Source organism: Salsuginibacillus kocurii DSM 18087, assembly GCF_000377705.1.
In the GTDB taxonomy this organism is placed as follows: domain Bacteria; phylum Bacillota; class Bacilli; order Bacillales; family Marinococcaceae; genus Salsuginibacillus; species Salsuginibacillus kocurii.
In genome coordinates this window covers 57,672-173,014 of sequence record NZ_KB898625.1, presented here as the reverse complement: position 1 = coordinate 173,014, position 115,343 = coordinate 57,672, and the positions used below count along the sequence as shown (strand labels likewise).

The 115,343-nt window shown below is 43.3% G+C and carries 100 protein-coding genes and 3 pseudogenes (2 of these 103 cut by a window edge); 68 read left to right on the top strand and 35 right to left on the bottom strand.

Annotated features, from left to right (window positions below; all coding sequences use genetic code 11):
- Nucleotides 1-457: the 5' portion of a class II aldolase/adducin family protein gene (locus tag D469_RS0107485; RefSeq protein ID WP_018922766.1), read on the bottom strand. It extends 635 nt beyond the left edge of the window; 457 of the gene's 1,092 nt are visible here — the first part of the coding sequence; it begins with the start codon at nt 455-457; the stop codon falls past the left edge of the window.
- A gap of 146 nt (nt 458-603) precedes the next feature.
- Between D469_RS0107485 and D469_RS19855 the strand changes: the two genes are divergently transcribed.
- The 6 genes from D469_RS19855 (at nt 604) to D469_RS22680 (ending at nt 4,270) form a co-directional block, all read left to right on the top strand.
- Nucleotides 604-1,230 (top strand): lysophospholipid acyltransferase family protein, encoded by a 627-nt coding sequence (locus D469_RS19855; protein WP_018922765.1) that lies wholly within the window; start codon nt 604-606, stop codon nt 1,228-1,230.
- A gap of 69 nt (nt 1,231-1,299) precedes the next feature.
- The gene (locus tag D469_RS0107475; RefSeq protein ID WP_018922764.1) at nt 1,300-2,184 is read left to right on the top strand and encodes a diacylglycerol/lipid kinase family protein; all 885 of its coding nucleotides are present in this window, start codon (nt 1,300-1,302) and stop codon (nt 2,182-2,184) included.
- 86 nt (nt 2,185-2,270) lie between these two features.
- A complete protein-coding gene (locus D469_RS0107470; protein ID WP_018922763.1) occupies nt 2,271-2,753 on the top strand; it encodes a YqeG family HAD IIIA-type phosphatase in 483 nt (160 codons plus the stop codon).
- A 432-nt stretch (nt 2,754-3,185) separates the two neighbouring features.
- Nucleotides 3,186-3,569 carry an S-layer homology domain-containing protein gene (locus D469_RS21020; protein WP_018922761.1) on the top strand — a complete coding sequence of 128 codons (384 nt, stop codon included), beginning with the start codon at nt 3,186-3,188 and terminating at the stop codon, nt 3,567-3,569.
- A 6-nt stretch (nt 3,570-3,575) separates the two neighbouring features.
- Nucleotides 3,576-4,076: an S-layer homology domain-containing protein gene (locus D469_RS21015; protein ID WP_026286152.1), complete on the top strand. Its 501-nt coding sequence runs from the start codon at nt 3,576-3,578 to the stop codon at nt 4,074-4,076.
- Between the two features lie 68 nt (nt 4,077-4,144).
- Nucleotides 4,145-4,270 (top strand): hypothetical protein, encoded by a 126-nt coding sequence (locus tag D469_RS22680; RefSeq protein WP_018922760.1) that lies wholly within the window; start codon nt 4,145-4,147, stop codon nt 4,268-4,270.
- A gap of 469 nt (nt 4,271-4,739) precedes the next feature.
- Here the strand turns inward: D469_RS22680 and D469_RS0107440 are convergent, their stop codons facing one another.
- Together D469_RS0107440 and D469_RS0107435 are read right to left on the bottom strand one after the other, a co-directional pair.
- A complete protein-coding gene (locus tag D469_RS0107440; RefSeq protein WP_169577113.1) occupies nt 4,740-6,224 on the bottom strand; it encodes an alkaline phosphatase family protein in 1,485 nt (494 codons plus the stop codon).
- 459 nt (nt 6,225-6,683) lie between these two features.
- Complete coding sequence (locus tag D469_RS0107435; RefSeq protein WP_018922757.1) at nt 6,684-7,583, bottom strand: diacylglycerol/lipid kinase family protein; 900 nt, start codon at nt 7,581-7,583, stop codon at nt 6,684-6,686.
- A 163-nt stretch (nt 7,584-7,746) separates the two neighbouring features.
- On the opposite strand from D469_RS0107435, the gene D469_RS0107430 reads away from it, so the two are divergent.
- On the top strand, nt 7,747-9,213 hold the full coding sequence (locus D469_RS0107430) for an alkaline phosphatase family protein (RefSeq protein ID WP_026286151.1): 1,467 nt from the start codon (nt 7,747-7,749) through the stop codon (nt 9,211-9,213).
- A gap of 9 nt (nt 9,214-9,222) precedes the next feature.
- Here the strand turns inward: D469_RS0107430 and D469_RS0107425 are convergent, their stop codons facing one another.
- Entirely contained in the window at nt 9,223-10,836 is a 1,614-nt protein-coding gene (locus D469_RS0107425) for a PucR family transcriptional regulator (RefSeq protein WP_018922755.1), read from the bottom strand.
- A 136-nt stretch (nt 10,837-10,972) separates the two neighbouring features.
- Between D469_RS0107425 and D469_RS0107420 the strand changes: the two genes are divergently transcribed.
- The 5 genes from D469_RS0107420 to D469_RS0107400 all read left to right on the top strand — a co-directional run bounded on the left by D469_RS0107420 (nt 10,973) and on the right by D469_RS0107400 (nt 17,748).
- On the top strand, nt 10,973-12,439 hold the full coding sequence (locus D469_RS0107420) for a CoA-acylating methylmalonate-semialdehyde dehydrogenase (RefSeq protein WP_026286150.1): 1,467 nt from the start codon (nt 10,973-10,975) through the stop codon (nt 12,437-12,439).
- 89 nt (nt 12,440-12,528) lie between these two features.
- Nucleotides 12,529-13,626 (top strand): alanine dehydrogenase, encoded by a 1,098-nt coding sequence (ald, locus tag D469_RS0107415; RefSeq protein WP_018922753.1) that lies wholly within the window; start codon nt 12,529-12,531, stop codon nt 13,624-13,626.
- Between the two features lie 21 nt (nt 13,627-13,647).
- A complete protein-coding gene (locus D469_RS0107410; RefSeq protein WP_018922752.1) occupies nt 13,648-15,000 on the top strand; it encodes an aspartate aminotransferase family protein in 1,353 nt (450 codons plus the stop codon).
- A 53-nt stretch (nt 15,001-15,053) separates the two neighbouring features.
- Nucleotides 15,054-16,010, top strand: a complete 957-nt coding sequence (gene speB / locus D469_RS0107405; RefSeq protein ID WP_018922751.1) for an agmatinase — start codon at nt 15,054-15,056, stop codon at nt 16,008-16,010.
- A 334-nt stretch (nt 16,011-16,344) separates the two neighbouring features.
- Nucleotides 16,345-17,748 (top strand): YjiH family protein, encoded by a 1,404-nt coding sequence (locus D469_RS0107400; RefSeq protein WP_018922750.1) that lies wholly within the window; start codon nt 16,345-16,347, stop codon nt 17,746-17,748.
- Nucleotides 17,749-17,987: 239 nt separating this feature from the next.
- On the opposite strand, the gene D469_RS0107395 is transcribed toward D469_RS0107400, so the two are convergent.
- Both D469_RS0107395 and D469_RS19840 read right to left on the bottom strand, forming a co-directional pair.
- Nucleotides 17,988-19,463 carry a GGDEF domain-containing protein gene (locus tag D469_RS0107395; protein ID WP_018922749.1) on the bottom strand — a complete coding sequence of 492 codons (1,476 nt, stop codon included), beginning with the start codon at nt 19,461-19,463 and terminating at the stop codon, nt 17,988-17,990.
- A gap of 231 nt (nt 19,464-19,694) precedes the next feature.
- Nucleotides 19,695-20,012, bottom strand: a pseudogene (locus D469_RS19840) (pyruvate formate lyase-activating protein); the annotation flags it as partial.
- 490 nt (nt 20,013-20,502) lie between these two features.
- On the opposite strand from D469_RS19840, the gene D469_RS0107385 reads away from it, so the two are divergent.
- Nucleotides 20,503-21,738 carry a hypothetical protein gene (locus tag D469_RS0107385; RefSeq protein ID WP_018922747.1) on the top strand — a complete coding sequence of 412 codons (1,236 nt, stop codon included), beginning with the start codon at nt 20,503-20,505 and terminating at the stop codon, nt 21,736-21,738.
- A 394-nt stretch (nt 21,739-22,132) separates the two neighbouring features.
- Here D469_RS0107385 and D469_RS19835 read toward each other — a convergent pair whose 3' ends face one another.
- The gene (locus tag D469_RS19835; RefSeq protein WP_018922746.1) at nt 22,133-22,513 is read right to left on the bottom strand and encodes a DUF2512 family protein; all 381 of its coding nucleotides are present in this window, start codon (nt 22,511-22,513) and stop codon (nt 22,133-22,135) included.
- 304 nt (nt 22,514-22,817) lie between these two features.
- Here D469_RS19835 and D469_RS0107375 point away from each other — a divergent pair, with 304 nt between their 5' ends.
- On the top strand, nt 22,818-24,776 hold the full coding sequence (locus D469_RS0107375; protein WP_018922745.1) for an aconitate hydratase: 1,959 nt from the start codon (nt 22,818-22,820) through the stop codon (nt 24,774-24,776).
- Nucleotides 24,777-24,986: 210 nt separating this feature from the next.
- Nucleotides 24,987-25,811 (top strand): annotated as a pseudogene (locus D469_RS22715) (IS256 family transposase).
- A 476-nt stretch (nt 25,812-26,287) separates the two neighbouring features.
- Here D469_RS22715 and D469_RS0107360 read toward each other — a convergent pair.
- A complete protein-coding gene (locus tag D469_RS0107360; protein WP_018922744.1) occupies nt 26,288-26,848 on the bottom strand; it encodes a redoxin domain-containing protein in 561 nt (186 codons plus the stop codon).
- Complete coding sequence (locus D469_RS0107355; protein WP_018922743.1) at nt 26,845-27,504, bottom strand: hypothetical protein; 660 nt, start codon at nt 27,502-27,504, stop codon at nt 26,845-26,847. The genes D469_RS0107360 and D469_RS0107355 overlap by 4 nt, the downstream gene beginning before the upstream one ends.
- A 333-nt stretch (nt 27,505-27,837) precedes the next feature.
- Between D469_RS0107355 and D469_RS0107345 the strand changes: the two genes are divergently transcribed.
- A complete protein-coding gene (locus tag D469_RS0107345) occupies nt 27,838-29,469 on the top strand; it encodes an acetolactate synthase large subunit (protein ID WP_018922741.1) in 1,632 nt (543 codons plus the stop codon).
- A 16-nt stretch (nt 29,470-29,485) separates the two neighbouring features.
- Entirely contained in the window at nt 29,486-30,919 is a 1,434-nt protein-coding gene (locus D469_RS0107340) for an aldehyde dehydrogenase family protein (RefSeq protein ID WP_018922740.1), read from the top strand.
- Between the two features lie 230 nt (nt 30,920-31,149).
- Here the strand turns inward: D469_RS0107340 and D469_RS0107335 are convergent, their stop codons facing one another.
- Nucleotides 31,150-33,153, bottom strand: coding sequence for a methyl-accepting chemotaxis protein (locus tag D469_RS0107335; RefSeq protein ID WP_018922739.1), 2,004 nt, complete (start codon nt 33,151-33,153; stop codon nt 31,150-31,152).
- Nucleotides 33,154-33,651: 498 nt separating this feature from the next.
- Entirely contained in the window at nt 33,652-34,482 is an 831-nt protein-coding gene (locus D469_RS0107330) for a nicotianamine synthase family protein (RefSeq protein ID WP_018922738.1), read from the bottom strand.
- A gap of 178 nt (nt 34,483-34,660) precedes the next feature.
- Here D469_RS0107330 and nikA point away from each other — a divergent pair, with 178 nt between their 5' ends.
- The 5 genes from nikA to D469_RS0107305 all read left to right on the top strand — a co-directional run bounded on the left by nikA (nt 34,661) and on the right by D469_RS0107305 (nt 39,700).
- Nucleotides 34,661-36,187, top strand: a complete 1,527-nt coding sequence (nikA, locus tag D469_RS0107325) for a nickel ABC transporter substrate-binding protein (protein ID WP_018922737.1) — start codon at nt 34,661-34,663, stop codon at nt 36,185-36,187.
- The gene (gene nikB / locus D469_RS0107320; protein WP_018922736.1) at nt 36,188-37,120 is read left to right on the top strand and encodes a nickel ABC transporter permease; all 933 of its coding nucleotides are present in this window, start codon (nt 36,188-36,190) and stop codon (nt 37,118-37,120) included.
- On the top strand, nt 37,117-37,941 hold the full coding sequence (gene nikC, locus D469_RS0107315; protein ID WP_018922735.1) for a nickel transporter permease: 825 nt from the start codon (nt 37,117-37,119) through the stop codon (nt 37,939-37,941). The genes nikB and nikC overlap by 4 nt, the downstream gene beginning before the upstream one ends.
- 21 nt (nt 37,942-37,962) lie before the next feature.
- Nucleotides 37,963-39,318 carry an MATE family efflux transporter gene (locus D469_RS0107310; protein WP_018922734.1) on the top strand — a complete coding sequence of 452 codons (1,356 nt, stop codon included), beginning with the start codon at nt 37,963-37,965 and terminating at the stop codon, nt 39,316-39,318.
- Between the two features lie 142 nt (nt 39,319-39,460).
- Nucleotides 39,461-39,700, top strand: coding sequence for a hypothetical protein (locus D469_RS0107305; RefSeq protein WP_018922733.1), 240 nt, complete (start codon nt 39,461-39,463; stop codon nt 39,698-39,700).
- A 278-nt stretch (nt 39,701-39,978) separates the two neighbouring features.
- Here the strand turns inward: D469_RS0107305 and D469_RS0107300 are convergent, their stop codons facing one another.
- Together D469_RS0107300 and D469_RS0107295 are read right to left on the bottom strand one after the other, a co-directional pair.
- The gene (locus D469_RS0107300; protein WP_018922732.1) at nt 39,979-41,283 is read right to left on the bottom strand and encodes a Glu/Leu/Phe/Val family dehydrogenase; all 1,305 of its coding nucleotides are present in this window, start codon (nt 41,281-41,283) and stop codon (nt 39,979-39,981) included.
- Nucleotides 41,284-41,525: 242 nt separating this feature from the next.
- Nucleotides 41,526-42,470 (bottom strand): SDR family oxidoreductase, encoded by a 945-nt coding sequence (locus D469_RS0107295; RefSeq protein WP_018922731.1) that lies wholly within the window; start codon nt 42,468-42,470, stop codon nt 41,526-41,528.
- A 155-nt stretch (nt 42,471-42,625) separates the two neighbouring features.
- Here D469_RS0107295 and D469_RS22315 point away from each other — a divergent pair, with 155 nt between their 5' ends.
- The gene (locus tag D469_RS22315; RefSeq protein ID WP_018922730.1) at nt 42,626-42,796 is read left to right on the top strand and encodes a hypothetical protein; all 171 of its coding nucleotides are present in this window, start codon (nt 42,626-42,628) and stop codon (nt 42,794-42,796) included.
- 141 nt (nt 42,797-42,937) lie between these two features.
- Here D469_RS22315 and D469_RS0107285 read toward each other — a convergent pair whose 3' ends face one another.
- The 3 genes from D469_RS0107285 to D469_RS0107275 form a co-directional block, all read right to left on the bottom strand.
- Nucleotides 42,938-43,426 carry a hypothetical protein gene (locus tag D469_RS0107285; RefSeq protein WP_018922729.1) on the bottom strand — a complete coding sequence of 163 codons (489 nt, stop codon included), beginning with the start codon at nt 43,424-43,426 and terminating at the stop codon, nt 42,938-42,940.
- A gap of 216 nt (nt 43,427-43,642) precedes the next feature.
- Nucleotides 43,643-44,584 carry an EamA family transporter gene (locus D469_RS0107280; RefSeq protein WP_018922728.1) on the bottom strand — a complete coding sequence of 314 codons (942 nt, stop codon included), beginning with the start codon at nt 44,582-44,584 and terminating at the stop codon, nt 43,643-43,645.
- A gap of 442 nt (nt 44,585-45,026) precedes the next feature.
- A complete protein-coding gene (locus D469_RS0107275) occupies nt 45,027-45,377 on the bottom strand; it encodes a DUF4363 family protein (protein WP_018922726.1) in 351 nt (116 codons plus the stop codon).
- A 102-nt stretch (nt 45,378-45,479) separates the two neighbouring features.
- Between D469_RS0107275 and D469_RS0107270 the strand changes: the two genes are divergently transcribed.
- The 4 genes from D469_RS0107270 (at nt 45,480) to D469_RS0107250 (ending at nt 48,674) form a co-directional block, all read left to right on the top strand.
- A complete protein-coding gene (locus D469_RS0107270; RefSeq protein WP_018922725.1) occupies nt 45,480-46,343 on the top strand; it encodes a DUF421 domain-containing protein in 864 nt (287 codons plus the stop codon).
- A 382-nt stretch (nt 46,344-46,725) separates the two neighbouring features.
- Nucleotides 46,726-47,283 (top strand): DUF7010 family protein, encoded by a 558-nt coding sequence (locus tag D469_RS0107265; RefSeq protein WP_040606658.1) that lies wholly within the window; start codon nt 46,726-46,728, stop codon nt 47,281-47,283.
- A gap of 439 nt (nt 47,284-47,722) precedes the next feature.
- Nucleotides 47,723-48,142 carry a hypothetical protein gene (locus D469_RS0107255; protein WP_018922722.1) on the top strand — a complete coding sequence of 140 codons (420 nt, stop codon included), beginning with the start codon at nt 47,723-47,725 and terminating at the stop codon, nt 48,140-48,142.
- Between the two features lie 151 nt (nt 48,143-48,293).
- The gene (locus D469_RS0107250; protein WP_018922721.1) at nt 48,294-48,674 is read left to right on the top strand and encodes a DUF1761 domain-containing protein; all 381 of its coding nucleotides are present in this window, start codon (nt 48,294-48,296) and stop codon (nt 48,672-48,674) included.
- Nucleotides 48,675-48,729: 55 nt separating this feature from the next.
- Here the strand turns inward: D469_RS0107250 and D469_RS0107245 are convergent, their stop codons facing one another.
- A complete protein-coding gene (locus tag D469_RS0107245) occupies nt 48,730-49,164 on the bottom strand; it encodes a GNAT family N-acetyltransferase (RefSeq protein ID WP_018922720.1) in 435 nt (144 codons plus the stop codon).
- A gap of 272 nt (nt 49,165-49,436) precedes the next feature.
- On the opposite strand from D469_RS0107245, the gene D469_RS0107240 reads away from it, so the two are divergent.
- On the top strand, nt 49,437-49,937 hold the full coding sequence (locus D469_RS0107240; protein WP_018922719.1) for a flavin reductase family protein: 501 nt from the start codon (nt 49,437-49,439) through the stop codon (nt 49,935-49,937).
- Between the two features lie 922 nt (nt 49,938-50,859).
- Here D469_RS0107240 and D469_RS0107230 read toward each other — a convergent pair.
- A complete protein-coding gene (locus D469_RS0107230; protein WP_018922717.1) occupies nt 50,860-51,858 on the bottom strand; it encodes a LacI family DNA-binding transcriptional regulator in 999 nt (332 codons plus the stop codon).
- 261 nt (nt 51,859-52,119) lie between these two features.
- On the opposite strand from D469_RS0107230, the gene hisD reads away from it, so the two are divergent.
- From hisD to D469_RS0107205, 5 genes are all read left to right on the top strand, one after another.
- Nucleotides 52,120-53,397 carry a histidinol dehydrogenase gene (hisD, locus tag D469_RS0107225; protein ID WP_018922716.1) on the top strand — a complete coding sequence of 426 codons (1,278 nt, stop codon included), beginning with the start codon at nt 52,120-52,122 and terminating at the stop codon, nt 53,395-53,397.
- 167 nt (nt 53,398-53,564) lie between these two features.
- Nucleotides 53,565-54,884, top strand: a complete 1,320-nt coding sequence (locus D469_RS0107220) for a GntP family permease (RefSeq protein ID WP_018922715.1) — start codon at nt 53,565-53,567, stop codon at nt 54,882-54,884.
- 333 nt (nt 54,885-55,217) lie between these two features.
- Nucleotides 55,218-59,837: a glutamate synthase large subunit gene (gene gltB, locus D469_RS0107215; RefSeq protein WP_018922714.1), complete on the top strand. Its 4,620-nt coding sequence runs from the start codon at nt 55,218-55,220 to the stop codon at nt 59,835-59,837.
- Nucleotides 59,830-61,314, top strand: a complete 1,485-nt coding sequence (locus D469_RS0107210; protein ID WP_018922713.1) for a glutamate synthase subunit beta — start codon at nt 59,830-59,832, stop codon at nt 61,312-61,314. Before gltB ends, D469_RS0107210 begins: the two co-directional genes overlap by 8 nt.
- A 468-nt stretch (nt 61,315-61,782) precedes the next feature.
- A complete protein-coding gene (locus D469_RS0107205) occupies nt 61,783-63,249 on the top strand; it encodes a protein adenylyltransferase SelO (RefSeq protein WP_018922712.1) in 1,467 nt (488 codons plus the stop codon).
- Nucleotides 63,250-63,479: 230 nt separating this feature from the next.
- Here D469_RS0107205 and D469_RS0107200 read toward each other — a convergent pair whose 3' ends face one another.
- Nucleotides 63,480-64,721, bottom strand: a complete 1,242-nt coding sequence (locus tag D469_RS0107200; protein ID WP_018922711.1) for an aspartate kinase — start codon at nt 64,719-64,721, stop codon at nt 63,480-63,482.
- Between the two features lie 129 nt (nt 64,722-64,850).
- Here D469_RS0107200 and ectA point away from each other — a divergent pair, with 129 nt between their 5' ends.
- Both ectA and ectB read left to right on the top strand, forming a co-directional pair.
- Entirely contained in the window at nt 64,851-65,378 is a 528-nt protein-coding gene (ectA, locus tag D469_RS0107195; RefSeq protein WP_018922710.1) for a diaminobutyrate acetyltransferase, read from the top strand.
- Between the two features lie 15 nt (nt 65,379-65,393).
- Nucleotides 65,394-66,668 (top strand): diaminobutyrate--2-oxoglutarate transaminase, encoded by a 1,275-nt coding sequence (ectB, locus tag D469_RS0107190; protein WP_018922709.1) that lies wholly within the window; start codon nt 65,394-65,396, stop codon nt 66,666-66,668.
- A 251-nt stretch (nt 66,669-66,919) separates the two neighbouring features.
- Here ectB and D469_RS0107185 read toward each other — a convergent pair whose 3' ends face one another.
- Complete coding sequence (locus D469_RS0107185) at nt 66,920-67,174, bottom strand: hypothetical protein (protein WP_018922708.1); 255 nt, start codon at nt 67,172-67,174, stop codon at nt 66,920-66,922.
- Between the two features lie 257 nt (nt 67,175-67,431).
- Between D469_RS0107185 and D469_RS0107180 the strand changes: the two genes are divergently transcribed.
- Both D469_RS0107180 and D469_RS0107175 read left to right on the top strand, forming a co-directional pair.
- Complete coding sequence (locus tag D469_RS0107180; RefSeq protein ID WP_018922707.1) at nt 67,432-68,043, top strand: DUF421 domain-containing protein; 612 nt, start codon at nt 67,432-67,434, stop codon at nt 68,041-68,043.
- 15 nt (nt 68,044-68,058) lie between these two features.
- Nucleotides 68,059-69,348, top strand: coding sequence for a chloride channel protein (locus D469_RS0107175; RefSeq protein WP_018922706.1), 1,290 nt, complete (start codon nt 68,059-68,061; stop codon nt 69,346-69,348).
- A gap of 852 nt (nt 69,349-70,200) precedes the next feature.
- On the opposite strand, the gene D469_RS0107170 is transcribed toward D469_RS0107175, so the two are convergent.
- The 3 genes from D469_RS0107170 to D469_RS0107150 all read right to left on the bottom strand — a co-directional run bounded on the left by D469_RS0107170 (nt 70,201) and on the right by D469_RS0107150 (nt 72,037).
- A complete protein-coding gene (locus tag D469_RS0107170) occupies nt 70,201-70,386 on the bottom strand; it encodes an aspartyl-phosphate phosphatase Spo0E family protein (RefSeq protein ID WP_018922705.1) in 186 nt (61 codons plus the stop codon).
- Between the two features lie 847 nt (nt 70,387-71,233).
- The gene (locus D469_RS22515) at nt 71,234-71,461 is read right to left on the bottom strand and encodes a polysaccharide deacetylase family protein (RefSeq protein ID WP_018922702.1); all 228 of its coding nucleotides are present in this window, start codon (nt 71,459-71,461) and stop codon (nt 71,234-71,236) included.
- Between the two features lie 234 nt (nt 71,462-71,695).
- On the bottom strand, nt 71,696-72,037 hold the full coding sequence (locus D469_RS0107150; protein ID WP_018922701.1) for a hypothetical protein: 342 nt from the start codon (nt 72,035-72,037) through the stop codon (nt 71,696-71,698).
- Between the two features lie 300 nt (nt 72,038-72,337).
- On the opposite strand from D469_RS0107150, the gene D469_RS0107145 reads away from it, so the two are divergent.
- The 3 genes from D469_RS0107145 to D469_RS0107135 all read left to right on the top strand — a co-directional run bounded on the left by D469_RS0107145 (nt 72,338) and on the right by D469_RS0107135 (nt 73,977).
- The gene (locus D469_RS0107145; protein ID WP_018922700.1) at nt 72,338-72,637 is read left to right on the top strand and encodes a hypothetical protein; all 300 of its coding nucleotides are present in this window, start codon (nt 72,338-72,340) and stop codon (nt 72,635-72,637) included.
- Between the two features lie 174 nt (nt 72,638-72,811).
- Nucleotides 72,812-73,375, top strand: a complete 564-nt coding sequence (locus D469_RS0107140; protein WP_018922699.1) for a hypothetical protein — start codon at nt 72,812-72,814, stop codon at nt 73,373-73,375.
- Nucleotides 73,339-73,977 (top strand): PepSY1/2 domain-containing protein, encoded by a 639-nt coding sequence (locus D469_RS0107135; RefSeq protein ID WP_083910748.1) that lies wholly within the window; start codon nt 73,339-73,341, stop codon nt 73,975-73,977. Before D469_RS0107140 ends, D469_RS0107135 begins: the two co-directional genes overlap by 37 nt.
- 91 nt (nt 73,978-74,068) lie before the next feature.
- Here the strand turns inward: D469_RS0107135 and D469_RS0107130 are convergent, their stop codons facing one another.
- The gene (locus D469_RS0107130; protein ID WP_018922697.1) at nt 74,069-74,464 is read right to left on the bottom strand and encodes a hypothetical protein; all 396 of its coding nucleotides are present in this window, start codon (nt 74,462-74,464) and stop codon (nt 74,069-74,071) included.
- Between the two features lie 557 nt (nt 74,465-75,021).
- Between D469_RS0107130 and D469_RS0107125 the strand changes: the two genes are divergently transcribed.
- Together D469_RS0107125 and D469_RS0107120 are read left to right on the top strand one after the other, a co-directional pair.
- Nucleotides 75,022-75,606 (top strand): sigma-70 family RNA polymerase sigma factor, encoded by a 585-nt coding sequence (locus D469_RS0107125; protein ID WP_018922696.1) that lies wholly within the window; start codon nt 75,022-75,024, stop codon nt 75,604-75,606.
- Nucleotides 75,599-75,802 carry a hypothetical protein gene (locus tag D469_RS0107120; RefSeq protein WP_018922695.1) on the top strand — a complete coding sequence of 68 codons (204 nt, stop codon included), beginning with the start codon at nt 75,599-75,601 and terminating at the stop codon, nt 75,800-75,802. The genes D469_RS0107125 and D469_RS0107120 overlap by 8 nt, the downstream gene beginning before the upstream one ends.
- A 137-nt stretch (nt 75,803-75,939) precedes the next feature.
- On the opposite strand, the gene D469_RS0107115 is transcribed toward D469_RS0107120, so the two are convergent.
- The 4 genes from D469_RS0107115 to D469_RS0107095 form a co-directional block, all read right to left on the bottom strand.
- On the bottom strand, nt 75,940-76,635 hold the full coding sequence (locus D469_RS0107115; RefSeq protein WP_018922694.1) for an N-acetylmuramoyl-L-alanine amidase: 696 nt from the start codon (nt 76,633-76,635) through the stop codon (nt 75,940-75,942).
- A 12-nt stretch (nt 76,636-76,647) separates the two neighbouring features.
- Complete coding sequence (locus D469_RS21530; protein ID WP_018922693.1) at nt 76,648-76,800, bottom strand: YvrJ family protein; 153 nt, start codon at nt 76,798-76,800, stop codon at nt 76,648-76,650.
- 851 nt (nt 76,801-77,651) lie between these two features.
- Nucleotides 77,652-78,248: a class I SAM-dependent methyltransferase gene (locus tag D469_RS0107100; RefSeq protein WP_018922691.1), complete on the bottom strand. Its 597-nt coding sequence runs from the start codon at nt 78,246-78,248 to the stop codon at nt 77,652-77,654.
- 976 nt (nt 78,249-79,224) lie between these two features.
- On the bottom strand, nt 79,225-80,001 hold the full coding sequence (locus D469_RS0107095) for an SDR family NAD(P)-dependent oxidoreductase (protein WP_018922690.1): 777 nt from the start codon (nt 79,999-80,001) through the stop codon (nt 79,225-79,227).
- A 538-nt stretch (nt 80,002-80,539) separates the two neighbouring features.
- Between D469_RS0107095 and D469_RS0107090 the strand changes: the two genes are divergently transcribed.
- Both D469_RS0107090 and D469_RS22675 read left to right on the top strand, forming a co-directional pair.
- The gene (locus D469_RS0107090; RefSeq protein WP_018922689.1) at nt 80,540-81,073 is read left to right on the top strand and encodes a hypothetical protein; all 534 of its coding nucleotides are present in this window, start codon (nt 80,540-80,542) and stop codon (nt 81,071-81,073) included.
- Complete coding sequence (locus D469_RS22675; RefSeq protein ID WP_018922688.1) at nt 81,063-81,185, top strand: hypothetical protein; 123 nt, start codon at nt 81,063-81,065, stop codon at nt 81,183-81,185. Before D469_RS0107090 ends, D469_RS22675 begins: the two co-directional genes overlap by 11 nt.
- A gap of 925 nt (nt 81,186-82,110) precedes the next feature.
- Here the strand turns inward: D469_RS22675 and D469_RS0107080 are convergent.
- From D469_RS0107080 to D469_RS22670, 3 genes are all read right to left on the bottom strand, one after another.
- Nucleotides 82,111-82,401: a hypothetical protein gene (locus D469_RS0107080; RefSeq protein WP_018922687.1), complete on the bottom strand. Its 291-nt coding sequence runs from the start codon at nt 82,399-82,401 to the stop codon at nt 82,111-82,113.
- 217 nt (nt 82,402-82,618) lie between these two features.
- Entirely contained in the window at nt 82,619-83,101 is a 483-nt protein-coding gene (locus D469_RS0107075) for a hypothetical protein (RefSeq protein WP_018922686.1), read from the bottom strand.
- A 65-nt stretch (nt 83,102-83,166) separates the two neighbouring features.
- Nucleotides 83,167-83,292: a hypothetical protein gene (locus D469_RS22670; protein ID WP_018922685.1), complete on the bottom strand. Its 126-nt coding sequence runs from the start codon at nt 83,290-83,292 to the stop codon at nt 83,167-83,169.
- Nucleotides 83,293-83,463: 171 nt separating this feature from the next.
- Here D469_RS22670 and D469_RS0107065 point away from each other — a divergent pair, with 171 nt between their 5' ends.
- From D469_RS0107065 to D469_RS0107055, 3 genes are all read left to right on the top strand, one after another.
- Nucleotides 83,464-84,363, top strand: a complete 900-nt coding sequence (locus D469_RS0107065) for a helix-turn-helix domain-containing protein (protein ID WP_018922684.1) — start codon at nt 83,464-83,466, stop codon at nt 84,361-84,363.
- Between the two features lie 176 nt (nt 84,364-84,539).
- Nucleotides 84,540-84,824, top strand: coding sequence for a hypothetical protein (locus tag D469_RS0107060; RefSeq protein WP_018922683.1), 285 nt, complete (start codon nt 84,540-84,542; stop codon nt 84,822-84,824).
- 263 nt (nt 84,825-85,087) lie between these two features.
- A complete protein-coding gene (locus tag D469_RS0107055; RefSeq protein WP_018922682.1) occupies nt 85,088-85,852 on the top strand; it encodes a DUF2087 domain-containing protein in 765 nt (254 codons plus the stop codon).
- Nucleotides 85,853-85,863: 11 nt separating this feature from the next.
- On the opposite strand, the gene D469_RS0107050 is transcribed toward D469_RS0107055, so the two are convergent.
- Complete coding sequence (locus tag D469_RS0107050) at nt 85,864-86,511, bottom strand: HD domain-containing protein (protein ID WP_083910746.1); 648 nt, start codon at nt 86,509-86,511, stop codon at nt 85,864-85,866.
- Between the two features lie 376 nt (nt 86,512-86,887).
- On the opposite strand from D469_RS0107050, the gene D469_RS0107045 reads away from it, so the two are divergent.
- The 6 genes from D469_RS0107045 (at nt 86,888) to D469_RS0107005 (ending at nt 93,883) form a co-directional block, all read left to right on the top strand.
- Nucleotides 86,888-87,328 carry an NUDIX domain-containing protein gene (locus D469_RS0107045; protein ID WP_018922680.1) on the top strand — a complete coding sequence of 147 codons (441 nt, stop codon included), beginning with the start codon at nt 86,888-86,890 and terminating at the stop codon, nt 87,326-87,328.
- A gap of 585 nt (nt 87,329-87,913) precedes the next feature.
- Nucleotides 87,914-88,696, top strand: a complete 783-nt coding sequence (locus tag D469_RS0107035) for a class I SAM-dependent methyltransferase (RefSeq protein WP_018922678.1) — start codon at nt 87,914-87,916, stop codon at nt 88,694-88,696.
- A 321-nt stretch (nt 88,697-89,017) separates the two neighbouring features.
- Entirely contained in the window at nt 89,018-89,389 is a 372-nt protein-coding gene (locus tag D469_RS0107025; RefSeq protein ID WP_018922677.1) for an iron chaperone, read from the top strand.
- A 149-nt stretch (nt 89,390-89,538) separates the two neighbouring features.
- Nucleotides 89,539-90,687 (top strand): iron-containing alcohol dehydrogenase, encoded by a 1,149-nt coding sequence (locus D469_RS0107015; RefSeq protein ID WP_018922676.1) that lies wholly within the window; start codon nt 89,539-89,541, stop codon nt 90,685-90,687.
- Between the two features lie 22 nt (nt 90,688-90,709).
- Nucleotides 90,710-92,395, top strand: a complete 1,686-nt coding sequence (locus tag D469_RS0107010) for an ATP-binding protein (protein WP_018922675.1) — start codon at nt 90,710-90,712, stop codon at nt 92,393-92,395.
- Between the two features lie 6 nt (nt 92,396-92,401).
- Nucleotides 92,402-93,883, top strand: a complete 1,482-nt coding sequence (locus D469_RS0107005; protein WP_018922674.1) for a sigma-54-dependent transcriptional regulator — start codon at nt 92,402-92,404, stop codon at nt 93,881-93,883.
- Between the two features lie 89 nt (nt 93,884-93,972).
- On the opposite strand, the pseudogene exaC reads toward D469_RS0107005, so the two are convergent.
- Nucleotides 93,973-95,494: pseudogene (gene exaC / locus D469_RS19820) on the bottom strand (acetaldehyde dehydrogenase ExaC).
- 77 nt (nt 95,495-95,571) lie between these two features.
- The gene (gene adhP / locus D469_RS0106995) at nt 95,572-96,585 is read right to left on the bottom strand and encodes an alcohol dehydrogenase AdhP (protein ID WP_018922672.1); all 1,014 of its coding nucleotides are present in this window, start codon (nt 96,583-96,585) and stop codon (nt 95,572-95,574) included.
- Between the two features lie 444 nt (nt 96,586-97,029).
- On the opposite strand from adhP, the gene D469_RS0106990 reads away from it, so the two are divergent.
- The 12 genes from D469_RS0106990 to D469_RS0106930 all read left to right on the top strand — a co-directional run bounded on the left by D469_RS0106990 (nt 97,030) and on the right by D469_RS0106930 (nt 112,673).
- Nucleotides 97,030-97,401 carry a hypothetical protein gene (locus D469_RS0106990; protein ID WP_018922671.1) on the top strand — a complete coding sequence of 124 codons (372 nt, stop codon included), beginning with the start codon at nt 97,030-97,032 and terminating at the stop codon, nt 97,399-97,401.
- Nucleotides 97,402-98,132: 731 nt separating this feature from the next.
- Nucleotides 98,133-100,148 carry an acyltransferase family protein gene (locus D469_RS0106980; RefSeq protein WP_018922669.1) on the top strand — a complete coding sequence of 672 codons (2,016 nt, stop codon included), beginning with the start codon at nt 98,133-98,135 and terminating at the stop codon, nt 100,146-100,148.
- 228 nt (nt 100,149-100,376) lie between these two features.
- Complete coding sequence (locus D469_RS0106975) at nt 100,377-102,068, top strand: sigma-54 interaction domain-containing protein (protein ID WP_018922668.1); 1,692 nt, start codon at nt 100,377-100,379, stop codon at nt 102,066-102,068.
- Between the two features lie 187 nt (nt 102,069-102,255).
- Nucleotides 102,256-103,425, top strand: a complete 1,170-nt coding sequence (locus D469_RS0106970; protein WP_040606657.1) for an acyl-CoA dehydrogenase family protein — start codon at nt 102,256-102,258, stop codon at nt 103,423-103,425.
- A gap of 56 nt (nt 103,426-103,481) precedes the next feature.
- Entirely contained in the window at nt 103,482-104,627 is a 1,146-nt protein-coding gene (locus tag D469_RS0106965; RefSeq protein ID WP_018922666.1) for an acyl-CoA dehydrogenase family protein, read from the top strand.
- A gap of 12 nt (nt 104,628-104,639) precedes the next feature.
- Nucleotides 104,640-106,259, top strand: a complete 1,620-nt coding sequence (locus D469_RS0106960) for a long-chain-fatty-acid--CoA ligase (protein WP_018922665.1) — start codon at nt 104,640-104,642, stop codon at nt 106,257-106,259.
- Between the two features lie 15 nt (nt 106,260-106,274).
- A complete protein-coding gene (locus tag D469_RS0106955) occupies nt 106,275-107,144 on the top strand; it encodes a 3-hydroxyacyl-CoA dehydrogenase family protein (RefSeq protein ID WP_018922664.1) in 870 nt (289 codons plus the stop codon).
- Between the two features lie 23 nt (nt 107,145-107,167).
- Nucleotides 107,168-107,947: an enoyl-CoA hydratase/isomerase family protein gene (locus D469_RS0106950; protein ID WP_018922663.1), complete on the top strand. Its 780-nt coding sequence runs from the start codon at nt 107,168-107,170 to the stop codon at nt 107,945-107,947.
- 23 nt (nt 107,948-107,970) lie between these two features.
- Nucleotides 107,971-108,816 carry a 3-hydroxyacyl-CoA dehydrogenase family protein gene (locus D469_RS0106945; protein WP_026286139.1) on the top strand — a complete coding sequence of 282 codons (846 nt, stop codon included), beginning with the start codon at nt 107,971-107,973 and terminating at the stop codon, nt 108,814-108,816.
- Between the two features lie 15 nt (nt 108,817-108,831).
- Nucleotides 108,832-109,980: an acyl-CoA dehydrogenase family protein gene (locus tag D469_RS0106940; RefSeq protein WP_018922661.1), complete on the top strand. Its 1,149-nt coding sequence runs from the start codon at nt 108,832-108,834 to the stop codon at nt 109,978-109,980.
- Between the two features lie 27 nt (nt 109,981-110,007).
- Nucleotides 110,008-111,195, top strand: a complete 1,188-nt coding sequence (locus D469_RS0106935) for a thiolase family protein (RefSeq protein WP_018922660.1) — start codon at nt 110,008-110,010, stop codon at nt 111,193-111,195.
- 86 nt (nt 111,196-111,281) lie between these two features.
- Complete coding sequence (locus D469_RS0106930) at nt 111,282-112,673, top strand: MFS transporter (RefSeq protein ID WP_018922659.1); 1,392 nt, start codon at nt 111,282-111,284, stop codon at nt 112,671-112,673.
- A gap of 232 nt (nt 112,674-112,905) precedes the next feature.
- On the opposite strand, the gene D469_RS21005 is transcribed toward D469_RS0106930, so the two are convergent.
- Complete coding sequence (locus tag D469_RS21005; RefSeq protein ID WP_018922658.1) at nt 112,906-113,451, bottom strand: VanZ family protein; 546 nt, start codon at nt 113,449-113,451, stop codon at nt 112,906-112,908.
- Between the two features lie 432 nt (nt 113,452-113,883).
- Here D469_RS21005 and D469_RS0106920 point away from each other — a divergent pair, with 432 nt between their 5' ends.
- The 3 genes from D469_RS0106920 to D469_RS0106905 all read left to right on the top strand — a co-directional run.
- Nucleotides 113,884-114,315, top strand: coding sequence for a hypothetical protein (locus D469_RS0106920; RefSeq protein WP_156816927.1), 432 nt, complete (start codon nt 113,884-113,886; stop codon nt 114,313-114,315).
- Nucleotides 114,316-114,569: 254 nt separating this feature from the next.
- On the top strand, nt 114,570-115,094 hold the full coding sequence (locus D469_RS0106915; protein ID WP_018922656.1) for a GrpB family protein: 525 nt from the start codon (nt 114,570-114,572) through the stop codon (nt 115,092-115,094).
- Nucleotides 115,095-115,310: 216 nt separating this feature from the next.
- Nucleotides 115,311-115,343: the start of a DUF2178 domain-containing protein gene (locus D469_RS0106905; protein WP_018922654.1), read on the top strand. It continues 276 nt past the right edge of the window; the window shows 33 of its 309 coding nt (coding positions 1-33); the start codon lies at nt 115,311-115,313; the stop codon falls past the right edge of the window.

Sequence of the window (115,343 nt, the reverse complement as noted above, 5' to 3'; positions counted from 1 at the left end):
CATAAAAATCATTGTCAATGACCAGTTGCGAAGAAGCAAGCGGTTGCAAACGCTGGTAGATTTGGTCAAACACTTGGTCGTCCTGCTTGTTGTTATCAAAAGACATGCTATAATTCCCTTGTTCAGGGGTTAAAAAATAAAGTTCTGTACTGTCCTCTAGGTGACTTACATACATAAGATGATTAGCAAGGCTTCTTACCAAATAAGGATACGCTTCTTTGTGTACTTCCTGGGGGCGTTCCTCTGTTTCCACAATCGAAACCACAAAGGTGCCTTGTGCCTTTCTGCGATATGGACGAGGAGTCTCCCGGTCCACCACATTGAAGACAAGTTTGATGTCATCTTCGGGTGTGTTAAGGTATTCGTAACCTTCGTTGGCAAATGTTTGTTGGAGCCCGTCAATCAACCATTCTGTAGAAGGATGTTGAGGTTGTCCAATACAAGTAAAGGTACTCATGAAATGATCCCTCCTTATGTATATTGTTGAACTAAAAAGAAAAAATGTAAAGTGTTGGTTGAAAATTCCCATGTTATAGGAATATTATTATCACAGAATCAAAAGTTATTCGCATCTCTAGATTTTTTGTTGGGGGAGGGGAGAACGTGTTCTACCGGTTATTAAAATCAATAGCAAAAATTATTATTCCAATAAAATATAAAGTGGAAATAGAAGGTAAAGAGAAAATGGTTCACGGAGGTCCAATGATCATTTCTTCCAATCATTGTAGTATAGGCGATCCTATTTTAATTAGTTTAATGATGAAAAGAGAAATTCATTTTTTAGCGAAAATTGAGTTGTTCCAGTTTAACTTAGCACGTTGGTTTTTTCACCAGATTAACGCAATTCCTGTTAATCGAAGCAGCGGTGTAGTGATTCGCCCAGTGCGAAAAGCTTTAAACCTTTTAGAAGAAGGCAGGATTGTAGGTGTTTTTCCCGAAGGTACTAGAATTAAAAATGGGAAGTGGGTAGAACCGAAAAAAGGGGTGGCTTTTTTTGCGATGAAAAGTGGAGTGCCTGTATTTCCTGTTGCGGTGCAATATAGCAAAACGAAGTGGGGCTTACGTCAAAAAGCGCTCATTACGGTTGGAGACCCAATCGATGTCTCTACGCTTAACACCGATTATCAAGAAGCAGCTAACTTCATTATGGAGCGATCCCGGAACCTTTTAAACCAACAATCTGTCGAGGCAAACACCGTAACGAAAGAGCAGCATAAGCAAGTTGAATAAACGATGCAGTTGTTCCAATAAACAGATGCTACTTAGACAGGGCGCGGCCGTTGAAAGAAGGGAGTAGAGATGTACGGATGTATTGTAAATAAAGTTTCCGGCAACGGGAAAGGGGATAAGGCGTGGAAACAGGTTGAGCAGGCTCTGCAAGCTGCAGAGTATGCTTATACCGTTCGGTTTACAGAAAGGCCCCAGCATGCGACTGAACTTGTTGAGGAGCTAGTAGAGAAAAAGGTAGAAACAATTATCACCATCGGAGGAGACGGGACCATTCATGAAGTAGCCAATGGGCTTATAGGGAAAGACACAGCACTTGGCCTCATTCCAACCGGGTCAGGGAATGATTTTGCCAGGTGTTTAGGTGTGCCAAACCATTATGGGCAGGCATTTGAGCGTATCGTGGCCAATAAAACAAAGCAAGTAGATGTGCTCGAACTTGAGGATAAGTACTGTCTAACCGTGACGGGGATTGGATTTGACGGCGAAGTTGCCAAAAACGTCAATAGATCCTCGTATAAAAAATACCTTAACCGCTTGCGAGTAGGCGGGCTCTCTTATGTAGTAAGCGTACTGGAAACGCTTCGTACATATCAGCCGACAACGGTAACGATCACAGTTGATGGTAACGAAATGAATTTTACGGATGTGTGGCTTGTGGCGGTAGCGAATGCCCCGAATTATGGTGGCGGGGTAATGATTTGTCCGGATGCGACCCCTGAAGACGGAATGCTTAACCTCTGCGTTGTACATGGCAGTAGTAAATGGGAACTGCTACGTGTCTTCCCGCAAGCTTACAAAGGCAAGCATACGACAAAAGACTTTGTCACCCTGCTAGAAGGCAAGGAAGTGTTAATCCACTCAGATCCGCCGGTTCATGTGCACAGTGACGGGGAAGAAATGAAAAAAAGTCCACTTCATATTCGTGTTAAAAAAGATGCTCTGCGCGTGCTGTGAGAGCATCTTTTTTATGGCATCGCTTCTTATCTCTCATTATAAACCTTCACGTAAACGGATAAGCTAGCACCAAGGATGTGATCAAGATGGCTGTATTAAAACCTGACTTTGAGCTTCATCACTTTTCGGATATTACGAGTGATTGGCTGAAGCAACACAATATCTCGACCATTTTTTCTGATCTCGATAGTACGTTAGCAGTCCATGACCAGCCTGGAGAACAGGAGGTGAACGAATGGATTCAATCCTTAAGTCACCACGGGGCTCAATTAGTGGTCGTTTCCAATAACAGCGATGAAAGAGTAGATAAATTTTGTGATCCGTTTGGCATTCCCGGGTTTGGTGATTGTAAAAAGCCATCACCTTCCATCATTAAACAACACATGAAAGAGATGAAAGTAGAGCCTGAATCGAGCTTATTTTTAGGCGATCAATTACTAACTGATGTGTGGTGCGGGAAGCGGCTGAAGATGAAAACGGCTCTCGTGAAGCCGATCGGCAGAGAACATGAACCCATCCAAATTGTGTGGAAACGTAAACTTGAGTATTGGATTAAAAAAGGCTGGTAACGTAGCACAAACTACTTGCCCAGCCTGCAGGAGTTTCTTACGATGATTTACATATACCATTGTTACGGAGGGAGGGCACTCCTCTCCGCTAGCTGCGGTGAAGCATATAGGCAAGCTGCCAATGTTTTTTGAAAAACCTCTTGTTCCTGGTAGGAAAGAATACAACCAAGCGTTCTGTCGAAGTGCTGGAATATGATGATGAAGTAGATAAACTCTTTGGGAAATAGGTAGGACACGTGTTGAAATTTTCCTTTAAGAATGCAATGAAATTGTAACTTCATCATGTTGATCTCGACCCATGTAGTAAAAGGGCCTTTCGTTTTAAACACGAGAAGAAACCTGAACTGAAAGTTTCGCATAACGTAAGATGGTGTGTTTTCAGATGTAAACGAGCGAGGCCTTTAATCTCTGCATGTTTTCAGGAGGGATAGTGTGAAGTTATTGAAAACCGGGCTCGTTGTTGGAGCAGTTGCTTTAGTAGTGGCACCAAGCACTGGGGCAGCCGAATCAGGCACGGACTTTACTGATGTGGACGCCACTCACTGGGCCCATGAGGAAATTGAATTTTTAGCAGAGGAAGGAATCATCTCTGGTTTTGGGGATGGTACCTTTCAGCCGGATGAACCGGTGACACGCATTCACACGGCGACGATGGTGACAGAAGCGCTGGGACTGGAGACAGACAATCGACCGGCTCCCGGCTTTACAGATGTTGATGAAAGCGATAATTTATTTGAAGATGTCGCCGCTGTCCATGACGAAGGGATAATTAGCGGCTACGGCGAGCAATTTTTCCCGGAAGATTTATTAACATGAGGCGAAATGGCGGCGATATTAAACCGTTCCTTTTCATTTTCAAGCATCTACCCTGAAGTCGATTTCAACGATGTGAATGAAGATGACTTATTCCATCAAGAAATTGAAACGATCGCTGCGGCTGCCATTGCCACCGGTTACGAAGATGGCACCTTTTTGCAGGACGCTGAAACGACACGGGCTGAATTTTCCGTCTTCTTAGCAAGAGCATTGGACCCTGAGCGCTTTGTCGCAGAAGAAACGGCTTCGCAAGTAGTGGGAGCACTGCAGGCGCAAGATATGGAAGAATTCGCCGAGCATGTTCTTCCGAATGAAGGCGTCCGTTTCTCCCCGTACGCGTATGTAGACACAGAAAATGACCAGGACTTTTCTGCAGAAGAAGCTGCGCAATTGTCAGAAGATGAAACGGTCTATACGTGGGGCGTTTATGACGGACGTGGTAATCCGATTGAATTGACGTATTCTCATTCGTTTATGACAAAGATTATGCCACCGCGGACCACGTAGCGCGCGACGAGCGCCAAGGTTCAGGAAATACGATTGAAAACAGCGATGAAGCGTATCCTGAAGCAACCGTGGTAGAATACCATTTTCCAGCTGATGAGGGGGATCTCAACTGGGGAAGCCTGCGCATTGTGTTAGAACAAGAAGCTGGTGAATGGCATGTAGTTGGTATTATTAATGATGAGTGGACGATTTAAATCGAGGGCCAGCCGCTGGAAGTTGCGGCTGGTTTTTTAAATAAAAATGGACGATTCGACAGGAACATGGACGGTTGGCGTGTGATTTTGGACGGTTTGGGGCAAAATTTGGACGATTCGACAACTTTCTGTTACGTTTCGACAAAACTTTGGACGCTCGGCGCCCTCCCGCTTTCAGATCAATGGTCCCCGTGTCGTAAAGCAAGCGCTTCCGTGTTGCAGCAGTCCACCTATGTGATGACACTTTCAAAAAAGAGAGTTCCGACTCGCAATCTGCGAGCGTAAGCCTCCGCTTTTCTTTTACAGAAAAAGGTCTTATTCTTCGTTTTCTTGCAGGTCAGCTTCTGGAGGAAAAATGTTCTCGTATTCATGGAGAAATAAAGAGTCGACAAGGTCACTTAAAAAGGTCTGGATTTGTTCGCTTTTCTCTTTCATATTTTTGCCCTCCTTACGTGCTGTAGGAAAATGGCTAAGCAGATTGGATCAAGTTTAGTATCCACTTTTTCAGATCGACTATGCGTAAGAAGTCGGGCGCAGCGTCTGTCCCGGTTACGAGCATCGGGATGAAGGAGTCGTTTTTATGAAAGCCACCGTGGCTTGCGCCGTTCGGGTGTTTCGGCGTACTTTCGCTAATAAATTCATGACCCGGTTTGACACTTGTTACGACAAATTCGCCTTCATGAGAGTGTAAAGCACTATGCAGCCGTTTTAATGCATCAGGATAGTCGCCGAACTCGATTACGTTTTCCGTGATGCTTAAATCGAGAAGAGAATGGTCGCCGTCGATCTCCCATGTTTGCTTATATTCATCTTTCATGCTGCCGCCTTCTTTAAATGTAAAGGTTTCGTTGCATTCGCCTTTAATCACATGAATCCAGCCCTCGCTTTTCCAGGCCGCCATTTCCACGCGCGAATCAGTTTGCAATTTTTCTGCAATCTCTGTAACTGGCACTTCGTCTGGCTTTAACGTGTAGATGAAACAGGAGCGCAGGTTGCTGGCCACTACCACTTGGTCATCGTTTTGCACGCCTTTACGTAACTTAGTGATTTTAAGCGGCTGTAATAGTTTTCTAATATCAACGAGGGCTTTGTTTTTATCTTTTTGGACGCCTGATTGCCCGTTATCGCCGATGATAATCCAGATGTAGTTTTTAAGCGCTTCTTCCCAGGAAGGAAATGCGTCCATTAAAGGCTTTAATTGCTTGTCCATATCTTTTATCCCTTTTGTATCCATCGGCCCGCGTTTATGGACATTTTTATCATGGTCGGGTAAGTAGACAAACGAGAAGTCCGGGATGGTATCATTTTTCACCAGGTGGGAAAATTCCTGAATACTAAATTTATTGTTAAATCCGTATTTATTCCAAAGCCGGCTATATTTTTTTAACGGACTCAGATTAGCTAAACGGCCGTACACAAACTTGTCCGCAGCTGAAATTTCAATGTTTTTTTCCAGAGAAACAAACAAACGGATGAGGCTTGGTACCGTAATGGTAGTAGGTACGTTGCCTTTATGCATGAGTGGGTTAATTGAAGCAGAGGTAAGGCCTTGGTCTGCCAGTTCTTCGTGAATGGTTTTTACGTCGGAGCTTAAATGTTCCTGATTCAAGCGGTAGAAGGAGTCATACAAGCAGGTGGAGAGCCCTAATTTCCGCATTTCTAACACGTGGGTGCCGTAATTAATAAGCCGGTTTTCTTTTTGGTTAAACCAGGCGAGCGCCGGAACGCGGTGTTGGTCCGGGTAATGACCGGTGAGCAGCGTACTTTCTACGTTGACCGACATCGTCGGGTACGGCGCGACCACCCGCGGGTAATATTCCCCCCGATCCATAAAGTAAGGAAGGACGGAAAGGTCTTCTTGTTCTAATGCCTGTTGAAATGGTTTATCCATCAGCGTATCAAGCATCACCATAATGACGCCTTTTTTTGGTAGAGTTTCTTGACTGACCATCATAATCATCCTTTACTAAGCAAATAAAAAAGGAAGGCGGTTATCTAACAGATCATTGCCTTTTAACATGTTAAGAATGTATAAGCGCTGAAGGAAACGGTCTACGTGCCACGAAGGCTCAGCCTACGGCATAGACTGTGATTTGCCAAGGTTCCTTTACAAGCTAAGATTTTTAAATTCGTTACAGACGGACGTTTTCTGCAGAGAGCGTAGCAGCCTCCTCGGTAAATCCTCTCCTGCGAGGGGTAAAGTCAGCTCCGTTTTTCTGGTGAGTCGACGTCTTGCGCTTCCTTAGGGTAGGGAAGGCCAATAACGTTTGTGAAAACAGCCAACCGAAAAACGTGTGTGCCAATAGTTGTCGATACGAGTCTTTACATAAGCTTAGTATGAAATAAAGAGAAAGGATTATGTAGAAAAAGGTGACGGGCCATATCCATGCAGGGAAAAAAGGGAGGGGATGTGCTACCGCTCAGGTGTCCCGAATACGCGCAGATGTCCGGGCAGCACATTAAAATGAAACTCTGAAGCGGTTGCTTTGTCGCCGTCCAAATTTATCGGGCTCGCTTCAGGAAGGGTGAAATGACCGGAGCGGATTTTCGTATGCTGAATGACTGAGGAATGCTTCGACAGCTGTAAGAGTTTGGCGGCTAAAGCGAAAAACAGTTTCCAGCGGTTTGTTTTTTTACAGGTGATTAAATGAAAGGCGCCGTCCGGGCGGCTGGAGTTCATAATCAAACGTTCAAATGGACCGACACTGTTTCCGTTCATAATTAAAAATAAAGATAAGTCGCTGAGTTTTTTATCAGTGGAGCTGTTGACTGAAATCGAAGCGGACTGCTTCGTCAACAAAAAGGTCCGTAAAAAGTAAAGGACATAGGCCAGCTCACCAACATAGGATTTTAAGCGTGACGAAGTTTTATAGGTAATATCGGAAAGCCATCCGGCAGAAGCGATGTTGGCAAAATAATTCTCGCCAAATTGGCCGATATCCATCGGCGTGGTCGTTCCGTTTTTAATAACTTCCAATGCCTGTTCGATGGAGGCTGCTCCGATATACTGTGCAAATTCATTGCTTGTCCCAAGTGGGAAGATACCGATGGCAGGGCGATAATCTTCACCTGCAATAAACTGGAGCGTATAGTTAATAGTCCCATCTCCTCCGGCAATAAAGACTGCCTCCCATTTGGCACGACAGGCCGATTGAAGCCATTGGCTGCTTTCTTTTTCACAGCCTGGTTTTAGCTGATGGACGGTCACATCATAACCAAGTGACGACAGCTTCTCTAAAATCAGCGGAAACCTTTTATGCACGCGCTTTTTCCCAGCATATGGATTATAGATCAGCAAGGCTCGTTTACGCATCTGTTTTACCTCTACTTAAGAAAGTTTAGCTAGTCTAAGTATACCCTGTTTTGCAAATTCTAACAGTCCTCCTTCTGTTCTGGTAAGTAACTTTTTTACTGAACTCATGCATAATTGGAATGCATGTTTACAAGCTAACGGAAACAAGTTTTTTCGGAGGAAAATGATGAAACACACCCCCAAACCGGTCATCATGATCATTATTGATACGTTAATGACGACACCCTTAGAAGAAGCTGTGCAAACCGGGTATGCTCCGGCCTTGCATTTTTTTATGGAAAACGGGAGGTACATCCCCCATGTAGTCAGTTCGTTTCCTACCATGTCAGTAAATATTGAAAGCACCCTGCTGACAGGTACGTATGCAGATCAGCACCGCGTGCCTGCTCTCATTTGGTATGACGAGGAGAGAAAGAGAATCGTAAACTGCGGGACCGGCATAAAAGAAGTGATAGCGAGCGGGTTCTCGCAATTTTTAGAGGATATGTATGTCAGGTTAAATAACAACTATTTAAGCAAACAAGTCAAGACGATCCACGAAGAATTAGCTGAACAAGGGCTTACCAGCGGATCCATCAATGCTTTTGTGTACAGAGGCCATATCGTGCGTTTAGTAGATGTCCCCAGACGGTTGCAGATAATGAGCGAAACAGAGAGCCCCTGGGCTGTGCATACGCCCAACACTTGGTCGCTCGGCTCCTTTGCCAAAGTCCGTCCGTTTACCTTTACACCGCAAACCTTCTCAGGAAATTACAAGGCTGGATTTCAAGAGCTTAAATATTTACTAAAAGAAAAGCAGCTGCCGGACTTTATGATGTGCGGTATCCAAGACCTGGATCTCCGCATTCATCTAAAAGGGCCGATGGATTTGCACGGTATTCATAAGATTGACCGCGAACTGCAACATGTACTAAATCTGTATCCAAGCTGGGAACATGCGCTGGAAGCTTGCACGTGGATTCTTTTATCCGATAACGGCCATGCTTCGATGGGACACAAACGAAGTCACTATGTGATTGATCTCCGCAAGCTCTTGCACGGCTTTTCCATTATAGACAAAGGCCGGACTAAAGACCAGAATGAGCAGCTTGCGCTTGCCGTTAACCAGCGCACAGCTTTTATTTATTCGCTGAAACATGAAAGCGATAAAAAAAGCGTGATTCATCGCTTGAAAAAAGACCATCGTATCGACATTATCGCCTGGAAAGAAAACGGCACCATTCAAGTTGCTTCCGGAGAAAAAGAAGGACAGTTTTCTTTTTCTGCAGGGAGCGGCTGGGTTGATAAATATCATCAATACTGGTCAATAGCCGGCGATGAAAAGCTGTTGGACCTTACCATAAAACATGGGGTTATTCATTACGGGGCTTATCCGGATGGGTTGGCCCGGCTCTCTAGTAGCTTACATTCGCATAAAGGCAATTATCTGGTGGTGACGGCCAAACCAGGCTATGAATTTAAAGACAAAGCTTCACCTACCCACCTCGGCGGCGCCGCGCACGGCTCGTTACACAAACAGGAATCCCTGGTGCCGATGATTGTAGCAGGAACCGAGACGTTGCCTTCATCTGATCGCCTCGTTGACTTTAAGCCGTGGTTAATGGAGCTATTATTAGGAAAAGAAGAGTGATTTTCTTCTTCAATTATAAAGCTCGTAGGCTTCGAGAGCGACTTCTAAGGCAAGACGTTGTTGCGGTTCTTCAGCTACTTTAAACCCTAACAGCATTTCAATTTTGTCAAGACGGTGATAAAGGGTTTGCCGGGCGATATGGAGCTCTTTGGCGGTATCAATTTTCACACAATGATTTTTTAAATACACTTTGAGTGTATCTAATAAATAAGGGGCGGCTTTCACTTCATGTGTACGGATCGCGTCAAGCTGCTGATCTATAAATCGTTTGATATAGGTGTCATCTTTCATATTCAAAAGCAACTGGTAAACGCCGGACTGCTCGAAAAAAGCGGATGGTTTCCGGCTCGACATTTGTCTATACTGAATGATTTGTTCCGCTTCTTCAAAGGCTGAATGGGCTTCAGTTAACCGCACATAAGGCTGGCTGAAGCCAAACTCATAACTTGTATCTTCTACGTTTTGAGTGTTCAGTGCAGCTTGTAAATCCGTTACATCAGGTATCTTGCCGGCCTGAGACCCTGGCTGAATGACAAGAACGGCTAATTGATAACTTTTTGCCCGGCATATAAAGGGTTTACAGCCTTTGCGCTCAAAGTAATTCCGAAGCGTTAGCGCTAAATGATAATGCCCATCTTCCGAAGAAGCTAACGAATCCGGGTTCGCAGCCGTTGTAGATAACACGAACATCCGATAAGAAAAGGGCTGAGGTGAAGCAGCAAGTTCACCTATTTTTGCTAAGGCTTGCTTTTCATTAGGGATTTTTTTATGAATGAGTTCATTGACCCAAGCTTGCTCTTGATGCAGTTTTTGTTCTTCTTGATATTTGGTGCGCAGTAAATGGTTAGCGATTGCAAGCGAAGCCCGGTCAAGCATAAGACTTAAGAGCTCGTCTTTTTCAGCGTGGGGGAGGATCATACCGATGATTCCCCAGACTCGGCCCATGATAACAATTGGTTGCAGCAGTGCATATTCTTGTTGAAGATAGGCGTAATACGAGCCAGTATACATGGGGTCCCGTTCAGCCTCATGGAGATGTTCTTTCATGGCTGGCTGGTGTGTTTTGGCTGCGGACGGATAACAAAAGGATACATCCTGTACGGGACAATAAATGACGGGCAGGTTTAAACGCTCGTGAAGAAATTTGACAATGTGTACATATCCGTTGGGCTTAGTTGTAAGGAATTGTAACTGTTGCGAAACTTCGTCCAACTCTTTTAAGTTTTGGTGCTGCACATTAACGATGGTCGAATTAATCGTCTGCGATAGATCGATAAACCGTACTTGCTCATAAAACACAATCAGCGGGAAGTCATATTCATTTGCTGTAGCTATCATTTCTGGTTCAATGTGGTCGATATAAGTACCGAGTTCAATACAGAGGCAGGAGGCGCCGCCATCCACTAATTCTTTAATATATGTGCTTGAGGAGACCTCGTTATTTACGAGCCCTGCTCCTGTCGTTAAAATCATTTCCTGGCCGTGCAATAAGGTGGAGAAGTCAATGACTTCCATAATGTGGAGCCAGCGGACATGCCGCGTTTCTCCCTTCTTTCCTGCCACCCATTCAGCTTCCTTAAAGAGCGGATGTTGTAACACGTCGTTTACGGTGAGTAGATTCATCAAAAACCTCCGCAATTATCAGATAAGTAAAATAATTATCTCATTTATTTGACAAAGTGTCTAATTCATTTCGCCGTCGTATGCGTTATGCTATGTGAAAGTTACATCACATCGTGTAGGTTAACGGTGGAAAAGAATGAAGGAGGCGGCGCGAGTGACACAAACGTTAAAGAACTTTATTGGAGGAAACTGGGTCGGTTCGGAAGCGGAGCAGTACGAGGATGTTTTAAATCCTGCTGACGGGACGCTTCTTGCTAGAGCGCCTCATTCGACAAAAACGGATGTAGAACGAGCTTCGCAAGCGGCAAGAAAAGCTTATCACTCATGGAAAAAGACACCCGTGCCCAAGAGAGCACGCGTGATGTATAAATATCACCAGTTATTGATGGACCATTACGAAGAACTGGCGGAATTGATTACAAAAGAAAATGGCAAGACATATGACGACGCGTACGGTGAAGTGCTGCGCGGCATTGAGTGTGTTGAATTTGCTTCTGGCGTTCCGGACTTGATGAAAGGAGAGGTTCTTCCCGATATCGCCTCAGGCATCGAATCGGGCATGTACCGTTATCCAGTCGGAGTTGTTGGCGGAATTACACCGTTTAATTTTCCGATGATGGTGCCGTGCTGGATGTTCCCGCTTGCGATTGCCTGTGGAAATGCTTTTGTTTTGAAGCCTTCCGAGCGCACTCCGCTTCTCGCCCAGCGTTTAGCTGAGCTGATGCAGGAAGCAGGGCTGCCAGACGGGGTGTTGAACATCGTGCACGGGTCTAAAGACGTTGTAAACGGCCTGTTGGAAAATGAAGAGGTTGATGCGATTTCTTTTGTCGGCTCGCAGCCGGTAGCAGAACACGTATATAAGACAGCTTCTGATTACGGAAAACGCGTCCAGGCATTAGCAGGGGCTAAAAACCATGCGATTGTCTTAAATGATGCCGAGCTAAAACAGACGGTAACTGGCATTATGAATGGGGCGTTTGGCAGCGCCGGCCAGCGTTGTATGGCCACTTCAGTGGTCGTGGTCCAAGAGGATATTGCAGATGAATTCGTTGATGAATTAAAAGCCGCCTCCGATAAATTGAAGCTGGGAAGCGGCCTTGATAAAGACGTGGATCTTGGCCCCGTGATCCGCGCTTCTCATCTGGAGCGCGTCCACAACTATATTGAGGGCGGTCTTGAAGAAAATGCCACCTTGGCCCGTGATGGCCGCAAAGACGCAGAAGGGATGACGGACGGCTTTTATCTCGGGGCGACAATTTTTGATCATGTCACTCCAGAGATGAAAATTTGGCAAGAAGAGATCTTTGCTCCAGTTTTATGTGTGATTCGAGTCCAAGATTTAACCGAGGCCATCAGCATTACCAACCAATCCAACTTTGGAAATGGGTCTGTACTCTATACCCAAAGCGGGGCAGCAGTGCGAGAATACCGCGAAGACATCGAAGTAGGAATGCTCGGGGTCAATGTGAATGTGCCTGCTCCGATGGCCTTTTTTCCTTTCTCCGGCTGGAAAGATTCCTTTTACGGGGACCTCCATGCAAATGGACGTGATGGCGTGAACTTCTATACGCGCAAAAAAATGCTAACATCTCGCTGGTTTTAAAATGGTTTGTGCCAAACGAGTCCTTCTCTTTATAAAAGTGCTCATTTATGTAGAAAACAGCCATTAACAAAGAAGGAGAGGTGTTCATAGTGATTATTGGTCTTCCAAAAGAAATAAAGAGCTATGAAAACCGGGTAGCCCTTACACCTGAAGGCGTTTCAAGCCTGGTTAAAAGTGGCCATAAAGTCCTCATGGAAACGTCAGCAGGTGCCGGGAGCGGATTTGAGGACGGAGCCTTCGTGGAAGCAGGGGCGGACCTCCGTTTCCATGCTGCGGAAATTTGGCAAGAAGCGGACATGGTCGTGAAAGTGAAAGAACCGGTCGCAGAAGAATATAAGTATTTTCGCAAAGATCTCATATTGTTTACGTATTTGCATTTAGCAGCTAATCAAAAACTGGTGGAAGAACTGGTTGCAAAAGAAGTAACCGCGCTTGCGTATGAGACGATCCAGAAAGAGGATGGGTCGCTGCCCCTTTTAACACCGATGAGCGAAATTGCCGGTCGAATGGCGGTTCAAGCAGGCTCTCACCATCTGGAAAAGAGAGAAGGAGGGCTCGGTTTATTACTTAGCGGTGTACCTGGCGTCGAGGCTGGAAAGGTAACGATCATTGGCGGCGGTGTCGTAGGCACCAATGCTGCCAAGGTCGCGGTCGGCATGGGAGCAGATGTAACGGTATTTGAAAAAGATTCACGCCGCCTGCGCCAATTGTCAGATTTATTTGGCAAAGAAATCCGCTTGTTAAAAGCGACACCACAAAAAATCACCGACGAGCTGAAGTCGACCAATTTATTAATTGGCGCGGTGTTGGTGCCTGGAGCTAAAGCGCCTTCTATTGTAGATGAAGAAATGGTAAAACAAATGCCTACAGGCTCCGTCATCGTTGATGTAGCCGTGGACCAGGGCGGCTGTATTGCGACGGTGGATCGAGTCACAACGCATGATCATCCGGTCTATATTAAACACGGGGTGGTCCATTACGGCGTGGCCAACATACCGGGAATTGTCCCTTATACAGCGACGGTCGGCTTAACGAACGAAACGCTTCCGTATATCGAAGCTGTAGCCAACCATGGCGTTCAAGCAGCTTGTGAAAAAGATGCTGCCTTGCGCGCCGGTTTGAACTGTGACGGCGGGCAAATCGTCTTACAAGAAATTGCTGACCTATTCGGTTATCAATATCAATAAGTACTCTATGGAGGTGAAGGTATGGTAGATCAATTCAATGCTGAAGAGTTATATGAAAAGGATGAAAAGTACGTCTGGCATCACTTAAAACCGTATAAGAAAGACCAAAAAGCGATGGTGATTAAAGAAGCCGCCGGTGCCTGGATCACCGATATCGAAGGCAACAAGTACCTGGATGGTATGTCTGGTCTATGGTGTGTGAACACCGGTTATGGTCGGGAAGAATTGGCAGATGCAGCCGCTGCGCAGCTGAAGCAAATGCCATATCATCCGTTAACGAACAGTCACGTCCCAGCGATTCAGCTCTCAGAGAAATTGAATGAGTGGCTGGGTGAAGACAGTTATCGAATTTTCTTTTCCAACAGTGGCTCAGAAGCTAATGAAACTGCTTTTAAAATCGCGCGCCAATATCACCATCAAAACGGAGAACCGCAGCGGTTTAAGTTTATTTCCCGCTACCGTTCATATCATGGCAATTCCTTTGCCTCGTTGGCAGCTACAGGCCAAGCTCAGCGCAAATATATGTACGAACCGCTTGCTCCAGGTTTTATTCATATTGATGCACCAGATGAGTATCGGCGCCCGGACCAATACACATTTGAAGAATGGAGCAACGCGTGCGCAGAGCAGCTAGAGGCCGCGATTGTTTACGAGCGTCCGGAAACGGTAGCCGGTTTTATTATGGAACCGATTATTACCGGTGGAGGAATATTAATTCCACACCCCAGCTACTTGAAAAAAGTGCAAGAAATCTGTAATCGCCACGGTGTGTTGTTAATTATTGATGAAGTCATCTGCGGCTTTGGCCGTACCGGTAAACCTTTTGGCTTTCAACATTTCGATGTGCAGCCAGATATTGTGACGATGGCCAAAGGCATCACAAGTGGTTACTTACCTCTTGCTGCGACAGCCGTCCGTAACGAGTTGTATGAACAGTTCCAGGAAGAAGGCGAAAATTCCCACCTCCGCCATGTGAATACGTTTGGCGGGAATCCAGCGGCCTGTCACCTTGCTATCAAAAATCTAGAAATCATGGAAAATGAAAAGCTTACAACACGTTCCAACGAATTCGGCGACAAGTTGCGTGAGCAGCTCGCCTTTTTAGAAGACCATCCTCATGTAGGCCATATCCGCCATAAAGGCTTACTGTTCGGCATCGAAATCGTAGAAAACAAAACGACTAAAGAGCCGGGCACAGGAGCACGGCTGGCGAATCTTCTCGGAGAGTGTAAAGAAAAAGGATTGATCGTCGGAAAAAATGGAGACACGGTGTCAAAATATAGTAACGTCTTAACACTGGCTCCGCCACTAAATGTGACAGAAGAGGATCTCACCTTTATTGTCGAAACATTGCAAGCTGTTTTTGATATATAGTTTTATTGTTATCAATACTAAAGAATATTACTAAATCATTGGAGGTAAATAGATTGCAACCTAAATACGTCCCTATTAATTCACAAGAAAACCCACGCTTTAGTGGAATTAAAACTTTTATGCGCCTGCCCCATGTCAAAACAGAAGAAAATATTGATTTCGCAATTGTAGGAGTTCCATTTGATACAGCAGGGAGTTTTGCTATAGGAACTAGATTTGCTCCAGAATCTATACGCTCCATTTCGTCACTTCTTCGTCCATATAACCCTGGTCAAAACATCGATATTTTCCAATATTGTTCCGGGGTAGATTATGGGGATATAGCTATCAACCCTGGTTATATTGAAGATTCCTACCAAATGATTCAAGAGCAACTACAACCTTTAATAAAAAATAGAGTTGTCCCCGTATTAATTGGAGGAGATCACTCTATATCCTTACCTAATTTAAGAGCTATGGCACAAGAATATGGTCCAGTGAGTTTAGTTCATTTTGATTCTCATAGCGATACTTGGGACTCCTATTTTGGTAGAAAGTATAACCATGGAACAATGTTTCGTAGAGCAGTTGAAGAACAGATTGTAGATGCATCTAAATCAATCCAAATCGGTATGAGAGGAAGTTTATATGGACCAGAAGATATTCAGGAAGCTAAGGAATTAGGTTATGAAGTTGTAACTACAGAAGAATTAAAGGATATGAGTTTATCAGAAATTAGACATAAAATTCAAGAACAAGTTGGGACGCAAAAAGTATATGTCAGTTTTGATGTAGATTTCTTAGATCCTGTTTATGCTCCAGCCACCGGCACTCCTGAAATTGGTGGGTTCACCACCTTTGAAGCCCAACAATTTGTTAGGCAACTAAATGAATTAGATGTGGTGGGTTTTGACTGTGTGGAAGTGATACCAGATAGAGACCCTTCAAAAGTAACTAGTTTGGCTGCAGCGAATATGTGTTACGAATTTATATCATTAGTTGCAAATCAAAAAAGAAACCAAGAAAAATAAAATCTTTTCACAAGTTCTTTATGAAAAAAGATAAATAAATGTGCGCCCTTTACAAAAATTATAAAACAAGTATATTTCCTTATATCCTGGTAACTAATTAAAAAATGTAAATGCTTATTCAAAATTTCGTTCTTTATCCAATCATATTAAGTGGCCACTTAATATGATTTAACCATTGACTGAAAAGATGCCTTAATTCTTTGCAATAATGAAATTGTTTACTATGGCAAAGTGTTGTTTATGACAAATGGACAATTTTAATTTTTCAGAAAATAAAGACTGTTGAGACATTCGGGTGTCTTGATATAATAAAATGTAATAAGGAGCTACTCTTATGTCAAATTTACCTGATAGTTCGTCTTGGCCTAAAGAAGAAAAAATAGGAAAAAAAGAATATAGAAGTAATTTAGCAAAGTCTTTAATTTGTTTAGCATTAGGAGCTTTAGTATTCTTTGTACCTTTGGAATTTCATGGAGGACAAACTAACATATTGTTTGGGGCAATTGTTGACTTTTTAGTGGTAGCATTAGCAGATGTATGGTTTTGGCTAGTGATTGTGATAATAGTCTCAAATTCTGTTGCCTATTTTTATGGGAAAAGTAAAAACAATAAACAGACTAATAATTGGGCAGTGAAATTGTACGGGTCAGAGTCGAGCTTTCAAGGGTTAATTTATATCTTAGGAGCTTTGTATGCAATTTTATTTGCATTTCAAATAGGCCCTTCCATGGTGGTTGATGACACAACAGGTGGCGTGATTATTAATGATATTGTGCTTCCAGTGGGCTTAATTGTAGCTTTAGGTGGTATGTTCGTAATGCTATTCTTAGCTTTTGGTGGTCTTCAATTAGTGGGAACATTATTAGAACCAGTCATGAGGCCGGTGTTTAAAATACCAGGAAAAGCAGCTTTAGATACAGTATCTTCATTTTTTGGAGCCTCATCGGTTGGAGCTTATGTAACTAGTAAATTGTATAAGGAAAATATTTATACAAAAAAAGAGGCAGCGACTATTGCTACGAGTTTTTGTGTGGTAAGTATTGGCTTTGCCGCTCTTGTAACTAGTACAGTAGGCTTATTGTCAATGTTCACCACTATTTTTGTCGTCTCCTTTATAACTATTCTAATTATAGCAGCTATAATAGTACGAATCCCTCCTTTATCAAAAAAACCAGATGTCTATTTCAATGGAGAAATTCAAACAGAAGATGATCGTAAAGGAAATCGGAAATATAATAAAGAATTGTTAATAAACGCTTTGGATAATGCAGCGAACAAGGCTAAGGAATCAGATAGTATTTTAAAAGAGCTTTTTAAAGGTTTCAAGGAGGGAGCTAAGCTAACCCCTAAAATCTTAAGTTTAATTACTGGTGTCGGAATTACAGTCCTTATTATTGTTGAGTATACTAATATATTTATATGGTTAGGGATGCCAATCATACCAATTTTAAACTTGTTCGGCATCCCTGATGCTACATCCATTGCTGCATCTACTATCGTCGGAATTACTGAAATGTACTTACCTGTTCTTTTAATCGCTGATTCTGGTGTAAGTACAGCCGCTAGTTTTTTTATTGTTGTATTAAGTTTGGTTCAAATAGTATTCTTTGCAGAAACGGCAGTGATTATTTTGGCAACTGGTATTCCAGTGACAGCTAAAGAACTTGTTATTATTTTTTTTGAAAGAACTATTATTGCGATACCAATAATTGCTGTTTTTATGCATTTATTATTTTGAACTCTATTGGAATGTGATCAATACCTTGTTAAGGGCGGCTATCTATTAATACTAATTATTTTACGAATTGTATTTTAAACATTATTATTTTAAAGTTTTGACGACAATGGAGATTGGATAATTTCTTAAAAGATGCTCATGTCGTAGAGGAAAGTTCTCCTGCTCGTTAACAAACGTAAATTGGAAACGGATCTGGGGCTGAGCCCAGGTCCGTTTTAACCTCATACCACGGTCTCGATTTATTTCCCTTCATAAAGATGAAATTGATTTTTCCCTTTTTCTTTCGAGTTATATAAGGCTTTGTCTGCTTTTTTATATAATTCTTCGATAGTATTGCTATGTTCTGGCGCTAAGGCAATGCCGACACTAACAGTAATTTCGATCTCAGCTCCTTCGTTATCGGCCTGAATCGATGTTTTGGCTGTTTCGATGAGGCGGTTTGCGATTTCTTTTACTTCTTGTTTGCTAGTGTCAGGAATCATCATGACAAATTCATCACCGCCCATTCTAAAAGTAAGGTCTCCTTTACGGGCGACAGATTGAATGCTTCGGGCGGTTTGTTTTAACAACTGGTCTCCTTCGTCATGACCTAGCTTGTCATTCACACACTTAAAGTTATCTAAATCAATCATAAGTAAAGCGGTGGAGTTATTACTTTCTTTTAATTGCATGTGTAACTGATCTTCAAAAGCGGTGCGGTTATGTAAACCGGTTAAATTGTCATGATAGGCCAGATGCATAGGCCGGGCCGTCCATCTATAGAGGATGAATGCGAGCAGCATAGTGATGAGTACAACGAGAAACAGCTGCATTATAAAGCCTTGAAAATGATCGTGCAACGAAGACTGAAGCTCATCTTCATTGTAAATTATTTCAATGACCTTGTTTTGGGTCGTTCCGCCGTCATATTCTGAATCATTATAGACGTACTTGAAGAGAGCAGGCTCTCCCTTCCATTCACTATTAAATGTTGTTGTTTGCTGAGTAGATGAGGTTGTTTCATAGGCTTCTCGCCGCTGCTCTGCCACCTTGCCGTCCTTGGCTGCTTCACCTAACGTGAGGCCGCCAATATTAAGGATATTTATTTCATTAAGAGATGAATGATTCGCGGTTAAGCTATCGATCACGTCAAGAACGTTAAATTCGCTGAAAATCATCTCCTCTTCAAGATCATAACTGAGTTGGATTAAATATTCTTCGTCGGGTGTTCCCATATAACTGTACTTTTTTATATCACCTGTTGCTTGTTCACTCTCTGCCCCGTCATGATAAAAATCACCCGAGCTTCTCCTTTCCTCCAACACGGGAACAAGGTTTTGGCAACATTCAGAGAAATCAAGCCCGATGTCCGGCTGAAAGCTACTATGTGTAATGACGTTATCGCTATTGATGATATAAACGTCCATACCTAAATACTCTTTTAAATGGTAAAAATTCCACTCCTCAAAATCGTCAACCTCTTCATAATAATCGAGCAGAAAATGAGTCTTTTCTTCCATTGACGCAGCTGTGTTTTCCTCAAAGATGAAATGGGCTTTTTCGTAGGTCTTTAATGAGTTCTCAAGCACCTCGATAATGTGTTCTACTTCATAGTCATGATGCTCAATCGCTTGGTCCCTTATCTGAAAGTAATTAATAGTAGCAATGGCAAAGGAGATAACCAGGGCAAAGAGCAGCATAATCACAAACAACTTTAGTTGGAAACGGGAATTCACAGCCACACCTCATTACATAAATATACAAGAAAAAGGTAAATTCTATCTATATCATTCTTAATAAAAATAATATAATAGATGTTCAAGAAACACAATGAAAGTAGGTAGTTATTTCCTGATTCTACACAGTAACGTGTGGTTATCTTACTGGCCGCCTTTGGTCAGAACCCGAATGAAACATATTAGCTCAATGCAAAAAGCAGTCTCCGTTATGAGAGGAGGGCTGCTTCGTTACTGTATATTTAATAGCACTTTTGCTCGGTTTACTTCTTCATCTGCAGGCGGGGAAACATCAGCAAGCGGATAGGAAAGACATAGCTCTTCCCATTTGTAAACGCCCAGTTGGTGGTCCAGCAGGATTTCTACTTTTTCGACGTTTGAAAGAGTGGAAATAAAAGAAGATAGTTCGTTTAAATCCTTTTCATCATATTTACCCGACACCAACACATGGCGGACCCAGATGGGGATTTGTTCTTCAGCAAGCTGCCTGGCAAACGGCAGAATGTGCCGATTAGAAACACCGGTCAGCTCTCGGTGTTTAGTCTCATCCTTTCGTGCTTCACAGAAGAATAACTTTGGACTTAATTCACTCATTTGGAGATTCCTATTTATGTAATTCGTTTACACAATGTAAGCAAACATCGCAATAGAATATACAGGAATTGACGTACAAATAATTATAAATAATTACAAATATGTTTACTTGTTATCGATAATGAATTATTCACAAGGAGGTGGTGAAATATTAAAAAAGTAAATCGTGAAGTTAAACGCTCTTGCTCATTATTACCTACAATTGCTAGTAAGTAATAACAGATAAAACCTACTATGGTATGCCATAGTAGGTTTTATAAATTAGGACTAAATTAGGAATTGAATATACTAATTTAATAATTTTCAAATGCACAGAAAGTAGCCACTTTTAAAATCTCAATTATATACTTGTAGAAATAGTTTTTTATGTAACACAAACATCCTTTTTTTCGACTATTCCAGTGAATGCTTTTACATTAATTTTCTATAGAAAGGATCCGATATAATGAAACTATTATTTTCGCTCACCCTATTTCTGATTATAATAGCAGGATGTAATGACCAGTCAGAAGATGCCAACTCTCCAAATGAAGCAAATACCAAAAACTCTAATATCAATTCGAACACGGACTCAGGAAACGTCACCGAAGCAGCTTCAGATAAGCCAGGGAAAAGTAATCACGCCAGTACCAATCAGACATTTCAGGCAAGCGTTAAGCAAGCAGAAGATGATATCTTGATTAATGTACTCGACGGCGAGTACCGTCCCTCCTCTTCTATATCTACCTACCAGCTTATGCTTGATGAGAGCGAGGACGCTCCCCTGAAAGAAAAACTAGATGAAGGTACTTTTGTAGAAGTGACCTATGATGGAACGTTTGAACAGGATGATCAACCCAGGATTGGTGTAAGTGAGGTAATCGTGATTGACGCACCGATGGTGGAGGGCAGAATAGACAGTGTTGAACATCCTATTAGGATAGAAACTTTTTCCGGTAATTTTCGCCCAGAAGCAGACACTACGGCCTATCAAGTCGTTTCCTCGGATTCGAATGAAATGCTGCCCATTCTAGATGAAAGCGGGGAGGATACTTCTTCAGAAGTGAGAAAAGGCCTTCAGATCACCTTTCCTTATGGCGGTACTGTAGAGCAAGAAGATCCTACGACCATTATGACCGACAGAATAGATATACTAGATGATCCTACGTTTCAAGCACGGATGGTCGATGTAGAGTCATCCAGTCCGCATATAGAAATCCTCGACGGGGAATTTCGCCCCTCTGAAGAACAATCTTTGTATCGCATCGTAGATCATAGTCCTGAGGATAAGCCCCTTGTACTCGATGAGAATCAACAGGAAGTCGGATTGAATGACCTTCAAAACGCGGATATCGTAGACGTTACTTATGATAGAGGCATGGAAGAGAGTGATCCACCCGGGATATTTGTCCATGAAATTAAAAAAATAGATAAGCCAACGTTTCAAGCAACAATAGAACAGATAGGCTCCGACATTACTATTTCCATTCCAGAAGATGAATATCGCCCAAGTAATACCTCGACGTACAACCTGACTGGACAAGAACAAGACCTCGTTGTGTTCGATGAGACCGAGGAAGAAATAGGATTGGACAAGCTGGAAGAAGGTAATACTGTAGATATTACTTACGAGGGAAACTTCGACCCAGGAAATCCACCATCTATCTACGCTCATAAAATAGAGGTATTAGAAAAAAAGTAAATATAAGGCTTATTTATCAACAGAAAAATGAATTTCTCGTAACTGATTCAATTAAGCGTTTATAAAATGTTTCCATAACATATTTTCACAACGCCTTAGCCAAAGTAGGAATGTAAAAGCAGAGTTTATGCTCTGCTTTTAATTTATATATTCACATTTTAGGATGTAGCCGGTTGCTCTCGTTTTGTTTTTTTTTCAAGTTCAAAACAGGTATAAATCATTTTTACTTTTAGGAACTGTAGCTATTCTTATTTTTAATTACAAAGATTATTAATTTTGTGCTTACGATAATGAGGAATTGCTCGCAATTCCTCATTATCGTAAGCACACTTTTTTGAAGCAGCTCCCTGAAGTCTATAGTAAAACTATTTAATTTGCCGCTATTGCTGTGGGATTAAGCACGCTGGGGCAGGTGGTTATAATTTCGTCGATTGTTGTTGTGCAAGGTATTCATCATATATTTGTGGAAGAACCACTCGCCGACTGCAATTAAAACTGAAGCAATAAATGCGGCAAAAGGCAAGTTGATAGCAGGGAAAAGGAAAGTACCTATAATCCATATTCCTGCAAAGCTTAGACCAAAATCTGCGAGCGTAGCTGTCCAGTTTCCGAATGATGGCAATAACCATAAATCGCCAATAAGGTAAGCAATCACTGTTAGTAGTATCCCTGTCATTAAGAAGTCTCCGAAAGGCACACCTGTAAATCCGAGGACTAAGAACAAAACAACTGTGATCATAGCAAACTTCGTTCCGATTGCTTTTACATGATCCATTCTTTCACTCTCCTTTCATCAAATCTAATTCAAGAGTTCAATTTATCTTAAACAGAGCCAGTCCAGAAAAGAAAAGCTCTGTGAATCCCGTAATCCAAAAGTATAACGATGAACCTAGGCTTGGCTAGTTTAGTTAGTAGTGAAATTCCACCTGTAAAGAAGAGATAAACCTTAGCCGCTCCTTATTGAGACTTTGGTTAGGTGAGCGGGCAAGCAAGGTTTCGGCAAGCAGGAAAAAAGGAATATAAGTAGGAAGGACGGTAGTACCCTGGACACGTTATAACTTAAAAATGGGGGAATAAGAATGAGTTTAAATGTGACCCAAAAAATATTGAAGGAGCATTACGTCTCAGGAGAAATGACGCCAGGCGAAGAAATAGGGCTTACGATTGACCAGACATTAACACAGGATGCCACCGGGACAATGGTCATGCTTGAATTAGAAGCAATGGGCGTAGAACGAGCGAAAACGGAGGCGTCCGCGCAGTATGTAGACCATAATATGATACAAGCTGACAACAGAAACCCGGACGATCATTTATTTTTAGAAAGTGCAGCCAAGAAATTCGGTTTATATTACAGCAGTCCAGGAAATGGCGTCAGTCATCCCGTTCATATGCAGCGCTTAGCAAGGCCGGGTCGCACACTGCTAGGCTCCGACAGCCATACGTGTGCGAATGGATGTATGGGTATGATTGCGATGGGGGCCGGAGGAATTGACGTGGCCCAGGCCATCGCAGGCGAACCGTTTTATGTGAAAATGCCGAAAGTGTGGGGAATACGGCTCTCGGGTTCTTTACCGGATTGGGTAAGTGCTAAAGATGTTATTTTAGAACTGTTGCGCCGTCATGATGTAAAAGGCGGGGTAGGCACCATCATGGAATATTACGGACCTGGCTTAGAGAGCTTGAGCGCAATGGACCGCCACGTTATTGCCAATATGGGCGCAGAGCTAGGGGCAACTGCTACTGTCTTTCCATCGGATGGAGAAGTGAAACGTTTCCTAAAAAGCCAGCAACGAGAAGAAGACTGGCAAGAAATTGTAGCTGATGATGAAGCCACCTACGATATTGACGACGAAATTAACTTATCTGAGCTAGAGCCAATGATTGCGAAGCCGTCCAGCCCTGGTAACGTAGTGCCAGTGCAGGAGGTAGCCGGTGAACCGATCTATCAATCTTATATCGGCTCCTCAGCTAATCCGGGCTACCGGGACTTTGCCGTCGTTGCAGATATCGTGAAAGGAAAGTCCGTCGCTTCCGGTTTATCTTTTGACATTAATCCAACGTCCCGACAAATGTTGTCTGATTTGGTAGCCGACGGTCATATTGCGAGCCTTTTGTCAGCGGGTGCGCGCCTGCATCAGGCCGGCTGTAATGGCTGTATTGGCATGGGACAGGCCCCCGCCACCGGAAGAAACAGTTTACGAACCACCCCGCGTAACTTCCCGGGTCGTTCCGGCACAAAAGAAGACAGTGTTTTTTTATGCAGCCCAGAGACAGCAGCTGCTTCAGCATTAACAGGGATGATTACTGACCCACGCAGCTTGGAAATGGACTGTCCGCAAGTGAGTGACCCAGATGAGCCAACCATTGACTTTAAACTATTAGAAGAACCGCTGCCGCCGGAAGAGGCTAAGAAAGTGGAGCTTCAGCGCGGCCCCAATATTGTCGCTCTCCCAGATATGGAGCCGCTTCCAGATCATATTGAAGTACCCGTGATTTTGAAACTCGGAGATAACGTCTCGACCGATGATATTTTAGCCGGCGGTTCACGTGTATTGCCATTCCGCAGCAATTTGCCGGAAATTAGCAAATTCTCGTTCGAAATGCTAGACGACACGTATTATGAGCGGACGAAAGAATTAGAGTTTTCCAAAGGGCATGCGATCATAGGAGGGTACAACTACGGCCAAGGATCCAGCCGGGAACACGCAGCCCTGGCGCCTAGGTATCTCGGCCTTCGCGTCGTCATCGTGAAAGACTTTGCCCGCATCCATTGGCAAAACCTCGTTAACTTCGGCGTCCTGCCACTGACCTTTACCCATGAAGAAGATTACGACAAGCTTGAGATTGGTGATGCCCTCCACCTGCATGACATTAATGAAGCCATTAAAGAAGATAAAAGAGTCCCCGCTCACATTAAAGGAAAAGACAACGAGATCTATTTAGAACACGCCTTGTCCGACCGACAAGTCGAAATTCTGCAACAAGGCGGCTTGATTAACTGGATCAAAGAACGACAAGAAAGCAAATCTCGTTAAAAAATCAGCCGGGCCAGCTGGAGTTGGCCCGGCTGGTTTCTCATTATGATGGCTTGCCTCTTATGGTTGTTTTCTAGCGACCATTACATTCTGCAATTTAGCAAAAAAACGGTAACGTACAATAGTTTGTGTAAACCTTGAAAGACAAAAAAGGTAGGGTACCTTCGGTGTGTTAAGCCCAATAACCAACCAAAAAGGAGGACCCTACCTATGGGATCTAGTATAGGACATACATCCATAGAAGATCAAATCGACAATATGGTGAAACAATTTGTTAAAGAAAAATTGGAACTGCTTATGAACGAAGAACGGAACCACTCTTTTGAAACCGAACATCCTGAATTACCCTATCAAAAAAACGGTTATTACGAACGCACCTTAGATACCAAATACGGGCGCATTTCAAAATTAAAGGTGCCTAGAGATCGCCACAACAACTATCAAACAAAGGTATTTAAACCGTATAAGCGATATGAAGAATGGCTCGGGGGGACAGGAAAGCGCAACGGGTTGGAAAGGTCGGTTACGTGACTTACGTAAACGAGGCGTTGAAGAAGTACTTCTAGGTGTGTTTGACGGATTGTCCGGGCTAGAAACGGCATTTAAACGGGTCTTTCCTAAGGCAGATGTCCAGCGGTGTATCGTTCATAAAATGCGGAACAAGCAGTCAGCTGTGCGGGTCAAACACCGAGAAGACGTTATGACCGATCTAAAAGCGATTTATCATAGCAGCACCCGGGATCAAGCCTATGAACAATTCGAGGCATTTAAAGAGAGATGGGAAAAAACATACCCAAAAGTAGCCTCTTCTTGGGAAGAGGAACTCCCTCTGCTGTTAACGTTCTATACCTATCCGGCCACTCTTCACCGAAGTATTCCCACCACGAATATGATTGAATGTTTCATGAGTAAACTGAAGGGACGCACAAAAAAAGCCACCTCGTTCCCAACGGAACAGGCAGCTGAAAAATGATCTATCTCCAGTGTATTCGTTTTAATCAAAACCAAACGAAGGTCTCCGACGGATTTGGCTAACAAAAAGACCACCTTCAACAGTTGTTTTGGGAACGCTATGGAAAGGTAGGTCACCACGGAGGAATGATTCGTTCCTCTTTATAGAATCTATCGCACATTGCGCAAAAGACCCTGGGAAAAGAACACAGCTAAGCAACGGAAACAGACGAGACTCCTACGGGAAAAGCAACAGTCTGAAGACCCCGCAGGGAGCGGTTTACGCTCACGAGGAGGCTGAAGCGTTGCCCGTGGAAAGCGAGTCGATTTCCGTTGCGGTGGCATAATAACAAACGTGGAAAATGGATCTTAGCATACCATTTATGAACAATTAACCGAAGTCCCTGATTTTTTACACAAACTTATTGACACAACCAAAAAAAGCGACTTTTGAATTTCTAACGGACATGTGTTCAGCTACTCGCTGCAAAATCTGCTTAAAGGTAGGGAATTTGAGGAAAGAGCGGAACAGATGGCCATAAGCAACGGTGGGCTCCCCGTTAGTCTAGTTGCTGGTATTCGTTCACCATCATTTCTTTGTTCATCGGGCCGATACTCATATGCCGGATGATTCCATCTGAATCGATAAAATACGATGTAGGGATCGGCTGCACGTTATACGCATCCGCTACCTCAACGTTTTCATCCATAAGTATTGGAAAGGTCAGCCCCAGCTCCTCCACAAAAGATTGCACTTCCTCAGCGTTTTCCCGTAGATTCACCGCGAGGATCTCCATGTCATACGCTTCGTAAAATCGCTCCATATCCGGCATTTCTGCACGGCAAGGCGGACACCAGGTAGCCCAGAAGTTTAAAAAAACCGGCCTCCCTTCATAATCAGACAATGACACGGTCTCACCAGTGAGCGTTTCCAGCGTAAAGTCTGGAGCCGGGTCTCCTTCTTCTAATGCCCCTCCTGCCCCTGAGCCTGATTCGGTATCTTCTTGAATATCAAAATCTTCATCTGCAGGGGCCTCTTCACTTGTGAAAAAGGTATCAAATAACGTCCAGCCAAGCATGGCAGCTAAAACAAGACCTATGAGAACAGTTCGCATCATCATCGTGAACGCTTCCTTTCATATAAAAATGCTGTCACCAGCCCAATCAAGCTGAGGCCAGCTATTACGAAAAAGAATGAAGCAGGCAAAAAAACGAAATACGTTTCGATTGGATAATAAAGGTGCAACACGCCGCTTGCGATTCCATAAAAGAACACTACCGTCGTGAGCTTCGAGAGGGAGCGTAAATAGACCAAACCCCAAAACGCGAGAACATGCACCGTCATATAAATCACACTGCCAACCTGGTCTTCAAAGCCGACGACTCGGCTGAAAAATAAATAGAAAAAGGTGGTGAGCATATAACAGCCCGCCAAACGCACTAATCCAGTTTGAATCGAAAAGCCATGTTTTCTCCCCTGAAAAAAGATGATACTGATAATGATTATGCCGCTTAGGATCCATTCTGCAGCGCCGCCAGGAAAGGCAATCATGGCGAGCGGATCGCGGAAGGCAGCGGTCGGGTGCATGAGAAGCGTGCTGAATTGAAAAATGACAAAAAATGCGAGTAGGCCGGTGGAGACGACCGGTCCGTACGTTTTCCGCTCAGAGCTGAAAAAGTGAAAGAAGAAGATGAAATAAGCGAGGACAGCAGAGACGGCCGCAATTATCCAGTCTGTATGTATGAGTAAAGGTCCGAGTTCAAGCGTTTGTGGCATGGAAATCTCCTCTGCATCATTTGTTTGGTTCGGGTTAAATTATAGCAGATAAGCAAGGGCGGAGGGGACGGCTAGAGTGTGGGGGATATTCACGAACAGAAGGAGTGACTGTGCCAGGAAGGAGAGTGACTGGGCACCAAGGAGGAGCGACTACGCAAGACAGAATAGCCACTGCGCAATGAAGTCACATCATTACGCAACGCTCTTTCCTCTCGCTTTCGTTTCCCCTTCCACTCTCCCGCCAGCCAACTTTTTTTACAAAGGTTGTTTAAAAATAAAGTTGTTACAGAAAATAGGGATAGCTGGAAATTTTACTTACAAAGGGTGTTGTGCATGAAGGTGGCTGAGTTACTTATTAAATGTCTTGAGCATGAAGGTGTGGAATATATGTTTGGTGTTCCGGGCGAGGAGAACATCGACCTAATGGATGCGCTGCTTGATTCGTCGATTGAGTTTATTGTAACGCGGCATGAAACGGGAGCGGCGTTTATGGCAGGAACATATGGACGCTTAACGGGAAAGCCGGCAGCCTGCCTGGCGACGTTAGGACCAGGGGCGACCAATATGGTTACCGGGGTGGCGAATGCGAATATGGATTTGAGTCCGGTGATTGCGATTACGGGCCAAGCGAGTTTAGCCCGGCAGCATAAAATTTCGCATCAGTATTATGATCTGGTAGCGATGTATAAACCGGTGACGAAATGGAATGCACAAATTAAAACAGGCGAGACGGTTCCGGAAGTGGTGCGTAAAGCGGTGCGAATAGCAACAAAAGCGAAAAAAGGAGCGACGCACATTGATCTTCCGGAGGATTTGGCCGGGATGGAAGTGAAGGCAGAGCCTCTACCTGTTGTGGACGAGCAACTGCCTGTAGCTGCTGATGCTGCTATCCAATCGGCGGTTGAGCGTATCAACAATGCCCGCCACCCCCTGATTTTGGCCGGCAATGGTGTGACTAGGCAGGAAGCAGCCGACAGCTTGCGTACGTTTGTCGAAAAAACAGATATTCCAGTCGTGCATTCGTTTATGGGGAAGGGCGCGGTCTCATGGGAAGACGAGCATAGCCTGCTTACGGCTGGTTTAGGCGGAAAAGATTATATAACCTGCGGCTTTGACAAGGCGGATTTAATTCTGGCAGTCGGTTTTGATATCGCTGAATACCCCCCCCAAAATTGGAATCCAGAAGGTCAGTGTCCGATTTTGCACATTGACTCGACCGAAGCGGAAACCGATGCAAATTATCCTGCCACGGTTCAAGTAGTCGGAGACATTAAAGAAAACCTTGCCAAATTAAACGCAGCAGTATCGCCCACAGAACGAAATAATGACTGGGTGAGTCACGTGCGCACGAATGCACTTAATGAATTGGATTCGTTTAAAGAAGACGATGGTTTTCCGATCAAGCCGCAAAAAATTATCGCTGATTTACGCACAGTATTGGATGATGATGCGATTGTGCTCTCAGATGTTGGAGCTCACAAAATGTGGATGTCACGCATGTTTCACACGACAAAGCCGAACACTTGCCTGATCTCGAATGGCTTGGCTTCAATGGGAATTGCTGTCCCTGGCGCGGTTGCTGCTAAAATGATCTATCCGGACCGGGCTGTCGTTGCCGTTTGCGGTGACGGTGCCTTTCAAATGACAAGTGCCGAGATGGAAGTGGCCGTCCGTTTTAACTTGCCGATTGTTATCCTCTTATGGCGGGATGACGGCTACGGGTTGATCGAATGGCATCAGCTTAAACATTTTAATCGCTATTCTCATATTAAATTTGGCAATCCGGATTTCATTCAACTGGCAAAGTCATATGGCTTCGAAGCAATGGAAGTACCATCAAGCGAAGAGTTAAAACCGATGTTGAAAAAAGCAGTAACTATGAACAAACCTGTCTTGATTGATTGTCAGGTGGACTATGATGAAAACATGAAATTAACTGAGCAAATGGAAGATATCAACTGTTAAAGAAAGGAGGCCTGACATGAGAATAGGCTCAATTATTCATGGCGAAGAGCGCAATGAAGAGACCCGCGAAACTATCGATATCATAGCGCCACACGGACAAAAGAAAATCGCGGAGCTGGCCTTGGCAACAACTGAGGACCTGAATGATGCGGTGAAAGATTGTTATGACACCTTCCACCATACGATGAAATATATGCCGGCGCACGAACGCGCGGATATCCTTCGTACCACCGCTGATATGTTAGAAGGACAGGCAGAAGAGTTTGTCGAAACAATCGTGCATGAAGCCGGCAAGCCTCTTGTTTATGCTCGAGATGAAATCGGACGTTCCATCCAAGTTATTCGGTTTGCCTCTGAACTGGTTAAACATATGACCGGAGAAGTGCTGCCTATGGATGCAGCAGTTGGCGGCGAGCACAGGCTCGGACTGGTGAAGCGCCGACCGCTCGGTGTAGTGGGTGCTATCACGCCATTTAACTTTCCGTTAAACTTGGCGCTGCATAAAATCGCTCCGGCCATTGCCGGGGGGAATACAATTGTCTTTAAACCGGCTGAAAAAACCCCGATCTCTGCTTATAATCTGGTGAGACTGTTTCAAGCAGCAGGTTTGCCGGACGGTGTATTGAACCTGGTCCAGGGGACCGGTGAAGAAGTAGGTGGACCGCTGGTCGAGCATGACAACGTCCATAAAATTTCATTTACCGGAAGTTTACCGGTAGGGAGAACCATTCTTGAAACGGCCGGTTTTAAAAAAGTAACACTTGAGTTGGGGTCCAATTCCCCGAACATTGTTTTTGACGATGCAACCATTAAGGACACGGTTACTGAATTAGTTAAAGGAGCCTTCGCATTTTCCGGCCAGGCCTGTATTTCAGCGCAGCGTGTGTATGTTCATTCTTCGATTTATGACGAGTTCCTGCAGGAATATGTCAAGCAAACCGAAGCGTTAACAATCGGTGACCCTAGTGATGAAGACACTGACATTGGCCCGATGATTACGCAGGAAGAAGCGGAACGGGCGAAAGAGTGGATTGACGACGCGGCCCGTAAAGGTGCGACGATCGCAACGGGCGGAACGCTTGATGGCAACGTACTTTCACCAACGATCATGACCGACGTGCAGGATCATATGAAAATTATCGCCGAAGAAGTATTTGCACCGATTGTCTCCGTCATTCCTTTTAAAACGGAAGAAGAAGTGGTTGAATGGGCCAATAATTCTGTTTACGGGCTGCAGGCGGGGGTCTTCACGAAAGACATCAACCGGGCAATGCGGGTGGCCGAACACTTGGAAATCGGCGGTGTCTGGATCAATGAGATATCCACGTACCGTCAGGACAATCATCCATACGGCGGCGTCAAACAGAGCGGAATTGGCAAAGAGGGCGTGAAATACGCGATCGAAGATACAACGGAAATAAAATTTATCGGAGCTAAGCTGGAACCGTGAGTCGTTTAAACAGACAGCACTTCTAACAACATTTCCTAATTAACTAAAAGCCATCTCCTAAGGGAGATGGCTTTATTGGAAATAGGATACATAGTCCTCTTATTGTCTATAAAAGAAACTATGGGATAGATTTAACCCTATTGCGGGTAGAAGCAGGGCGATGCAAGTGGGAAAAGTGAGTAGAAACCTTTTCCCAGGATTGCAAAGCTCTTGTTTAACTTGGAAAGCAGTTATGCATCCTGCTTTAGCTTGAAACGGCTTACGATCTGCTGGAGTTCAGTCGCCATCTCGCTTAACGATTGGGCGGCCGAATCGATTTCTTCCATAGAGGCCAGCTGTTCTTCGGATGCGGCAGCTATGTTTTGCACGTTTGACGAAGTCTGTTCGGAGATGCCGCTCATTTCTTTAAATGCGGATGTGACTTCATCACTGCTTGAAGAAATTTGTTGAGAAGTAGCTGCAATTTGTTCAATCTGATTCCCAACCTCTGATGTGAACGCTTGAATTTCGTTAAAACGTTCTTGCGCTTCTTTAACGATCTCGAGTCCTTCATTAACCTCTCCGGTAACTCTCTCGGTAGAATTCGTCGATTGTTTCATATCTTCCTGGATATCTTGAATAATGGTAGAAATTTGCGCAGAAGATTTCTGGGACTCTTCTGCCAGTTTCCGGACTTCTTCGGCTACCACGGCAAAGCCTTTGCCATGCTCACCGGCCCTGGCTGCTTCGATGGCTGCATTTAGAGCAAGTAAATTGGTTTGTTCGGAAATTTCCGAGATGACTCCTAATATATTTTCGATCTCTTTTGAACGAACGCCTAAGGATTGATTGATCTTGTTTGAATCCGACACTGCTTCATGGATCATCTGCATTTTTTCAACCGTTTGCTGAACAGACTGGCCGCCTGCTTCCGCTTTTTCACGTGTTTGGTTTGAGGTCGAGGCAATATCGGTAGTAGAAGCTGCCAGTTGATCAATGCCTTTTGCTACTTCTTCCATTGCATACGCATTTTCCTGGGAGCTGTGCTTCTGCGTCTCAGCCCCGGTCGACACTTCCTGGATCGATTCTGCAATATCTTCAGAAGATCTGCTGGTTTGCTCTGCGCTGGCTGTCAGCTCTTCCGAAGAGGAACTAACAAGCTCCGCGCTTTGTTCTACTTCACCGATCATCGAACGCAGATTGTCGGTCATAATATTAAAATTAGACGTTAATTCACCGACTTCATCGTTGGTCTGGACTTCTGCTTTTTTACCGGAAAGGTCGCCATTTGCCACAGCTTTAACTTTTTCTGAAATCACGCTCACAGGCCTGCTGATTCTGCCGGCAACCACTGTGGCCACTACTATAATGAGGATAGCGGCAATGGCGGTTACAATGATTGAAGTCAGTTGAATGGAATCCGCCACAGCTAGCACCTCATCCATTGGAGAAGTGAGGTAAAGGCTGTAGCCGGCCAAGGCGATGGGGGCGTAGGCGGTTAATGTTTCCTCGCCGTTATGGGATACAATGGCTGAGCCGGGTGCTTGTTCGTCTTGTTGGAGCATAGCCATCCATTCATCACCCAAATCCGCCTCTTCCACCGTAGCCCCGATCAGCTCTTCATTTTCATGATATTGAATCTCATCATTGCTGTCTAAAAAAATGTATTCGAATTGTTGGGCGCCGGTCTCTTCATTTTCAAGGTATTCTTCCAACAAAGCTTCAAAGTTTATAGAAGCCGACATCACCCCGATAATGTCTCCCGTATCGTCTTCAACGGGAGTGGCCACCACTACGATCCGGTTGCCTGTAGAATTTGATACCAATATATCGGAAATCGTGTCATCGCCTTCTAGACCATTTTGGACGTAATCCCGGTCTCCCAAGTCCAACTCATCAATGTTTTCTTCGCTTGTATGAGCGCGTACAATGCCGTCAGGAGCAGTAAAAACGACGGTTTCATATGTATCTTCCCGCCCCAGCATGTAGGTCATTAATTCCATCTGCTCATCAAGTTCTTCGGATGCCATATTATCTGTTTCAGAAGCTAACTGGATCTCAGACAGCCTTCGGTCTAACCAGTCTTCCATCCCATTGGCTGTACTTATTGCTAATTCCTCCATAGAAGCTTCTTCTTGGGCTACAATTTCATCACTGCTCTGGTTGTATATGAAAAAAGCAGCAACAGCCATTGGAATTAACCCAACCAGCAAAAAGCAAACCATTAATTTCCTTTTAATCGTAGATAATCTCATGTTGTCCCCTCCCCTTCATCATCACAAAGAGTATACTAAATGAACCAGTTAGTAAATAGGAGGGACTAAGATTTTAGTCCTAATTTGTAATACGATGGCTAATATTGCGTAAATTGAAAGCGGATACCACGAGGGAGTAAGGGCAAGCTTACATTGGAATTGGTGGCGGTGGGATGCTTTTATACAAGAACGGAAAGGGGAGAACTGTTTTTTAAATCCGTCACGAAAAGTAATCATGAAATCAGCTTAACACTAGCATTCTCCTGTTGCTAAGTCCTCGTTACAACCATTATTAATAAAAAGCTCCTGCAGACTTAGTGTGACAAATCGTCGCTATTTATCTAGCCACGTGCTTTCAATGGTCTTTTACCTTCATATCATTGAATGTGATAGTGGTGCCTGAGGCAAAGGCCTCAATCATAACGAACGCGCAGCTTGTAAAAAGGCTGCGCGTTCGTCTGTTGGGTGCCGTTATGAATCCATAGATTTTACTATTCCTCAAACTTCTTTAGAGGTGAAAAATAAAGTAGAATTAATGATGTAAGAATCTGCTACTGTGTTTCCTATCAATTGGTAACCTAATTGTTCCATGCCTGCTATATGGACAGGGTGATATAGCAGGCGGTGAATGCCTTCGGCTGAACGGAGGGCAATGATAGCTTTTGGGTTGGTACGAAAAATCTGGCGCACGATCTTTTCTTTATCTGGAACTAAACTGGCAATAAAGACGAGGTCAGCTGCTTGATAGTTGAATGTTTTTCCGTCTTGATATACATAGTTTAGTTGTTCTTCTTTTTGAAGTCGATGCACCAGGGCTTTTCCGATCATGTAGGGAGTTTTTTCGATATCGAGGCAATCTATTGTTGCATGTAATGTTTCTGCTAGCAGCAACGGACTTAAAGGAAGCGCACCTGACCCTATAAAACAGATGTGGTTTAACTCGTGAGGAGAAGATATTAGTTCATGTAATTTGGATACTTCTGTTTTTGTTAGTTCTTTGTAGTTATCCCAATATAAAAACGAAGAGAGGTCCTCTAACCTTGAAGCCCTTTCTGCAAACACCCTCCCAAAGTAATTTTCCATTTCATATTCGGCAGCTGCAAGGTGTGCAATCATATCATCTTTTATCGCTTGGATAGGCGGATGTTCTACCACCTCACAGGAAGAGTTAATAGGCGTGGAGAGTTTATGAACTAAAGCAGATAATGTTTCATTAATTAATGGATTAGCGGGTGATAAATCCTCTTCTCTTTTTAAAATCTGATAAGCGTGTTGATAGAAAGTGAGAATATCTTGTTTTTGGTCATGTTCGATTTGTGACAAATTCATACTTTTCACCTCTTAACAATTTGGAAAGAATGTATTATATTGATAAGTGTAATCATTACGATTTGTGTTAGCTAGCATTTAACCATAACCTATGAGGTGAAGTAAATGGCTATGTGCAAAATGAGGTAAAAGTTACCATCAAGCAAAATGGAATTAGTTAATAAGGAGGAAGTCAGGCATGAAACGATTCACTGTAATCATGAGCTCTGTTTTTTTATTCCTTGTTGGGTGTAGCGGGAGTGAGAGCGATGAGACCGGTCAAACTGAGGACGAAGATGCAAATGGGAACGCGGTTACTTTATTATTTAGTTTTGGGTCAGAATCACTAGACCCGCATGTAGATTGGGTCCCTGTACGAGCAGGAGTGACAGAAACGTTAGTGAAAATTAACGACGAATTGGAGTTGGAGCCTTGGCTAGCTGAATCATGGGAACAGGTGGAGGAAGAAGTATGGGAGTTTGAACTCAAAGAAGATATTACATTTCATGACGGTGAAGAGGTGGATGCAGCAGCGGTGGCTGCCTCTTTAGAGAGGGCATTAGACGTCAATTCTTCCTTGCAAGCTTCTTTGGATATTGAAACGATCGAAGCCGAGGAACAAACGCTCACGATACATACGAAGGAACCAAAGCCGATGTTTGACTCAGAACTGGTCAATCCGGAAACCGCGATCACTCAAGTTGAAGCGGATGACATCGAAGAAAAGCCGATAGGAACGGGTCCTTTTGAAGTAGATGATTTTGATCCGAATAGTAGAGTGGAGCTCACTCGCTTTGATGAGTATTGGGATGGGAAAGCACAACTTGAAGAAGCGACCTTTGCGTTTAATAGCGATGAGCATGCCAGGGGGATGAACCTGCAAACAGAAGAAGCTGATATTGCGTATCATTTAGCGCCGGAAAGTTTAGAGCCAATTGAAGAAGATGAAAATCTCTCCGTCCACTCGGTCCCTAGTCTGCGAACCCACTTTTTATTATATCAATTTGATAACCCTCTCCTCCAGGAAGTACCGGTACGAGAAGCGCTTGACCTGATCATGGACCGAGAGAGTGTAGTGGATGATATCATGGGCGGCCATGCCGATGAAGCAAGCGGTCCTTTCCACCCGTCTTTACCGTTTGCTTCTGCTGGGGAAGCAGATTATTCTCTAGCAGAAGCTGAAAATATCCTCGAGGAAGACGGGTGGGAAAAAAATGAAGACGGATGGCTTGAAAAAAATGGCGAAGTGCTGGATTTTACAGTTGTCACTTATGATGGCCGCCCTGAACTCCCGCTAATTGCGCAACTTTTCCAAGGGGAAGCTGCTCAACTTGGAATTAACATTGACATTCAAATGGTAGAGAACGTAGACGCGTATTTGCAGGAAAATGACGATTGGGACTTAGCGACCTATAGTAATTTATCAGCTCCACGTGGGGATGCAGCTTACTTTCTTAACACTGCGCTGACCGCTGAAGGAACTTTGAATCCAGGCAATATTGAAGATGAGAATTTGGAAGGTATGATAGCTGCGCTAAATCATGAAAGCGATGAGGCAAAGGTGTCAGCCCTCGTTAATGATGCTACGAATAGAATTGATGAAGAGGCTCTGCAATCGTATATTGTCCACCCTCATATTATTGTTGGTGTGAACGAAAGAGTGGAGAACTGGGAGCCAGGTTCTGAAGAGTATTATATTCTAACCAATGAGCTGGACGTGAAGTAAATGGCTCGCTTTATTATGACACGTTTCATGCAAATGGTGATGGTTCTTTTCTTTTTAACTGTCGTTACGTTTATCTTAATGAAGCTAGCCCCAGGAGATCCGGTACGTACCATCTTAAATGTAGATGAAGTGCAAATAACCAATGAGCAAGAAGAAGAGCTGCGCAGTGAGCTGTATCTAGATGAACCTGTCCGTCAATATTGGCATTGGCTCCAAGGCGTCGTGCAACTTGATTTGGGAACATCTTATGCTTCGAATACGCCAGTGAGGGAAGTGCTATTAGCCCGCCTTCCAAACACATTGCTGTTAACCGGTGGAGGGATTGTCGTCATGGTGGTGATGGCTGCCGTGCTCGGCCTGACTTCTGCTTTCTTTTATAACCGGCCATTTGATCATATCAGCCGCGTCTTAGCATTAGTAGGAGCTTCGCTGCCTTCCTTTTGGCTGGGGCTCCTTCTCATTCAATGGTTTTCTTTACATTTAGGCTGGCTGCCTTCCTCAGGGACGAGCAGTTGGCAGCATCTCATCTTACCGTCTGTCACGTTAGGAGTAGCGATGTCGGCTGTTTATGCACGGCTTTTGCGGGTTAATTTGGTGGAGGAGTTATCACAGCCGTACATACTTGCCGCAAAAGCAAGAGGGATTTCATCTTGGACCCTATTAAGCAAACATTCCCTTCGTGCTGCGATTGTGCCGATTTTGTCTCTTTTTGGGTTAAGTCTGGGCAGCTTATTAGGAGGAGCTGTCGTAGTGGAAACGGTGTTTTCCTGGCCTGGGCTGGGAAGCATGGTGATTGATGCCATCTTAAAAAGAGATTACCCGCTTATTCAAGGTTACATTTTAATCACGGGGGCGTTTGTGATCACGGTTAACTTCATCATTGATGTAGTGACCACTATGTTAGACCCACGCATAGGAGAGGAGCCGCTGTGATAAATAAGTTAAAGAAAGACAAGTTGTGTTGGACAGGTGTGATTATATTGCTCGGCATAAGCGCTGTAAGCTTAATCGGGCTTTTAGGGTTTGATAATGAATCGCTTCACCCGAACATGGGTGAACGCCTGCTGCCCCCAAGTGCTCAACATCCGTTTGGCACCGATCATTTAGGACGATGCATCTTTTCACGAATTGTCGAAGGAGGAAAACTAACCCTTCAAGTAAGCACTATAAGTTTAATGGCAACTATAGCAATTGGCCTCCCATTAGGGTTAATTGGAGCGTATTTTGGGGGCAAGCTCGATGCGTTAATTATGAGAGTGGTGGATGGGGTAGCTTCGTTTCCTGACTTTATTTTAGCTATCGTCATTGCTGGCATGTTAGGACCGAGCCTGCACAATGTTGTGCTTGCCATTGTGATTGTCAAATGGATCCAGTATGCCAGGTTGGCCCGAGGTACGATTTTGCCTGAAAAACAGAAAGAATACATTATAGCTGCCAAATCTATGGGGTGCCGAAATGGAAGGATTCTTTGTAAACATTTGCTTCCTGTCGTTCTTCCGCAAACGCTGACGATGGCTTCCGTTGATATGGGAAAGATTATTTTAATTATTGCTTCTCTCTCTTATTTAGGGTTAGGTGCCCAGCCACCGACACCAGAATGGGGAGCGATGTTAAATGATGCTGCGCCTTATTTTCAAACGGAGCCATTGTTAATGCTCATACCAGGGCTCATGATTCTATTAACGGTGTTAAGTTTTAATTTTATCGGTGATGCGATCCGTGAATCGTTTAATGTGAGGGCAACCGAGAAGTAATGGACATAAGGAGAGATAGTGGTGGGGGAAGCTTCAGCAAAAAAGGTAACACATAAACAATATTTATATTTAGCCATCCCCCTGATCTTAGCTACGCTATCTACCCCCTTGCTTGGAGCAGTAGATACAGCTGTGGTTGGGTTTTTGGCTGATCCCGCGTATTTGGCCGGTGTGGCGGTTGGGACCCTGATTTTTAACATTTTATATTGGCTGTTCGGCTTTTTGCGTGTCAGCACGTCCGGATATACCGCCCAGGCAGTAGGGGCAGGAGAAGAGCGGGAGGTTTTACTCAATTTTGTCCGGCCTGCTCTGATGGCTGCAAGCGTCGGTTTAGTGTTCGTTGCCTTGCAGTGGCCTATCCGGGAAGTAGCCATGTTTGTGATCCAGCCTCCGGAAAATGTAATGCAGCAAGGGAGTGCCTACTTTGATATACGCATTTGGGGAGCTCCATTTGCACTACTCAATTTTGTCATTTTAGGTTGGCTGATCGGGCAATCAAAAGTTAGGTTTGCTCTATTCTTACAATTTGGGTGTAATTTGTTAAATATGGGGTTGGATGTTTATTTCGTGTATGCCTTTGAGATGGGAGCGGCGGGAATCGGCCTGGCCACCTTGCTCTCAGAAGTGCTTGCAGTGGTTATTGGCTTCTTATTTATGTTGAAATATACACATCTACATGGGGAATTCTTTAAAGACAAAGCTGTATTTAGCGTTCAACCTATGGTGCATATGTGGAAAGTAAATAAGAACTTATTTATCCGTACAGTCTGCCTGCTCAGTGTGTTTGTGATCTTTACCTCGATTGGTGCTTCAATGGGGGAGGCGGTTATAGCAGCGAATGCTATTTTGTTGCAATTGCACTTTATTATGGCTTATTTTTTTGATGGATTGGCAAATGCGAGTAGTATCCTGGCGGGAAAAGCGGCTGGAGCCCAAGATAAGAAGCTGTTTAAACGTACAATCTCTATAGGTTGCTTTTGGGCGGCCTCGCTAGCCGTGTTATTAACTGTGGCTATGGCTGCCGGTGGATCGTCTTTCATCTCCTTATTTACAAACATCGCGGAAGTGCATACCACAGCGGTTGCTTACATTGGCTGGATCGTTCTATTTCCTTTGACTGGTTTTTTAGGCCTTCAACTATATGGGTTTTACACGGGAACTACACAAGCAGCTCCGGTAAGAAATTCTTTGCTTATTTCTTTGTTGATCTTCTTGCTTGCGGTAGGCTTCACTGTACCAATCTGGGGAAACCACGGATTATGGTTTTCGTTTATTCTCTTTACCGTTGCAAGGTCGCTTACACTGTGGGCTTTCTTCCCCAAACTTAAGCGGACGGTCTTTTATGAGCAGCAAGAGAAAATACGTGAAGTCATCTAAGGATTTGAGGGTGCTTATCTGGCTACGTTGGAGCAGTGCCGTTTCTTATGGAGAAAGGGGGGTTCTAGTTTTTACCAACAGATGTTATGTTGGGAAGTGATTTTTGATTACTGGAATATGGGGTAAGAAAGGAGGGGGAAGGTTGGATTATTCAGAGCTGTTTGTTTTCTCCTTAATTGCAGGTGTGTTATTGAGTTTTTTGGTCAAACCAAAACTAGCAGACAAGTCGATGACGGAGATTCTTTATTTTTCCATGCTGCTTATAATCAGTGGTTTTGGGCTTGTTTTTTTAGATGTAAATGTGGTATTCACTGTATTTGGATTAACGTTATTCGTTATTGGTTTTTTGACAGGTACTGTGAGTTTCTTGTTCAATCAATAGAAGTAAGAAAGAGTGAACCACCAAGTGAGTTATTAGGTAACAGAAAGAAGACGATGTATGAACGTCTTGCAGAGAAGCTAGCCATCTTTAGCTATATGTTGTCATCATCTGTAGATGACGGTTCATAATTCTGATTCATATACATAGAACAAATAAAACCTCACCCCCGCGTTTTTATCAATCGTAAGTTTGGGCCGGCTTAGCACCTTATGAGGCTAAGCCGAAGCCTACCTCGGAAGCTATAGATTGATAAGTCAGACAGGAGACGGTTTCTTAATTTATTGCGATAAGTCTTCGCCTTTAATCCAGCCCCGGGCTTTTAAAGCTTTAACGATATGCTTAACGCCGACCATGTAAGCCGCTTTGCGCATGCGGATGTTTTCTTTATTGCGCATATCGAGCACATTGTTAAATCCTTCTACCATGCGTTCTTCTAGCTTTTCATTAATCGCTTCTTCTTTCCAATAGAAATTCATCTCGTTTTGAACCCATTCAAAGTAGGATACTGTTACTCCACCGGCATTACATAAGATGTCGGGGATAATAAATACATCCTTTTCTTCCAGGATTTTATTACCCTCAGGTGTCGTTGGGCCGTTGGCTGCTTCGGCCACAATTTTTGCTTGAATATGGGGAGCAGTGTCTTTAGTAATTTGGTTCTCCATTGCAGCTGGGATAAAAATATCAACAGGCAGCTTAAATAATTCCTCATTGGTTAATGGTTCGGCTTTATCGTAATCAGCAAGCGAATTTCCTTCTGCTAAAAAATCTAGCAATTCGGGGATGTCGATCCCGTTTTCATTAGTAATTCCGCCACTGGCATCGGTGATCCCAATCACGTTCACATCTAGTTCATGCAAGTATTTTGCCGTCATGCTGCCGACATTGCCAAATCCTTGTAGTGCTACCGTCGATTGGCTCAAATCCATGTCCAGTACTTTTGCCGCTTCACGCACCATCAACATGACGCCCCGGCCTGTAGCAGCGAGTCTTCCTTCTGAACCCCCCAGAATCAGTGGTTTCCCGGTAAGCATACCTGGAATGTTATATCCACGCAGCTGATCATATTCATCCATCATCCAGCCCATCACTCTTGGATTCGTATTAACATCAGGGGCAGGAATGTCTTTTTGCGGACCGATGACCGGAGTTAACTTGCGGATGTACGTACGACTTAATTCTTCTAGCTCACGGTCGGATAACTCTGCCGGGTCAACAATGACCCCCCCTTTTCCCCCGCCGAGCGGAAGGTTTAAAATGGCCGATTTTAGCGACATCCAAATAGATAGTGCTTTCACTTCGTCGGTATTCACATCTGGATGGAAACGAATTCCGCCCTTGGTTGGTCCAAAAATATCAAGATGCTGAGACCGATAGCCCGTGTAATTATGGATGTCACCATTGTCCATCCGCACTGGAATCGATACTTCAAGCATGCGGATCGGCTTTTTTAAAATGTGATAAATATTCTCGTCCAGTTTTAAATCATCTACTGAATCTTTCAGGAGCTCGTGTACAATTTCTAAAGGGTTTTTGTCATGCGATGTAATATCCGCTTCTGCTTTTTCGTGCTGATCTGGCATCCTAAGCCCTCCCCGATAAATAACGTATTCTTACAGTTTCCATTTTTTGCGTTCATATGTATGGAGAGGGGGATCTTTTCAATAAGGATCTATGAACGTTTATCGTTGTAGACAGAGGTTATCAGATAAGTCCAACATATGTGCTTCGTTTTACATTCATAAAAAAACCGTCTGTAGATAGACGGTAGAGAGGAATAATGGTAGCGATACACGTATGTTTCAGCGGATACGCAGTAACAACACTATGAAGATGTCCATTCTCCACCATTTACATGCATCGTTTGCCCAGTGACAAACCGAGAATCATCAGAGGCAAGATAGACAAAGGTTGGAGCCATTTCAAACGGCTGGGCCATGCGATCCATCGGGTTATAAGAGCCAAATACGGCAACTTCATCGGCGGAGAAACTAGCTGGAATGAGCGGAGCCCAGGTTCGTCCGGGAGCAATGGCATTCACCCGAATTCCGTCTTCGATTACATTGTTGGCAAGCGCCCGCATAAAGCCGATGTTTGCTCCTTTGGTAGCGGTGTAATCAATCATTTGATCTTCCCCGGCATAAGTTACAACCGATGAAGTTATAATGATCGAACTGCCTGGCTCTAAATAAGGAAGTGCCGCTCTGGTTGTGTAAAAATGCGAATAAATGTTTACTTTGAAGGTGTCGTCAAATTGTTCATCAGTGATGTCTAACAAACTTGGTTGTTGAAACTGAATCCCGACATGGTTACATAAAATGTCAAGGCGGTGAAAATGGCGGATCGTATCTTCAACAATTTGCGCTGCATGATGTTTATCACGCAAGTCCCCCGGCAACAGCAACGCGCTACGGCCTAATTCTTCAATTCGATGTTTCGTTCGATTCGCATCTTCATGCTCATCATAATACGCAATGGAAACGTCGGCTCCTTCTTTGGCAAAAGCGATCGCTGCCGCCGCTCCGATGCCGCTATCTCCCCCAGTAATCAGCGCCACTTTTCCGGTTAATTTCCCACTCCCTTTGTAATTTGGATTTTCAATTATAGGAGGCGGGGTCATCAATCGTTCAAAGCCAGGCTGGCGGGTTTGCCGTTGTTCTGGGACATTGATTGGGACATCTTCATAACGCGTGATTTTTCCTACGTTAGGGTACATCGGATATCCCGATTTGTGGCGCTTATCATTTGAGTGTGCATCGTGGTCGCTCATGATCGGACCTCCTTTTTAATACAAACATACAATCACGGTATGTTTACATGCATAGACCTGTGCCTATCCAATTGAGCGAACAGTTTACAGCTACGTGACAGGCTCCATTTGCTCACAGCTAACATAGGGTGAAAAAGGAAAGGAGAGGTGAAAGAATGGGATATTCATATGACCCGCAAGTTCGTTTGCTGCTTGTCGACGAGTCAGATGAAACGGTACAAATGTTATACGATGATAACCCATACACCTGGGCTATGCCCAAAATCGGGCCAAGACCCCCCTATTACACAAATCCGCGTTACGAGGAAAACTGGCCACTGCTATAGAGACGGAAAAGGAGGAGAGAAGAGATCGTGGGCAAAAATGGAGGGAGAGCACGGTGCCTCTCCCTCATTTACGGAGGGGATTGAAACGGTCAAGCTCGGATGCTGACTCAATTTAAACATGTCGTTTTGCTGGTAGTATAGTTAACACCAGACTATGAGTTTATCTGGAGTGGTTTGGGCAGGTATGCTTTTGGTAGCCGCTCGATAGAGAACAACGAGGTTGCGGTTTGTAAGGCTTTTGGTGAAAGGTTGCCCATTTCTTAATATAACCAGGGTATCTGGTGATAAATTCAATTGTAATAGCCCGTCGCTACTTACCAATTGCTCGTTAAAACGGTCGACTTTCGCATGTTGATAAGGGCTGTCTTTTACCATGATGAGTGCTCGGTATTGAGGTGGATAAATTAGAGGAACAGGAGCATTTCTATCATAATATCCGCTAACCTGATCTCCAGTTGACACCATTTCATCGTCCACAAAGTAAGTGGTGGGTGACACGACAAAATTCACTAACGTTCCAGATCCATCCACTACAGATATCAGTTTATAACACCCATCTTTATCATTTTGGCTTTTCATAAAGTCACTGATCCTCGTAATGATCCCGCTAAAAGATTGAAATGTTATCATGCAGCCTCCCCCTCAGATTTTGACACAACCAATGAATTTGGGTTTTCTTTGTTTAATAGTATGCAAAGAACATGAATGTGAAGCCCGTCTTTGGGCAAGAATCGAAAAATGAAGAAGGAACGCTACGAACAGCGGTCGACATAGAAGACACGGCGACAACAAACGTAGAGAGTGGAACGAACTCTTACTTGCTGAGCAGTGGAGGGAGAACAGGACTTATTTTTCATCTTGGTTGTTTTTCACATAGGTACTGATGACACCGAGCACCGTTAATAACAAAATGCCGATAAACGTAGGAGTGGACCAGCCTACACGCGGGTCGAGCAATTGAAAGAAAAAGGTGAAGACGGGCACAAACGTAATTGACATCATCACATAAAAAGTGTCGCAATGTTTAATTCCCACTTGGAGAAAGTAGAGGGGAAGAAGCACTCCTGTGACACTTACGATCAAAATCCAATCCAGGTGACCCACCAGCTCACGGTTTACGTCTTTTTGAAAAACAGCAATAAAAAAAGAGAGGATCACAATCAAATAAAAGCGATGGGCCAAAATTTGAGAAGAGGTCCAAGCCTTCTCACTTAACTTTTTTGAATAGATCGCTGCCAACACCGCACCCATTCCACATCCTAGTGAAGCGGCCAAACCAATGAAGTATTCAAACGTATAATCGAAACTGACCCCGGAGCGTCCAGTCACTGCCGCCCCTACTAATATAAAGCTGGCACAGAGAGTGCCGACCGCGATTAACGCATCACTTTTTAGAATAGTAGTCTTCGGATACAACATTGTTGAAATGAACAAAGCAAATAGGGGGCCTACCCCCATTTCCAGTGCACTAACAATCGCAGGTTCTATGTACTTTAACGCATAATAAAAGCCTAAAAAAGCAAGCGCTGTACTGACGTTAAGCAAAGCAAAATCCTTAAAACTAAAGAAGTCTAGAGACCTTTTCTCTTCGTTCTTCTGACTTAGTGAAAGCAGAAGGAAAAACAAAGCTGTGAGGAAAAAGCTTATAAACGTAAAGGAAAACGGACTGATGCTTTGCACTTGCTGCGCGTAAAATACTTGACTGATGGCAGCCAAAAAAGCAGAAGCAAGTAAAGCGACGGTCCCCAGCAAATAGGTGTTCACTCCATTTTCTAAAGTTCGCAGCATGATTACCACCATTTTCTATGTTAAAAATATCCTTAATTTTAACGTGTTACCCTGCTGCGTACAAGGTTATTATCGGGATAAGTAGGAGAGGGGAATTTGATAAGGGTAGCGTCATGGTCATTCAATCCGCTATTTTCACCATTATCGCCGATTTTACAATAGTAACGGTCAATGTGCCGCTAATCGACTCAAAAATGCTGGTTTGTCAAAGTTTTGAACCGGATAACGGAACTGCTGCCCGTTTTTTTTAAACGCTAAACACAGCAAAATGGCGGAATGGAAATCCGTAGTGTTGCAACTATATTTACTACGGATATTGGGATGGATCCTAGTTTTGCTAGTTTAGCGCATTATCAATTTCATCCCATCAGTCACTCGAAGCCATCTTTTGCATTCCCATTTCCCTTAGGAAAACTCTCTTCAGTTCTTCCAATGAGATGGGCTAGAGATGATAAATAATCGTAAGCCGGTGTTTCATTTGGCTTAAGCCGATTTTACTTTCCAGAGCATCTTCTTCCTTTATCGTTTCTTTGAATTGTAGAATCTGCAGTTCAATCTCGTTATAGTCCTCCACGCCGCCCAAAAGCTGTAATTTCCATTTTTGTTCTTCATACCTTTTTTGAAATTCTTCGATATGAGCATACGCCTCCTCCCATTCTTCCTCTTCAATGTGTTCACGGATCTCTCCTAATGTAGCAAACAACAAATCGTCTTTTTCTGTCATAAATAATTCGCAGCCTGTCAAAAAGCTTAGCATAAACAGCAGGATTATGAGAGAACGCCCAGTTGCCATAGGATCCTTCCTTCCGCGTAATTATTGCTTTGTGAGAAGTATGCTTTCCTTTAGTTTGTCCAATAATGTAAAAATAGTGCATCTGAAGAAAGGGGTGGACAGATGACTGAGCTAGAACATGTCTTTATAAGAGGGGCCGCTGGCTTTATTCTTTTGTTCATTATTGCTCGGGTTATGGGAAAAAAACATATTGTCGACATGACATACTTAGAATATATCGTAGGTATTGCGATTGGCAGTATCGCGGCGGAATTGACCTTCGGTACCGAAGTGAGAGCCTCGAATTTTATATTCGGCATGGTGATTTGGGCTCTTTTTCCAATCCTACTCTCTAAAGCAGAAAAGAAATCGCTGCGCTTGCGGAAGTTTACAGAAGGAGAGCCAACTCTTTTAATTGAAGACGGCAAAGTTCTCGAAGAAAACCTCGGCAAAGAAGATTTAACCGTGGATGAATTAATGACTCATTTAAGACAGAAAGACGTGTTTAAGCTCTCAGAAGTGGAATCAGCCATCCTGGAGAAAAGCGGCCAGCTGAGCGTCTTGAAAAAAAGCGACTTGCAGCCAGTCACACCAAAGGATATGAATCAAGCGGTAGATATGGAACACAACCCCCAAATTGTCGTAATTGATGGAAATGTACTATCTAACAGCCTAGAAACGTTCGGATATACGGAAGATTGGTTACTTGGGGAAGTCATGAAGCAAGGCGCAAATGATTTTAAAGACGTGTTTATGGCACAAATTGACTCGCTCGGCAATGTCTATGTCGATTTATACGATGATGAAAAACAAGCACATCCCGTTAAGCAAAAAATTATTACCGCTGCCAGCATCAAACAACTTCAATCCAAGTTAATGGAACATTCCGTTCAAAGTCAGGATGAAAAGGCAAAAGAAATGTATGAAGACCACGTGAAGCAGTTGGAGCGAATGCTAAACGACTTAACCGCTTATGTGAATGAATAGTATCTTTCAAATGAATGTAAAGGGGACTCCTTCTGTTAGAAAACAGCTTTTGATACGAGAAGAAGGGTTTGATAGAGAGGGTGTCGAATGATGTAAAAGACCAAATGAGAAATATCAACATGACGGTTAAACAAATCTTTATTAAAATGCTGGACTCCTTGAATGATGTCGAGATCAAATTAAAAAACCTTTCTTCATTCCAACGTTTCTTCGTTTATTCTTGACGCTTTGTTAACGGTGGAGGGGGTCCGGTTAAGCATGCCCTTATATAAAAGAACAATACATAAGGCGCCTTTGCAGCCGAAATGAGGGACGTTTGCTTCAAGTACACAAACTACCAGTTTACAAAATGAGGTGGAAGAAGAAAGAGGGAGAGAAAGAGATGGATTTGCTTAAAGTGAAAAAGGAACTTTCGATTAAAGGGAAAAATGGAATCGCGTTTTTACTAGCAGGTGCCGTCGTTTGGTTACTTATTATGCTTATATTTCTGCAGCCAATTACCATCTATCAAAAAAATATTTTTATGTTATTTTCCACCGGCTTAGTTTTCCCCCTCGCTATACTTGCTTCCAAGCTACTAAATGCAGAATGGAAATTCGAAGGAAATCCGCTCGCTAGTTTAGGAGTGTATTTAAACGTGGCTCAAATTATTTATTTTCCATTAGTATTATGGGCGATAGTGAACAGCCCAAACGAGGCTGTCTATTTTTTTGCCGTGATCGTTGGCGCTCACTTTTTCCCGTATGGATGGTTTTATAATGCCAAGCCTTACTATATTATGGCCCCGTTTATTACCGTAGCTTTCATGGTAATAGGGTGGGGGTTACAAGGGGAACGTTTATGGTTGATTCCAATGGCGATGGTGTTGTTTCTAGTAATATTAATTGGACTATTATATGTTGATTACAAGAAAAAAGCGTTGCATCCTGACTTTCACTAAGGTAAAAGATTTATGCAAAGGGTTCGTCAATCTTACATTTTCTTTTGTGTTTTCACGTGCTTTTTAATAGCTTCAAGCGCCTGGACTTTTGTTTGTCGGGGTGAAGATTGTAGCACACGCATGAGTTGGTTGAGCTGTTGTTGAGATGTCATGGCAGCCTCCATTTTTTTCACCATTATATCGAACGTATGTTCTTTTGAAAAGGGTGAGGGAAATTTTTATTCCCCTTTTAAAGTGCACGACAAATTTATATTTCGTTTATTTATAGATTTTTGGAGGTATTATTATTATTTAATTTAGGCTGTTTTCTAAAAGATTGTTATTTTATGATATAAATAAAGGAATTTGTAAAATATGACAAAATACAAATGTTGAAAATTTTTATGTTAACATACAATGGCAAATAGATAATAAGGATTGGAAGTTGGGAGGGTATTGAGTGAAATTTTTAATTCTAATGATGTTAAGTTTAACTTTGATTGTAGGATGCGAATCGGAGGAGACAATGGGTGAAGAAGACGTTGAAAGGATCGATTTACTGAGAGATATGAAACCTGAGATGGGTGATGATAAAGAATACAATTTATATGCCCTATTTGAATTTTATGATGGTTCATTCGATTCAGACGAGGTGAGCAAAGGTGCTAAAGAACGAGATAAATTAGACCTTCTTCACGAAAAGATAGAGCTTGATGATGTTAATCAAATGACCTTCAAATCAAACACTGCTGGTTCACAGGAAGAAGAACTCTTAGGTATCGAGGAAACACCAACTTTTATTGTGTTGGACGAATCAGGCATCGTACTTGAAACAACTGATTTGGACGAAGTAACTGACTTTATCAAAGAAGAGAATTAAGTAAGTTTATTTCAATGGTTACTTTTTGTGGCGAGTGCTTTCCGAGATTTTGTTCTTATATTATTGTTTGATTATAAAGGTTTTACGGACCACTTATTGTAAAGCAGAATAGGTCCTGGGCCATTCATTCACTTAAGAAAGGAAAGGTATTATGATACTACCAATCGTCACTGGCATCATACTATATATGATTATAGGCATGCTTTACTATTCACCGTTTTTGTTTGGAAACCGCTGGGTGCAGCTTCTTCAGATTTCCCCTTCTCAGCCAAGGTACGGGCTGCTTACCCTCGTTACAATTTTAACCTCAACGCTGTTGTATAGCGTGCTTCACTTAGCTCAGGCATCAACCGTAGGGGAAGGGGCCTTAATTGGATGTTGTCTCGGGGTTATTATCGCACTTGCCTATGCCAAAGATTTTTTATTTGGCCTTGGTTCAAGCACGAAGAACCCGTTTTCCTTATATTTGTTAAGTGTCGGTTATCATCTCATTGCATTATCGATAATTGGAGCGGTTATGATGATGTTTTAGTGGTGTCTGATCCCCAGTGCGGTAAAGCGTTAACACAATGGGGGTCAGGCACCTGTTATAGTGGTAATTTAAAGACATAGCTTACTTTATCATAGTCCATTTTTTCTTCATAAAAGCGGTGGGCATCGGTGCGCTGCAACCCTGACGACAAGGCGACACTTTCAAACTTGTTTTCTTTTGCCCAGTCTTGCACATAAGTGAGCAGTTGTTCTCCGACCCCATGTGAACGCTTATCCGCATCGGTCACTAAATCACACACCCAGATGAATCTTCCATAATATAAGGTGATCATCGGTTTAAATCCAATCACTGCTACGATTTCTCCCTCATCGATTTGTGCTACCATTTTATAATGATCGTTCTCTTGCGCGTCTACTACTAAGTCGAGATATGTAGGTTCATCAAGGTGGGTACGCAATTGCTTCATAATAGGGAACGCTTCCCTGATTTCTTCCCGGGTTTGAAGTTCTCTAATCGATAAGGTCTCCATTTCAGCAGCCCCTTTTGAATTTTTTGTAAATATAGTGTAGCATACCCACCTTGCTTAGTGTCTGGTTGCGGCCACATTTATATTGCGAGGTGGGGAGGTGCTGCGAGTATAGTAGAGGAATTAAGGTGAACTATGAAGAAGTTCAATAAAGGAAGGGCAAGTGGTTGCCTGGACCGCGATGGAAAGCGGACGGGAACCAAGCAAGTTAGAAGTATTAAGCCGCGTGTAATTAAGGACTATTTATCAATCTATTTAAGTTAGGAGAGGTAGCCATGCATTCCAACGATAAAGAAACATTATTTAAAGAAGCGTTAGGTAACTATCCGACAGGAGTCACCATCGTAACTGTCACAGACGATGAAGGGACTCCGTTTGGTTTGACCGTAAATTCATTTGCCTCTGTTTCGATTGACCCGCTCTTAATTCTGTGGTCGATCGACCATAAAGTCTCGTCCTTGGACGCTTTCAAGCATTCAGACCGCTTTGCCGTGCATATTCTTGCCGGTGACCAACAGCAGTTATGTCAACGATTTGCCAGTAAAGGTACGGACCGTTTTGGCGAAAGCAATTGGTCCATGTCTGAACTAGGTCTTCCTGTGCTCGACGATGCGTTTGCGGTACTACAATGTAAAAAATACAACCAAGTCGAAGCGGGTGACCACACCATTTTAATCGGGGAAGTTGCAGATATTTCGATTGCTCGTGAGAAAGAGCCAATGTTGTATCATCGCAGATGTTTTGGAGCCATTCCTTCGCAATTTTATGGAGAGTAAAGCTCTCCAGTGAAAAACTCAGCCAAGACAGGATCGTGGCTGAGTTTTCTCATACATATATAGGAAGATTTAATGGCAGAATATTCTGGAAAAAGATCGACTTTTGTTTTTTTATGAGTTCCGCCCACTCCTTTACCATGGACGACCCCTCTGGCCCTGTACTTCTGCAGCAGGAATCAGATACCACTCTGATTAGCCTGCAATCGTTTTGGAATGCTAATTTACGGTCATTGGTTCACTAGCATTACACATGTATCCACAAGAAGTGCAGGAAATTATAAGGTCCTGATTTTGGTTGTTTAGCGGCTTCCTCCACTCCCATTCCTCGGACTAACTATCGAGCCTTGCTTCTCTGGGGTCTTCTCCGGTTCGTTTTTCCGCAGGAGTATCGTTGAGTCCGCTCGCTAAACATGTCACCAGCCCTTTAGAAGTAGAGCGTCCTCTCTCTTTTGACAACAGGTCAACATGACATGGGGAAAGGCGATTTCATAAGTGGTATTATAGAAAACCTTTAAGAAGCGATAGGTGGCTACTCCTGTGGGAAAAGCAACAGCTGAAGACCCCGCAATGAGCGGGTGCGGCTCTAGGAGGCTGAAGTGTTGCCCGCGGAAAGCGCCGCCTGGAGCAAAGAACAAATCACTATAGTGGAATGCTTTCTTAACGAGTAAAGGATCTGTGAACAGATTTACAACACTAGTGCCATTGGTTCCGTTATTTCTCCCAAAATCGTGTTTTTGGGAAAGGTAACAGCCGCTAATCCATCAAATACAGCCAGCAATTTAGGGGGTTCAGGCAAATAACAGAACATATGGCAGTTATTTATCTAAATATCCTTTTTAGCCAAATAGTAGAATATGTGTTCATAAGCGCGAGCTGGCTTCACTTTTCGTTGACTCCTGAACAAGTGACATCAAACATTCTTTCACCGCTTCGGACCAGTTGTTTCGCGGATAATCAATTTAGGCTCTAAGGTCAGCTGCATGGCAGGTGGCGTTTCTTCTGCTTCTATCATCGTGATTAAATGTTCGATTGCGTACAGGCCCATCGGTTTTTTTGAATCATGGGTGATGGTAGATAATTGGATTGCTTCATGAGCCGTAATGTTGATATTATCCATGCCGCAAATGCTGAAATTGTCGGGGATGCGGTAGCCCATTTGCATTAAGTAGTTTTGGCAGTCGAGCGCCATCGAATCGGTTGTAGCAAAAATGGCGGTCGGCTTATTGTTTAAAAGCAGGAGTTCGTCAACCGCTTGAATGACTGACTCTTCTGTGGTGTCCACTTGTTTAATCCATTCTGGCACCACTTCATTATTGGTAGCTTTCATGGCTGCTTGATAGCCGCCAAGCCGGCCATGGAAGGTGGACGTATAGGTAGGGCCGCCGATCCAGGCAATCTTGGTGTGGCCAAGCTTTAATAAATGGTTCGTTGCCAATTCTCCAGCCCGGTGATTGTCGATTTCCACATAATTTCCTCCATCTTGGTGCTTGCGGTTAAACATCACAAAGGGGACCCCAGCTGCTTCTAATTCTTTATAAATTGGGTCGTCAATGAAGATCGACGACAGAATAATTCCGTCTACTTGCTGTTTTAGCACTTCATCGTAAACAGATAAGTTATCGCCCTGATCTTCAAAATAAACAAAGGTATGATAGCCATGTTCTTTGGCGTAATTCACAATGGTTGTCGTTGTATCGACGAAAAAGGAGTTATGTAAAGGGCCGGAAATGAGGGCGATCGATTTTGTTTTTTGCTGCTTCAAGCTTCGGGCAATCAAATTGGGACGATAGTTCAATTCTTTCATCGCCTTTTCCACTTTATCTAATGTTTCTTGGTTCACTTTTGTTGGGTCATTTAATACACGTGATACGGTAGGTTGTGAAACCCCTGCCGCTTTTGCTACGTCTTTTGAGGAAACCATAAGACAAACCTCTCCCGATTATAAAGAATACGAATTCATTATAATTGTAAGCGTTTCCTCGGATGAAAGTCAACCAATCACGAAAAAACCCCCGTTATTTCCATCTTTCAATTCATTTTGACACCTCATTTTTAAAAATTTTTTCAGCTGTGCCAAGCTTACATTGAGTTTTCAGAAATTAACCGTTTACAATAAAACGCTTTCTTTTTATAATAAATACGTATTCATAGAATAATTGAAACTTAAGGAGCGGATAGATGTATGGCTACTTTTCTTAAGCAGGGAAAGACCGACCAAGAAAAACAAGAAGCAGATACAAAAGTACAAAATGCGGTAAGCGGTATTATTAAAGACGTAGAAGACCGCGGAGATCAAGCTGTGCGCGAGCTATCGGAAAAGTTCGACAACTGGTCGCCGGAAAGCTTTCGCCTTTCGTCTGAACAGATTGAACAAGTGATTGCTGACCTTCCAGACGATGTGATTGACGATATTAAGTTTGCTCAGGAGCAGATTGAAAACTTTGCCCGTCATCAACGGGAGTCCATTCAAGATATTGAAGTGGAAACGCGTCCTGGCGTGATTTTGGGCCATAAAAACATTCCAGTAAACAGTGTTGGCTGCTACATTCCGGGCGGTCGTTATCCAATGGTGGCCTCGTCCCACATGAGTATTTTGACAGCGAAGGTAGCTGGCGTAGACCGAGTGATTGCTTGCACACCTCCAGCAAATGGTGAAATCCCAGCAGCTACAGTCGCTGCCATGCATATGGCCGGTGCCGATGAAATTTATCTGCTTGGTGGTGTTCAAGCGATGACCGCAATGGCAGTTGGAACAGAAACGATCGACCCGGTCGACATGATTGTAGGACCAGGGAATGCCTTTGTTGCAGAAGCGAAGCGCCAGCTCTACGGCCGTGTCGGCATCGACTTGTTTGCCGGTCCAACAGAAACGCTTGTGATTGCAGATGAAACCGCAGACGTGGAAATGGTAGCAACAGACATTCTCGGCCAGGCGGAACACGGTCCGACATCACCGGGCGCATTAATTACCACCTCTCGAACGCTTGCTGAATCGTTAGAGGACGAAATTGCCCGCCAGCTTGAAACGCTACCTACAGCAGATGTAGCGGAAGTGGCTTGGCGCGACAATGGTTCGATCATTCTCGTTGATGATATCGATGAAGCGGTACGCGAAGCAGATAAATTAGCGTATGAGCATGTTGAAGTATTAACCGATAATCCGGATTATTTCCTCGAGAACATGACGAACTTCGGTGCCTTGTTCTTAGGACCAGAAACGAACGTGGCTTATGGTGATAAAGTAATCGGCACCAACCATACGCTTCCGACTAAAGAAGCAGCAAAGTATACCGGCGGCTTGTGGGTCGGCAAATTCTTGAAGAACTGCACGTACCAGCGTGCTACCAAAGAAGCTAGTGTTGAAATTGGTAAATACGCAGAGCGCTTATGCGAGCTGGAAGGCTTCATGGGGCATAAAGAACAAGCTTCCTTGCGCGTGCGGCGTTATGAGAACCAGTAAGCAAACTAAAAAAGGAACCTGGGGAGACTCCCAGCTTCCTTTTTCACACCGTAAGAAAGTATAAATTGTTGAAGGAAACGGTAGACGTGCAACTCAAGGGTCAGCCTCCGCCGTAGGCTTGGCGTTGCCAAGTTTTCTTTAACCGCATACGGTAAAGGAGAATTCTTATGTTCAGCATGATTGGTTTGCTTGGAGGTCTTGTTCTATTAATTACGCTAACGATGCGCGGCATGAACTTGCTTGTCGCCGCCCCTCTGAGCGCATTATTTTTAGCCGTATTAAGTGGTATTCCTCTTTTTCCGCAGATGGTGGGAGAAGGGGAGGCTAGTTATGTTGGCGATTACATGGACGGCTTTGCTGGTTTTGTCGGTTCATGGTTTTTAATGTTTTTACTTGGTTCCATCTTCGGTAAAGTAATGGAAGACAGCCGGTCCGCAGACAGTGTATCGAAGTGGGTGGTGGACAGGCTTGGGTTAAAATATGCAGTTCTTGCGGTAGTAGCCGCTTGTGCAGTTTTAACTTACGGTGGTGTCAGCTTATTTATTGTCGGTTTTACGGTATATCCAATGGCTTTAAGTCTTTTCAAACAAGCAGACTTGCCGCGCCGTTTCATTCCAGCGGCTCTAGCCTTTGGGTCGGTGACGTTTACAATGACTTCAGCTGGTTCACCGGAAATCCAAAACTGGATTCCAATTCCCCACCTCGGCACGACAGCGTATGCTGGCTGGGAAGTTAGCTTAATTGTCGCTATTTTCATGATGGTAACAGGCTACGTTTGGTTGAAATGGATGATTAACCGTGCCGTGAAAAAAGGCGAGCGCTTTGATGAACGAGAGGGAGACCCGGTCGAGGTAGAACGGGAATTGCCGAATCCAGCTCTATCTGGGATCCCGCTTGCTGTCGTTTTGATTATGGCCTTTTTGTTCCATGATACGCTTGAAGAATCCGCGTTAATTATTGCGCTTTCTAGTGGTGTATTTTCAGCCTGGTTGTTGAATCGCCGCTATTTGGAAAATGTATGGACTTCCGCATCAAATGGTACCTTCGGAGCATTACTTGCTATTGCTAATACTGCTGCTGTGGTAGGATTTGGTACTGTAGCGCAGGCCACGCCTGCCTTTGACAGCGCGGTTACGGTGATGACTGACGTGCCAGGTGAGCCGTTAATTGGAGCGGCGATTGCGGTGTTAGCCATTGTCGGTCTGACGGGCTCGGCCTCAGGCGGGCAGGAAATCGCCTTGCCGATTCTCGGCCCTGACTTTTTGGAACAAGGGGTTCATCCCGAAGCCTTGCACCGGATTGTTGCTTTAGCGTCAGGAGCACTTGACTCCCTGCCACACGGGGGGTATACAGTTACCACGATTCGAGTGATATGCGGTGAAACACATCGGACCGCATATGCAGCAGTCGGTGCGTTAACGGTCATTGTACCGCTGTTAGGCTTGATTCTCTCCATCTTCTTATTCTCTATTGGGGTAGGAATCTAAATCTAAATTGCATAAGTCATAATCTGAAAACCTCGTGAGTGTTACTTTGCTCACGAGGTTTTTTACACCGTAAGAAAGTATAAATCGTTGAAGGAAACGGTAGACGTACAACTCAAGGGTCAGCCTCCGCCGTAGACTTGGCTTTGCCAAGCTTTTTTAGCATAATGTGCCCAGATGACTACGGTTGTGAATTCGTATTCACAAACCTTGTTTTTCAACATGCTTACGGTTCGCATTATGCGAAATCGTTCACAGAACGTGATTCTCGAATAATCACTTCCAATATTACGAAAACTACACCGCATGAGCATGAATTTACAAGGGAGTGTTTGCATGAAATCGTCCTATGGCTATCCGTTGCCTCAAGGCTTATATCACCCGGAAAACGAACACGACGCGTGCGGCATCGGGATGATTGCTCACATTAATGGGAAGAAATCTCATGATATCGTACAGAACGCGATTACGATACTTTGTAATCTGGAACATCGCGGAGGACAGTCAGCAGATATCAGCACCGGTGACGGGGCCGGTCTTATGACGCAAATACCCCATTCCTTTTTTAAACATACGTGTGAAAAGCTAGACATCGAGCTGCCTGCCGAAGGAACCTATGCGGTCGGCATGGTGTTTTTACCGCAGAACCCTGACATCCGCAAAAGCTGTGAGCAACTGGTTGAACGGATTGTTAAAGAAGAAGGACAAACGTTTTTAGGCTGGCGCACGGTACCTGTGAATGATTCCTTTGTCGGCGACCATGCCAAAAAGTCGAAGCCGTTCATCCGACAAATGTTTGTTGCTCCAGCTGATAACACATATGACCGCCTTGACTTTGAGCGAAAATTGTATATCGTTCGCAAGCGTGCTGAAAAAGAAACACACGACATTCCGGAGGCCTTTTATTTTTGCAGTTTGTCTACTACGACGATTGTCTATAAAGGCATGCTCATTCCTGAGCAGCTAGATTCGTTTTATATTGATTTGAATCATCCCGATTTTAAATCGGCTCTTGCTCTCGTACATTCTCGTTTCAGCACCAATACATTTCCAAGTTGGGAGCGGTCCCATCCGAATCGATTTACGATCCATAACGGGGAATTTAACACCTTGCGAGGAAATGTCAACTGGATGCGGGCACGTGAACAGTACTGTCATTCAGAGGCGTTTCCAAAAGACGAGCTGGCCAAGGTATTGCCTGTAATTGATGCAGACGGCAGTGATTCTTCCATGTTTGATAATTGTTTTGAATTTCTGCATCTATCTGGACGTTCGCTCGCTCATACCGCAATGATGATGGTCCCTGAGCCATGGGTGAACGATGAACGAATGAATGAAGAAAAACGAGCGTTTTACGAGTACCACAGCTGCATGATGGAGCCGTGGGACGGGCCGGCAGCTATTGTTTATACAGATGGTAGGCAGATCGGGGCTTGCCTCGACCGTAATGGTTTACGGCCGGCGAGGTATTATGTGACCAAGGACGACATGATTATTTTCGGCTCGGAAGTCGGCGTGCTCGACACATACCCGGAAGATATTAAATATAAAGAAAGGCTTCACCCCGGCAAAATGCTCCTCGTCGACCTTGAAGAGGGCAGGGTGATTGCCGATGAGGAAATTAAGCAAGAAATCGCTTGTGAATACCCTTATATGAAATGGGTAAACGAACACACCTTGAATCTAGAAGACCTGTCTCTTCAAAAACAGGACGATACAGTGAAGCCGAACCAGGTTACGATCCTACAGCAAGCGTTTGGCTATACAACGGAAGAGTTAAACAAGTTAGTAAAGCCGATGGTGACCGACAAGAAAGATCCGGTCGGCTCAATGGGCTATGATTCACCGTTGGCTGTGTTATCTGAACGGCCTCAGCTTTTATATAACTATTTCAAGCAACTGTTCGCCCAAGTAACGAACCCCCCAATTGATGCTATCCGCGAAAAAATTATTACAGCTGTACGCACGACCATCGGGCGTGAAGGCAGTCTCGTCAACCCGGAGCCGGAAAGTTGCCAAAAGATTCGGCTGGAAACGCCAATTCTCACAAGCAAGGAACTGGCAAAACTCCGTCATAATCAGTTGAAAGGATTTAAGGCGAGAACCTTATCGATTTTGTTTGAGGTCGGGAAGGATGCCTCGTCGCTTGAAAAAAGACTGGACTCGTTATGTACCGAAGCTGAACAAGCCATACAAGCCGGGGCTAGATTGCTCGTTTTATCGGACCGTGGCGTTAATGAAGGACAAGCGGCGATACCGGCATTGTTAGCTGTATCCGGCCTTCATCATCATTTAATCCGCAAAGGCATCCGCACGAAAGCAAGCCTGCTCGTTGATTCGGCGGAACCGCGAGAAGTTCATCATTTTGCAATGCTGCTTGGCTACGGAGCAGAAGCGATTCACCCGTATCTAGCGTTTGCCTCATTAGAGCAGCTCATTGCAAATGGTGATCTCCGGGTTACATCGCCGGAAGAAGCTGTGAAGACATTTGTAGAAGCAGCTACGGACGGGGTCGTTAAAGTGCTGTCGAAAATGGGCATTTCTACTATTCAAAGCTATCGCGGCGCCCAGATTTTTGAAGCAGTCGGCCTTCATTCGGACGTAATAAACAAGTACTTTACCCGCACGTCCTCACAGTTGGAAGGGATTGGCCTCGAGACAATCGCTGAAGAAACCTTGCTCAGGCACCGGAAAGCCTTTCACGATAAAAGAGGTGGCACGTCAAGGTTAGAAGCAGGGGATGATTTTCAGTGGCGGCATGACGGAGAGGACCATCAATATAACCCGCATACGATCCATTTATTGCAGCAAGCCTGTCGAACGAACAACTATGAACTCTTTAAAGAGTATTCTAAGCTAATCACTGACCCGGTTCACAATCTCCAGTCTTTGCGCGGCTTACTTGCTTTTAATAAAAGAGAGCCGATCCCAATAGCAGAAGTAGAGCCTGAAGAAGAAATTGTCAAACGGTTCAAAACGGGAGCCATGTCGTATGGTTCAATTAGTGAAGAAGCTCACGAAGCGTTGGCCATCGCGATGAACCGCATCGGCGGCCGCAGCAATTCCGGTGAAGGAGGAGAAGATATCGCTCGCTTCACCAAGGAGGAAAACGGAGACTGGCGCCGTAGTTCGATTAAGCAAGTGGCTTCCGGCCGTTTTGGCGTGAACAGCCATTATTTAACAAACGCCGATGAAATTCAAATCAAAATCGCTCAAGGGGCTAAGCCTGGTGAAGGCGGACACCTGCCGGGCAAAAAGGTCTATCCGTGGATTACTGAAGTGAGAAGGTCGACCCCGGGCGTAGCGTTGATTTCCCCACCTCCGCACCATGATATTTATTCAATTGAAGACTTGGCTGAGTTGATTCATAACTTAAAAAATTCGAACCCGAACGCAAGAATTAGCGTGAAGCTGGTCGCTGCGGCCGGAGTGGGGACGATTGCGGCCGGGGTGGCAAAAGGCCGCGCCGACCTTGTGCTTATAAGCGGTTATGACGGCGGCACGGGGGCTGCGCCGCGCACGAGTATTAAGCATACCGGCATGTCGTGGGAAGTCGGTCTCGCTGAAACCCATCAGACCCTGTTGCTGAATCGCTTACGGGATCGAATTGTGGTGGAAACGGACGGCAAAATGATGACCGGCCGGGATGTAGTGGTGGCGGCTTTGCTCGGAGCTGAGGAATTTGGTTTTTCCACCGCGCCGCTCGTCGTCCTAGGCTGTGTGATGATGAGAGTCTGTCATTTAGACACCTGCCCGGTCGGAGTGGCTACGCAGGACCCGGAATTACGGAAAAAGTTTATTGGCGCTCCCGAGCATGTCGTTCATTTCATGCAATTTATTGCACGGGAAGTACGAGAGCTGATGGCGGAATTAGGGTTTAGAACCATCAATGAAATGGTAGGTCGGACCGATATATTAACAGCCAAGCAGGATGTTGATCATTGGAAAGCCAAAGATATCGATTTGAAGGCGCTTCTTTATCAGCCGGATGTGCCTGAACATGTGAGCCGTCATGCAACGATCGAACAGGTTCACGGTCTTGATAAAACGTTAGATGAACAAGAACTGCTTCCCTTGTGTAAAGAAGCGATTGAAGAGCAGAAACCGGTAAAAGCGACTGTGTCGATTCGCAACATTAACAGGGTAGCAGGAACGATCCTCGGTCATGAAATTACGAAGCGTTACGGCCGCGATGGGCTCTCGGAAGATACGATTGAGTTAACGTGCAAAGGCTCAGCCGGCCAAAGTTTTGGCGCTTTTATCCCGCCAGGATTAACGATGAAGCTAAGAGGAGACGCAAATGACTACGTCGGAAAAGGGCTTTCCGGCGGGAAGCTGGTGATTTCTCCAGCAAAACAAGCGACATATAAGGCAGAAGAAAACATCATCGCAGGCAATGTCTGCTTTTACGGAGCGATAGCCGGTGAAGCTTATATTAGTGGCATCGCCGGTGAACGGTTTTGTGTCCGCAACAGTGGGGCTCACGTCGTTGTAGAAGGCGTCGGCGACCACGGCTGTGAATATATGACCGGCGGCAAGGTCGTTGTCTTGGGCCAGACCGGGAAAAACTTCGCCGCCGGAATGTCGGGCGGGATGGCTTATGTGCTCGACGCTTTTGACGAAGCTTTTCATGATAAATGCAACCAACAGCAAGTTTATCTGCAGACTGTGACTGACGAACACGAAGCACAAGGGCTCTACGAATTGATTAAACGGCATGTCCACTATACGAACAGTGCAAAAGCGAAAGAGGTGCTGGACAATTGGGAACAAATCTTGCCCAAGCTGGTGAAAGTCATTCCAAAAGATTATTTAGAAATGCAGACAAGGCTAGAAAACCTGGAAGCAGAAGGCATGAGCAAAAAAGAAGCAGCAATGACGGCTTTTAATGAAAGCAAACAAGCAGTTGAAGCGCGCAAAGACAGGAAGGGATTGGAGGGGGTAAGCGATGGGTAAGCCTACAGGATTCATGGATTATGAGCGTCAGCCTTGGCCTGAACGAGAGCCAGCTGAACGATCAACGGACTGGCACGATTACACGATCCCTATGTTAGAAGACGAAGCAAAAAAGCAAGGGGCCCGCTGTATGGACTGCGGCGTTCCTACCTGTCATATGGGAACGGAGCTAAACGGCATGACCACAGGTTGTCCGGTTTATCACCTCATCCCCGAATGGAACGACCTGGTGTATCAAGGCCAATGGAAGGAAGCGCTTGAGCGTGAGCATAAAATGAACAATTTCCCGGAATTCACAGGCATGGCCTGTCCTGCTCCCTGTGAAGGCGCCTGCGTACTTGGTATCAATGAACCGCCCGTTGCGATTCGCTCCGTGGAACGAGCGATTATCGAAAAAGGTTTTGAAGAAGGCTGGGTCACAGCAACCCCTCCGCCTGAGCGAACAGGTAAAAAAGTAGCCATTGTTGGGTCCGGCCCGGCAGGTTTGGCATGTGCCGATCAATTGAATAAAGCCGGTCACCAGGTGACAGTGTTAGAACGCCATGACCGTATCGGTGGACTGTTAACGTACGGCATTCCAGAAATGAAGCTGCCATACAAAGTGGTGGAACGGCGGGTTAACCTTTTACAAGCAGAAGGCATCACCTTTTTACCAAATACAGAAGCGGGAACCGATTACTCGACTTCTGCATTGAGAAAAGACTTTGATGCCGTCGTATTGTGCGGTGGAGCAACGAAACACCGCGATATACCGATTGAAGGACGAGAGTTAAAAGGGATTCATTATGCGATGGATTTTCTTCATTTGAATACGAAAAGCTTATTGGACAGCGGGCTAAAGGACGGGGACTATATCTCTGCAAAAGGGAAAGACGTGATCGTCATCGGCGGCGGGGATACTGGCACTGATTGTCTGGCCACCTCCGTAAGACACGAGTGCAAAAGCTTAACCCAATTCGACATCCATGAGAAAAAAGGAGATACGCGCCTGGACGGGAACCCGTGGCCGCAGTGGCCGGTTGTTCACCGCATAGAGTATGGGCAAAAAGAAGCAGGGGCAGTGTTTGGCGCGGACCCGCGTGCCTACATGGTTCAGACGACAAGATTTGTCGGGGATGAAAATGGCCATGTAAAAGAGGTGCATACGATTAACGTGAAAGAAGAATTCGATGAAAATGGCAATAAAACTAGAAAAGAAATTCCCGGTACAGAGAAAGTGTGGCCCGCTCAACTCGTCTTGCTTGCCATCGGTTTTAGCGGCCCGGAACAAGGAGTGCTGGAAGCCCTGGGCATTGAAACCGATGAACGCTCGAATGCAAAAGCCGAATACGGAAAGCACCACACCAACATTGACGGCTTTTTCGCTGCGGGAGACATGCGGCGCGGCCAGAGCTTGATTGTGTGGGCGATTAATGAAGGGAGACAAGCAGCTCGGGAATGCGACCGCTATTTAATGGGAGCTACAAATTTGCCGTAAGGAAAAACAGGAACTCTTTCCAATGCAATGCTTAGGGAAAGGTCCTTGTTAGCAAGTTATACATCAATTGGAATTTTAACTAGCGTAAAAAAGAGGAATAGAAACATCACAGAGTTCGAATAGTTGCAGAATGAAGGAAGAACCTGCCACAATGGAAAAAGTCGAACCTTTGCAGCAACTTTAGCCGGACGTTTGCACGGGCACAAGGGTGACTGTGGCTTGGTCGCCACTTCGCTTATGGCAACCAAATTTTTGACGGGCGGGGGGCAACAATTTAGCCTCCGTTAAGCCCGGTTCTGCGAAGTTGGCAGCCGCCTTTTATCCGCTGAAGTTACAGCAATCGCATCTTGATAGATGATGAGCCATAACGCAAATGGAAAAAACCACTAAGATAAAACGTCCCTATGTTTTTGTAGGGGGGAAGGTTTTACGGAATAGCAAGATGCCAAAACAACTAAAGGAGATAGTATGACACAGCTAAAAGAAACCGGGTGGAACTTTGATAATAGTTATGCCCGGCTGCCGAAATTGTTTTTTGAAAGTGTGGAACCAGCTCCTGTCCAGGCACCGGCACTGGTTATCTTTAATCATTCATTGGCAGACGAGTTGGGATTGGATACAAAGAAGTTAGCGAGTAAAGAAGGCGTTGAGCAGTTGGCAGGGAATCAGCTTCCTGCAGGGGCTGAACCAATTGCGCAAGCTTACGCGGGCCATCAGTTTGGGAACTTTACGATGTTAGGCGACGGCCGCGCGGTGCTGCTTGGTGAGCAGGTTACTCCTGCTGGAGAGCGGCTGGATGTGCAGCTTAAAGGCTCAGGTCGCACTCGCTTTTCTCGCGGCGGTGATGGCCGCGCAGCGCTGGGGCCGATGCTGCGTGAATATATGATTAGTGAAGCGATGCATGCGCTTCGCATACCGACCAATCGTAGTCTTGCCGTGGTCACGACCGGAGAGTCTGTTATGCGCGAAACGGAGCTTCCTGGAGCCGTTCTGACCCGTGTTGCTGCGAGCCACCTCCGTGTCGGCACGTTTGAATATGCAGCAGGTGCGGGAACGAAAGAAGAGCTGCAGGCGCTGGCTGACTATGCCATTGAACGGCATTACCCCGATATTGAAGACAATGAAGACAAATATCTTGCCCTGTTTGATGAGGTGGTTAAACGTCAGGCTGCGCTGATAGCCAAATGGCAGATGGTTGGTTTTATTCACGGCGTGATGAACACCGATAACTCAAGTATCAGCGGTGAAACCTTCGATTACGGGCCGTGTGCCTTCATGGATGAATACCACCCGGCCACTGTCTTTAGTTCAATCGATATGCAAGGCCGCTATGCTTATCAGAATCAACCAGCGATTGGGCAGTGGAACCTTGCCCGTTTTGCAGAGACTTTGGTACCACTTCTTCATGAAAGTCAAGAGCACGCGGTTGAAATGGCCCAGGAGATTCTTTCTACCTATGAAGAGGTCTACCATAACGAATGGCTGGCAGGAATGCGAGCTAAATTAGGGTTGCAGCAGGAAGAGGACGAGGATCAAACCTTGGCCGAAGAGCTGCTTCGAATAATGGAAGCCCACCGTGCCGACTTTACCAATACGTTCCGGGCGCTGACATTAGCCCAGCCGGAAGACACTCCTATGAGCGGTACGGAAGAATTTGCACAGTGGTTTGAGCAGTGGCAGGCACGGTTAGATAGAGAAGACGAAGCAACAGCATCTTCTTATGAAGTGATGAAAAACGCCAATCCTTCCGTGATTCCTCGCAACCACCGGGTGGAAGAAGCATTGGAAGCGGCAGTGGAAGACGGAGATTACAGTGTGATGGAGCGGCTTATGAATGCCTTGTCCGACCCTTACGCCTATTCGTCTGAGCAAGAGGAATATACGAAGCTGCCAGAGCCAGGCACCGGCCCATACCGTACATTTTGCGGAACTTGATATAGAAACGGAAAAAAGCTGCCCACAAAAGGGTAGCTTTTTTCATGGGAAAATGGAGTTGTGGGGGGTAGTGTTTAGAAACGTCCAATTATATGTTGAAACGTAACAGAAATTTGTCGAAGTGTAACAGAACATTGTCGAAACGTCCAAATTGAAGCTCATTTCGTCCATTTTTTCGAAAAAACGTCCAAATTGCCCCTCTGCGATTGCTCTCTTACACGAACCTCACCTCACCCGCTTTTTCGAGAGGCGTCGGAATCCGCATTTAAACCGTACGCGCTATGCAATACGTTAACCGCGTCTTTGCCATCGTTTGCAGGGACGAGACAAGAGACTTTAATCTCTGAGGTGGTAATTAATTTCATAGCGATGTCATTTTCAGCCAAGGTGTTAAACATTTTTGCTGCTACGCCAGGGTTTGTCACCATACCTGCGCCAATGATGGACACCTTGGCAACTTTTTTGTCGGAAAACGCATCGCGATATTTTAATTCCAGTTTTCTAGCTTCAATCATCTCGAGCGTCCGTTCGGCTTCTTCTTTTCCGACCGTAAACGCTAAATCGAAGGTGTCCGCCCCGTGTTCGCTTAGCACAATCATATCGACATTAATGTTTTCAGCAGCGAGTGTATTAAACACATCCGCAATAACACCCATCTCATTTTCAATATCCAGGATTTCAATTTTACTTACATTTTCATCATAAGCTACGCCGCTCACGACGATGTCTTGTTCAATCATAGTGGCCTCCTTTACAAACGTTCCTTCATTATCAGAAAAACTTGAGCGGACTAACAGCTTGATCCCGTGCACCTTAGCGACTTCGACCGCCCGCGGATGCAGGACAGAGGCGCCAAGTGCTGCCATTTCCAACATTTCTTCGAAAGAAACAGAAGAAAGCTTGCGGGCATGTGGGACAATACGTGGGTCGGTACTGTAGATCCCGTCTACATCGGTGTTGATTTCGCATCGTTCTGCACTAACGGCTGCAGCTACAGCAACCGCAGTTGTATCGGATCCTCCCCTTCCCAAGGTCGCGATTTCTCCTGCTTCAGTTACTCCTTGGAAACCGGCGACAATAACGACTTTTCCACTATGTACCGCGGTAAGAATCCGTTCTGAATGAATATCAACAATACGTGCGTTGCCGAATTGAGACTTTGTAGAAATGCCTGCTTGCCAACCTGTATAAGAAATTGAAGGTACATTCAGTTCCTGCAAGGCAGCAGAAAGTAAAGCAATTGACACTTGTTCACCAGTAGTAAGCATCATGTCCATTTCCCGGCGTGGAGGATGGTTACTCACTTCATACATTAGTGACACGAGCTTGTCGGTTTGGTCCCCCATCGCGGAAACGACGACAATGACTTGTTCGCCAGCTTGCACAGAATGCTTTACGCGTTCTGCGACTTGTTTAATACGGCCCACATTCCCAACCGACGTACCGCCGTATTTTTGCACAACAATACCCATAGTACATACCCACCTTTTTCTTTAACTAAAAAAACGCTTGTAGATATTTCAAGATTTGGGGAGAGGATGTACTTATAAGTATTTGCCGCTTTACAAAGATTAAACCATATAGATTTTTATAGGGAGGGGATGAACCTGGCTGCGACAACAACTGTGACATTTCGCCACCCAGAACTTGAAGATGGCAAAGAAGTATGGGAGCTCATCCGAGAAATAGACGTATTGGATTTAAATTCGTCGTATTATTATTTAATTTTATGTGAGTATTTTGGCAATACGTGTATGGTCGCTGAAGTGGATAAAGAAATCGTTGGCTTTGTGTCTGGTTTCCGCCATCCGGAGGACCAACAGACATTATTTGTTTGGCAAGTAGCGGTGGCAGCATCACAGCGCGGTGAAGGTCTGGCGTTCAGCTTAATTGATAAGCTGCTCGAAAGCGAAGAATGTGAAGATGTAACAACCATCCAAACGACCATTTCTCCTTCAAACAAAGCGTCTCATGCCTTGTTTGAAAAAGTAGCCCGACATGTTGGAGCCAATATGGAGAAGACCGTACGCTTTCTACCACGCATGTTTCCGGGAACAGATCATGAAACAGAACAAACGTATGAAATTAAGCCGATCACAAGAAAAAATGAGAACAGATTTAGTATTTAAGGGAGGTAAAAGGTCATGGGTATTCAACTATCATCTGATTTAAACATTTTTCACGAACATGAATCGGAAGTGCGCAGTTATTGCCGCAGCTTTCCAACGATATTCACAAAGGCAGAGGGCGAATATTTGTGGGACCAAGCAGGCAACAAATTCATCGACTTTTTCGCCGGGGCAGGCGCTTTAAACTATGGTCACAATCCACCAGCCATGAAAGAAAAGCTTCTTGCCTATATCGAAAGCGATGGTGTGACCCATGGTCTCGACATGGCAACAGAAGCAAAAGAAACCTTTATTGATCAGCTACAGCAAAAAATCTTACAGCCGCGAAATATGAAATATAAGGTGATGTTTCCCGGCCCTACTGGCACCAATGCGGTTGAAGGCGCCTTAAAATTAGCGCGGAAGATCACCGGCCGTGACACCATCATCAGCTTTACGAACGCTTTTCACGGCATGACGCTCGGAGCGCTTTCTATTACCGGCAACGAATTTAAGCGTCATGGGGCAGGCATACCGTTACATAACGCGGTCGTCATGCCGTATGACAATTTTTTAGCAGATGGTTCGGATACGGTAAACTATTTGGAGCGCTTCTTAGCAGAAGGAGGTAGCGGGGTAGCGAAGCCGGCTGCGATTATTTTAGAGACGGTGCAAGGAGAAGGCGGGATCAACGCAGCCAGCTTTGATTGGATCAAACGCGTAGAAGACGTATGCCGCAAATTCGACATCTTTTTAATCATCGATGATATACAGGCAGGCGTTGGGCGGACAGGCCCATTTTTTAGCTTCGAGCCAGCCGGCATCGAACCGGATATTATCTGCTTATCAAAATCTATCGGCGGGTACGGTCTGCCATTTGCGATTACCTTACTAAAGCCTGAACATGACATTTGGGAACCAGGAGAACATAACGGCACGTTTCGCGGCAATAATTTGGCGTTTGTGACTGCCACCGAAGCGCTAACTTATTGGCAAAATGATGCCCTTGCAAAAGGAGTAGAGAAAAAAGGCAACGTCGTGCAAGAAAGGCTGGAAAAATTAGTGAACACGTACCCTGAACTAGATGGGGAAGTGCGGGGACGAGGGTTGATGAAAGGACTCGCCTGCCATGTCGAAGGAATGGGAAGCAGCATTTGCTGTAAGGCCTTTGAAAATGGACTCATTTTAGAAACAGCAGGAATCAATGATGAAGTCGTTAAAGTGATGCCACCGCTGAATATCGCGGACGATGCTTTAGAAGAAGGATTGGACATTTTGGAACAGAGCATCAACGAGATGCTAAGCAAATAATAAGAAGGGGCTGACTCAAAAGCCTGTGTTAAGCATTATAAAATGGAACGGGTGCGCAGTGACGAAGGCGGAGTGCGGTGTCATGAGTATTGAGTGTCTTGTCCCTGCCGATGAGTGCGGCATCGCGCATTTCCCCCCTTCTGTATTTGCGATATGGCAGCGACGCAAACGGAATCACACCGTTTTCATATGATGACTAGAAAGGGGACTGTCTTTTTGGGACAGCCCCACTTTTCATATAGGGAAGGACTCTATTCAGGGACGTCTTCATTCCAGCATTCACTGTATTCCCATGGATTTTGCATATTACAAACTTTTGTAAGAGATACATCCGGGACTCGCTCGGACATGTTTGAAGCTGACGTCGTTTCTTCTTGGACGTTCGCTTCCTTTAATGCTTGAATCACCGTTTGGTTCTCACTTTTGGAATGACTGTTTTTTTCAAGGTTATTCAAAAACTTATCTAATTCGGCTCTTTCATTTTCATTTGTCAACGTAATACGCAATGGTTCATCCCCCCTGGTTTATAGTATTTGAAGCTGAAGCAAAACCATACGGCCTTCCAAAGATTAACGGTAGAAGGGGACGAAGGGGAGATGCTGCTTCCTGCCTAAGATTTTTAACTATGGTTATGTTACATAGATCGCTCTTAGTTAGCAAAAGATAACTAACGTAGACAGCGATATGGAGACTCTTCTCTCGGTTGATGACCGGGATCAATCTATGCTTTATACATAGTGGCAAAAAGGGAGGAGAGGTTAACTTGGACCTTCACTTTATTTGGAAGGCAGTGGTGATCGTCTTTGCCGGCTCGCTTATTTTAAGGATAGCAGGGCGAAAATCGATTTCACAGCTCACGGTAGCACAAACGGTATTAATGGTTGCCGTTGGGTCTTTGATTATCCAGCCGGTCAGTGACCGCAATATATGGATCACGATGATTATTACTTTTTTGCTCGTAGTGACGCTTGTTCTGATTGAGTATTTAGCACTTAAGTTTGATGGGCTTGAGCGCTTTTTCTACAGTAAATCTGTACTAGTCGTAGAAAATGGCGAGATTATAGAAAAGAATCTAAAAAAGTTGCGCCTGACTATCGACATGCTAGAAGTCCGGCTCAGGCAGCAAAGCGTGCAACGGATCAGTGACTTGCAGTGGGCAACGATCGAATCTAACGGACAATTAGGTTATATGCTTAAACCAGAAAAGCAGCCCGCTACAAAGGAAGACGTTGACATGCTGCTTGCTATGATCCAAGCGGACAAGCCTCAAGTACCACCCCCGCCGTCGGCCACTCAATCAAGCGCTTCTGATGAGCTGTTCTCAGAGGTGAAACAAAATAAACACCAAGAAGAACCGCCCGATCGGTTGAAATAAGGAGGGACGAGAAGGATGGGGGAAGGTAAAGAAAACACATTGATTCGCACTCTTTTCGTCTGGGTCGTTTTAGGAGCCATGATTGGGCTTACGGTAGGTACGACGACAACCTTCCTATTAAATACCAACGATTTTCTTGGAAATGTGCGGGAAGGAAATAGCTGGATCATAGTTTTGCTTCCGTTAGCAGGCCTTGTCATCGGCTACATATATAACAACTACGGCAGTAATGGCGGAAATGACGCGGCTAAAGGGAATAACCTGGTAATTGAAGGTGTGCAGGGAAAAGCCAGGGTGCTGTTGCGCATGGGACCTATTGTCTATTTGGGCACCTTTTTAACCATCTTGTTTGGCGGCTCAACCGGAAGAGAAGGGGCGGCTATTCAAATGGGGGGAAGTGTGGCACGGGCAGTGAACCAGTTTTTTCACATGAGCCTGATTGATACGAAGATTTTTTTGATGAGCGGCATCAGCGCAGGTTTTGGTGCTGCTTTTGGCGCTCCGATTACCGGGGCGGTGTTTGGAATGGAAATGGTCTATTTAGGAAAAATGAAATATGAAGCTGTCGTTCCTTGCCTTGTCGCCAGTTTTATTGGCCATTTTACAGCGACAGGAGCGTGGGGGCTTGAGCATGAGGAATTTGTGATTCAAACGATACCGGAAATGACGCTTCTTTCGTTTTCAAAAGTCATAGTGGCAGCGGTCATTTTTAGTCTGGTCAGCGTCGCTTATTGCCAGTTACGACACGGAATCCAACGCGTTTCCGAAACTTATTTAAAGAAGAATCATATGTGGCGTGCTTTTATTGGGGGACTTATCATTGTCATGTTAACAGGAATCTTGGGGACAGACGATTATAACGGCCGCGGCCTAGATATGCTGCAGGAATCATTTGAAGAGACCGTTCCTACCTTTGCTTTTCTAGCCAAGCTAGTCTTTACAGCGGTCACTATGGGCACAGGGTTCGTAGGTGGAGAAGCGATTCCCCTCTTTTTTATGGGGGCGACATTAGGCAATACGATCTCAACGATAATTGATCTTCCCATGTCATTTTTAGCGGGATTAGGTTTAATTGCCACATTCGCAGGAGGAGCGAACACGCCGATCGCGGCATTTCTGTTAGCAGTTGAGATGTTTGACGGAAAAGGCATTGAATACTTTTTCCTGGCCTGTCTGATTAGTTACATCTTTTCCGGTCATCACGGGCTCTGGCCATCGCAAGCTATCTTTGCCCCAAAGAGCCGTCTGTATAAGGTGAAGGAGAATGAAACGATCAAGGCAGCGGAAGACAATACCAAAGGATAAACCATGTGATGTTACAGTCTTGCCCCAAGATTTGTCCGAGTTTATAACTAGGCTTAAAGCATCGCTCGGAAGTGAACATTATATCTTGCATAATACTATGATGGAACCTGGCTTAGAGAGCTATCTATTACAGGGTAGTAAAACGCTTCCCCTATTCAGTTATGTAACATTATTATTGTTCTCGACGCTAGTATGGCAAGCGTTGAAAAGACATCGACCTCGACAGGTTCTGCTCTATGTTTGGAAGCTTTTGAAACACGAATCAAACGTTTTTGCGAAGGCCTCCAGTCTGAATTAAACATGGCGCATATGTAAGCACGGGCGCGTTAATTGAGCCTTGGCTACGTATTTACTCCTTTTTGTAGTGATTGGCAAGATTATATATTCTATGTTCTCGGCCAACACCAGAAAAGTGTAATCGAATCGTATAGGGAATAAGCTGGACAGGGCAATAGAGAAAGTCGAATCGTATTCTAAACAATAAGAAAACAAAATTACTTGTTACGTTCACACTTGAACGTTTAAGAACCATAGTCACAGGTCCCGCATTTATTGAGAGGCAACAACACTAGCCGGCAACCTCATAATAAAAATAGGGACCTGTGTTTTTTTCGATTATCGATTCAAAAGCTCGCGCACTACGTTGAATTTGTAGATACAAGCTCTAGGACATAGGTTCATTTGTCAGTCTAACCAGCAGTTTCTTCTCATAAGAGGTGGAATTCTAGGTGGAGAAAGGGAGTGCGAAGGTGTTGGTAGTATTAAGTAAGCATGATCAAGTGCCTGTCGGTAAAAAATAGCACGACATTTATAAATGGTAGCTCGACACGCTACTATGAGAATGTGCTATACCTAATTTGCAAGTTGCTGATAAGATTGGAGACCGTGGTATTGATTTAAATACCCGTCCAGTTGTTGACTATATTTAATCGTATCAGGGTGAGTTAACCCCTTTGATTTCCCTGTGTAAATCATACGTATACGTAGCAAATTAATTTTGTTTTCCAATTCATCAAAGGTAATTTCTTCGGTATTCATAAGGTTCCTCCTGAAATAAATGAATATATTGTTGAAAAAACACAAGAATCATCTTATCTCAAGGATGAAGCGTTGTGAAGGGTTTTAGGTAAATTTTTGAAAATAAAACAAATGTTATCAAGATCTTACCTGTCTCAACAAAAATCGCACGTATAGAAAGAAGATTGTACGACGTAATTTGATAATAATTTGAGCGAAATTGACTGAATTATAATTAAATTTAAGCAGCAATGAAGAAATGATTGGGACAAAAAAATAAACATAAAAAACGCTCAAGATTACTGAGCGTTTTTGAATACGAAACATCCGATTTTTCGCAACCTCTTATCCACTACCATAGTTCATTGAGGTATGCTGGCATTACGTACGAATAAATAGACAATAAAAGCAAACGGGAAGGTGGAGAAGGCTATCAGCCCCCAGATTGCGCCAAGATGCTTTCCGTTTTTGTCTGCGGCATCACACCATACCCAGATGCTTGTCACCACATAAATAATGAGGAGGAAAAATATCATAGTGCCTGACATAGAATACGTCCTTTCATTCATACAAAACATGAAAAAGCCTATTGGGTAATAACATTCCAAATAGACTTTGCTCATTTGAATAGGATATTGATTCCTGAAAATAAAGTATATCGAATAGTGAGAAAATCATAACATAGTTGGTGGACCAGTCCTATCAAAAATTATATGTCTTGTTTTTGTGTTATGAGTACAAGATTAAAAGGGGTAGCAGGGGGGGCATGTATGAAAAAAGCGATTCAGATCGTAATGGTCGTAGCAGTTTTAGTAGGTATACCCTTCTTTGTGCGACCGTATCTCTCCAGTGAACAAGTTAACACGAATTACCCTGCCTGACGGATTAAGTCGTCTGTTCGTTCGATTTCTTCTGCAATGAAAGCAGGCGATTTAAACACCATCCGTTGGTGAGAATAAGAATGGTTGGAGATTTCATGCCCTTCGGCAATAGCGGCTGCTTCAGTAGGAGAGTCTTCAATTTCTTGACCTGTAAGAAAAAACGTTCCGTGTACACCTTCTTTTGCTAGAATATCAAGAATGTTATCGGTATGCACACCGGGACCATCATCAAAGGTAAGGGCCGCAACTTATTCGTTTGTTTCAAAGTGGGTCAGCGGTTCACCGAAAAATTGAAAGCTTCTGGATTGAGAGATTTCATTTACTACATAAGCCGTTCCTATGAATAGAATCAATAACGCTAGCCATTAAAAGTATCTTCTTCATCTGTTTGCCTCACGGTCGATTTTATTTTTGTGCCCTTTTGTAACAACAGAAGCATGAGTAGCTGATTAATTATGGATGGCACGAATATATCTTTTTTCGCTACCGTTATAGTTGGCAATATAAACCCCTGTCCTTTCCCCTGCTGTAGCATATACCTCTGTACCTTCTGGAAGTTTTGTCGCCATACCTGCTGATAAAGTCGCGATTTTTTCAGCCTTTTCAACCTCCGCTTCCTCTGCCCAATCCACTCCACCGATGAAGGCTTGCTCATCAATTTCAAAAACATCTGCTTCAGCGTCCTCTTCCAATACCTGCTGCATATTCACTGAGCCTTCGTGTTGAGGCTCATTAGAACAAGCGGCAAGCAGGACAAGACATCCAATGACATACGTGAAAACTCTCCTCATTTATAATCCTCCATAAGTTCACAGCTAAATCACTCAAACAAAATGTATAGATACGTGGTTATTCTTTCATTGTACGAACAAAGAAGCTAAGAAAGAAAATGTTAAATTTTGAAAAAGGGGATTTTCTAGGTGGAATAAGGAGAGCGGAGAGGTGGTTTATATATATCTAGGGCTGCCTTGTGTTCTCTCCACTTTTGATTAGTACACGTAGGCAAGGTGAACAGGACGTTTAAAAGTAGCATACCTCTCTTCGGACGAGAATAAGATACAGATTGACAACGAAATAAAAGAGGTGAAAAAATGATGGCGCAAAAGAGAAAATATAATGCAGCTGATTATTTAAGCGCTCGAGAACTGAGAAAAGCCCAGTACCTTTATAATAAACTTGTACGCTCTTCTTCGCCGCGAGGAGCAGCCATTTATGAAAAGCAATTAAAACGACTATACCAGCTCGCACACGACCGGAAAAAACAGGGGAAAGCACGAGTGAACAGAAGTGTAAAGATAGAGTCTCCTAAAGGGACGATCGCGCTAAAAAACAAATCCGCTGAAGACATAGCCCAAATCGTTGCAAAGGCATCTTCTAGACCTAAAAAATAGGTCTTTTTCTTTTGCCAAAAAACACTTTATCCAATCCCCATGTATGCCACCATTTGAGAAACAGAGATAGCCTTTTGAAATAATGGAAATCTATGATTGAAAAATGGTGCCTGACCCCCAGTGCGGTACAGCGTTAATGTGGCGGGGGTCAGGCACCGAAAAGGTGGATACGGAATGTCATATATTAAAAAGCATCATTTGCTTTGGGGGGTTATGTTAGTACTCATCGCACTAGGTGTGGTCAGTTATCAATTTTATCAAACAGTGGATAGGCAGGAAACAGAAGAGCAAGTACGGCTGGCAGAGGATATTTTTGAGCACCGGCAGCATGTTACTTTGATTGATCATCACCTTGCTCATGCGCTTGGTGCCTCTTCTCATGCTGATCGTTTTGAAGCCTTGGTAGATACGCATACAAGCTTGGCTGCATTAACAAAAAGACTGCATAACAGTCCATTATTATTGGAAGATCCTTTTGAAGCTCGGCTATATTGGGAGGAATACATATTAGCTGGACAGCGCTATCTTTCCTATCTTTTCCAAAAAGACGATTTGAAAGAGTTATCTGAAGAGGAAAGGGATGAAATTCAACAGCTAAGAGAAGTTGCTTATCTAACAGCTGACGATTTAGAGGAAATGGGAGAGTTTGCAACAGAAAGCGGGAAGAATGGAGCGAAGACCATGACAGGCAAGTGGACACTATGGTTATGGAGCTGCTTGAAGATATTACTCCGTTGACACCGATTGGCGAAGCAGACACTGAGTACCAGGCAACAAGAGAGACCGCTCGGGACGACAGCCCTGCTTTTGAAGGGGAAGAAGAGTGGACGAATGAGGAATTAGCAGAAAAGATAGCTTACTTCATGGGTGATATTTGGACGGATTTTGATGCAGACGACTTAGCGGCCGGATCTGAAGGCTATTCTGCGAGTCATGGCAGTTACATCGGCATGGTCCCTACGAATGATTCCAATGAAGTACAAAGCGCTTTAAAGGTCGATATCAGCAGAAAGGGCGGCCATATAGTAAATGTCCACTTGGATGAGGCTATGAATGAAAACATGAGACAACCTCAGGGAGAGATGGGTAAGGAAGAAGCCCAAGCTTTTAGTAAGGATTTAATTGAGCGTTGGGGTGAAGAAGAGATGGTAGTAGGCGAAGTGGAACAACTTGAGAATAAGATACATTTCACATTTTACCCTGAAAAAGATGACATTTCGTTGGAAAATCGCGAGGTGACCATGGAAGTGGATACTCAAGATGGTGTCTTGGTAGAGTTTAGGGCTCTCGCTTATTTTGCCTTAGAGCAAGAGGACGTCGAGCTCGAACCTTTTATGTAGAAAAAAGCGAGCGTACGTAATCATCAATCAATGCCCCGAGATTACATTCCAAATTCGCAAAACACTACTCGTAATACATATGAAATCAGCCTTAACCGACTTTATCACCTTCACTTAATCCGCTAGAATTAAACGCACTCTCTAGATCGTCATATCTTGCCAGGAAACATACCCTCGAGTCAACTACTTTAAAGACAGTAAAGACAACACCTTTACCTTTCACTGTATTGTCCTCATGTAACCAGGTTCCACGTTGTTCGAGAACGATAAAGTTATTTTTAGCATAACGGTTCACTGTTTCTAATGTTAGTTTCGCCCGCTTCAGCCATTCATTCAGTTCATCGAGGTTAATTTTACCTGCACCTTTTGGGCCGATTAATTCTAGAGGGGTGGAAGTCACTTTTGATAAGCCATCTATGTCACTTTGATTGGAATAATTCACCCATTGATCAGCGATTTTTATCGTTTCCTTTGTCTTCTCGTCCATCGTATGTACATCGTCCTTTCTATACTCGTTTAAAAATCATTTATTTCAAATATTGTAGCAATATTCCGGTGGGTTGACTAATGTTGGTTTTAAAAATGCCATTTGGTTATTAAGGAAAATAGTAACTTTAAATTTCTGAATAATGCTATAATAATTATATTATTAAGAGAAAATGTGGTGGCTTATGGTATTTACAAAAAGGGAAAGTCTAGAGAAGTGCAGAAATATATACTACAGTGATTGCAGATTGAACGAGCGTTCCACCGTTAAATTAAAATATAATAGATGGGCTTGAGATTGTTACAAAATCAAGATTTTGCACGCTAATACGTGAATCCAACTCATTTCTCCCGTTTTTCTCTACTAGCAGCACCAATGTATGATGTACTGCCCCTCGACTAATTCACTACCCTTTACCTTCCTTATCAGATGTATATCTGTATTCCTAAGCTCATGATTATATCTATGTAAGAAAGGACTAATGTGCGTTTTTACGTTGTCAAATGTAATTTTTTTCAACTTTATATAGTAAATACCATACCATTGGAGGGGTCATTATGTTATTGCAGCAAAAGAATGTAACGACCGTCCATCATTTCATGGAGGCAAATCCAAGGTTTTTTCAGCAGCCGATTGTCAAAAAGTTTCTAGAAGATGAAACAAACGTTTTGTTGCTGCAGTCAGTAATTGAAAACAGAAATGAAATAGATAATGACATATTGAACTCACGCTTCCAAGTCTTTTTTTTAAAAGCGCGGCTTGCTAAATATATAGATAAAGTATGCAGATGGTATATTCTATCATTTGAAAAAACGAATCGGATTCATCAGTCACAATTGATTTTGGATAGGCCCGTATCAAATGAGGACAACGCCCAAGTCCTACTCCAAAATCTCCCTCATCCAGCAACTTTGTTACGTGAGGGCGATATAAGGGAGGTTGTTGAAGCTTTTGCTGACAAAAGGTTGTATCAGGCATATCACGATCTCGGTGATAAAACGAAGACCATATTAAATGGTGTGTTCATCTATGAATTAACTACCTATGAGATGGCTGAATTGCTCGGCTGCTCCCAACAAAATGTATCACGCTTAAAATCAAAAGGTTTAAAAAAACTAAGGGAGGCTGTTACCGATGAATAGAAACGAAATCATACTCGAAGTATTAGAAGCGATGGAGCCTCGTATTGAACGCAGCCTTAAAGCAGCTAAGTACGGAGAACCAAATGACTTGCGTCAGGATATTAATGAAAAAGTCCTTCTCGCAAGTAAGAAAATGAATGACATTGATTTTTGGAGCTTCAAAGAAATCATTGATGAGGCTCCCGAAAATAATTGATTTTCCAAGTGGTTTGAGTTGTAGAATGTTTTATAAAATATGTAATGCAAGTAAAGGTGAGAAATGGGCATTCACACCAAACAAAAGCACAGTCCGAGCGTTCCGGCTGTGCTTTATTTAATTCTTTTCAACCGATTTCAAGTAATCAACTCCACAAATTTTAAATTTCCGGTGATATAGAGGCCGCTTTGCAGCTGGTACATTGTTGTGCCATTTACAGTTAATACTTCAGCAACAGTAAAAACTTCGTCCCGGCTCACCGTCGTATAGCGTGCATCCCAATCAGGCGCATCATATACCCAAAGCGAATCTACAATGACCCGCAATTGATTCCCAACGGGTGAAGGACCGTCACCATGATCATTGGAATCGTCGGTAATTTCCTCCAGAAAAGCATCCCAATTATTTAGTAAGTTCGCTGGACAAGTTTTCGTCGTCCAAAAATAATGAGTTACCACATGATCATTGGATACACTTAGCTGCTCCAGTAAGTGCTGTATCAGTGCGATGGCACGTTGCCGGGTCTGCTGAAAGTTGCCATCCTGATTAACACACAGTTCAATTCCTACAGAGTGTGAATTCCCCTCAGGACCGGCATGCCAGCCGATTTCATTAGTGGGAAGATGTTGAATCGTCTTCGTATCGTCGACTGTATAGTGCCATGATATTTGACGTTCCTCAGCTTCACTGCCTTTGACGTAGCTTGCGTGGACCTCCGCATTTGCGCCAACACTAGTATTGGAGGTTTCATGGACCGTAATGTGTGTCGGTACTAAAGCAGTTTGTGGTCTGTTGGAATTAGAAACAGGAATGAAATCTTCTATAACTTCCATAAAAGCACCTCCTTATTCTTCCAGGTTGTTTGAGATCTTTAATTTTTGAATGGTTTCTGTTAATCCATCAATGCGCCTTTCGAAACGAACGAGTAAATAGATTGCAACTAGTGTGGGAAACCCATAATTCCCTACAAGAACAGCCCATTCTGGAACCTCATTCATTCTCATCCCTCCTTTTTGGTGTATAAATAAAAGAGAGATTAAACAGGATTTAACAAACAATATACTGAAAATAGGCCAATAGACATACTAAGAGAGATATTGACGACATAAGAAAATTGAGATGAGAGTACAAGAGGGAGGAAGCTGTGGAAAAGGGTATGGAGTCACAGGCGTCCGATTAACTTTTCCCACTTCATCCTTACTTTCATAACGCAGAAAACAATTTTACTATCAAGTAGGAAAGCACTAGCAATGAGAGTATATAAATAAAGAAGAGGAGGGGGCCTAATGGAATTATTATATAGCCTTGAAGTTTTACTTTTAATGCAGTGGATAAAATCAATCATCATGACGTTTTGTGAGCAATATAACGAATATGATCTATTGATTTTTATGTACTTTACGGAATTTAAAAAGTGACTGAAACGTAAGGCGGCGACGGCCAGAGGATAAAGCGCAGTCTAAAGATCCACTTTTTGATGGGTTTTACCCATCGAAAAAGGTAGTTGAAGACAAGCCCTCGGGAAAGCGTCCATCTGAAGTGCAGGTCACTTTCATTATGCGCATTAATTCCGGAGTTGAAGTGAAAAACCAATAATAAACAGAAGCAATCCACTTCCGAACGTTAATTTTTGTGAGTAATACTGCTGGTCTTTCTCTCCATGCATACATATTATACTGGGTTGTTTATGCAATAGTTTATGTTGCTATGTTATTCTCAGCCTATTTTAACAATAATTAAAGGAACTGAATCGAATGTATGTGGCAGTAGACCTTCAACATATTTGCGATGTATAACCTCATATTGAAGGTCTTTTGATCGTGGACTCTAAGGGCCAAAAAACAAGAAATTACTTTATACTACTGGATATAAACATGGAGGCATCTTGATTCATAAAAATACAATTCCCATGATAGAATGTCTTAATTTCAGTTGATTTAAAACCCACTTCGGTTAATCTTTTTTTGAGTTTTTCATGCGAAAAACCGTTATGAATTTTCGGATGATTTATTTTATCGTTTTTGTCAAAATCAACAATAATTAGCTTGCCATCATGATTTAAAAGGTTGAATAATCTTTGTAAAATGTTTTTAGTATCCGGAATATGAAGAAGGACTAGTGACATTAAAACGATGTCTGCCTTCAGTTCAGGAGTTTCTTGAGTAAAATCTGAATATAGTACTTTTGAGTTGGTAATCTCTTTGTGTGAAGCTTTAGCTTTCGCCACCTCCAACATTTGTTTTGATGAATCTACCAACAAAATAGAATCTACTAAATCTGCTAATTCCAAACTAACTAATCCAGTACCACCCCCATAGTCTATTAGAGATTTTGATGTACTATCTCCTAATTCTGGTCTTACTTCCTTAACGATTACTTTAGCTAATTCCATCCGTTCTTCTGTATCATATTGCTTTGCCAACTGTTCAAACACATTATTTTCCATATTTTATTCTCCTATTTATTAAAATTCAAGCTACACAGTGATCATCATAGAAAACTCAAAACCTTAAGGGAGAATTCTTCGGTGGGAGCAGAAAGTGTGCCTAAGTATAATATTCCCCTCTGCTTATATCATTTGTAGTTTCACTAAACTGTCTCGTTAGTTATACAAGCTTTTAGAGATAAAGTAAATAAAAATACTTTATTTCCAATAACTCTATATTTAAATTATACATAAAGACGCAAAGACGGAACTCATAAGACAAACATGATTTTCACAGTGTAATTCAAAAAAGACATAGAGAACTCCTCTATGTCTTTGATTATAATTCTTTCTTCAACTAACGCACTACTAGCTTTTGCAAAACTACTCCCTCTTTTTCATCTGTTATTTTAGCTTGAGTTATACGATGTAAGAGGCTGTCTTTTGGTTTAAATAAAGAAAAAGAAGCTGTTAGCTACTAAACAAACAGGGGTAACCGTGTATACGATTTTTTTCAAAGTGCTTGGATGAATGTCACCTTCTTGCTTCTTTGTTTGCAACCATTTGAGGAGAGATGAGAGCTGAAATTCCAACCAATATGAGACTTATCCCTAAAGGAAGAACAGGCGTAAGTAGAAAATTTATGAATAATAAACGATAAAACAATTCAAACCGTTACTCATTGGTGACTCTCCTTAGGTACAGAATACAGGGAAGGTAACATGTTACGTAGAAATGAACAGTGTTTGCTCGTTCATTTTGAACTGCTGTACTCAAAAGCCCGTGCAATGTGAACATTATTAGAAAAGCGGAGCGGGCTTACTCAGCGACGCAGAGCCCTTCTTCACCACCGAGGAGGCTGTTGTCGCCGCAGTGTGGGGAAAAGGGATCTCAGCGCTTTTTACTCCATCCTTTTTTAAAACTTTAGGATGCACAAGGATCGTCTTTCTATTTCTTCTGAGGACAAATAAATGAAGCAGTAGAACCGTCCCTTTGCTTATTTATAATCAATATTTCCTAGAGTTAATCCGCCATCAACTGTGATCGATTGTCCTGTTACAAAGTTTGATTCTTGAGTAGCTAACCAAAAAGCAGCTTCTGCGATGTCCTCCGGTTTTCCTATACGCTGTACGGGATGACGATTTGCTAACTGATTTCTTGCTTGTTCTGGATCAGATTGTGTTTTTATATAACTTGCTGTCATTTCAGTTTCTATGTACCCAGGACATATACAGTTACACAAAATTCCATCTTGAGCAAAATCTATTGCAATCGACTTTGTTAGTGACATGACTCCACCTTTTGAAGTGCAATAAGCACCTAGGTTTGGTTCAGCCCAATATCCGTCAATTGATGCTGTGTTAATAATTTTTCCTCCACCTTGATCTCGCATATGGGGAATTGCATATTTACTGCATAAAAAGACACTCTTCACGTTTATATCCATCACTTTGTCCCAATCTTCAGGCGATGTATGTTCGATGGTTTGTTCATGTTGAACGCCTGCATTATTCACTAAAATATCTAAGCGCCCGGTCTGTTGAGCCGTTTGATCGATCAGATTCTTTACTTCATCCGGTTTAGAAACATCTGCTTGAATAAAAGAAATTTGCCCTTGTGCATCGTATACAACTTTTTCTCCAGCCTGCTTGTCCCGACCAATGATATACACATTGGCTCCTTCGCAAGCAAATTTAATGGCAATTGCTTTACCAATTCCTCTTGTTCCTCCTGTAACAATTGCTGTTTTATTTTTTAGTTTCAGCTCTTCCATGTTTATTCCTCCGTTTGCTCAGGTAACGTGCCTTTTCACCTTATACGTGATTATTATTAATATTGGAAAGTTTCTCGTTAATTTAAGTATATTCTTTCACAAAGTTATCTAAAAATGAAGATTTTTGCTGCACAGGATTTAGACTACTACGCAATTATTGATTTGCAAAAAAGGAGACGAGCTATAAGAACCTCAATCCGTTTACCGGAAGTGACTCCTGGTCTTGTTTAGTAACGAGCAAGAATCTGGAAATTATATCCCTTTGCCGGGTGGGACGTTTTATTTTGCGTTAACTCATATGGAGAGGCATTATCAAAATGTCATTCATTCAGTAAAAGAAATGAAGAACCCCAATAACTAAAGTGAAATAGGAATTTAATGGTACTAAAACACTCCTTTTCCATGTTAAAATGTGTAAAGGTTCAATAAAGGGTGTCTCTTCATGGTGAAAGTTCTGATGACAAGCGAGTGAACGAGTGTCATCGTTCGGAACGCGATGGTTCTTACTTATTACTAACAGAAAGAAAGGAGTGATCCGATGCTAGTAAAAGGAGCAGCTCTCTTGTTCATCACACTGATCGCAAGTGGGTGTAACCAAACAACTGACGAAAGTAGCTTCACAGAATATGATGGCAACACGTTGTCCATTGCTGTAATCGGGGACTCCCCCGCAAATGACTTCGAGCAGGTGTCTTTTCAAGAAGAAGAGCCAAATGTATTAACAGAGGAACATGCCTATGATGCATTTATGGTGACGGAAGCTTATTTTGAAGAGCTGTCGCAAAGCGAATGGACATCTGTCTTTGCTTCTATGGAAACACCCATCTTCTTTGCAGGCATAGAAACACAAGAGTTTGTCTTTACCGAGGATTCTATTACATATGAGGAAAGCCCATTTACCACAGCCGAACATATTTCCGGCTTTGTTAGCGCCCCTGATGATGAAGAGGAATTTAAAACGTGGGGCTACAGTTCCACAGAAAGCGAAGGCGAAGACGGGCCGCCGGAGTGGAGCTATCATGCTATGTTTAAAGATATCGAAGCATTCAGGGACCGACAGTTTGAAGGTTGATTATGAAGCATTTTTAGAAGAAGAACTTCCTCAGATTGTTGTTTTTGATGACACAAGCATTCAACTGATCAGTAATGATGTGGACGAATTTATTACCTTTTTGGAGAAGTAGTGTTTTAAACTCCAAACTTTATTTATGAAGAAGAAGGTGTTAAATGGCTGCCATGCTGAGCCCGGTTACTAGCATCTCTCATATTCCCTGTCGCGGCTCGTTCTACTACTGGAAGCAAAGAATATAGAAGAAAATATGTTTAGATTTCATTTATGAGTATTATCAAAGAGAATTAAAAACAGGAAGAATAAATCTTTTGAAGAAAGACTGATCAAAAGGGGAGATCAATCAACTAACAGCCTGGTTGATTTAGTTAACAGCTTAGGCTGGAAAGGATCAGGAATCCCTGTTTCATTCGCTCTCTCCGTTGCTCGGGTGTTTCTTCATGTTCGAGAAGAAGAGGTAATTTTGAACAGCATTTAGAAATTATCGTACCGCAAGAATTACCATATCATATGCTTTACGTTTTTCTTTTGCAATTTGCCACCGCTCTGCTTCTTTCTAGATACCACGTCCAATTGCGCAACAAGAGAAAATTTTGTCTCTCTGGTTTTTGAATCAATTTCATCATGACATTTTATGAGCAATAAAACGAGTACTATTTGATTTTTATGTACTATACGAAATATTAAAAGTGGGTGAAACGTAAGACGGCGCCTCCCAGAGGATAAAGCGCAGTCTGAAGATCCACTTTTTCGAGGGTTTTACCATCGGAAAAGTTAGCTGAAGACAAGCCCTCGGGAAAGCGTCCGTCTGAAGTGAACATCACCTTCATTAAACGGAAGTTAACATCTTATTTTGAAAGATGAAATCCATTCTTTTGTCAAATTTTTTTAAATTTATTTCAACGCAACAATAAAACTTGTTGATCTTGTGCTGCACCTCTTCATTCTTTCCAGCTTGGTCCAGGCTACTCCGAAAAAAAAGGCACATTCACAGGAAAAGTGAATGTGCCATTATATTTACCAAAAGGGGAAGAAAAACTTTACGTAAAGAGGATCGTCATTGCAACAGCTGTCACGACAGTTAAAGCGAATGAAGAGAGGATGAACCATTGCGGAACTCTATCAGTCTTTAGCGAGATGATAGATTTGGCAGCTGAAAGGATCAGGAATAATCCAACTGCCGGCAATCCTACTCCATTAACAGTAATTACCCCGTCAAATAATAACATGAGCGCGACAAAGAGCAGTACATAAACGAATGTCATTTTAGCGCTTATGCTAAAAGGACCCAAAACACCTGCGTTTTCAAGTGCTTGCTTATTTTCAGGCATCCATTCTGCCCTCCTTCATCCATTAAAAGAAACAATTCTCCTGAACTCCGGCAATTCCTACAATTTCAGCAGCGACGCCTCCGCCAATCGCTATGAAATCATCTACATTGCCAGCTCCAACTAATAGTCTAGCAGTCTCTCGGAAGCCTCCTAAAGCTCGAACAGCTCTATAACCAGCTGCACCAGGGAAAATCACTAGGCCAAGGTGGGCGGCGCACTAAGTGATTTGCCAAGCCGTCCCGGTCCACATGGGAGAGATCTCAGTTTCTTCCCCTGAATCAGTAACAGCTAGAAATTGGCCATCCTCCTGCAAATCAACAGACTCTGTTCCCTCCGGAAGAGGAGAGAGATCGTTTTCTTCTAATTCGTCATTAATGGCAGCCACTTCTTCTTCAGTTGTGGCTAATGAAGCTGGTTCGATGTCTGTTTGTTCTGGATCATTAAGAGCTGCTAGTACTTGATCAATGTCGTCTTGGTCTAAGTTGCTGGCCAAGATCGACATTTTTTCCATCTCTTCAGCCAATTGTTTAGCTTTTTCTTCTTCTTCGGCAGTAAGTTCAAGCTCCTCAATATCAATTTCTTCGTCTTCATAATCACCCGCTGCTTGAGCACTTTCTGCCCACGGCATGAGCACAAAGCTACTTAGTAACAGAATAACAGAAAAGACAACAAACCAGGACTTTTTCAGTTGAGACCACACCCATTTTAGCACTCCGCCTTTCCAAGATTAATAGTTCTTAGCTTCTTAAAAGTGACAATACTTCCTTACGTCTCATATGGAAGATCAAAAGGTACTGCCTCTTCTGGCAAATCAAGCGTTTCAGCGCTTGCCATAGCTGGCACAGAAAATACGAGAGCTGCAATAAGTAAAACAAGCGTGATTCTTTTCATTTTTATTCCTCCTTTTATGTTAGTACCTTCAGCTTACGTAAATGGTGCCTTTCTATCAAAAGAAGGAAAAGCTTGCATACTAGGTTAAGAGAGGAACATAATGATAATAAATGGAATAATTAACTGTTTCTGAGAAAATATAAGCTGTGCTTATGTATGTGGGGGGGAACTATGAATATTGAAGTGGTGGGAAAAGAAATTGCGAGATTGCGAAAAGAGAAGGGGCTTACGCAAGCTGCGTTAGCTGCAAACCTCTGTACTCAGCCAGCTATAAGCCAGATTGAAAAAGGCGAGGTGCTGCCTAGTTTAGATACATTAGAACTGATTGCTTCACGCTTAGGTGAATCGACTCATTACTTTTTAAACCTGCTGAAATACGATAACCCCGATTACATAGAGTTGACGATTAATTCGATCGAGCGGGCTATATCTCAACAGGCACATGAGACGGTCTATGAGATTGCCAAGACTGAATTAACAATGAACACCAGTACATCAACGTGGTACATGCTCTGGGTTGAATGGCATTATGTTTTTTCAAGCTACCGTCTAAACAAACTGTCTGCCCAGGAAACGACCCATAAGCTGTTGCCCCTTCTCCAAAAGGTGAAATCTAACCATGTTTATGATGAAGGGCTGGATGTCAAGATTCTTAATTCATTGGCGATTGTATGTTCAAACGACAATAATGTTGAAAAAAGCCTGGATTATTTTGACGAAGCATTGGGACTTATTCATCCACGAGAGATTATTCCGCCGACACGGAATCTGTCTATTTACCAAATTCGTGTGTTGTTTAATAAGGTGAAAACACTATTTTATGTAGAGCAACCGGAGTATGAGCTTATTTTAAGAGAGATAGAGAAAGGGATCCGGTTGTGTAAAGAACATGAAAACATGTCATTGCTCGGTCAATTCTTTTATTATAAAGGGCTTTGTTTAGAAAAATTGGAGCGGAGTTGCGAAGAGATAAGCCGCTCCTATAAACAAGCGCTGTATTTCTTTGAACTATTAGAAAAAGAAGTGTACATCAATATTATTAAGGAGAGAAAAGCAGCTTATGTAACATAGGCTAGTTGGAAGAAGAGGGAGGAAGGTATGTAGCGCAGGTAGTTGTTTGTTATTACCACCTACTTCTTCTGCACACTTCATCAGTCTTTTTCTTTGAGTCCTGTGATAATTCTTCACTGATTAACTAGGCATAAGCTTCGCAAAAATGTAAGAGCAAGGCGAGGGGGCCATATTCCATGAATAGAGTAAAGCAACAAATTACGCGCCTTCCAATCCTCATTCTGATAATAAATGTATTTTTTATTAGTTTCTTACTTTCCGAGCTAATCGATGCTACTCCTCCAAATTACGGCGGTTTTGGGTTAATTGCACCTATACTTAGCATGATCGCATTATATTCTCTGCGTGAATGGAAGACGAAAAGTTATAGTAAGCTTGTGCTTCAAGTAGTACATTGGCTTTTTATCATTTTTCCTATTTGTGTATTTGTGGTTATTGCTATAGCGTTCATTCCTTTTTAAAGTTCGCTGGGAGTAATTAGGTTCGAAAATGTTGAGAGCTGGTCATTAGTTGGCCAGCTTTTTTGTGCTCACGCGCTGATTGGAGGCAATGGAGTGGAAAATTTATAAAAGTACATAGTTGTTCCTTTTTGAGGGAGATATGCGTGTTTTGATGGCAGCCCTCTTAATAGTATTGAAATACATGCAGAATCCATAGTGTATTTAATAAACAATATGTTACTATGTTTATATATAAATAAACAAAGAAGGTTGTGGATTGTTTTATGGCTAGTGGCTCGTTGTTTTGGGATGCTTCTATTGATGAATTAGTACAAGGATATACATTTGATGAGGAACGTGACTTGTATTTATGCCTCATTTGTAATCAGCGGTTTGAGAATGGAGCGGTGTTCCAACGGGGAAGTACCCTTTATGAAGCGAAAAAAGCGGTCAGTTATCATATTCAAGATAATCATAATTCTATGTTTGATTATTTGATTGGTATGGACAAAAAATACACGGGTCTATCCGAGCACCAAAAAGAACTTCTGCAATATTTTAAAGCAGGTTTGTCAGATAAGGAGATTGTGAGTGAGCTAACAGGCGGCAGTCCTTCAACGATTAGAAACCACCGCTTTAAGTTTAAAGAAAAAGAGAAACAAGCCAAAGTTTTTCTTGCGATCATGGCTCTTCTAAAGCAGGAAGAGAAGGAAGATAAACAACAATTGATTGATTTCCATAAGGGGGCAACTATGGTGGATGAACGCTACGCGATTACAATCGAAGAAAAAGAAAAGGTATTAGCTACTTATTTTAAAGAAGGGCTGAATGGTCCGCTTACTTCATTTCCGAGTAAAGAGAAGCGGAAGATCATCGTCTTGCAGCAATTGATGAGACATTTCCAGCCCAATCAAGTCTACTCAGAAAAAGAAGTAAATACGGTGCTCGAATCGAAATATAGTGACTTTGCGACATTACGCAGGTATTTAATTGAATACGGGTTTATGGACCGGAATAAAGACGGCACAAAGTATTGGATAAAAAACTAAGAGGTAGGTCTTCAATGCGGATTGATTTGTTTTAACTCATTATAAGCGTCTCTTAACCATGGATGCACCACTTTTAATGTTTCTTTTCTTTCCCAAAGGTAAGAGATATAAGCGAAGGCTGCATGTTCGAGAGAGACTTCCAGTTGTGAACTAATAGTGTTTAGGTAAGGCGGGGCACCAGGTTGGTCCCATTCTATTTTGTCCGCAACAAATAAAATTTTATCCATTTTAGTGGCCGCTTTCTTTAGGGTAGTATGGCACTCTACAGCACTCAGTATCTCTTCATTTGTGATAGCAAAAATGTCTTCTGCCATCACTCTTGATAGTTTTTGATGAGCGATTAAAGGGAAAATTTTTTCTTCCTTCAACACTTCCAGTCCTAGTTCTTCTGCAACATCAGCTCGTTTGTTAGGAGGGATGACAGCACTTATGTCGTGCAATAGGCCGGCTGCTTTAGCCGTTTTGGTGTCAGAGTAGTATTTGAAAGCAATTCGTTCCGCTTCCTGTCCCACCTTTTGAGCGTGTACGGCTGTGTTAGGGTGGTTGTTAGTTAGTAAGAAAGTTGTTATATCGTGTTCAAGGTTACCCGTCCATTGAAAATGTGTAGTGTAGCTTTGGAGAACTTCCCGCAATGTCGTACCCCCTCCTCCTAAATGCATGCAATGCTCTTATTCCTTATTAAAGGATGAAGGTTCATCTTAATAATAAGTATAATGGAAGTTTGTTGTACAAGCACTCTCTTTTGAACGAACTCTTAACTAAAATATCCTAAACGATGCAGTTTCAACGCTGTACCTTTTCACCAATTAACTCTTTTACCTTTTGTACATTCGTTGTAAGATGAATAGGAACTGGAAAATTGCAGCTAGGGTTCCGCTATCTAGGTAGGTCAGTGACCGAGGGCTGCATCTTTTACATATAGGTAAAAGGCACCTAATGACATAAAAGGTCCGAGGGGAAAGGTTCAGCGTATTTGGTATGCGTTGACATCTTTCCCTTTGGACTTTTTTTATGACCGTAAGGAGAGTGGAGGAGATGAAGAGGATCGATGAAGTTAAAGCTGCTGTTGCGGTTGTTATCTTAAATGAAGAGAATCATGTTTTATTACAGAAACGAGCTGATGTGGGGCGCTGGGGTCTTCCTTCTGGCCATATAGAACCAGGAGAGACCGTTTCTGAAGCGGCGGTTAGGGAAGTAAAAGAGGAAACAAATGTAGATATAACCATTCATAAACTAATTGGTGTTTACTCTGACCCTGAATCTCAAGCGTTTGCGTATCCTAACGGTAAGGTCGTGCATTTTATAACCACTTGTTTTCTTGCTCAGATAGTTGGAGGAGACTTGAGATGTAATTCATCGGAGTCTGAAGATGTACAGTTTTTTGAACGGCATTGTCTTCCTAAAAATTTATTGACCATGCATCCAAAATGGTTACAAGATGCATTTGCGAAAAGTGAGCAGGCATTTATTCGCTAATGTCGAATGACACTAAAGAATACCAAGTGTTTGCGAAGGCTAGTGAAGGAATAACAATCCCCTCTAGGAAATTACGATTCTAGCTCATAGGGAAAGCTGCTATGTGTCGGTCACTTGTGAAGAGGTATGGGCCAGTTCTATAGACGGAGGTGGCCTTATTATAGGTAGTTAGGGAGTAGAGATATGGAAACGTATGTTTCTACGTTTAATGTAAGTAGTTTTAGGAAGGGTGAGTGTAATTAAACCTTTTTTGTATGGTCTTGGCTTACTTCTCATAATAAGTTTGGTCTCCGTTATGGTTCAGGGTTTTTCAATATTCATTGTGTCTGCGGGTGTTATAGGTATTACTGCAGTTATAATTGCAGGAGGTATTACAGGCGCTTTCCAACAAAAACGATCGTCGGGTGAAAGTTACCCATTGATGATCAAACCATACGAAATGGGAAATCATGCTGGTCAACCAATCTATTTCTGTTCGGGTTGCCTTGTGTTTTGGCTGCTGTTATAGGGTTGGTGTTTTATATCTAGCATCTTTTTCGTTTAAGCTCTTGCTGGACTAGTAAAAAGAAGAAAAGGAGATTAGCTATGGGTTCTTTATATGATGCAATTGGTTCTTCGTACGATACAACGCGCAGAGCAGATCCGGAAATCACTCGGCGTTTGCGACATCACTTGCAAGTTCCCAACGAAAGTACAGTCCTGGATCTTGCGTGCGGAACGGGGAATTATACGGTAGCTCTAGAACAAACGGGTTTAAAAATGGACGGTAACGACGTTTCAACAGAAATGCTCACCAAAGCAAAAGAGAAATCAATATCTATACGGTGGACATTAGCAGATGTGAACGAACTTCCTTATGAGGATCATCTCTTTTCAGGTGTCACTTGTACATTAGCCATTCATCATTTTAATAACCTTAAAACCCCTTTTCAAGAAGCCTACAGGGTGCTTAACAAAGGCAGATTTGTTATTTTCACTTCCTCTCCTGAACAGATGAACACGTATTGGTTAAAGGAATATTTTCCAAAAGCTATAAAACAGTCAGCAGAGCAAATGCCTACCGTAGAAGAAGTCAGTAAAGCCTTAAGAGCCGCGGGATTTCAGGTGGTGGGCCAAGAAACATTTTTAATCCAGCCTGATTTAGAGGATTTTTTCCTATACAGCGGTAAGTTTGACCCTAACATGTATTTAGACGAAAACGTACGATCCGGCATTTCCACCTTCACGAATATAGCTACACAGAAAGAGGTGGATGAAGGATGCAAAAGGCTGGAAGAAGATATCGAAACGTCAGCGATTGAAAACGTCAAACATAGCTATAGCAGTGATTTAGGGGACTATGTTTATATTATTGCGGAGAAGAAATAAAAGAACAAAGAAGGCACCGAGTCATCCTTTAAACCTATATGAAGGTGCTTTATTAAGGCGAGAATAATGAGTTTCCTCATCCTATATTTATCGAAAGCTCATCATCCTTAATTAATGCGCTTTTAAAAAAAGCCTCGATAGTGAATGTCGAATCCAAAGAGAAAACCTCCTGCGTGCGACTCTTACCAAAGCATTGTAAGATATACGTAGAAGAAGTGTTCAGTAAACTTATCGCAAAAGACTCGACTAGGACCTTTTACGAAAAATAGATTAAATGTTATATCTTACCGAGTTCATGCTAAATGAAGAGGAGGAATCCAGATGGAAGTGTTTGCAGACTATTTAAAGCAAATTGAAAACGAGGAACACCGGAACCGGATGGAAGAAGTATTACAATGGGTAGCGGAAAGGTTCCCCCATTTAGAAACAAGAATTGCCTGGAATCAGCCGATGTTTACTGATCATGGTACGTTTATTGTTGGTTTCAGTACAGCCAAGCAACATTTGGCCATTGCACCGGAAGCACAAGGGATTCACCAGTTTAGTGAAGAAATTGAAAAGGCCGGCTATAGTCACACGAAGCAGCTGGTACGTATTAAGTGGAATCAAGCAATTGATTATTCGTTACTTGAGAGAATAATAGCGTTTAATATTTCAGATAAGACCGATTGCTTCACTTTTTGGAGGAAATAACGTATTTATACATGCAGATGTTTATAAGAATGATGTTCACCTGTAGTACAGGCGCATTCTTGATATGATAAAATAACAAGAAAGGAAGCGCTTTCCCCTCAGCCATAATCAGTGTGAGATGATGAGAAAGCACCGGAAAGGAGTTGGCCATGAATATTAATAAATTTATGACTCCTGAAATTATTTTTGGTAAAGATGCGCTTGAACAGACGGGAGAGAGCTTCAAACGATTGGGCGCTAATAAAGTGTTGGTGGTTAGTGATAAAGGAGTAGTTGAAGCAGGGTGGTCGGAAAAAGCACTTGCAAACATTCGTCAAGCCGGCCTCGACTATGCAGAATTTTATCAATTAAGTACGAACCCTAAAGATGAAGAAGTGCGAAACGGAGCGGCGGTTTACATAAATGAATATTGTGATGCTGTTTTCGGACTTGGTGGTGGAAGTCCCATGGATGTGGCTAAAGCAGTTGCGATCATTGTTACGAATCAAGGGAATATTCGTGACTATGAAGGTGTTGATCAAATTACCAGGCCGCTACCTCCGCTAATTATGGCTTCGACAACGGCTGGTTCAGGGTCAGAAGTTTCGCAATTTTCGGTAGTCGTTGATACAGAGAAGCAGAAGAAAATGACAATTGTATCCAAGTCGCTCGTACCTGATATTGCGATTGTTGACCCTCAGTTGTTAATGACGAAAGATCCATTGCTGACCGCAGCTACAGGGATGGATGTTCTTACTCATTCAATTGAAGCGTATGTCAGTATTGCGGCTACACCACTAACGGATGTGCAAGCAAAAAATGCGATTAAGCTCGTTTCTGAATATTTACGACCATCGGTTGCCTCCGCATCAAATGAAGAAGCTAAGCGAGCGATGGCAATGGCTAGTTTACAGGCTGGCCTTGCATTTTCAAACGCCATCTTAGGAGCTATACATGCGATGTCTCACGCGATTGGCGGCAAATACGCATTGGCTCATGGTGAAATTAATGCGGTCCTGCTTCCACATGTAATGGAGTACAACTTGATAGCCAACCCGAAAAGATTTCGAACGATTTCGGAATTAATGGGAACCTCCACTTCGGGCTTAACAGATATGGAAGCGGCAAACACCTCTGTTCAAATGGTGCGAAAACTATTGAAGGATATCGGTGCGCCCCAACAGTTCTCTGATCTCGGCTTTCAAGAACAGGATTTTGTAGTCATGGCCGAGGTTGCTTTAGAAGATGCCTGTATGATAACGAACCCTCGAGATCTTAGCGTCGAGGAAGTTGTCGCTTTGTTTAAACAAGCGCTATAGCAAGTGAAGGGAGTGAACAGGCATGCTTGATCATAAAAAAAACATGATTGATTTACTCACTGGGGTGAAGTCGTCTAAACAAAGCTATTATTCAGAATTAAAAGAAACAATCACAGAACTAGAAAAGAAAAACATGAAACTGGAAATCATTAATGATGTCACCAAAGGGTTCAATGTAAATATGTCCATGGAGGAAATGTTAAGACAGGTTCTCGAGAAATTGGAACACATTGTATCCTTTGATCGAATTAGTTTGTTTCTGCATGAAAAGCAGGAATTGGTACTTACCGACTTCTACCCTGAAGACTCCTTTTATTTTAAGGTAGGCACCGTCTTACCTAGAGAACGTTCATTATATTGGCAAGCGATTGAGGAGAACCGGGCTATTTTTCACAGCGTAAGCGAAGAAGAAGCGCCGTTTTATCATGAAGAAGTGGCTTTTCAGCAATTACACCTATATTCTATTCTCTGTCTCCCGCTCTATAGTAAAAGCAGGGTCATTGGCGTATTAAGCTTTGGTAGTAAACAAGGGGTTAAACCGCTGGACGAGGACATTTCTTTTTTGCAGCAATTAGGCGATCAACTGGCAGTCTGCATTGAAAATGCCACCTTATATAATACTGTTCTCCGCAGTAAGAAAGAATGGGAGGAAACATTTCAAGCGGTTTTAGACATGTTAATTTTTGTAGATTTAAATCATAACATTCTTCGCTTCAATCCAGCTGTTAAAGACTTCTTTCATATGTCTGAAGATGAAATCTATACAAAAACCTGTCATGACTTACTTTTTTCAGAAAATGAAAGTTGTCCTTTAGAAGAAAGCTATCAAACAAAAGAGATGAGCTATCAGCAGTTGACGATGCATAACCAGCGTATATGCGATATATATACGTATCCCGTTTTTAACCAAGCGCATGAAATGTATGGAGTTATTTTATATATTAATGATGTGACGCAGCATGTTCATACTCAGGCGCAGCTCTTGCAATCAGGTAAATTAGCGGCTATCGGCGAAATGGCGGCAGGCGTGGCGCATGAGTTGAATAATCCCTTAACGGCCATCATGGGAAACGCTCAGCTGTTATTACGCGATGTGGATGACGAAGGAGAATCGTTCGATTTACTAAAAGACATTCATAAATGCGGAGAGCGCTCCCGCAAGATCATCCGGAATTTACTGACGTTTTCCAGGCAGGAGGAATATGAATTTGCTAATTGTTCAATAAACGAAGCGGTAGAGCAGGTTATGAGTTTAATCGGATATCAAATTAAACAGCAAAATATTCAACTGACTCTGAAATTGGCTGAGGGGCTACCGGCTGTGTATGGGAATTTACAACAGCTGGAGCAAATCATACTTAACTTATTAATTAACAGCAAAGACGCTTGCGAAGAGAACGAGACCGATCAAAAAAGAATCGAGCTGGAAACAACGGTCGAGATGATAGATGAGCGGAGAGAAGTGTTGCTCAAAGTGTGTGACAATGGTATTGGTATTGATGCAACTAAACACAAAGACATTTTTCACCCTTTTTTTACAACAAAAGAAACTATGCAGGGTACAGGTCTTGGTCTATCTGTCAGTTTAGGCATTGCTGAAGCGCACGAGGGGTTGATTGAGGTCAACAGTGAAGAAGGAGAAGGAAGTACATTCACGCTTCGATTACCTGTCGCCACAGAGGGGATAAACGAAAAGCAAGGAGGCTGACGCCTGGTGGGCAATTTATTAATCATAGATGACGATGAAGAAGTAGGAACGTTTTTAGCTTTTCTTTTTAAAAAGCAAGGGCATCACGTCGATATTGCGTATAATGGCAAAGATTTTGTCTCCTTTCTTCAACAAGGAAGTTATCAACTGGCGATGGTTGATTTAAAGCTGCCTGATGCCAATGGGTTGGACCTCTTAAAGCAATTAAAACAGCATATGCCTGCTTGTCAAGCAATTGTCATGACAGGATACAGCACTATTCAAACAGCTGTGGAAGCGATAAAGAATGGCGCTAATGACTATATCGAAAAACCATTTGAAGACATTACTAAAATTGAGGACTTAGTACAATCATTACTTGAAGAGCACCAGCATCAATCCGCCACGCAGACCATACTTGAACGTGCGAAACGAGTTGGGTTGGTCGTCGGTGAATCAAAGGAAATGCAAAAACTGTTGAACATGACAGATAAGTTCGCTCAGAAAAATATTACAATTATGCTTGGTGGTGAAACCGGCACAGGTAAAGAAGTTTTAGCTAGATATATTCATGAAGCAAGTTATCGTTCAGACCAGCCATTTATTGCCGTTAATTGCGGGGCGTTATCAGAAACTTTGTTAGAAAGTGAACTTTTTGGACATGAGCAAGGAGCTTTTACTGGCGCAACCAAATTAAGAAAAGGGTTATTTGAAATTGCTAATCACGGTACGTTATTTTTGGATGAAATTGGAGAAGCTTCGCTGACCATTCAAGTAAAGTTGCTTCGCATTCTGGAGACACGGGAGTTTATGCGGGTAGGTGGAGAGGAGACGCATTATACGAATGTTCGCGTTATAGCAGCTTCCCATATTAATCTGGAAGAAGCGGTAAGACGGCAGTCATTTCGAGAAGATCTATTATACAGATTAAACGTCGTCAAACTGGACATGCCTCCGTTACGTAAACGCACAACTGACATTCCAATACTGGCTGCTCATTTTTTACAGCACCATTCGGAAGAGCCCCTCAAATTTTCAGAACAGACACTGGAACGATTACGAGCATATAATTGGCCTGGAAACATTCGTGAGCTTTTTAATGTGGTCACCCGGGCGATTGCGTTGTCTGAACATGAAACGACAACAATTACGGAAAAGTATCTGCCGGACTATATAAATAAAAACGAACATGAGTTAGTAAGCAGTGACAGTGACAATGGATACACTAGAAAATATGTGGCACAGACAGAGCGGGAAGCGAGTTTTCTTGAAAGCTATTTGTATACATGGTGTGAAGACCTATTAACATTGTATGAAGAGTCGACGTCCACGAATTTTGACTCTATCCAGACGAAGTTAAAAGAAATGGAAGTGACAGTCGAACGGGCATTTGTCGAACAGACCCTTCGTGACACGCTTGGTGACAGGAAAAAAGCAGCATCACAATTAAACATCAACCCAAGAAAAATTCGCTATCTGTTAAATGAAAAGAGACACTCTCCGTGGTAGAGGGTGTCTCTTTGTCGTGACAAGTGGAGGAAGGTCTGTGTGTGTTCGTTTGTTTTTCAAATGAAGGCTTGTTATGCTGCCGTACTGATTTAATAGAAACCCAGGGCGTTTTGATCGTAGCTTACCAATAGGTTTTTCGTTTTTTGATAATGAGAGAGCATCATTTTATGATTTTCCCGCCCAATCCCGGACATTTTATAGCCACCGAAAGCAGCGTGAGCAGGGTACGAGTGGTAGCAATTCGTCCAGACCCGGCCCGCTTCGATATTGCGCCCAAGGTGGAAAGCTGTGTGAATACTTCGTGACCAGACACCGGCACCGAGTCCGTAAAGTGTATCATTAGCTATTTCAAGCGCTTCTTCTTCAGTCTTGAAAGTAGTTACCGCCAACACGGGCCCGAATATCTCTTCTTGAAAAATTCTCATCTTATTATTTCCTTTGAAAATGGTAGGTTCGACATAATAGCCGCCCGACAACGTTGGACTCATCTGCTTCTGATTCCCGCCGAGTAGACAATTAGCTCCTTCTTGTTTCCCGATATCCAGATAAGAAAGAATTTTTTCCAGCTGTTCGCCGGAAGCTTGAGCGCCCATCATCGTATTAGTATCTAATGGGTTCCCCATGCTAATTTGTTCCACGCGTTTTAAGGCACGCTCCATAAATTCATCGTAAATCGATTCTTGTATGAGCGCCCGCGAAGGTGCTGTGCACACTTCTCCTTGATTCAAGGCGAACATAGCAAACCCTTCAATCGCTTTATTCAAAAAGGCATCATCTTGCTGCATAATATCTTCGAAAAATAAATTAGGTGATTTCCCACCCAATTCTAGTGTCACCGGTATAATATTTTCAGAAGCATATTGCATAATTAAACGGCCGGTGGTTGTCTCTCCAGTAAAAGCAATTTTTTCAATGTTGTTGCTCGAAGCCAGCGGTTTTCCAGCTTCGATGCCAAAACCATTTACAATGTTTACTACACCATCAGGAAGCAAATCTTCTATCAATTCCATTAACACCATGATTGAGGCAGGCGTTTGTTCTGCGGGTTTTAATACGACACAATTACCGGCTGCAAGTGCCGGTGCTAACTTCCAGGTAGCCATCAAAAGGGGAAAGTTCCAAGGAATAATCTGTCCGACCACTCCGAGTGGTTCATGGAAATGATATGCGACAGTACTTTCATCAATTTGGGAAAGGGTACCTTCCTGGGAACGAATGACTCCTGCAAAGTAGCGATAGTGGTCCACCGCAAGTGGGATATCCGCATTCAATGTTTCCCGTACCGCTTTACCGTTATCCCAAGTTTCAGCGACTGCCAAACGTTCAAGGTTGTCTTCGATTCGATCGGCGATTTTATTTAAAATGTGGGTTCGCTCTGCAGGGCTCGTTTTCGTCCAAGTTTTTTTTAGCAGTGTGAGCTGCATATATGGCATAATTTATATCTTCGGCTGTAGATCTGGCCACTTCGCAGAAAACTTCACCAGTGACAGGGGTAACGTTTTCAAAGTACATCCCTTTCTTAGGGGCTCTCCATTCACCGTTAATATAATTCTCATATCTTTTTTTAAACTCGATAATTGCATCATTTGAACCGGGTTGAGCATAAATCATCGGAAGTGGGCACTCCTTTTAAACAATTAATATTTAGTAGCATTGAGAGAAACGTGAAAGGGTTTACAAATCAGCGGTTAGGAAATGTTTAATACGATCCGTCCATTGATATCTCCTTTTTCAAGCCTATCCAGTACTTCATTCACATCTTCTAGACGTTTGGTTTCAATCATCGTCTTAATTTTTCCTTGAGCTGCTAGTTCTAGGCATTCCTGCAAGTCTTTGCGCGTGCCAACGATAGAACCTTTTACGGATACGCCATTTAAAACTGTATCAAAAATGGGAATAGGCAATTCATCATTTGGGAGTCCGACGACGACTAAACTTCCCCCGCGCTTCACTGAACTATAAGCTTGCTCAAATGCTTTCTTTGTAACAGCTACACTAATAGCTGCTTGGACGCCGCCTACTTTTTCGTGAATAGCCTTAGCTGGGTCTGTGTTCAAACCATTTACAGTGAGGTCTGCTCCTAAATCTTTCGCCATTTCTAACTTTTCATCTTTAATATCGACAGCGATAACATTTAATCCCATTGCTTTCGCATATTGAACAGCCACATGACCTAACCCGCCAATACCATAAATTGCGACCCAATCGCCTGGTATAGCCTCTGAGATTTTTAACGCCTTATACGTCGTAACACCTGCGCAAAAGAGAGGTGCAGCTTCTTCAAAGCTAAGCGCTTCAGGAACTTTCGCTACATACTTAGCTGGTGCTTTACAATACTCGGCATAGGCACCGTCAATGGAATAGCCCGCATTTAGCTGTTCGGGACAGAGCGTCTCCCGCCCGGACAAACAGTATTCACACTCACCGCAAGCAGAATAGAGCCAGGGAATCCCGACTCGATCTCCAACCTTAATCGACCCTGTACCATCGCCTGCTTGTTCGACAATGCCAACCCCTTCATGACCAGGAATTAACGGCATTTTTGGCTTAACCGGCCAATCACCATGCGCAGCATGAAGGTCGGTATGGCAAACACCACAAGTATGAATCTTCACTAAAATTTCCCCATAACCAATATCCGGCATTGCCACATCTTGAATTTCCAACTTTTTGTTAAACTCATTAACTACAGCAGCTTTCATATTAGCATCCTCCTACTAAAAAATAGATTCACATCTAATCATTGCAAGTTGCGTGCCAATCTAATGAAAACTGTAAAACAAGCAATCTTCTGCAGTTCTGTATTGAACAGAGCCGAAAAGCAGACACAACATCGCCGATTTTTCGGCCGATTTGAACAAAAAAATGGTGTGTGAGCAAGTGGAACGGGTGTGAATCAGGATCAAAAATGGATATTTCTTCGAATCGTAGTTTGTATGGAGTTCTAATGGTACCTTTTTCGTTTGTGACCTGAGCTTGTTAACGGTTGTGACATTTGCAGGAGTGTGAACCGGCAAAATATAAAAACAGATCGAAATCAAAATACCCCCACTCACTTACAATAGATAGTGGTTAGGGGTTATTTGCAAATTTTGTTGAATTCTTATGAAAAGTTCTAGAAAATGGGTATATAATAGTTGTAAATTATGTGTCTGATATTAAGGAAGGTTATCTATGACGAAACTCTTAACCCAATTGTTACTATTTGGGCGGAAGAACTAGCGAGAGCTGAAGCGGAAGTGTATTTAGCGCATCATACATGGCTGGAAGAGGTCGAGCGTACAACGATGAACAAAAGCTATAAAATGGTACTCATGAAAGTGATGCTCGAGCGGAAAGAAACTAAATGGTATGAACCGATCACTCCAGTAGAAGCAGCACGTCCGTTTCACGCGTTTTTCATGGCAAAAGCATACCGGAAAAACACTGACTTCAACGACAAAACAACCAAAAAGCTGCATGCCTTTGATGAACAAGGGATGGCGAAACTTATTGCTAATATGCCAATGACTAAATAGGCCGGTACATCCGGGGAACTCGCAAACATGTAGCAGTGAATTAGGAGGTTATGTTTATATCGTGGCAGAAAAGAAGTAAGAAAGGCTTTATCCTACGTTTCTGCTTTTTTTCTTTTTCATCTCCTATCAGTTCATTCAGCACGATTTCGAACATTCCTTCCTATTATATGCGGATTTATCGAGACAACAATCAATACTGAAGGTCGTGCATATGAATCTATTCATGTTTCTAACCGACAGCGGGGTAAATAATCAACGGCTCGCTCTCCGCTAACATCTCCACCTCAAGACTATTATCGTCAGCCGCCAATGGCGCCCTTTCGTTCTTTATCATGTTCTTGGTAAAAAAACGCGTCTTCTTGACTAGCCAAGGTGCGTCCATATCACTTTGTCACTGTTTCTAATGTCAGAAGTAGTAATGGGTGGAGCTGATGGTTATGAACTTCTCTCAGACTCTCCTTGTTTTGTGGCTCCCTAGATGTTTTCCTGCCATTTAGACAACGTTCCCCTACTTATAAGGTATAGTTGTAGCAGTTCCAGCAATCCTTTACAAAATTCTAGCATTAGTGCGTATCCTCACAGCACTTAGGGCCTAGGAGCGTTAAATTTTGTCAAAATATGAAAAACATCTACGTTATTACTTGACAAAAAGTTATTGAGCTTTGCCCCTACGGAAGGTAAAATTGCAGAGTGATAATGTATTTATCTTTTTTAATATGAGGCGAGCTGACATGAATGATTTAAGAATTCCTGAAAAGAAATTCCGCCCTGAGCTTGAAGGGCTTCGAGCTGTTGCTGCCATACTTGTGGCGGTTTATCATATTTGGTTTGGATCAGTATCTGGAGGGGTCGATGTCTTTTTTGTTGTCTCCGGGTATCTGATAACGACTAGTTTGCTCTCACGTATCGACCGAGAAGGAACATTGCGCTTTTTTGAGTACATTTTAGGACTGGCCCGCAGACTGTTACCAGCCGCATTTACTGTTCTTCTCTTTATCGTAGCCGGGTCCTACATCTTGTTTAGCGAATCACGCTGGGACCAAATTGTTTCTGAGACCTTTGCATCTGCGTTCTATTTTCAGAATTGGGAGCTTGCTTTTAATGCTGTGGATTATCTTGCTCAAAATAATGAAGCAAGTCCCCTTCAGCACTTTTGGGCTCTCTCGATTCAAGGGCAGTTTTATCTATTGTGGCCATTCGTGATTATTTTGGCTGCTTTTATTGCCAAGAAGGTATTAAAAACTCCGCTTAGAAAAACATTGCTTGCTGTACTTGTGACGATCGCAGTCGCTTCTTTGGCCTACTCTGTTTATATTACAACGGTGAATCAGCCATGGGCTTATTTTGATACGTTCGCACGAGTATGGGAATTTAGCATGGGCGGTATTGTCGCGTTATTGATCCCGTATTTGACGTTAAATCGTACATTAAGTTTCCTGCTTGGCTGGACCGGGATTGCGATCGTCGCTTTTACCGGCATGCTACTTCCTGTATCGACTGTGTTCCCTGGCTACGCTGCGATTCTGCCTGTTGCCGGGGCGTTATTGGTAATTATTAGTGCGCAGAATGGTGGAGCATTGGGCGTACACCGTATCATTGCCTCAAAGCCGTTTGTGACTTTAGGTGGTATGTCTTACGCATTTTATTTATGGCATTGGCCGCTGCTTATCTTTTATTACCAATATACCGGCGCAGAGAGTGTTTCGCTTCGGGCTGGTGCTTTTCTCATCTTGATGTCATTTCTTGCTGCTGCCTTCTCTACCTGGATTGTTGAGCGACCGGTACGCGGCATGAAAGTGAAAACACCGCTCGCTCAAGTGAAGCTTGCTGCTGTGTTGCTTGTCTTTATTATTCCGGCTGTTTCGCTTAATACGATTTGGGCTGGAAACATTGAGGAAACGACGACAGCTTCCACACATGAAACAGTTGATACAGAAGATCATCCGGGGGCACGTGTTATTCATGAAAATGTTGAACCAGCACCGGATCAGGAGCCACTGCCAACTTTTATAGATATACGGGATGATTTGCCATCATATTATGCCGACCATGCCTTTACTAACTTTGATGATTCAACAGTCCGCAGTGAATCGTACGGAGTGACCGATAACCCAGACTATACGATTGCCCTTGTCGGCGGCTCTCACTCTGGCCATTGGCTGCCTGCGCTTGAAGAGGTGGCAGAGGATTTTGATATCCAAATTGATACGTATATTAAAAATGCCTGCCGCTTCACTGATGACGATGAAGATGGGCGTCTTAATGAGCCTTGTATGGAATGGAATGAAAAAATGATTGATGAGCTGGAGGAGAACCCGCCGGACCTAATCTTCACGACGGCAAATATCGGGGCAGAACCACATGTTCCTCCTGGGTTTGTCAATCAATGGGAACGCATGGAAGATATCACGGAAATCTTTGCTGTAAGAGATACGCCGCGGATGGAAGAAGACATTCCTGATTGCTTAGAGCAGGAAGAAGATCCAAGCGAATGCGCGGTTGAACGCAGCGAACAGTTGGCTGACGAGTTGCCGTGGGAATATGAGGAATCGGGGCCATTCCCTGACAATGTGACGTTCTATGATTTTAGTGAATACTTCTGCGATGATGAGACATGCGATCCAATTATTGGTAATGTTATTGTCTACCGTGATTACCACCATCTTAGCTCCTTGTATTCACGAACGATGGCCGGTCCAGTAGAAGAGGCACTGCGCGATGTACTAGAAGAAACCAATGATGAATAGAGCCGATGAAACTGCGGACGCGAAGAGATCTTCGCTCCGCAGTTTTTTTGTCACCGTAAAATTGTATATATATTTGAAGGAAACTATATAGGTGCAACTAAGGCTCATCCTACGCCGCAGGCTTGCCTTTGCTAAGTTTTCTTTAGAATATATGGTATGATTTTTTTGAATGCCCGTCTATTAATCTTTCTGTTTACATGCTATCTTTCTTGAAAAAGGAGGAAGAATATGAATGAATCGTATGTTGAGGATGTGCCTCTCCCTTTGATTTACACAACGAAAAGTGATGTTATTGTATCCTTTGATATGGACCAGCTGCCTCCCACGTTTCCTTTGCTTCAAACCGGCTGCGCGCTGGGTGAATGTTTTGATTCTTTTGAAAGTAGTGGCGAGTTTTATCTAGCTACGTACAAAAAGAAGGCGTACTTGCTTCTTCCCAATCCGGTTTCACTAGAAGGCAGAACGGAGGTCGTTTACCTGATCGCACCAGGTGGGCAATATGTTCAGCTGCTTGAGAAAGTGCGGGAGTTAGATACATATAACCGCGAACTTGATGCCATTATTGAGAGCTCGTACGATGGTTTTTATATCACTGACCACGAAGGTAAGACATTAAATGTCAATTCAGCCATTGAACGAATTACGGGCATCCCTAAGGAGTATTATGTGGGGAAAAATATTAATGATTTACTTCAGCGAGGGATTTTAAAAGAATCCGTCACTCATAAAGTCCTGGACAAAAAAGAGCGGGTAACCCTCGTTCAGAAGAATTACAGCGGAAAAGAAACATTGTTGACTGGGAGCCCCGTTTTTGATGGAAAAGGTGAGGTTGAAAAAGTTGTAACGAATATTCGCGATCTATCGGAATTGAATGATTTACATGAGGAAATCAATAAAGTGCAAAAATTAAATGATCAGTATAAGCACGAATTGGAGCGGATGAAAGCCTACCAACATCATGACCCTGATGTTGTTCTAAGAAGTGATCGAATGCAGGAGGTGTTTGCGGTTGCAGAGCGTTTGGCAAATGTTGATGCCACCGTATTAATTTTAGGGGAGACAGGGGTAGGAAAAGATGTCTTTGCCAAGCACCTTTACCGAATCAGCAATCGCTTTGATACAGGGAAACTGATAAAAGTCGATTGTGGAGCGATTCCAAAAGATCTGCTTGAATCTGAACTGTTTGGCTATGAACGTGGCGCATTTTCGGGTGCAAGTCTATCCGGCAAGCCTGGCATGTTTGAACTTGCTAATAATGGGTTTTTATTTTTAGATGAGATCGGTGAACTGACGCTGCCTCTGCAGGTGAAATTGTTGCGTGCCCTGCAGGAAAAAGAAATTCAACGTATTGGCGGGACGACGACCAGGGTTGTTAATGTACGTGTCATCGCTGCTACAAACCAAAATTTAAAACAAATGGTTCAGGACGGAACGTTTCGAGAAGATTTATATTATCGATTAAATGTGGTTCCTATTTCGATCCCACCGCTGCGCGAACGGCGCGATGACATTTTGCCCTTAGTTCAGCATTACTTGAACCAGGCTTTAGAAAAATACAATCTCAGTAAATGGTTTGCGCGTGAATTGAAGGAGTTTTTTTATCAGTATAACTGGCCCGGAAATGTTCGGGAACTTTCGAACTTGATTGAGCGCTTAATCTTAACGGTGCCCACAGATAAGATTGAGCTGCTGGACCTGCCCGAGGAGTATCGCATGAATTCTGTCACCGCAGAAGTAAAATCAAAGCAACGTTATACGTTAAAGGAGGCAGTCGCAGAAGCAGAAAAAGCTGTCTTAATTGAAGCGTTGGAAACATGTAAAACCACCTATGAATTGGCGGAGCACCTCAATACCAGTCAGGCTACGGTTGTTCGCAAGCTGAAAAAATACAAGCTGCAACCATCAGCGATTCAATATTGAATTAAAATTCATTTTTGTATTAGCGTTCAAGCTTGTTTGAGTCAAAAATGAATTATTTGAATCGCACTTATTTTGAAAGCGCTTTAAAACAGCGCTTTTTTTAGTTGGCACATTTCTTGCTTATATAAAGAAGTAAGTATAGCAAGATTATGCGTTATTTACTGTCGAGAGGGCGTGGGGAGTAATGATTGATTTTACATTAACTGAGGAACAGAAAGAGTTTCAAAAGCTGGCCAGAGATTTTGCTAAAAATGAAATTCGACCGGTGGCACACATCTATGACGAAACAGAAGAGATGCCGTGGGATGTAATTAAAAAGGCAGCTAAGCTTGGTCTAACTTCTTACCGGTATCCAACAAAGTATGGAGGGCATGGCATCACGGACCCGCTCACTTCGTTAATTATGACGGAAGAGCTTTATTGGGGCTGCGCTGGTATTGGAACAGCAATTAACGGTACGGGGCTCGCGGCCACAGGCATTATGGTAGCAGGGACTGAAGAACAAAAAGAAAAATACATTCCGATGTTTTGCGACCCTGATGAACCTCGACTGGGGGCGATGGGCCTTACGGAACCGAGTGCTGGCTCTGATGTGGCGGCGATGGCGACCACTGCAGTTCGCGAAGGGGATGAATATGTATTAAATGGTACCAAACAGTTTATCACAAACGGTGGGATCGCTGATGTTCATGTCATTTTTGCCCAGACCGATAAAGAAAAAGGATGGGAAGGCATCGCTGCATTTGTGGTGGATAAAGACACACCTGGTCTTGAAATGGGAAAGAAAGAACAAAAGATGGGAGTACGTGCTTCTCACACTGCCCAGGTTATCCTAGATAATTGCCGGATACCGGTTGAAAATCGACTGGGCGGAGAGCCGGGTGATGCTTCTTATATTAGTGGATTAGCAGCGCTTAAAATGCTCGAAGCTACACGCCCTGCTGTAGGAGCAGCGGCATTAGGCATTGCTAGAGCCTCTTATGAATATGCACTCGACTATGCAAAGGAGCGGAAGCAATTTGGCAAGCCGATTATTAAAAATCAGGCCATTGCGTTTAAATTAGCTGATATGGCAACAAACATTGAAGCTGCCCGCTTATTGCTGTGGAAAGCTGGTTGGCTTGTCCAGCAGGAGAAGCCCTTCAGCCGTGGAGAAGGAAGCATGTCAAAACTCTTTGCCGGGGATACGGCGGTAAATACGGCAATGGAAGCGATTCAAGTCCTTGGCGGCTATGGCTATATTCGTGAATACCCAGTCGAAAAGTGGCTGCGCGACGCAAAAATATATCAGATTTGGGAAGGGACGGCTGAAATTCAGCGTCTCGTCATTTCACGCATGATTGAAAAAAATGGCTAACCGTGGAGAAGCCAACTTAAATAGATATGGAATGACAAAAAGAATGAGGTGAGCATGTGACAACAGCGACAGAAGAAATCTCGCAAATGAAAACGATGGTGAAAAACTTCATCGACCATGAAGTCGACCTTTACGCCCAGCAAATCGAAGAAGAAGACAGAATCCCGGACCATTTAATTGACAAGGCCAAGGAATTAGGACTGTTTGGCATCAGCATTCCGGAAGAATACGGAGGGATAGGCTTAAGTACCACGGCAAAAAGTGTCGTACTTGAACAGCTGGGAAGAACCCACAACGGTTACGTTTCATTGATTAGTGCACACACGGGCATTGGTAGTACCGGTCTTGTGAAATTGGGGTCGGAGGAATTAAAACACAAATATCTTCCAGCGATGGCGGCAGGTGAAAAAATTGGCTGTTTCGCCTTGTCTGAGCCTGGAGCTGGTTCCGATGCGACGAATTTATCAACCACTGCGGTAAAAGAAGGAAAGCAGTGGGTCTTAAACGGAACTAAGCATTTTATTACCAATGCACCGATTGCTGATTTATTTACTGTTTTTGCCGTAACGGATAAAGAAAAAGGAGCAAAAGGCGGCATTACCGCATTTTTAATCGAAAAAGACTTTCCAGGTCTTATTATTGGCGCCCAGGATAAAAAAATGGGGCTGCGCGGCTCTTATACGGCACAAGTGATATTAGAAGATTGTGAGGTTCCCGAAGAAAATGTAATTGGGGAAGTAGGGATGGGCTATATATCGGCGTTGCGCATTCTTGGAGAAGGAAGGGTAGGGTTAGCCGCTCGTTCGGTCGGTTCTTCAGATAAGTTAATAGAAATGTCGAGAGATTATGCGAATGAACGGGTGCAATTTGGCAAGCCCATAGCCAGCAATCAAGGTATTCAATGGATGCTTGCCGATATGGCAACTGAAACGGAAGCAGCCCGGCAACTTACCCGAATGGCAGCGCAAATGATTGATGAAGAGAAAAAAGCGATCAAAGAAGCCTCGATGGCGAAATTGTACGCTACTGATGTGTTTAATAAAGTAGCCGACCAAGCTGTACAAATTCACGGCGGCATGGGCTATGTAGCCGAGTATCCCGTTGAACGCTATTACCGGGACGCAAGGATTACAAAAATCTATGAAGGGACAAACGAGATTCAACGAATGATTGTAGCTCGCCACATTTTAGAAGGAAAGTAAGGAGGATGTGAAATGGGTGAGAAGAAATGGTTAGACTTTTATCCAGAAACCGTTCCAAAACAAGTCGATATTCCATCTATTACACTCTATCAATTACTTGAACAAGCTGCAGACCAATACCCCGAACAGTTGGCTGTCATAGATGGAAGTCGTGAGCTGACATATAAGGAGGTAAAAGAATCTGTTGATCAACTTGCAGCCTCTCTTTATCAGAAAGGGTTTACTAAAGGGGATCGTCTTGCTGTGGTGCTCCCAAACAGTGCGGAGTATATCATAACATATTTTGCCACCATGCGGCTTGGAGGCATCATCGTTCAGGTTAATCCGTTGTATCAGCTAGATGAATTGGAATATTTAGTAGCAGATGCGAGCCCGGCATGGTTTGTGGCCAACGATATTCAGCAGAAGAAATGGCATGCTCTTGCCAACAGTAAAGACATACGTTCTCTTTATGTACCAGGCAGCGAAGTGGATGAAGCTGAAGGTGTGAATCGCTTTTATTCCTTTTTAAAAGAAGGGGTTTCTACTGAACTTCCACCTGAAGAAGTCAACCCAAGCCATGATGTTGCGGTGATTCAATATACCGGTGGAACAACGGGGCGAAGTAAAGGGGTCATGCTTACTCATAGTAATTTGCTCGCGAATGTTGAGCAAAGCTTTGCCTTTTCTGATGGCTTTCTACAGGTGCCAGGTGAACGAATGTTAAGTGTCACGCCGTTCTTTCACGTTTACGGGATGACAGGAGCTATGAATCTGACGATATTTGCAGCGGGAACGATCATTTGCCAGAAACGATTTCAAGTGGAAGAGACATTGGAACTCATGCGTAAGCATCGTCCCACCTTTTTCCCGGGTGTGCCAACGATGTATATGGCGCTTTTACAACATCCTGCTTCTACGCCAGACCTCTTGTCTTCTTTAAAAGTGTGTAACAGCGGTTCCGCGCCCATGCCGGTAGAAAGGATGAAGGAATTTGAAAGGAAAACAGGCTCAACCATCGTGGAAGGCTATGGTCTCTCGGAAGCAGCCCCGATCACGCATCGCAATCCGGTAACTGGCCTGAAAAAAGCTGGCAGTATCGGTATCCCGATCCCGAATACAGACAGCAAAATCGTCGATCGCGAAACAGGAACAGTAGAGCTGCAAGCGGGAGAAGTAGGCGAGCTGATCATTAAAGGACCGCAAGTCATGAAGGGATACTGGAATAAGCAAGAAGAAACCGCACAAACGCTCCGAAACGGATGGCTTTTCACCGGAGATCTCGCCAAAACAGATGAGGACGGTTACTTTTATATTGTAGGCAGAAAGAAAGATATGATCATTGCCAGTGGCTATAACGTCTACCCGACAGAAATAGAGGAAGTGTTATACCAGCATGAAGCGGTGAAGGAAGTTTGCGTCTTTGGGGTGCCGGACCCGTACCGCGGCGAAACAGTTAAAGCAGCTATTGTGTTAACTGAAGGAGCTGCTCGTTCTGCAGAAGATATTACGAAGTGGTGTAGTAAACGCATCGCTGCTTATAAAATCCCGAAACACATCCTGTTTAGAAATGAACTGCCAAAAACCGTCGTAGGTAAAGTGCTGCGTTATAAATTAATTGAAGAAGAACGTGAGAATGAAACAGCTAATTAATAAGGGGGAAGCAACATGGGGCAATCGCAAATGAATCAAATCAGCGTTATTGGTGCCGGGGCTATGGGTTCTCAAATTGCGTTAGTTTGTGCGTTTTCAGGTTTTCAAGTCATTTTACAAGATATCGAGGAAAGTAGTTTAAAAAGGGCGGAAGAGTCGTTGAATTACCAAATGGACCGTCGTATTAAAAAAGGCAAACTCACAGAAGAGGCGGTCCAAACGGCCTTTAACCGGTTAACGTATACCACCTCATTAGAAGAAGCAGTGGAGAGTACAGATTTTGTTATTGAAGCGATCGTCGAAAAAGTGGAGACCAAACAACAGCTGTTTAAAAAGCTTGATCAACTCGCACCTCCTCACACCATCCTTGCGTCTAATAGTTCTTCAATACCGAGCTCTTACATGGCGCCAGCGACAAATCGTCCCAAAAAAGTATGCAATATGCATTTCTTTAACCCAGCCTTAGTGATGGAGCTGGTCGAAGTTGTACAAGGAGAACACACCTCTGCTGAAACCGCAGAGCTGACGGTGGAACTGACGAAGCAGCTTAACAAGACACCTATTCTTTTGAAAAAAGAGATAAATGGCTTTGTGGCAAACCGCCTGCTCGGAAAATTAATGAACGAAGCGATTGATCTGTTAGAGAATGATATTGCGACGGCTGAAGAAATTGATCTAGCCGCCACCAAAGCACTCAACCATCCGATCGGCCCGTTCGCATTGATTGATTTAACCGGTCTTGATGTCCATTACCACGTGCGCATGGAACGTTATTATGAATCGGGTGATGAAGCCGATAAACCGGCGGCCATTATTAAAGAAAAAGTAGAACGCGGTGAACTTGGCAAGAAAGCTGGCAAAGGGTTTTACACGTATAGTTCTTAACATTGATTAAGGGGGAAATGAACATGGATTATCAACAGATTTTTCTCGATACAAAGGACCGTCTAGGTTACATTACCATCAATCGGCCGGAAGTTCGTAATGCATTAAACAAAGAGACCTTAGATGAAATCCTAGATGCCTTACACGTGTTTCAAGCGGATGACACCATTAGCTGTATCGTATTTACAGGTCAGGGAGAAAAATCATTTGCTGCTGGGGCAGATATAGCCCAGCTCCAAGACAAAACGATGCACGACGCGTTAAAAGCAGATGGCATGCAAGAAGCCTATACTACAATTGAAAATTGCGCAAAGCCAACCATCGCGATGATAAACGGATTCGCGCTTGGTGGAGGGTGTGAGCTTGCAATGGCTTGTGATATTAGAATCGCTTCCACTAACGCTAAAATTGGTCTCCCGGAATTAAATTTATCAATTATTCCAAGTGCAGGCGGAACCCAACGTTTAGCTAGAATTGTTGGTAAAGGAAAAGCAATGGAAATGATTTTAACCGGCAAGGTTGTGGACGGTGAAGAAGCTTACCGGATCGGGCTCGTAAGTGAAGTTGTGGCAGCGGACATGTTACAAGAAAAAACAGAAGAGATCGCCACTCAAATTGCAGCCAAGGGGCCGTTAGCTGTAAAGCTAGCTAAACTATCTATTCAGCACGGTTCGGAAACAGAGTTAAACACGGCGCTTATGATTGAAAAGCTGTCGCAAGCCGTTTTATTTTCTTCGGAAGATAAAAATGAAGGAACGAAAGCTTTTCTTGAAAAAAGAAAACCTCAATTTACCGGTAAATAAAAAGAGAAGCGGGGGATAACGTGATCGAGCATATCACAGTCATTGGCGCTGGAACGATGGGAAGGGGTATCGCCTATACCGCAGCGGTGTCAGGTTTTAAGGTTGTGGTTCAGGATATTAGCAAAGAAGCAGTGCAACAAGCCAAAATCTATGTAGAAGAGCAGCTGCAAAAACGAATGTCACGAGACGTAATAACAGCTGAAGAAGCTGCTGCGGCGAGAAACCACCTAACGTATACAACCGCATTAGAAGAAGCGGTCACTCACGCTGATTTAGTGATAGAAGCAGTGCTAGAACATATGGAACTAAAGACAAAGCTCTTTAAAGAACTTGATAAGCTCACAGCTGCACACACTATCTTAGCAACAAACACATCAACGATGAGTCCAACTGAAATCGCTGCCCAAACCAACCGGCCTGAGCGGACGGTGGCCATGCATTTTTTTAACCCAGTACCCAATATGAAGTTAATCGAAGTGATTCGTGGACTAGAAACATCCATAGAGACGGTGAAACAGGTGGTAGAAGTCGGGGAAAGGATGAATAAAGAATGTGTACAGGTGGAAGAGTTCCCGGGCTTTGCGGTTAGCCGCATGAATTGTGTCATCGGAAATGAAGCGATGAACATGGTGTTGGAGGGGGTCTCCACGGTGGAAGGCATTGATAAAGCCATGAAGTTGGGGTTAAACCACCCGATGGGGCCACTTGAGTTAGCGGATTTGGTCGGCTTAGATACACGCCTTCGTAATATGGAATATCTGTATCAATCCCTTGGTGAAAAATATCGGCCCAGCCCGCTCTTAGTAAAATATGTAAAAGCGGGCAGGCTAGGCCGAAAAACGGGGCAAGGCTTTTATCACTATGAATAGAAAGGAGCTTGAAGCGTGAATGTTCAACTAGAAGAAGATATTACGGCTTTAGCAAAAACGATACGGGATTTTATTAAGCACGAAGTGGACCCACTCGCGATGGAGATCGAAGAACAAGACGACATTCCCCCCAATCTGGTAGAGAAGTCGAAGGAAATGGGGTTGTTTGGCTTAAGTATTCCGGAAAAATACGGTGGTCTAGGTATCGGTATGGTCGGCAAATGCGCCTTATATGAAGAAATCGGAAAAACACACAATGGGTATACCACGCTCATTGGCGCTCATTCTGGCATTGGCTCTGTTGGGGTCGTGGAGATGGGGAATGAAGAACAAAAAGCGAAATACCTTCCCCAGCTTGCAAGCGGAGAAATGATTGGAGCTTTTGCTTTAACCGAACCAGCTGCAGGCTCGCATGCCACTAATTTAAAAACAACAGCTGTGAAAGCTGACGATAAATACGTGTTAAACGGAACGAAGCACTATATTACAAACGCCCCGATAGCAGGCTTATTTACAGTTATGGCTGTAACAGATGCTTCCAAAGGAGCGAAAGGAATTACTTCTTTTCTTGTTGAAAAAGACTCTCCTGGCTTAGCGGTCGGGCCGAATGAAAAAAAGATGGGATTAAAAGGGTCACATTCCGCAGAATTGGTTTTTGAAAATTGCGAAGTCCCTGAAGAAAATGTGTTGGGGGAAGTGGGCCAAGGTTATGTGAATGCCCTGAAAATATTAGCTAACGGAAGAGCTGGCTTAGTGGCTAGAAATCTGGGCTCCTGCCAAAAACTGCTTGATCTTTGTATGGCATTTGCCCAGGAGCGCAAGCAGTTTAACGTACCGATCATCGACCACCAGGCTATCGCCCATATGCTAGCTGAAATGGCGATGGAAATCGAAGCGCTCCGGTCGTTTACCTATCGGGTCGCGAGCTTGGTTGACCAAGAAAAGCGAGTGATTAAAGAAGCGGCAATGTTAAAGCTGTACGGTTCTGAAGTATACAATCGGGTCGCTGACAAAGCTGTCCAAATTCACGGCGGCATCGGTTATATTTCTGAGTATCCGATTGAGCGTTTTTATCGTGATGCTCGTATAACTAGAATCTATGAAGGCACTTCAGAGATTCAGAAAAATATCATTTCAGCGCAATTGCGAAAGGAATACAGCTAACAGGCGAGAAGAAAGGGGGGATGAGGCTTGGACGATCAAGTTGTAATTGTGAGCGCTGCTCGAACAGCGGTCGGGAAATTTGGCGGTTCATTAACGGAGGTGAACGCTGGCAACTTAGCTGCTACTGTCATCGAGGAAGCATTAAAACGGGCAGAGCTTTTGCCACAGCTCGTGGATGAAGTGATTTTAGGCGAGGTGAGACAAACTACAGAATCCTCCAATGTGGCCCGGGTAGCTGCTTTGCGCGCTGGTATTCCTGAAGAGGCCACAGCCTTTACCGTAAACCGTCTTTGTGCTTCTAGTATGCAAGCGATTACGTCCGCTGTGCAGCAGCTCCAATCCAAGCAGGCGGAAGTTGTTGTCGCCGGTGGCACGGAAAATATGAGCCGGGCTCCGTTTTATTTAAGAAATTCGCGCTTTGAAAAAGGAACTCCTCAATTGGTAGATTCCAATACAGAAAATGGCCAGCAGCCCCAAGAGGTCTATGGCAGCCAGTTAAGCATGGGTCTAACCGCAGAACATGTGGCAGAGCGCTATCATATTAGAAGAGATGAGCAAGATGCATTTGCTTACCAAAGTCAAATGAAAGCAGCAGCGGCACTAGAAGCTGACGTTTTCTCAGAGGAAATTGTGCCGGTCCAAGTAAAAGCACGGAAAGAAGCAACCACCTTTAACCAGGATGAATTTCCACGACCTACAACAACATTGGATTCTCTGTCTGATTTACGCCCGGTGTTTAAAGAAAGGGGCACAGTGACAGCGGGTAACGCTTGCGGCAGGAATGACGGGGCTGCTGCAATGATCCTCATGACAAGCAGAAAAGCGAAAGAGTTAGGGGTGAAACCGCTTGGCACTATTGTCGATTGGGCGACGGCTGGCGTTTCACCATCATTGATGGGAATTGGACCAGTTCCTGCTATTCAAAAACTATTAAAGAGGAGCGAACTATCACTTAAAGAAATTGATGTCATTGAATTAAACGAAGCGTTTGCCGCTCAGGCTCTCGCTGTCATTCGCGAGGCCGACCTGGACCCTCAAAAAGTAAATGTCAACGGCGGAGCCATCGCCTTAGGCCATCCACTAGGTGCAACAGGCTGCAAGATTACGACTACTCTCCTGTATGAAATGATGCGAAGTCAAAAAAGGTATGGCTTAGCAACACTGTGTGTAGGGGGAGGGCAAGGCATGGCGCTATTACTAAAAAGAGAGGGATGAGGGCCAGATATAGGCCTACATCAAAATGAAAGCCCTTACATTATGTGGGCAAAAAGGGCTAAATGCAATTAATGAGGCCGTGTGTTATGAAGGGAAAAGGGGATGAACAGATGTTAGTAACCAAGCAGGAAGTACCTCCGGCCACTGAGGTAGAAAGGCCGGGAAGAAGGGAAATGTGGGCATACGGCGTAGGGAGTTTTGGCATTTTTGCCGTTTGGAGTTTGATGAGCTCCTTTTTAACCTATTATTACACAGATGTAGTCGGAATTACCGCAGGCGCGGTAGGGACACTTATGCTGCTTGCTCGATTGTTTGATGGGGTAACTGACTTAGGGATGGGTTCGGTCGTAGATAAGACGAAATCGAAATACGGAAAAGCAAGACCGTGGTTATTGTGGCTCACTATACCATTAGGCATTGCTACCGTGCTGCTTTTTTCAGTGCCTGATATTGGAGCAACTGGTGCCATCATTTATGCATATGTCTCTTATATTGGTTTTGTGCTTATCTATACCGCTGTGTCCATCCCTTATAAAACCTTGCTCGGCGTTATGACCCAGCACCAACATAGTCGATCTATATCCAATATTTATGCGGCTGTCTTTATCTTAAGCGGGAATCTGCTTGTCGTTGCTTTCACCCAGCCATTAGCTGCAGCCATTGGTTGGAGTGCACTTGCCTTCATATATGGTCTGCTTATCGTGATTACGTTGTATATTACCTTTTTCAAAGTAAAAGAACGAGCAGCGACCGCAGCTCATAAAACCGAAATCGAAAAAGTTCCAGTTAAAATTGGCTTTCAAGCATTAGTGAAAAATAAATTCTGGTTAATTATTACGTTGTATTGTGCCACCTTTTACACCACCATCGGACTAACCCAAGGAGCGGCCATGTACTACGCTCAATATATTATTGGAAATGTAGATTACTTTCCCTTAATTGGGATCGCTTCAGCTTTGCCTATGTTGATTGGTGTGTTTTTTATTAAACCGTTCGTGCGGAGATGGGGGAAGCGAAACGTTGCCATGACGGGTGCTTTGATCTTTATCATCGGCCAGTGCATTAAGTTGGCTGACCCTTACAGCTTACTTCTCTTCTTATCAGGTCATGTGTTAGTTGGCATTGGTCTGATGCCGGCGATCGCGTTAACCTTTGCGATGATTAATGACACCATTGAATACGGCGAATGGAAGACAGGAGTGCGAACGGAAGGTCTGGTTAATAGCGGCACAAGCGTTGGCATTAAAGTCGGTACAGGCATTGGCTTGGCATTAATCGGCTGGCTTTTGGGCTTCGGTGGTTATGTAGGCGGCAGCCCCGAACAGTCAACCTTGGCCTTGCAAATGATTTTAGCTTTGAATCTCTATATTCCATTAGCTCTTGGCCTCGTTAAAATGATCCTGCTCTATTTGTTTAAAGTGGATCATAACTATCCTGACATCCTAGCTGACCTGCAAGCACGGAAAGTGGAAGGGTAATAAGCAAGGACCATGATGTTTTACGTGGGTACGTAACGTCATGGTCCTTTTTATATAAAAGATTGATGATAATGAGTATTATTATTCCGGGAATGATCATCACTTCCACGGAGAAGGACCAGGCAAAAAAGAGTATCACTACTCGTGAGCAAAACCGACTAGAAAAGAAAAGTGTCTAATTCTTACACTTGCAAACAAAGCGATAATACATTCCTAAAAAAGTACATACACGCTATCCCTTATTTAGGAAGCGATTAAAAAACGAGCCGATTACAGCGCCTAAAAAGGCACCAAGCGTATTTAAAATTACATCATCAATATTTGTCGTTCGCCCGATCGCTAATATATATTGCATCGTCTCAATTAGGACAGAAAAGAACATGGCAACTAGACTCGTCTTCACTATTACTCTCGAAATGGAGCGCAATTTTAAAAAGAAAAACACCCCAAAAGGGATAAACAACAACACATTAAAAACAAGTTGCCGAATTGGTGTAGTATAATGGCTTGCTTGATAAAGAAGGTCCCAGCTGGTCAAAATCGGAACTAGTTGTAAGGTGCGGCCACTTGTGGCTGTTGGTGTAAGAGTTACGATTAAAATACCAATAATCGAGAGTATTAGTAACGAATCTATACTTGATTCGAACCATACATAGCCCTTGCCATAACCTTGTTCTCGGCGGTAGTAAAACAAGCAACAGCCGATTATTCCAACGAAGGGAATTAGTACTATAAATAGCGGGATGATATCGCTGAACGGTCTCCATAATTGTTCCAACGCGCTGCCTCATTTCATTGTAGTAAGGTGTAAAAGTTCTGTAGTAAGCGTATAACTTAAATGATTTAATTTGTTACTAGACTAAATTATGCTGAGTCATCACCTATAGCCTGTTAAGCCGATAGGTGAAACATAAAGCAAAGTGACAATTGTGTTACTATGAAATATTTGAAATAATTGGAGTGGAAGGGAGTTTCTGTTGAAGTATCGCGCCTTCATCTTCGTTAAGGAAATTCGTTAGTAAGCTCTTACATAAGAATCACAAGTTATCCCTAAAAGACACTTTTATTGAGTATTACGCATTTTTGTTACGGTTTAGGTGTGTGAAAGTGGAATAGAAAAAAGCATAAAGGTAAGCGTGCTTGATATAAATGACATAAGAACGGAGGAATTCTGTTGCAAGTTGCTCCTATATTTTTTACAGGGAGTCTTATGATTTGGTTGCCCGTTATCCTTGCATTTATTCAAGGCGATGGGATGGGTCAGTTAGTTAACAGTTTAGGTGTTTTAATAGGAACTGTTATTTTTGTTATATTTATCGTATTTGGAGTAAGCGGGCAAGAAATAGGTGGAGTCATATCTCAGTTAAATATCACCCGTCAAAGTAGATGGGTGCTGGAGGGTTTGACCTATAGTTTATTAGGAGCCGGTTTTGGTTACATTACTAATCTATTATGGTTTGATGGGTTTGCTTCAATTGGGTATGGAGCGCTCCTTGGCATGTTACTTTTTGCCATCACTTTCGTTTACCGTAATCTGATTTACCGGTTGGAAAAGAAAACGAAAACAATCCTCGATGGGATGCTAGTGTCTCCAGCTATTATGTATGGAATTGTAGCCTTTGGAATTTTGGTTTTTGTTTAATCTTATTTTACCGAAGGCGTAAGCAGAGACAACGTTGGCCATTACCTAAAACGCATGGATTTTCATTTGAAAATCCATGCGTTTGGTATTTAGAGAAAAGAAGTGATTTTAAAAAGGAACCAGTCATTGAATGCATTCCTTGAGTACCTTATGTTGTAGCATTATCATAACATAATTTACCATAAAATTACACTCTATATTTTCCCCTCTTCATGTCATAGTCTGAAGAAGAGACCATACAATGGGGGGATTTAATGCTGGGTGTAAATAAAGGACAGGTTGTATTGACCCCACATGCTAAAGAGTGGAACCAGTTGTTTAACGATGAGAAAAAGTTATTGGAAGATTTGATAGGTAATCATGCAGAAGCAATTGAGCATATTGGAAGTACGGCTATTGCTGCTATATGTGCAAAGCCAATTATTGATATCCTTGTCGGGGTTGAATCGATGGAAGAAGTTAAACACTTTGACCGGGAGAGATTAAAAGAGAGCGGGTATTATCATTTAGCAAAAGTTCAGATTGAGGGAAAAGAGGTATTTGCTAAGTTTTCCGATCTAGAAGCTGCAACAAAAACTCATATTCTTCATGTGGTAGAGTATGAGGGTGAATGGTGGCAGCAGCATACTTTCTTTAGAGATTATTTAAATGACAACCTAGCGCTTGCGAGCGAATATGAAACCTTAAAAAATACGTTAGCGGCACAATATGCCAATGATGAGCGCTCTTATACAGCGGAAAAGAAACAATTTGTTGATTATATACTCAGTAAACGGTAAAGCATGGGCTCCAACAAGCGTAAATAAAAAACAGGAGGCATGGAGAATAGACTCCATGCCTTATATTCATGTAATGCTACAGAAAACGGTAAAAGGTTATGCCCATAAAGAGAATGCCTCGATTCATTCAAAAAGTCATTTAAAACGAACATAAAGTAAATTTTACTTTACATTATGTCTGTTTTATATTACCATAAAATAACAAGGAGGAATTTTATGGAGAATATAACGTTTGCTATTTCAGAATTA

Coding starts and splice junctions, on each gene's coding strand:
- D469_RS0107275 (WP_018922726.1), bottom strand. CDS start 45,377: ATGGCAACTGGGCGTTCTCTCATAATCCTGCTGTTTATGCTAAGCTTT.
- D469_RS0106980 (WP_018922669.1), top strand. CDS start 98,133: ATGAATGATTTAAGAATTCCTGAAAAGAAATTCCGCCCTGAGCTTGAA.
- D469_RS0107220 (WP_018922715.1), top strand. CDS start 53,565: ATGTTCAGCATGATTGGTTTGCTTGGAGGTCTTGTTCTATTAATTACG.
- D469_RS0107210 (WP_018922713.1), top strand. CDS start 59,830: ATGGGTAAGCCTACAGGATTCATGGATTATGAGCGTCAGCCTTGGCCT.
- D469_RS0107470 (WP_018922763.1), top strand. CDS start 2,271: ATGGCTGTATTAAAACCTGACTTTGAGCTTCATCACTTTTCGGATATT.
- hisD (WP_018922716.1), top strand. CDS start 52,120: ATGGCTACTTTTCTTAAGCAGGGAAAGACCGACCAAGAAAAACAAGAA.
- D469_RS0107420 (WP_026286150.1), top strand. CDS start 10,973: ATGAAGGAGGCGGCGCGAGTGACACAAACGTTAAAGAACTTTATTGGA.
- D469_RS0106930 (WP_018922659.1), top strand. CDS start 111,282: ATGAAGGGAAAAGGGGATGAACAGATGTTAGTAACCAAGCAGGAAGTA.
- ectB (WP_018922709.1), top strand. CDS start 65,394: ATGGGTATTCAACTATCATCTGATTTAAACATTTTTCACGAACATGAA.
- D469_RS22670 (WP_018922685.1), bottom strand. CDS start 83,292: ATGAAAAGAATCACGCTTGTTTTACTTATTGCAGCTCTCGTATTTTCT.
- D469_RS0106975 (WP_018922668.1), top strand. CDS start 100,377: ATGAATGAATCGTATGTTGAGGATGTGCCTCTCCCTTTGATTTACACA.
- D469_RS0106920 (WP_156816927.1), top strand. CDS start 113,884: ATGATTTGGTTGCCCGTTATCCTTGCATTTATTCAAGGCGATGGGATG.
- D469_RS0107145 (WP_018922700.1), top strand. CDS start 72,338: ATGATGGCGCAAAAGAGAAAATATAATGCAGCTGATTATTTAAGCGCT.
- D469_RS0107060 (WP_018922683.1), top strand. CDS start 84,540: ATGAATAGAGTAAAGCAACAAATTACGCGCCTTCCAATCCTCATTCTG.
- D469_RS0106915 (WP_018922656.1), top strand. CDS start 114,570: ATGCTGGGTGTAAATAAAGGACAGGTTGTATTGACCCCACATGCTAAA.
- D469_RS0107080 (WP_018922687.1), bottom strand. CDS start 82,401: ATGCCTGAAAATAAGCAAGCACTTGAAAACGCAGGTGTTTTGGGTCCT.
- D469_RS0107265 (WP_040606658.1), top strand. CDS start 46,726: ATGGATTTGCTTAAAGTGAAAAAGGAACTTTCGATTAAAGGGAAAAAT.
- D469_RS0107095 (WP_018922690.1), bottom strand. CDS start 80,001: ATGGAAGAGCTGAAACTAAAAAATAAAACAGCAATTGTTACAGGAGGA.
- D469_RS0107295 (WP_018922731.1), bottom strand. CDS start 42,470: ATGAGCGACCACGATGCACACTCAAATGATAAGCGCCACAAATCGGGA.
- ectA (WP_018922710.1), top strand. CDS start 64,851: ATGAACCTGGCTGCGACAACAACTGTGACATTTCGCCACCCAGAACTT.
- D469_RS0107355 (WP_018922743.1), bottom strand. CDS start 27,504: ATGCCACAAACGCTTGAACTCGGACCTTTACTCATACATACAGACTGG.
- D469_RS0107025 (WP_018922677.1), top strand. CDS start 89,018: ATGGAAGTGTTTGCAGACTATTTAAAGCAAATTGAAAACGAGGAACAC.
- D469_RS0106960 (WP_018922665.1), top strand. CDS start 104,640: ATGGGTGAGAAGAAATGGTTAGACTTTTATCCAGAAACCGTTCCAAAA.
- D469_RS0107200 (WP_018922711.1), bottom strand. CDS start 64,721: ATGGGTATTGTTGTGCAAAAATACGGCGGTACGTCGGTTGGGAATGTG.
- D469_RS0107440 (WP_169577113.1), bottom strand. CDS start 6,224: ATGATGGTCAGTCAAGAAACTCTACCAAAAAAAGGCGTCATTATGGTG.
- D469_RS0107130 (WP_018922697.1), bottom strand. CDS start 74,464: ATGGACGAGAAGACAAAGGAAACGATAAAAATCGCTGATCAATGGGTG.
- D469_RS0107335 (WP_018922739.1), bottom strand. CDS start 33,153: ATGAGATTATCTACGATTAAAAGGAAATTAATGGTTTGCTTTTTGCTG.
- D469_RS0107010 (WP_018922675.1), top strand. CDS start 90,710: ATGCTTGATCATAAAAAAAACATGATTGATTTACTCACTGGGGTGAAG.
- D469_RS0107205 (WP_018922712.1), top strand. CDS start 61,783: ATGACACAGCTAAAAGAAACCGGGTGGAACTTTGATAATAGTTATGCC.
- D469_RS0107435 (WP_018922757.1), bottom strand. CDS start 7,583: ATGCGTAAACGAGCCTTGCTGATCTATAATCCATATGCTGGGAAAAAG.
- D469_RS0107360 (WP_018922744.1), bottom strand. CDS start 26,848: ATGATGATGCGAACTGTTCTCATAGGTCTTGTTTTAGCTGCCATGCTT.
- D469_RS21015 (WP_026286152.1), top strand. CDS start 3,576: ATGGCGGCGATATTAAACCGTTCCTTTTCATTTTCAAGCATCTACCCT.
- nikA (WP_018922737.1), top strand. CDS start 34,661: ATGAAACGATTCACTGTAATCATGAGCTCTGTTTTTTTATTCCTTGTT.
- D469_RS0107115 (WP_018922694.1), bottom strand. CDS start 76,635: ATGGAAGTTATAGAAGATTTCATTCCTGTTTCTAATTCCAACAGACCA.
- D469_RS0107375 (WP_018922745.1), top strand. CDS start 22,818: ATGAGTTTAAATGTGACCCAAAAAATATTGAAGGAGCATTACGTCTCA.
- nikB (WP_018922736.1), top strand. CDS start 36,188: ATGGCTCGCTTTATTATGACACGTTTCATGCAAATGGTGATGGTTCTT.
- D469_RS0107425 (WP_018922755.1), bottom strand. CDS start 10,836: ATGAATCTACTCACCGTAAACGACGTGTTACAACATCCGCTCTTTAAG.
- D469_RS0107050 (WP_083910746.1), bottom strand. CDS start 86,511: ATGCATTTAGGAGGAGGGGGTACGACATTGCGGGAAGTTCTCCAAAGC.
- D469_RS0107280 (WP_018922728.1), bottom strand. CDS start 44,584: ATGCTGCGAACTTTAGAAAATGGAGTGAACACCTATTTGCTGGGGACC.
- D469_RS0107055 (WP_018922682.1), top strand. CDS start 85,088: ATGGCTAGTGGCTCGTTGTTTTGGGATGCTTCTATTGATGAATTAGTA.
- D469_RS0107090 (WP_018922689.1), top strand. CDS start 80,540: ATGCTAGTAAAAGGAGCAGCTCTCTTGTTCATCACACTGATCGCAAGT.
- D469_RS0107240 (WP_018922719.1), top strand. CDS start 49,437: ATGCATTCCAACGATAAAGAAACATTATTTAAAGAAGCGTTAGGTAAC.
- D469_RS0107285 (WP_018922729.1), bottom strand. CDS start 43,426: ATGATAACATTTCAATCTTTTAGCGGGATCATTACGAGGATCAGTGAC.
- D469_RS0107150 (WP_018922701.1), bottom strand. CDS start 72,037: ATGAGGAGAGTTTTCACGTATGTCATTGGATGTCTTGTCCTGCTTGCC.
- D469_RS0107430 (WP_026286151.1), top strand. CDS start 7,747: ATGATGAAACACACCCCCAAACCGGTCATCATGATCATTATTGATACG.
- D469_RS0107015 (WP_018922676.1), top strand. CDS start 89,539: ATGAATATTAATAAATTTATGACTCCTGAAATTATTTTTGGTAAAGAT.
- D469_RS0106950 (WP_018922663.1), top strand. CDS start 107,168: ATGGATTATCAACAGATTTTTCTCGATACAAAGGACCGTCTAGGTTAC.
- D469_RS19835 (WP_018922746.1), bottom strand. CDS start 22,513: ATGGATCATGTAAAAGCAATCGGAACGAAGTTTGCTATGATCACAGTT.
- D469_RS0107250 (WP_018922721.1), top strand. CDS start 48,294: ATGATACTACCAATCGTCACTGGCATCATACTATATATGATTATAGGC.
- D469_RS0107230 (WP_018922717.1), bottom strand. CDS start 51,858: ATGGTTTCCTCAAAAGACGTAGCAAAAGCGGCAGGGGTTTCACAACCT.
- adhP (WP_018922672.1), bottom strand. CDS start 96,585: ATGAAAGCTGCTGTAGTTAATGAGTTTAACAAAAAGTTGGAAATTCAA.
- D469_RS0107035 (WP_018922678.1), top strand. CDS start 87,914: ATGGGTTCTTTATATGATGCAATTGGTTCTTCGTACGATACAACGCGC.
- D469_RS0107135 (WP_083910748.1), top strand. CDS start 73,339: ATGGTTATGGAGCTGCTTGAAGATATTACTCCGTTGACACCGATTGGC.
- D469_RS0107045 (WP_018922680.1), top strand. CDS start 86,888: ATGAAGAGGATCGATGAAGTTAAAGCTGCTGTTGCGGTTGTTATCTTA.
- D469_RS0107385 (WP_018922747.1), top strand. CDS start 20,503: ATGAAACTATTATTTTCGCTCACCCTATTTCTGATTATAATAGCAGGA.
- D469_RS0107330 (WP_018922738.1), bottom strand. CDS start 34,482: ATGAATTTGTCACAAATCGAACATGACCAAAAACAAGATATTCTCACT.
- D469_RS0107175 (WP_018922706.1), top strand. CDS start 68,059: ATGGGGGAAGGTAAAGAAAACACATTGATTCGCACTCTTTTCGTCTGG.
- D469_RS0107170 (WP_018922705.1), bottom strand. CDS start 70,386: ATGAATACCGAAGAAATTACCTTTGATGAATTGGAAAACAAAATTAAT.
- D469_RS0107245 (WP_018922720.1), bottom strand. CDS start 49,164: ATGGAGACCTTATCGATTAGAGAACTTCAAACCCGGGAAGAAATCAGG.
- D469_RS0107065 (WP_018922684.1), top strand. CDS start 83,464: ATGAATATTGAAGTGGTGGGAAAAGAAATTGCGAGATTGCGAAAAGAG.
- D469_RS0106990 (WP_018922671.1), top strand. CDS start 97,030: ATGTGTCTGATATTAAGGAAGGTTATCTATGACGAAACTCTTAACCCA.
- D469_RS0107125 (WP_018922696.1), top strand. CDS start 75,022: ATGTTATTGCAGCAAAAGAATGTAACGACCGTCCATCATTTCATGGAG.
- D469_RS0106955 (WP_018922664.1), top strand. CDS start 106,275: ATGGGGCAATCGCAAATGAATCAAATCAGCGTTATTGGTGCCGGGGCT.
- D469_RS0107410 (WP_018922752.1), top strand. CDS start 13,648: ATGGTAGATCAATTCAATGCTGAAGAGTTATATGAAAAGGATGAAAAG.
- D469_RS0107300 (WP_018922732.1), bottom strand. CDS start 41,283: ATGCCAGATCAGCACGAAAAAGCAGAAGCGGATATTACATCGCATGAC.
- D469_RS0107345 (WP_018922741.1), top strand. CDS start 27,838: ATGAAGGTGGCTGAGTTACTTATTAAATGTCTTGAGCATGAAGGTGTG.
- D469_RS0107475 (WP_018922764.1), top strand. CDS start 1,300: ATGTACGGATGTATTGTAAATAAAGTTTCCGGCAACGGGAAAGGGGAT.
- gltB (WP_018922714.1), top strand. CDS start 55,218: ATGAAATCGTCCTATGGCTATCCGTTGCCTCAAGGCTTATATCACCCG.
- D469_RS0107100 (WP_018922691.1), bottom strand. CDS start 78,248: ATGGAAAATAATGTGTTTGAACAGTTGGCAAAGCAATATGATACAGAA.
- D469_RS0107120 (WP_018922695.1), top strand. CDS start 75,599: ATGAATAGAAACGAAATCATACTCGAAGTATTAGAAGCGATGGAGCCT.
- D469_RS22315 (WP_018922730.1), top strand. CDS start 42,626: ATGGGATATTCATATGACCCGCAAGTTCGTTTGCTGCTTGTCGACGAG.
- D469_RS0107340 (WP_018922740.1), top strand. CDS start 29,486: ATGAGAATAGGCTCAATTATTCATGGCGAAGAGCGCAATGAAGAGACC.
- D469_RS0107400 (WP_018922750.1), top strand. CDS start 16,345: ATGTCAAATTTACCTGATAGTTCGTCTTGGCCTAAAGAAGAAAAAATA.
- D469_RS0107140 (WP_018922699.1), top strand. CDS start 72,812: ATGTCATATATTAAAAAGCATCATTTGCTTTGGGGGGTTATGTTAGTA.
- D469_RS0107270 (WP_018922725.1), top strand. CDS start 45,480: ATGACTGAGCTAGAACATGTCTTTATAAGAGGGGCCGCTGGCTTTATT.
- D469_RS21530 (WP_018922693.1), bottom strand. CDS start 76,800: ATGAATGAGGTTCCAGAATGGGCTGTTCTTGTAGGGAATTATGGGTTT.